The 83,509-nt window shown below is 65.1% G+C and carries 84 protein-coding genes (1 of these 84 running past the window's edge); 48 read left to right on the forward strand and 36 right to left on the reverse strand.

The features are described 5' to 3' along the window. A protein-coding gene (gene mtaB / locus JQ604_RS23510) for a tRNA (N(6)-L-threonylcarbamoyladenosine(37)-C(2))-methylthiotransferase MtaB (protein ID WP_212362502.1) crosses the window boundary here: on the reverse strand, positions 1 to 1,033 show its 5' portion. It extends 233 nt beyond the left edge of the window; 1,033 of the gene's 1,266 nt are visible here — the first part of the coding sequence; the start codon lies at positions 1,031 to 1,033; its stop codon lies beyond the left edge, outside the window. A 4-nt stretch (positions 1,034 to 1,037) separates the two neighbouring features. Then, positions 1,038 to 1,916, reverse strand: a complete 879-nt coding sequence (dapF, locus tag JQ604_RS23515) for a diaminopimelate epimerase (protein WP_212362505.1) — start codon at positions 1,914 to 1,916, stop codon at positions 1,038 to 1,040. A 195-nt stretch (positions 1,917 to 2,111) separates the two neighbouring features. On the opposite strand from dapF, the gene JQ604_RS23520 reads away from it, so the two are divergent. After that, positions 2,112 to 2,840, forward strand: coding sequence for a GyrI-like domain-containing protein (locus JQ604_RS23520; RefSeq protein WP_212362508.1), 729 nt, complete (start codon positions 2,112 to 2,114; stop codon positions 2,838 to 2,840). 5 nt (positions 2,841 to 2,845) lie between these two features. Then, on the forward strand, positions 2,846 to 3,538 hold the full coding sequence (locus JQ604_RS23525; protein ID WP_212362511.1) for an SIMPL domain-containing protein: 693 nt from the start codon (positions 2,846 to 2,848) through the stop codon (positions 3,536 to 3,538). Positions 3,539 to 3,688: 150 nt separating this feature from the next. On the opposite strand, the gene JQ604_RS23530 is transcribed toward JQ604_RS23525, so the two are convergent. After that, positions 3,689 to 4,753 (reverse strand): MBL fold metallo-hydrolase, encoded by a 1,065-nt coding sequence (locus JQ604_RS23530; protein WP_212362514.1) that lies wholly within the window; start codon positions 4,751 to 4,753, stop codon positions 3,689 to 3,691. Positions 4,754 to 5,186: 433 nt separating this feature from the next. Between JQ604_RS23530 and ffh the strand changes: the two genes are divergently transcribed. From ffh to rimM, 3 genes are all read left to right on the forward strand, one after another. Beyond that, the gene (gene ffh / locus JQ604_RS23535; protein WP_212362517.1) at positions 5,187 to 6,734 is read left to right on the forward strand and encodes a signal recognition particle protein; all 1,548 of its coding nucleotides are present in this window, start codon (positions 5,187 to 5,189) and stop codon (positions 6,732 to 6,734) included. Positions 6,735 to 6,813: 79 nt separating this feature from the next. Then, positions 6,814 to 7,146, forward strand: coding sequence for a 30S ribosomal protein S16 (gene rpsP, locus JQ604_RS23540; protein ID WP_212362520.1), 333 nt, complete (start codon positions 6,814 to 6,816; stop codon positions 7,144 to 7,146). A gap of 18 nt (positions 7,147 to 7,164) precedes the next feature. Next, the gene (gene rimM, locus JQ604_RS23545) at positions 7,165 to 7,686 is read left to right on the forward strand and encodes a ribosome maturation factor RimM (protein ID WP_212362523.1); all 522 of its coding nucleotides are present in this window, start codon (positions 7,165 to 7,167) and stop codon (positions 7,684 to 7,686) included. A 12-nt stretch (positions 7,687 to 7,698) separates the two neighbouring features. Here rimM and JQ604_RS23550 read toward each other — a convergent pair whose 3' ends face one another. Then, positions 7,699 to 8,610 carry a LysR substrate-binding domain-containing protein gene (locus tag JQ604_RS23550; protein ID WP_212362723.1) on the reverse strand — a complete coding sequence of 304 codons (912 nt, stop codon included), beginning with the start codon at positions 8,608 to 8,610 and terminating at the stop codon, positions 7,699 to 7,701. 189 nt (positions 8,611 to 8,799) lie between these two features. Between JQ604_RS23550 and JQ604_RS23555 the strand changes: the two genes are divergently transcribed. The 6 genes from JQ604_RS23555 (at position 8,800) to JQ604_RS23580 (ending at position 14,482) form a co-directional block, all read left to right on the forward strand. After that, positions 8,800 to 10,008 carry an MFS transporter gene (locus JQ604_RS23555; RefSeq protein ID WP_212362526.1) on the forward strand — a complete coding sequence of 403 codons (1,209 nt, stop codon included), beginning with the start codon at positions 8,800 to 8,802 and terminating at the stop codon, positions 10,006 to 10,008. Between the two features lie 127 nt (positions 10,009 to 10,135). Beyond that, positions 10,136 to 11,218, forward strand: a complete 1,083-nt coding sequence (locus JQ604_RS23560) for a zinc-binding dehydrogenase (RefSeq protein ID WP_212362529.1) — start codon at positions 10,136 to 10,138, stop codon at positions 11,216 to 11,218. 9 nt (positions 11,219 to 11,227) lie between these two features. After that, complete coding sequence (trmD, locus tag JQ604_RS23565; protein ID WP_212362531.1) at positions 11,228 to 11,956, forward strand: tRNA (guanosine(37)-N1)-methyltransferase TrmD; 729 nt, start codon at positions 11,228 to 11,230, stop codon at positions 11,954 to 11,956. A 109-nt stretch (positions 11,957 to 12,065) separates the two neighbouring features. Then, positions 12,066 to 12,446: a 50S ribosomal protein L19 gene (gene rplS, locus JQ604_RS23570; protein ID WP_212362534.1), complete on the forward strand. Its 381-nt coding sequence runs from the start codon at positions 12,066 to 12,068 to the stop codon at positions 12,444 to 12,446. A gap of 332 nt (positions 12,447 to 12,778) precedes the next feature. Next, positions 12,779 to 14,185 carry a 3-isopropylmalate dehydratase large subunit gene (leuC, locus tag JQ604_RS23575; RefSeq protein WP_212362537.1) on the forward strand — a complete coding sequence of 469 codons (1,407 nt, stop codon included), beginning with the start codon at positions 12,779 to 12,781 and terminating at the stop codon, positions 14,183 to 14,185. 90 nt (positions 14,186 to 14,275) lie between these two features. Beyond that, entirely contained in the window at positions 14,276 to 14,482 is a 207-nt protein-coding gene (locus tag JQ604_RS23580) for a hypothetical protein (protein WP_212362540.1), read from the forward strand. Positions 14,483 to 14,538: 56 nt separating this feature from the next. Here the strand turns inward: JQ604_RS23580 and JQ604_RS23585 are convergent, their stop codons facing one another. Then, entirely contained in the window at positions 14,539 to 15,126 is a 588-nt protein-coding gene (locus tag JQ604_RS23585; protein WP_212362542.1) for a hypothetical protein, read from the reverse strand. Between the two features lie 183 nt (positions 15,127 to 15,309). Here JQ604_RS23585 and JQ604_RS23590 point away from each other — a divergent pair, with 183 nt between their 5' ends. Both JQ604_RS23590 and JQ604_RS23595 read left to right on the forward strand, forming a co-directional pair. Further along, positions 15,310 to 15,606, forward strand: coding sequence for a DUF1330 domain-containing protein (locus JQ604_RS23590; protein ID WP_212362545.1), 297 nt, complete (start codon positions 15,310 to 15,312; stop codon positions 15,604 to 15,606). Between the two features lie 205 nt (positions 15,607 to 15,811). Next, positions 15,812 to 17,509, forward strand: coding sequence for a methyl-accepting chemotaxis protein (locus tag JQ604_RS23595; protein WP_212362548.1), 1,698 nt, complete (start codon positions 15,812 to 15,814; stop codon positions 17,507 to 17,509). A 78-nt stretch (positions 17,510 to 17,587) separates the two neighbouring features. Here the strand turns inward: JQ604_RS23595 and JQ604_RS23600 are convergent, their stop codons facing one another. Beyond that, positions 17,588 to 17,914, reverse strand: coding sequence for a hypothetical protein (locus tag JQ604_RS23600; RefSeq protein ID WP_212362551.1), 327 nt, complete (start codon positions 17,912 to 17,914; stop codon positions 17,588 to 17,590). A 256-nt stretch (positions 17,915 to 18,170) separates the two neighbouring features. Beyond that, entirely contained in the window at positions 18,171 to 18,386 is a 216-nt protein-coding gene (locus JQ604_RS23605; RefSeq protein ID WP_212362554.1) for a hypothetical protein, read from the reverse strand. A 230-nt stretch (positions 18,387 to 18,616) separates the two neighbouring features. On the opposite strand from JQ604_RS23605, the gene JQ604_RS23610 reads away from it, so the two are divergent. After that, the gene (locus JQ604_RS23610; protein WP_212362736.1) at positions 18,617 to 18,817 is read left to right on the forward strand and encodes a hypothetical protein; all 201 of its coding nucleotides are present in this window, start codon (positions 18,617 to 18,619) and stop codon (positions 18,815 to 18,817) included. 19 nt (positions 18,818 to 18,836) lie between these two features. On the opposite strand, the gene JQ604_RS23615 is transcribed toward JQ604_RS23610, so the two are convergent. After that, a complete protein-coding gene (locus tag JQ604_RS23615) occupies positions 18,837 to 19,157 on the reverse strand; it encodes a hypothetical protein (protein ID WP_212362557.1) in 321 nt (106 codons plus the stop codon). Between the two features lie 116 nt (positions 19,158 to 19,273). On the opposite strand from JQ604_RS23615, the gene JQ604_RS23620 reads away from it, so the two are divergent. Continuing rightward, positions 19,274 to 19,672, forward strand: coding sequence for a metallopeptidase family protein (locus JQ604_RS23620; RefSeq protein WP_212362560.1), 399 nt, complete (start codon positions 19,274 to 19,276; stop codon positions 19,670 to 19,672). Positions 19,673 to 19,686: 14 nt separating this feature from the next. On the opposite strand, the gene JQ604_RS23625 is transcribed toward JQ604_RS23620, so the two are convergent. Then, positions 19,687 to 20,484 (reverse strand): helix-turn-helix transcriptional regulator, encoded by a 798-nt coding sequence (locus JQ604_RS23625; protein ID WP_212362725.1) that lies wholly within the window; start codon positions 20,482 to 20,484, stop codon positions 19,687 to 19,689. Between the two features lie 268 nt (positions 20,485 to 20,752). On the opposite strand from JQ604_RS23625, the gene leuD reads away from it, so the two are divergent. The 3 genes from leuD to JQ604_RS23640 all read left to right on the forward strand — a co-directional run bounded on the left by leuD (position 20,753) and on the right by JQ604_RS23640 (position 22,833). Continuing rightward, positions 20,753 to 21,358 (forward strand): 3-isopropylmalate dehydratase small subunit, encoded by a 606-nt coding sequence (leuD, locus tag JQ604_RS23630; RefSeq protein WP_212362563.1) that lies wholly within the window; start codon positions 20,753 to 20,755, stop codon positions 21,356 to 21,358. A 69-nt stretch (positions 21,359 to 21,427) separates the two neighbouring features. Then, positions 21,428 to 22,213: a hypothetical protein gene (locus JQ604_RS23635; RefSeq protein ID WP_212362566.1), complete on the forward strand. Its 786-nt coding sequence runs from the start codon at positions 21,428 to 21,430 to the stop codon at positions 22,211 to 22,213. A gap of 206 nt (positions 22,214 to 22,419) precedes the next feature. After that, positions 22,420 to 22,833 (forward strand): hypothetical protein, encoded by a 414-nt coding sequence (locus JQ604_RS23640; protein ID WP_212362569.1) that lies wholly within the window; start codon positions 22,420 to 22,422, stop codon positions 22,831 to 22,833. On the opposite strand, the gene JQ604_RS23645 is transcribed toward JQ604_RS23640, so the two are convergent. Then, positions 22,830 to 23,708, reverse strand: coding sequence for an HpcH/HpaI aldolase/citrate lyase family protein (locus JQ604_RS23645; RefSeq protein ID WP_212362572.1), 879 nt, complete (start codon positions 23,706 to 23,708; stop codon positions 22,830 to 22,832). The two genes, JQ604_RS23640 and JQ604_RS23645, sit on opposite strands and share 4 nt — an antisense overlap. Before the next feature lie 136 nt (positions 23,709 to 23,844). Between JQ604_RS23645 and JQ604_RS23650 the strand changes: the two genes are divergently transcribed. Then, complete coding sequence (locus tag JQ604_RS23650; protein ID WP_212362574.1) at positions 23,845 to 24,501, forward strand: carbonic anhydrase; 657 nt, start codon at positions 23,845 to 23,847, stop codon at positions 24,499 to 24,501. 119 nt (positions 24,502 to 24,620) lie between these two features. Here JQ604_RS23650 and JQ604_RS23655 read toward each other — a convergent pair whose 3' ends face one another. Further along, positions 24,621 to 25,172, reverse strand: coding sequence for a TIGR00645 family protein (locus JQ604_RS23655; protein ID WP_212362577.1), 552 nt, complete (start codon positions 25,170 to 25,172; stop codon positions 24,621 to 24,623). Between the two features lie 26 nt (positions 25,173 to 25,198). Further along, complete coding sequence (locus JQ604_RS23660; RefSeq protein WP_212362580.1) at positions 25,199 to 26,233, reverse strand: aspartate-semialdehyde dehydrogenase; 1,035 nt, start codon at positions 26,231 to 26,233, stop codon at positions 25,199 to 25,201. Positions 26,234 to 26,349: 116 nt separating this feature from the next. On the opposite strand from JQ604_RS23660, the gene JQ604_RS23665 reads away from it, so the two are divergent. Next, positions 26,350 to 27,138 carry a hypothetical protein gene (locus tag JQ604_RS23665; RefSeq protein ID WP_212362582.1) on the forward strand — a complete coding sequence of 263 codons (789 nt, stop codon included), beginning with the start codon at positions 26,350 to 26,352 and terminating at the stop codon, positions 27,136 to 27,138. 176 nt (positions 27,139 to 27,314) lie between these two features. Further along, positions 27,315 to 27,701, forward strand: coding sequence for a hypothetical protein (locus JQ604_RS23670; protein WP_212362584.1), 387 nt, complete (start codon positions 27,315 to 27,317; stop codon positions 27,699 to 27,701). Between the two features lie 171 nt (positions 27,702 to 27,872). Here JQ604_RS23670 and leuB read toward each other — a convergent pair whose 3' ends face one another. After that, entirely contained in the window at positions 27,873 to 28,985 is a 1,113-nt protein-coding gene (leuB, locus tag JQ604_RS23675; protein WP_212362586.1) for a 3-isopropylmalate dehydrogenase, read from the reverse strand. A 195-nt stretch (positions 28,986 to 29,180) separates the two neighbouring features. Between leuB and JQ604_RS23680 the strand changes: the two genes are divergently transcribed. Further along, positions 29,181 to 30,362, forward strand: a complete 1,182-nt coding sequence (locus JQ604_RS23680) for a YbfB/YjiJ family MFS transporter (RefSeq protein ID WP_349631135.1) — start codon at positions 29,181 to 29,183, stop codon at positions 30,360 to 30,362. Here JQ604_RS23680 and JQ604_RS23685 read toward each other — a convergent pair. The 4 genes from JQ604_RS23685 to JQ604_RS23700 form a co-directional block, all read right to left on the reverse strand. Next, the gene (locus JQ604_RS23685; protein ID WP_212362591.1) at positions 30,359 to 31,144 is read right to left on the reverse strand and encodes a molybdopterin-dependent oxidoreductase; all 786 of its coding nucleotides are present in this window, start codon (positions 31,142 to 31,144) and stop codon (positions 30,359 to 30,361) included. The genes JQ604_RS23680 and JQ604_RS23685 overlap by 4 nt on opposite strands. A gap of 12 nt (positions 31,145 to 31,156) precedes the next feature. Then, entirely contained in the window at positions 31,157 to 31,804 is a 648-nt protein-coding gene (locus tag JQ604_RS23690) for a cytochrome b/b6 domain-containing protein (RefSeq protein ID WP_212362594.1), read from the reverse strand. A 173-nt stretch (positions 31,805 to 31,977) separates the two neighbouring features. Continuing rightward, a complete protein-coding gene (locus JQ604_RS23695; RefSeq protein ID WP_212362597.1) occupies positions 31,978 to 32,532 on the reverse strand; it encodes a fasciclin domain-containing protein in 555 nt (184 codons plus the stop codon). A gap of 361 nt (positions 32,533 to 32,893) precedes the next feature. Next, on the reverse strand, positions 32,894 to 33,655 hold the full coding sequence (locus JQ604_RS23700; protein ID WP_212362600.1) for an SDR family oxidoreductase: 762 nt from the start codon (positions 33,653 to 33,655) through the stop codon (positions 32,894 to 32,896). 86 nt (positions 33,656 to 33,741) lie between these two features. Here JQ604_RS23700 and JQ604_RS23705 point away from each other — a divergent pair, with 86 nt between their 5' ends. Continuing rightward, complete coding sequence (locus JQ604_RS23705; protein ID WP_212362603.1) at positions 33,742 to 35,268, forward strand: malonate--CoA ligase; 1,527 nt, start codon at positions 33,742 to 33,744, stop codon at positions 35,266 to 35,268. Between the two features lie 181 nt (positions 35,269 to 35,449). Here the strand turns inward: JQ604_RS23705 and JQ604_RS23710 are convergent, their stop codons facing one another. Beyond that, complete coding sequence (locus JQ604_RS23710) at positions 35,450 to 36,310, reverse strand: sulfite exporter TauE/SafE family protein (RefSeq protein ID WP_212362606.1); 861 nt, start codon at positions 36,308 to 36,310, stop codon at positions 35,450 to 35,452. A gap of 105 nt (positions 36,311 to 36,415) precedes the next feature. Between JQ604_RS23710 and JQ604_RS23715 the strand changes: the two genes are divergently transcribed. From JQ604_RS23715 to JQ604_RS23740, 6 genes are all read left to right on the forward strand, one after another. Beyond that, positions 36,416 to 37,336 carry a LysR family transcriptional regulator gene (locus JQ604_RS23715; protein ID WP_212362609.1) on the forward strand — a complete coding sequence of 307 codons (921 nt, stop codon included), beginning with the start codon at positions 36,416 to 36,418 and terminating at the stop codon, positions 37,334 to 37,336. Positions 37,337 to 37,551: 215 nt separating this feature from the next. After that, positions 37,552 to 37,950: a succinate dehydrogenase, cytochrome b556 subunit gene (gene sdhC / locus JQ604_RS23720; RefSeq protein ID WP_212362612.1), complete on the forward strand. Its 399-nt coding sequence runs from the start codon at positions 37,552 to 37,554 to the stop codon at positions 37,948 to 37,950. Positions 37,951 to 37,964: 14 nt separating this feature from the next. Next, a complete protein-coding gene (gene sdhD, locus JQ604_RS23725; RefSeq protein WP_212362727.1) occupies positions 37,965 to 38,339 on the forward strand; it encodes a succinate dehydrogenase, hydrophobic membrane anchor protein in 375 nt (124 codons plus the stop codon). 2 nt (positions 38,340 to 38,341) lie between these two features. Next, positions 38,342 to 40,183, forward strand: coding sequence for a succinate dehydrogenase flavoprotein subunit (gene sdhA / locus JQ604_RS23730; RefSeq protein ID WP_212362614.1), 1,842 nt, complete (start codon positions 38,342 to 38,344; stop codon positions 40,181 to 40,183). Between the two features lie 19 nt (positions 40,184 to 40,202). After that, positions 40,203 to 40,988: a succinate dehydrogenase iron-sulfur subunit gene (locus tag JQ604_RS23735; protein ID WP_212362617.1), complete on the forward strand. Its 786-nt coding sequence runs from the start codon at positions 40,203 to 40,205 to the stop codon at positions 40,986 to 40,988. A gap of 329 nt (positions 40,989 to 41,317) precedes the next feature. Then, complete coding sequence (locus JQ604_RS23740; protein WP_212362620.1) at positions 41,318 to 41,779, forward strand: PaaI family thioesterase; 462 nt, start codon at positions 41,318 to 41,320, stop codon at positions 41,777 to 41,779. A 36-nt stretch (positions 41,780 to 41,815) separates the two neighbouring features. Here JQ604_RS23740 and feoB read toward each other — a convergent pair whose 3' ends face one another. Together feoB and JQ604_RS23750 are read right to left on the reverse strand one after the other, a co-directional pair. After that, complete coding sequence (gene feoB, locus JQ604_RS23745) at positions 41,816 to 43,696, reverse strand: ferrous iron transporter B (protein WP_212362623.1); 1,881 nt, start codon at positions 43,694 to 43,696, stop codon at positions 41,816 to 41,818. Next, positions 43,693 to 43,980, reverse strand: a complete 288-nt coding sequence (locus JQ604_RS23750) for a FeoA family protein (RefSeq protein WP_212362626.1) — start codon at positions 43,978 to 43,980, stop codon at positions 43,693 to 43,695. Before JQ604_RS23750 ends, feoB begins: the two co-directional genes overlap by 4 nt. A gap of 271 nt (positions 43,981 to 44,251) precedes the next feature. Between JQ604_RS23750 and JQ604_RS23755 the strand changes: the two genes are divergently transcribed. From JQ604_RS23755 to JQ604_RS23775, 5 genes are all read left to right on the forward strand, one after another. Then, entirely contained in the window at positions 44,252 to 46,393 is a 2,142-nt protein-coding gene (locus JQ604_RS23755) for a hybrid sensor histidine kinase/response regulator (RefSeq protein WP_212362628.1), read from the forward strand. A 41-nt stretch (positions 46,394 to 46,434) separates the two neighbouring features. Further along, positions 46,435 to 48,480 (forward strand): ABC transporter ATP-binding protein/permease, encoded by a 2,046-nt coding sequence (locus JQ604_RS23760; RefSeq protein WP_212362631.1) that lies wholly within the window; start codon positions 46,435 to 46,437, stop codon positions 48,478 to 48,480. A gap of 155 nt (positions 48,481 to 48,635) precedes the next feature. Further along, entirely contained in the window at positions 48,636 to 49,463 is an 828-nt protein-coding gene (locus tag JQ604_RS23765) for an FkbM family methyltransferase (RefSeq protein ID WP_212362634.1), read from the forward strand. 99 nt (positions 49,464 to 49,562) lie between these two features. Beyond that, on the forward strand, positions 49,563 to 49,784 hold the full coding sequence (locus JQ604_RS23770; protein WP_212362636.1) for a hypothetical protein: 222 nt from the start codon (positions 49,563 to 49,565) through the stop codon (positions 49,782 to 49,784). A 239-nt stretch (positions 49,785 to 50,023) separates the two neighbouring features. Next, positions 50,024 to 52,102 (forward strand): OmpA family protein, encoded by a 2,079-nt coding sequence (locus tag JQ604_RS23775; protein WP_212362638.1) that lies wholly within the window; start codon positions 50,024 to 50,026, stop codon positions 52,100 to 52,102. A 53-nt stretch (positions 52,103 to 52,155) separates the two neighbouring features. Here the strand turns inward: JQ604_RS23775 and JQ604_RS23780 are convergent, their stop codons facing one another. Then, positions 52,156 to 53,112 carry a homocysteine S-methyltransferase family protein gene (locus JQ604_RS23780; RefSeq protein ID WP_212362640.1) on the reverse strand — a complete coding sequence of 319 codons (957 nt, stop codon included), beginning with the start codon at positions 53,110 to 53,112 and terminating at the stop codon, positions 52,156 to 52,158. Between the two features lie 230 nt (positions 53,113 to 53,342). Here JQ604_RS23780 and JQ604_RS23785 point away from each other — a divergent pair, with 230 nt between their 5' ends. Next, complete coding sequence (locus tag JQ604_RS23785; protein WP_212362642.1) at positions 53,343 to 53,963, forward strand: TetR/AcrR family transcriptional regulator; 621 nt, start codon at positions 53,343 to 53,345, stop codon at positions 53,961 to 53,963. A gap of 10 nt (positions 53,964 to 53,973) precedes the next feature. Here JQ604_RS23785 and JQ604_RS23790 read toward each other — a convergent pair whose 3' ends face one another. Next, positions 53,974 to 54,339: a nuclear transport factor 2 family protein gene (locus JQ604_RS23790; RefSeq protein WP_212362644.1), complete on the reverse strand. Its 366-nt coding sequence runs from the start codon at positions 54,337 to 54,339 to the stop codon at positions 53,974 to 53,976. A 97-nt stretch (positions 54,340 to 54,436) separates the two neighbouring features. Between JQ604_RS23790 and JQ604_RS23795 the strand changes: the two genes are divergently transcribed. Beyond that, positions 54,437 to 55,024, forward strand: a complete 588-nt coding sequence (locus JQ604_RS23795; RefSeq protein ID WP_212362646.1) for a TetR/AcrR family transcriptional regulator — start codon at positions 54,437 to 54,439, stop codon at positions 55,022 to 55,024. A 113-nt stretch (positions 55,025 to 55,137) separates the two neighbouring features. On the opposite strand, the gene argG is transcribed toward JQ604_RS23795, so the two are convergent. The 6 genes from argG to JQ604_RS23825 form a co-directional block, all read right to left on the reverse strand. Continuing rightward, entirely contained in the window at positions 55,138 to 56,493 is a 1,356-nt protein-coding gene (gene argG, locus JQ604_RS23800) for an argininosuccinate synthase (protein WP_212362649.1), read from the reverse strand. 145 nt (positions 56,494 to 56,638) lie between these two features. Beyond that, complete coding sequence (locus JQ604_RS23805) at positions 56,639 to 57,454, reverse strand: phosphatase PAP2 family protein (RefSeq protein ID WP_212362652.1); 816 nt, start codon at positions 57,452 to 57,454, stop codon at positions 56,639 to 56,641. A 39-nt stretch (positions 57,455 to 57,493) separates the two neighbouring features. Then, the gene (locus JQ604_RS23810) at positions 57,494 to 57,979 is read right to left on the reverse strand and encodes a hypothetical protein (RefSeq protein ID WP_212362655.1); all 486 of its coding nucleotides are present in this window, start codon (positions 57,977 to 57,979) and stop codon (positions 57,494 to 57,496) included. 154 nt (positions 57,980 to 58,133) lie between these two features. Then, on the reverse strand, positions 58,134 to 59,327 hold the full coding sequence (gene rlmN, locus JQ604_RS23815) for a 23S rRNA (adenine(2503)-C(2))-methyltransferase RlmN (protein ID WP_212362730.1): 1,194 nt from the start codon (positions 59,325 to 59,327) through the stop codon (positions 58,134 to 58,136). Positions 59,328 to 59,498: 171 nt separating this feature from the next. Next, on the reverse strand, positions 59,499 to 60,107 hold the full coding sequence (locus tag JQ604_RS23820; RefSeq protein WP_212362658.1) for an invasion associated locus B family protein: 609 nt from the start codon (positions 60,105 to 60,107) through the stop codon (positions 59,499 to 59,501). A gap of 134 nt (positions 60,108 to 60,241) precedes the next feature. Beyond that, positions 60,242 to 61,081, reverse strand: coding sequence for an SDR family oxidoreductase (locus JQ604_RS23825; RefSeq protein WP_212362661.1), 840 nt, complete (start codon positions 61,079 to 61,081; stop codon positions 60,242 to 60,244). Positions 61,082 to 61,174: 93 nt separating this feature from the next. On the opposite strand from JQ604_RS23825, the gene JQ604_RS23830 reads away from it, so the two are divergent. The 3 genes from JQ604_RS23830 (at position 61,175) to JQ604_RS23840 (ending at position 64,664) form a co-directional block, all read left to right on the forward strand. Further along, on the forward strand, positions 61,175 to 62,155 hold the full coding sequence (locus tag JQ604_RS23830) for an NADPH:quinone oxidoreductase family protein (protein WP_212362664.1): 981 nt from the start codon (positions 61,175 to 61,177) through the stop codon (positions 62,153 to 62,155). Between the two features lie 402 nt (positions 62,156 to 62,557). Next, positions 62,558 to 63,376 carry a hypothetical protein gene (locus JQ604_RS23835; RefSeq protein ID WP_212362667.1) on the forward strand — a complete coding sequence of 273 codons (819 nt, stop codon included), beginning with the start codon at positions 62,558 to 62,560 and terminating at the stop codon, positions 63,374 to 63,376. Positions 63,377 to 63,494: 118 nt separating this feature from the next. Further along, positions 63,495 to 64,664 carry a TAXI family TRAP transporter solute-binding subunit gene (locus JQ604_RS23840; RefSeq protein ID WP_212362670.1) on the forward strand — a complete coding sequence of 390 codons (1,170 nt, stop codon included), beginning with the start codon at positions 63,495 to 63,497 and terminating at the stop codon, positions 64,662 to 64,664. A 153-nt stretch (positions 64,665 to 64,817) separates the two neighbouring features. Here the strand turns inward: JQ604_RS23840 and JQ604_RS23845 are convergent, their stop codons facing one another. Further along, positions 64,818 to 65,195 carry a YkvA family protein gene (locus tag JQ604_RS23845; RefSeq protein ID WP_212362673.1) on the reverse strand — a complete coding sequence of 126 codons (378 nt, stop codon included), beginning with the start codon at positions 65,193 to 65,195 and terminating at the stop codon, positions 64,818 to 64,820. A gap of 216 nt (positions 65,196 to 65,411) precedes the next feature. Then, positions 65,412 to 65,717 (reverse strand): 4a-hydroxytetrahydrobiopterin dehydratase, encoded by a 306-nt coding sequence (locus JQ604_RS23850; protein ID WP_212362676.1) that lies wholly within the window; start codon positions 65,715 to 65,717, stop codon positions 65,412 to 65,414. A gap of 222 nt (positions 65,718 to 65,939) precedes the next feature. On the opposite strand from JQ604_RS23850, the gene JQ604_RS23855 reads away from it, so the two are divergent. From JQ604_RS23855 to JQ604_RS23865, 3 genes are all read left to right on the forward strand, one after another. Next, positions 65,940 to 67,352, forward strand: coding sequence for a TAXI family TRAP transporter solute-binding subunit (locus tag JQ604_RS23855; protein ID WP_212362679.1), 1,413 nt, complete (start codon positions 65,940 to 65,942; stop codon positions 67,350 to 67,352). Between the two features lie 252 nt (positions 67,353 to 67,604). Continuing rightward, positions 67,605 to 69,167, forward strand: coding sequence for an alkaline phosphatase D family protein (locus JQ604_RS23860; RefSeq protein WP_212362681.1), 1,563 nt, complete (start codon positions 67,605 to 67,607; stop codon positions 69,165 to 69,167). Between the two features lie 324 nt (positions 69,168 to 69,491). Further along, positions 69,492 to 70,211, forward strand: coding sequence for a hypothetical protein (locus tag JQ604_RS23865; protein ID WP_212362683.1), 720 nt, complete (start codon positions 69,492 to 69,494; stop codon positions 70,209 to 70,211). Between the two features lie 62 nt (positions 70,212 to 70,273). Here JQ604_RS23865 and JQ604_RS23870 read toward each other — a convergent pair whose 3' ends face one another. Continuing rightward, positions 70,274 to 70,651 carry a response regulator gene (locus tag JQ604_RS23870; RefSeq protein WP_212362685.1) on the reverse strand — a complete coding sequence of 126 codons (378 nt, stop codon included), beginning with the start codon at positions 70,649 to 70,651 and terminating at the stop codon, positions 70,274 to 70,276. 198 nt (positions 70,652 to 70,849) lie between these two features. Between JQ604_RS23870 and JQ604_RS23875 the strand changes: the two genes are divergently transcribed. Continuing rightward, positions 70,850 to 71,617 (forward strand): Crp/Fnr family transcriptional regulator, encoded by a 768-nt coding sequence (locus JQ604_RS23875; RefSeq protein WP_212362687.1) that lies wholly within the window; start codon positions 70,850 to 70,852, stop codon positions 71,615 to 71,617. Positions 71,618 to 71,826: 209 nt separating this feature from the next. On the opposite strand, the gene JQ604_RS23880 is transcribed toward JQ604_RS23875, so the two are convergent. Then, positions 71,827 to 72,498 carry an adenine nucleotide alpha hydrolase gene (locus JQ604_RS23880; RefSeq protein ID WP_212362689.1) on the reverse strand — a complete coding sequence of 224 codons (672 nt, stop codon included), beginning with the start codon at positions 72,496 to 72,498 and terminating at the stop codon, positions 71,827 to 71,829. Continuing rightward, positions 72,498 to 73,907, reverse strand: a complete 1,410-nt coding sequence (locus tag JQ604_RS23885; protein ID WP_212362692.1) for a flavin monoamine oxidase family protein — start codon at positions 73,905 to 73,907, stop codon at positions 72,498 to 72,500. The genes JQ604_RS23880 and JQ604_RS23885 overlap by 1 nt, the downstream gene beginning before the upstream one ends. A 186-nt stretch (positions 73,908 to 74,093) precedes the next feature. Here JQ604_RS23885 and JQ604_RS23890 point away from each other — a divergent pair, with 186 nt between their 5' ends. Next, positions 74,094 to 74,975 (forward strand): YiiX/YebB-like N1pC/P60 family cysteine hydrolase, encoded by an 882-nt coding sequence (locus JQ604_RS23890; protein WP_249158589.1) that lies wholly within the window; start codon positions 74,094 to 74,096, stop codon positions 74,973 to 74,975. Here the strand turns inward: JQ604_RS23890 and JQ604_RS23895 are convergent. Next, positions 74,972 to 77,128 (reverse strand): TonB-dependent receptor, encoded by a 2,157-nt coding sequence (locus JQ604_RS23895; protein ID WP_212362695.1) that lies wholly within the window; start codon positions 77,126 to 77,128, stop codon positions 74,972 to 74,974. The two genes, JQ604_RS23890 and JQ604_RS23895, sit on opposite strands and share 4 nt — an antisense overlap. 185 nt (positions 77,129 to 77,313) lie before the next feature. On the opposite strand from JQ604_RS23895, the gene nikR reads away from it, so the two are divergent. Next, on the forward strand, positions 77,314 to 77,751 hold the full coding sequence (gene nikR / locus JQ604_RS23900; RefSeq protein ID WP_212362698.1) for a nickel-responsive transcriptional regulator NikR: 438 nt from the start codon (positions 77,314 to 77,316) through the stop codon (positions 77,749 to 77,751). A gap of 4 nt (positions 77,752 to 77,755) precedes the next feature. Here nikR and JQ604_RS23905 read toward each other — a convergent pair whose 3' ends face one another. Together JQ604_RS23905 and JQ604_RS23910 are read right to left on the reverse strand one after the other, a co-directional pair. Next, on the reverse strand, positions 77,756 to 78,703 hold the full coding sequence (locus JQ604_RS23905) for a hydroxymethylglutaryl-CoA lyase (protein WP_212362701.1): 948 nt from the start codon (positions 78,701 to 78,703) through the stop codon (positions 77,756 to 77,758). A gap of 8 nt (positions 78,704 to 78,711) precedes the next feature. Then, complete coding sequence (locus JQ604_RS23910; RefSeq protein ID WP_212362703.1) at positions 78,712 to 79,881, reverse strand: CaiB/BaiF CoA transferase family protein; 1,170 nt, start codon at positions 79,879 to 79,881, stop codon at positions 78,712 to 78,714. A 167-nt stretch (positions 79,882 to 80,048) separates the two neighbouring features. Between JQ604_RS23910 and JQ604_RS23915 the strand changes: the two genes are divergently transcribed. The 3 genes from JQ604_RS23915 to JQ604_RS23925 all read left to right on the forward strand — a co-directional run bounded on the left by JQ604_RS23915 (position 80,049) and on the right by JQ604_RS23925 (position 83,408). Then, entirely contained in the window at positions 80,049 to 80,975 is a 927-nt protein-coding gene (locus JQ604_RS23915; RefSeq protein ID WP_212362706.1) for a LysR family transcriptional regulator, read from the forward strand. Between the two features lie 194 nt (positions 80,976 to 81,169). After that, the gene (locus JQ604_RS23920; RefSeq protein ID WP_212362709.1) at positions 81,170 to 82,582 is read left to right on the forward strand and encodes an MFS transporter; all 1,413 of its coding nucleotides are present in this window, start codon (positions 81,170 to 81,172) and stop codon (positions 82,580 to 82,582) included. A 76-nt stretch (positions 82,583 to 82,658) separates the two neighbouring features. Then, entirely contained in the window at positions 82,659 to 83,408 is a 750-nt protein-coding gene (locus JQ604_RS23925) for a sulfate transporter family protein (RefSeq protein WP_212362712.1), read from the forward strand. The last annotated feature ends 101 nt before the right edge of the window (positions 83,409 to 83,509 follow it).

Consider the following 83,509-nt stretch of genomic DNA (forward strand, 5'->3'; position numbering starts at 1 on the left):
GCGGCATGCGCGCGGCCGGCGTGCCCGGACGCTTCGAATAGGGAAACACATGCAGGAAGGTCAGGCCGCATTCGTCGATGAGATCGCGCGAGCGCGCAAACATCTCCTCGGTCTCGGTCGGGAAGCCCGCGATGATGTCGGCGCCGAAGGCGATGTCCGGGCGCAGCCGCCGGACCTGGGCACAAAAATCGACCGCGTGCTGGCGTGAATGCCGGCGCTTCATGCGCTTGAGGATCATGTCGTCGCCCGACTGCAGCGACAGATGCAGATGCGGCATCAAGCGCGCGTCGTCAGCGATCACGTCGAGCAGATCGCGATCGACCTCGATCGAATCGATCGAGGAGATGCGCAGCCGCTTCATATCAGGCACATGCCGCAGGATCTGCTTCGTCAGTTGCCCGAGCTTCGGCGTACCCGGGAGATCGGCGCCGTAACTCGTGAGATCGACGCCGGTCAGCACGATCTCGGCGTGACCGCGCTCCGTCAGCGCGCGGACCTGATCGACCACCGCGCCCATCGGCACCGAGCGCGAATTGCCGCGGCCATAGGGGATGATGCAAAAGGTGCAGCGATGGTCGCAGCCGTTCTGCACCTGCACGAACACCCGCGGCAGGCCACGCTCGAATCCGTCGAGCAGATGCGGCGCCATCTCCTTGACCGCCATGATGTCGGCGACCGCGACCTTCTCGGTCGCGTCGATGCCGAAAGGCGTATCGAACGCGGCCCGCGCCGCGCGCCAGGCCTCACCGCGCATCTTCTCGTCATTGCCGACGACGCGATCGACCTCGGCCATGTCGGCAAACATGTCTGCCTGTGTCTGCGCCGCGCAGCCGGTGACGACAATGCGCGCCGCCGGACGCTCGCGCTTCAGCCTGCGGATCGACTGTCGTGCCTGAGCGACCGCCTCATTGGTGACAGCGCAGCTGTTGATGACGATGGTGTCGGCCAAGCCTGCCTGCTCAGCCTCACGACGAATCACCTCGGATTCGAACGCATTGAGGCGGCAGCCAAAGGTGACGACGTCGACGCCCATAGGCTCAGGCGACGCTGGCGAACAGCGCCGGATCGAAGTTGCCTTCGTACTCGAATGTCGCCGTGCCCGTCATCAGCACGTGATCGTCGCGCTCGCGCCACTCGATCATCAACTTGCCGCCGGGCAGCGTCATCTCGACGACGCGGTTGGTCCGCTTCAGCCGCGCCGCTGCGACCGCGGTCGCGCAGGCCGCCGAGCCGCAGGCCCGGGTCAGGCCCGCGCCGCGTTCCCAGGTGCGCATGGTGATGTGATCGCGATCGACGATATGGGCGAGCGTGATGTTGGCGCGGTCCGGGAAGATCGGGTGATTCTCGAGCAATGGCCCAAATCGTTCGAGATCATAGGCGTTGACGTCGTCGTCGACCCAGAAGATCGCGTGCGGATTGCCCATGTTGACGACGGACGGCGAATGCAGCACCGGCTTGTCGATCGGCCCGACCTGCAGCTCGATGTAGCGGGTGTCGCGGAACTCCTCGGCGAGCGGAATGTCCTGCCAGCCGAACTTCGGCACGCCCATGTCGACCGTGTAGAGATCCGCCGCGGGGCCTTGCCAGCAATTCAACAACCCGGCGCGGGTCTCGAAGGTCGCGGTGGTCTGGCCGGTCTTCTCAAAAATCCGCCGCACCACGCAGCGCATGCCATTGCCGCAGGCACCGGCCTCCGAGCCGTCATTGTTGTAGATGGTGATGAAGGCCTCGGTGCCGTCCAGCCGCGGCGGTTGCAATACCATTAACTGGTCATAAGGCACGCCGCCGGAGGGCGACGCCACCGCGCGCGCCTCCGCCGCCGACACCTGCGCCCTGGAATCGCGCAAGTCGACGACGACGATTTCATTGCCGATGCCATTCATCTTGGCAAAGGCATGGTTGGCGAGCGCGCTCACGGAAATTCCCAATTTCTGCCCGCTTATATGGCGAATGGTGGGCTGTTGGCCAGCCTGCGCAAGGCTAAACCTTCGAAAGCCCATGACGCATCTGTCATGAGACGAAAGCGGAACTCGCGTGTTAGGACTACCGCACCTCGCAGCCGCACGCCGGGACCCTGGCGGCTGGGTGGGATGGGGATGGAGAATAAACAAATGAACCGTATCAGCACGTTCCGCGCGGCCCTGCTCGCGCTGGTCCCACTGGCTGCGCTCACGCTGGCCGGCCCGACCTCGGCCCAGTCGCCGTCGCCGGCTGCTTCGCCCGCCCCGGCCGCGAGCCCCTCGCCAGTCCCCGCGCCTGCCGCCTCGCCGACCCCGGTGCCGCCGCCGGCCGAGACCAAATCGCCGGCCGATAGCCCGGCCGCTGCCCAATCCCCTGCGCCAACGCCGCCGCCTCCGGCCGCCGCCCCGGTCCAGACCGCTGATCCCTTCGGCGAGCCGATCACGCTGGAGCCGAAGAAGGTCGTGATGTTCAAGGGCAACGCCAATTGGGATTCGGCGTTCGACGCCCTGATCGACGCCTTCAAGGTGCTGAGCACGACGCTCGACAAGCAGAGCATCAAGCCGAACGGCAATCCGATGATCGTCTACACCTCGACGGACGATACCGGCTTCACCTTCATTGCCGAGCTTCCGGTCGACCAGGACGTGAAAAACCTCGGCAAGAACATGAGCATGGGCAACTCGCCGGACGGCAAGGCGCTCAAATTCGTCCATCGCGGATCCTACGACAACATGGACAACACCTACGAGGCGATCACCAACCACCTCGACGACAAGAAGCTCGAAGCAAAGGACACCTTCATCGAGGAATACATCACCGATCCGCTGAAGACCGCGGAGGACAAGCTGGTGATCAACGTCTACGTGCCGCTGAAGTGAGACATATGAGATTTGGCCTTTCCTCCGCCGCGCTGTCGCTGGCGCTGCTTGCAACGCCTGCGCGCGCGCAGGTGCCGCCGCCCGCGATTTCGGTCTCTGGCGAAGCCACCGTCTCGGTCGCGCCGGACCAGGCGCAGGTCGATGGCGGCGTCACCACCGATGCCAAGACCGCGCGCGAAGCCTCCGACGCCAACAATGCCGCGATGGGCAAGGTGCTGGCCGCGCTGAAGAGCGCCGGCGTCGACGAGAAGGACTTTCAAACCGCGCGGCTGTCGCTGCAGCCGAAATATGCACCGGACCGCGCCGGCCCCTCCGCCGTCATCGGCTACCGCGCCAGCAATCGCGTCACCATCAAGGTGCGCGACGTCACCAAGGTCGCCAACGTGATCGATGCGCTGGTCGGCGGCGGCGCCAATGAGATCGGCGGCATCAATTTCACCGTATCGCAAGCCTCCAGGATGCTGGACGACGCCCGCACAAAGGCGCTCGCCGATGCGCGCCGCAAAGCCGAGATCTATGCCACGGCCGCCGGCGTGACGCTCGGCGAGCCCTTGAGCATCACGGAGGAAGGCGGCGCGACGCCTTTGTTCCGCAGCAAGATGGCCGCGCCGATGGCGGCAGCGCCGGCGCAGGTCGCGGCCGGCGAGGAGACGCTGTCGGTGACGGTGAACGTCACCTGGGCGATCAAGGGGAAGTAGCTCTCGTGTCCCGGACGCGGTGCAGCGTGTAACGCTGCTCCGCAGAGCCGGGACCACCTTGCTGCCGTCTCGATGGGCCCCGGCTCTGCGCAGCGTCACTGCGTGCCGCAGCGCGTCCGGGGCACGATGCTTCGACAAGCCTCAGCGCAGTTAAACCTCAAACACCTGCCCGGGCTTCAGCGCCGCGAATTTCTCGCGCGGCACTTTTGCCGCATCGAGCGCTTCGCCGAGCGCGATCACCGGCGCGTCGATCGCTTCATCGGTGAGCTGGAACGTGCCGTGATGATGCGCCAGCGCCTGCGCGGCGCCGCAATCGGCCAGCGCCTTGACGGCATCCTCGGGATTCATGTGCTGATCGCGCATGAACCAGCGCGGCTCATAGGCCCCAATGGGAAGGATCGCCAGCCGCAGCGGGCCGTGCGTCTCGGCAACGCGGCGGAAATGCCGGCCATCGCCATAACCGGAATCGCAGACGATGTAGAGCTTGCCGGCCGGCGTCTCCAGCACAAAGCTCGCCCACAGCGCCTTGTTGCGATCGAACAGGCCGCGCGCCGACCAGTGCCGCGTCGGCACCAGCGTCACGGCCAGATCGTTGCCGAGTTCGACGCGCTGGTGCCAGTCGAACGCCTCGGCTTTGATCGTGGCATCCGCCTCGCGCATCGTCACATCATTGCCGAGCGGCGTGATCACCCGCGGCCCAAAATTTTTCGTAAGCCGCGACAGCGTCGCGACGTCGAGATGGTCGTAATGACCGTGCGACACCAGCACGATGTCGATCCTGGGCAGCTTCTCGAAGGCGACGCCGGGATCATTGTGCCGCTTCGGCCCGGCGAAGGAGAACGGCGAGACGCGCATCGACCAGACGGGGTCGACGAGGATGTTGAGGCCGGCGGCCTGGATCAGCCAGCTGGCGTGGCCAACAAAAGAGAGGCGCACCTTCGCGCCTTCGACCCGCGGCGGCGGCGTGTCGGCATAGGGGCTCGGTACCCAATCGGGCCAAACCGCCCGCTGCCCGCGACCGGCGAGCTGCCAGCGCAGGACTTCGGCGAGCGATTTCGGCGGCGAACCATCGGGATCGAAGAAATGCAATCCGTCGAAATGGTCGGACACGGGGCCGTCATAGGTCTTCATGAAGGTCATCCAGATCGAGGGAACGCCAACCGCCGTCGCGGCTCCGGCAAGAAGTGAGAAGATGCGGCGGCGGGTGATCGGCACGAGACGGGCTTTGCGAGGTGCGAGCGAAGGTCTCGTCTATATGGGTGGCGTCGCCCGATTGGGAACCCGCGACAAAATACCATTTATTCTCAAAGCCTTGATATCCGGACAATGTTACCGCACACCAATCTATCCTTGACTTTGGGCCGCCGGCGGCGTTTAACGCGGCCACTTTCTCGGAAAGATCCGTCTTTTCGACCCGCCGACCGGCCTTGGAGGCCGGAGGCCAACGCCCGACAGCGCGATGCGCCCTCGGGCGCGAAAGTGTTTGGATCGACTTCTCCCTCGCCCCGCTCTTGCGGGGAGAGGGTTGGGGTGAGGGGCTCTCTCCGCGGGTGATGCGCGTGGATGGCCCTGTACCCCCTCACCCGGATCGCAAGGGCGATCCGACCTCTCCCCGCAGGCGGGGAGAGGTTAAAACAGGACAACGGCATTGTTCGACAATCTGTCGGAACGGCTTGGTGGCATTCTCGATCGTCTGACGGGGCGCGGTGCGCTGACCGAAAAGGACGTCGACGCCGCGATGCGCGAGGTGCGCCGCGCGCTGCTCGAGGCCGACGTCGCACTCGAGGTGGTCCGCAGCTTCACCGACCGCGTCCGTGAGCAGGCGATCGGCGCCACCGTCGTCAAGTCGGTGACCCCCGGCCAGATGGTCGTGAAGATCGTCCATGACGAGCTCGTTAACACGCTCGGCGCCGACGGCCAGACCATCGACATCAACGCTGTGCCGCCGGTTCCGATCATGATGGTCGGTCTCCAAGGCTCCGGCAAAACCACCACCACCGCAAAACTCGCGCGCCGTCTCGTGCAGCGCGACAAGCGCAAGGTGCTGATGGCCTCGCTCGACATCTACCGCCCGGCGGCGATGGAGCAGCTGGCCGTGCTCGGCCGCGATCTCGACATTCCGACGCTGCCGATCGTCGCCGGACAGAAGCCGGCGCAAATAGCCAAGCGCGCGCTCGAAGCAGGCAAGCTCGGCGGCTACGACGTCGTGCTGCTCGACACCGCCGGCCGCACCACGCTCGACGAAGAGATGATGACCGAAGCGGCCGAGATCAAATCGGCCGCCAATCCGCACGAAGTGCTGCTGGTCGCTGACTCCCTGACCGGCCAGGACGCGGTCAATCTGGCGCGCTCGTTCGATCAGCGCGTCGGCCTGACCGGCATCGTGCTGACCCGTGTCGACGGCGACGGCCGCGGCGGCGCTGCGCTGTCGATGCGCGCGGTCACCGGCAAGCCGATCAAGCTGATCGGTGTCGGCGAAAAGACCGATGCGCTGGAAGACTTCCACCCGAGCCGGATCGCCGGCCGCATCCTCGGCATGGGCGACGTCGTCTCGCTGGTCGAGAAGGCCGCCGCGAACATCGACGCCGAGAAGGCCGCGCGCACCGCCGAGCGCATGCGCAAGGGTCAGTTCGACCTCAACGACATGCGCGAGCAGCTGCAGCAGATGGCCAATATGGGCGGCATCGGCGGCTTGATGGGCATGATGCCCGGCATCGCCAAGATGAAGAACCAGATCGCGGCCGCCGGCATCGACGACAAGATCCTGAAGCGCCAGGTCGCGATCATCGATTCGATGACGCGCCAGGAGCGCAAGAACCCGGACATCCTGAAAGCGAGCCGCAAGAAGCGCATCGCGGCCGGTGCCGGCCAGAACGTCGAGCAGATCAACAAGCTGCTGAAGATGCACCGGAACATGGCCGACATGATGAAGGCCATGGGAAGCGGCAAGCGCGGCCCGCTCGCCGGCATCGCGCAGGCGATGGGCTTTGGCGGCGGCATGAAGCCGCCCTCACCGGAAGAGATGAAGGCGATGGCCGAGAAGATGCAGGGCGGCGCCGGCGGCGGCCTGCCCAATCTGCCGAAGGATCTGCCGGTCGGCCTGCGCGGCGGACTGCCCAACCTGCCGGGGCTCACCGGCCTCACCGGCAAGCCGACGCTGCCCGGTCTCGGCGGCTTCCCGGGCAAGAAGAAATGAGGAATTCGTCGCGCGGGAAGTTTCCAGCGCGCCGCGGAATACCAATCACCTGAACAAACGTACTTTGAAGGAGAACTGAATGTCTGTCGTTATCCGCCTCGCGCGCGCCGGTACCAAGAAGCGTCCGGTCTATCACGTCGTCGTCGCCGACTCGCGCTTCCCCCGCGACGGCCGCTTCATCGAGCGTCTCGGCCACTTCAATCCGCTGCTGCCGAAGGACAATGAGTCGCGCCTCAAGCTCGACATGGACAAGGTGAAGGCCTGGCTCGCCAAGGGCGCACAGCCCTCGGACCGCGTGACCCGCTTCCTCGATGCCGCCGGCGTCAAGAAGCGCACCGCGCGCAACAACCCGCAGAAGGCCGTGCCGCGCAAGGAGCGCAAGGCGCAGGCCGAAGCCGCCGCCAAGGCATAGAGCTGAACGGCGGCCGCGGTGGCTGCACCGGTTTGTGTCGCCCGTATCGGCGCTGCGCACGGCGTGCGCGGCGCCGTCAGGCTTTGGACGTTCACCGAAGACCCGCTGGCCGTGAGGGATTACGGCCCGCTGATGACCAAGGACGGCTCGCGCCAGTTCGAGGTGACGCATCTCCGCGAAGCCAAGGACCATCTGGTCGCGACGCTGAAGGGCGTCGCCACGCGCGATGACGCCGAACGGCTCAACGGCATCGAGCTCTACGTTCCGCGCGATCGCCTGCCGGATACCGAGGACGGCGAGTATTACCACACCGACCTGATCGGCCTCGCCGCCGTGACCACGGCCGAGCAACCGCTCGGCAAGGTGATCGCCATCCACAATTTCGGCGCCGGCGACATCATCGAGATCGCTCCACCCCAAGGCGCGACGATGCTGCTGCCCTTCACCAACGCCGTGGTGCCGACCGTCGATCTCGCCGCGGGCCGCGTGATCATCGAGCTGCCGCAGGAAATCGACGGCGACGATCCCACGGCGGCCTAACGCGACAACCACTCAATCCGTCGCGCGCCCCTGCGCTTCCAGCCAGTCGCAGAACACCGCGCAGTGCGGATCGTTGCGCCGCGCGTCGGGGAAGTACGCAAAATAGCTGCGTGCCGGCAGGCTGACCTTTGGAAATGGCGTCATCAAACGTCCGGCCGCGAGATCATCCGCGATCAATGCGGTCGGTCCCATCGCAACGCCAAGGCCATCGAGCGCGGCCTGGATCGTCAGATAGAAATGATCGAAGGTCAGCGACGCCGCAGGCTCCAGCGCGGAATGCCCGGCTTCGGTCAGCCAATCGCGCCACAGCCGCGGCATCGAGGTCACGTGCAGCTGCGTATGCTTCGAGAGATCGACGACGTCACTCAGCGGCGCATGCGCAAGCAAGGACGGGCTGCACACCGGCAGCCGTCGCTCCGCGAGCAGGAAGCGCGACGAGTAGCCGTGAAAACTGTCGGGCCCGCCGCGGATCACCACATCGAATGTTTCAGGCAATGCGTCGAGCGGATCGTTCGACGTCGACAACCGCACCTCGATGTCGGGATGCTCGGCGCGAAACCGGCTCATGCGCGGCAGCAGCCAGCGCAGGCTGAAGGTCGCGAGCGCATTGACGCGCAACACCGCCACCGATGCGTCGTCGCGCCGCGCGCGATGCTGCAACACCGCCGCCGAGATGCGATCGAGCGCGGGACCGAATTCGGCGAGCAGCGCCGCGCCCGCGGGCGTCAGCACCACCCGACGGACCGAGCGGCGAAACAGCGCCGGCGGTCCCAGCCATTCCTCGAGCAGGCGGATCTGCTGGCTGATCGCGCCGTGGGTCACGCTGAGCTCAGCGGCCGCCTCCTTGAAGCTGCCGAGCCGCGCGGCAGCCTCCAAGGCACGAACCGCGTTGAGCGGAGGCAGGCTGCGGCGTGGGACGAACATGGCCATAAGTCAGATTTTCTAATGCAGGATCGGATTATTACTGATTTGTGACAGCGACCGTTGAGGCGCATAGTAGCCGCAACACGCTAGCGAGGCTTCTATTTTCCACGACATCGATTCAATGCCCTGCACACCCATCTTTAGATTTTCTACGCTTGGCGGGCTCCTTCCCTTACCCGGACGGCGGGCATGAGCGAGTCCGTCACAACGGCGGCTGACGCTTCCCAGCCCGACCGGACGCGCGCCACGCGAACGCTTGCGGTGACCGGCCTCAACCACGCCCTGCACGACGGCTACACCGACCTGATCTACGTGTTGCTGCCGATCTGGCAGACCGAATTCGCGCTCAGCTACAGCCTGCTGGCGCTGCTGCGCGGGCTCTATTCCGGTGCGATGGCCGGCTTGCAAATTCCGGTCAGCCGGCTCGCGGCGCGGATCGACGGCAGGGTCCTGCTGATGGCCGGCACGATGGTCTCGGCGCTCGGCTATGTGCTCGGCGGCCTGTCCGGTGGCGTGATCGGACTGGCGCTTGCGCTCGCGCTGTCCGGCGCCGGATCGAGCACGCAGCATCCGCTCGCATCGGCCGCAGTCTCACGCGCTTATGGCAAGGGCGCACGCGGCCCGCTCGGCATCTACAACTTCTCCGGCGATCTCGGAAAGGCCGCGATCCCTGCCCTCACCTCGGTGCTGCTGGTGACCATGACATGGCGGCACACGCTGCTGGTGATGGCAGTGGCCGGACTGTGCGTCGCGGCTTGCATTGCATTCGCGATGCCAGCCGTCGGCAAGGGCACCGAGAGCAAGTCAAAAACATCTACGCATCATGCAGGCGCCGGCCGCGGCGGCTTTGCCTGGCTGCTCGCGATCGGCGTGCTCGACAGCGCGGTGCGGATGGGTTTCCTCACCTTCCTGCCGTTCCTGCTGCGCGACAAGGGCGCGTCGCTGCCGACCAACGGCCTCGCACTCGCGCTCGTCTTCATCGGCGGTGCGGCCGGCAAGTTCACCTGCGGCTGGCTCGGCGCGCGGATCGGCACGCTGCGCACGGTGCTGCTGACCGAAGGCGGAACGGCGGTCCTGATCCTTGCCGTGCTGGCATTGCCGCTCGCGCCGGCGATCGTGCTGCTGCCGCTGCTCGGCGTGATGCTCAACGGCACCTCTTCGGTGCTCTACGGCACGGTACCGGAACTGACGCCGTCCGACCGGACCGAACGCGCCTTCGCGCTGTTCTACACCGGCACGATCGGATCGGGCGCGACCGCGCCTGTGCTTTACGGCCTGCTCGGCGACGCACTCGGCCCGTCGATGGCGACAATTGCCACGGCCATCACGGCGCTCGCCACCATCCCGCTCGCCATGGCGCTGGCGCGGCATCTCGTCGACAATGCCAGCGCGCACTGACAGCCCTCACGCCAACTTGCTTTGTCGGCGCTGGCGCGATCACGGCTTCGCAATACATAAACGTCCGTGATTGCGCGTCGCGGGTGACATGTTGCTTGCCCGGGACCACGAACGGGAAAGCCTGACAATGACAAGCACGCATAAAGCCTGGCGCCTGCACGCCCACAACGATCTGCGTTTCGAAGACGTCACGACGCCGAAGCCCGCGCCTGACGGCGTCGTGGTCAGGATCGAAGCCGGCATGGTGCTGTCCTACACCAACAAGCTTCTCGCGGGCGCGTTGCCCTATAGCCTGCCGCCGATGCCGTTCGTGCCCGGCACCAATGCGATCGCGCGCGTGGTCGCGACGGGCGAGAGCGTGACGCATGTGAAGGCTGGCGATCGCGTTTTCCTCAGCCCGCATCTGCGCGGCGACATTCCGGATCGCGATCCGCCGCAAATCCTGATCGGCCTCACCGCGACGGTGACGACGCCGGATGCGCTGGCGCTGCAGGCACGCTGGCGCGACGGCGTATTCGCGGAGATCGCGCATTGGCCGGCCGCCTGCGTGACGCCGCTGACCGCGCTCGACGACAGACCGGCAACCGAGCTGATCGGACTGGCAAAGCTGATCGTGCCGTTCGGCGGCTTGCAGCGCACGGGGCTGCGCGGCGGCCACACCGTCATCATCAACGGCGCCACCGGCTATTTCGGCTCGGGCGCGGTGATGCTGGCGGTCGCGATGGGCGCGGGGCGCGTCATCGCGGTCGGCCGCAAGCAGGCAGCCCTCGATCAACTGCGCGAGGCGTTCGGCCCGCGCGTCATTCCCGCAATCGTCAGCGGTGATGCCGCAACCGATCTTCCGATCATCCGTCGCGCGGCCGGCGGCGCTGCCGATGTTGCGCTCGATCTGCTCGGTGCCGCCAAAAGTACATCGACGACATTGTCGAGCCTGCGCGCGCTCCGCCGCGGCGGCCGCATGGTGCTGATGGGCAGCGCGGAAGCACCGCTCGAGCTCTCGTTCCGTGAGATGCTGGCCAATGATTGGGAGGTGGTCGGGCAATTCATGTACGACCGCACCGCGCCCGGCCAGCTCGCGGCGCTCGCCGCCGCAGGCCTGCTCGACCTCGGCAAGATCAACGTCACGACATTCCCGCTCGCCGACTTCCGCCGCGCGGTCGATGCCGCCGCCATGATGCAGAGCCTCGACCTCACGGCCGTGTTGCCCTAACCAGAGGCCATGACCACTGACGTATCCATCTGGCGCGCGACCGTGCTGACGCTGTTCCCGGACATGTTTCCGGGACCGCTCGGCGTCAGCCTGGCCGGTCGCGCGCTTGGCTCGGGCCTGTGGGCGCTGGAGGCGCGCGACATCCGGGCGTCCGCCACCGACAAGCACCGCAGCGTCGACGACACCCCGGCCGGCGGCGGCCCGGGCATGGTGCTGCGGGCCGACGTGCTGGCGGCCGCGATCGACACCGCAGATACCACCCCCGGCCGCCCGCGGCTGCTGATGAGCCCGCGGGGTCGGCCATTGACCCAGGCCCGGGTGGCGGAACTCGCCGCCGGGCCAGGCCCCCTGATTGTCTGCGGCCGGTTCGAGGGGATCGACCAGCGGGTGATCGAGGCGCGCTCCCTGGAGGAGGTCTCGATCGGCGATTACGTGCTGTCGGGGGGCGAAATCGCCGCCATGGCCCTGATTGACGCCTGCGTGCGGCTTTTGCCCGGAGTCATGGGCAAATTGGCCTCCGGAACCGAGGAAAGCTTCTCCGAAGGACTACTGGAATACCCCCAATATACCCGCCCGCAGGAGTTCGAGGGCCGCCAGATCCCGGAAATCCTGGTTTCCGGCGACCATGCCAAGGTCGCGGCCTGGCGTTTGGCCCAATCGGAGGCCCTCACGAAGGCCCGCCGGCCAGACCTTTGGGCGGCGAAGGCGGCTCCGACAAAAAAAACGACAGACGGGTGACAAACCCGGTGCTTTGCCTTATAGCAGCGCCAAATCCGCAACACGCGCAGGATAGATGGACGTTTGCGCAGCCCGCCAAAGGCTGGGCGCGCCGCCGATGGAGATTTCAATGAACCTCATTCAGCAGCTCGAAAAAGAGCAGTTCGACAAGCTCGCCGCCACCAAGACCATTCCGGAATTCGGCCCCGGCGATACCGTGATCGTCAACGTGAAGGTGGTCGAAGGCGACCGTACCCGCGTGCAGGCCTATGAAGGCGTTTGCATCGGCCGCTCGGGCCAGGGCCTCAACGAGAGCTTCACCGTCCGCAAGATCTCCTACGGCGAGGGCGTCGAGCGCGTGTTCCCGGTGATGTCGCCGATGATCGACTCGATCAAGGTCGTGCGTCGCGGCAAGGTCCGTCGCGCCAAGCTCTATTACCTGCGCAACCTCCGCGGCAAGTCGGCCCGCATCGTCGAGAAGCAGGACCGCGCGGCTGCCGTCGGCGAGTAATTTCCCCCTCCAGGGAATGAGACGAAAAAGCGCGGGGCCTGGCCTCGCGCTTTTTTGTTGCGGCATACCTGTCTGAACTTCCCCGCGATTGTCGCGGCCACCAGCCCCGTGTTAGAAATTTAGAATGGTTCCGGATCAGACCAGCATGATTTGCCAGCGCGTCGTCATCGACGATCGCTCGCGGCTGCCTGGCCGATTCTTCGGACGCTTTGCGACCTCGGCGACATCAGAGCTTACGTCCGCAGCGTGACGCTGCACGACGCCTGTCGCCTGTTCGCGCGCAATGCGCGCTCAAACCGCTCATCACTGAATTTCTTCTGGAGCAAAAGCTCATGTCCAAACCGACCACGCTGTACGACAAGATCTGGAACGACCATCTGGTGCACGAAGCCGCCGACGGCACCTGCCTGCTCTATATCGATCGCCATCTGGTGCACGAGGTGACCTCGCCGCAGGCGTTCGAAGGCCTGCGCGCTTCGGGCCGCAAGGTCCACGCGCCCGAGAAGACGCTCGCCGTCGTCGACCACAACATCCCGACCACCGACCGCTCGAAGCCGAACCCCGATCCGGAGAGCATCGAGCAGATGCGGGTGATGGCGGAGAACGCCAAGGAATTCGGTATCGAGTACTACAACGAGTTCGACAAGCGTCAGGGCATCGTCCACGTCATCGGCCCGGAGCAGGGCTTTACGCTGCCCGGCACCACCATCGTCTGCGGTGACAGCCACACCTCGACGCATGGCGCGTTCGGCGCGCTCGCCCACGGCATCGGCACTTCAGAGGTCGAGCACGTGCTGGCGACGCAGACGCTGATCCAGAAGAAGGCCAAGAACATGCGCGCCGTCGTCGACGGCAAGCTGCCCGAAGGCGTCACCGGCAAGGACATCATCCTCGCCATCATCGGCGAGATCGGCACTGCCGGCGGCACCGGCTACGTGCTGGAATATGCCGGCGAGGCGATCCGTTCGCTCTCCATGGAAGGCCGCATGACGGTCTGCAACATGTCGATCGAGGGCGGCGCCCGCGCGGGCCTCGTCGCGCCCGACGAGAAGGCGTTCGACTTCCTGCGCGGCCGCCCGAAGTCGCCGAAGGGCGCCGACTGGGATGCCGCGATGCGCTACTGGGAGACGCTGCGCTCCGACGAAGGCGCGCATTTCGATCACGAGATCCGGCTCGACGCCGCCAAGCTGCCGCCGATCGTGACCTGGGGCACTTCGCCTGAAGACGTGATCTCGGTGACCGGCTTCGTGCCCGATCCGGACAAGATCGCGGATGAGGCCAAGCGCATCTCCAAGCATCGCGCGCTGAAATACATGGGCCTGACCGCGGGGACGAAGATCACCGACATCAAGCTCGACCGCGTCTTCATCGGCTCCTGCACCAACGGCCGTATCGAGGATCTGCGCGCTGCCGCCAAGATCGCGGAGGGCAAGACCGTCAATGCCCAGGTCAACGCGATGATCGTGCCGGGCTCGGGCATCGTGAAGGAGCAGGCGGAAGCCGAGGGTCTGGACAAGATCTTCGTTGCGGCCGGCTTCGAATGGCGCGAGCCGGGCTGCTCGATGTGCCTCGCGATGAACCCGGACAAGCTGAAGCCGGAAGAGCGCTGCGCCTCGACCTCGAATCGCAACTTCGAGGGCCGCCAGGGCTTCAAGGGCCGCACGCATCTGGTGTCGCCGGCAATGGCTGCGGCGGCCGCGATCGCCGGCCACTTCGTCGACGTCCGCGACTGGCGGTAGTTGCCTTAAGCTCGACGCGATCCGGCAACGGCTCGTTAAGGCCTGACGCTCACACTGGTTCCTTGCGAAGAGTTTCGCGAGGAGCCAGCCGTGGCCGACAAACCCGAATATGTCGATATGATCAGCGAGGCGACGCAGCAGAAGCGTCGCCGCGTGGTGCGGATGGTCGATCCGCTTCCCGAGCCGAAGGAAACCTCGCGCCTCAGCCACTGGCCGCCGGACCGCTGGACGCAATGGCGGATGGAAAACCTGACGCCGTGGAAGATCAAACCCTGGAAGCTCAAGAACTGGGATTGATCCCTGCACACAAAAACGAAACGGGCGCCCACGTGGCGCCCGTTTGTTTTTCTTTGCTAGAAATAAATCCGGAAATGCGGACGCCAGTAGTGATGGCGATGATGCCACCACGGCCGGTAGCGGCAGATCCGGCGCGGGCCGTAATAGGTCCAGATCACCCGGCAATAGCGGTGCGGATAATAGTAGCGCGGATAGTAGTAGGACGGCCCGTACCCATAATAGCGGCGATGGAAGTGATGCCGGTAGTAGGGCCGGTAGCCGTAGCGATAGCCGCCGCCGTGGAAGCGATGGATCCCGCCGTAGCGAATGCCTCCGCCGTGAAAGGCCGGCGCGGCCCGGAAGCCGCCGCCATGGAAGCCCCTGAAGCCACCGCCGCCGATGTGGACGCCACCGCCGTGGAAGCCGCCTCCACCGCCGCGGAAGCCACCACCGTGAAAACCGCCGCCACCGCCGCCTCCGCCGCCACCATGGCGCACCTCGGTCGTCAGTCCGTCAGTCGCCAGCTTCGCGGCCGGCGCTGTGCCCGGGCTCGCCAGCGACAGCGCTTCGGCGCGTTGCTGCGAAGCGATCGACAGCGCAAACAGCGCGGCCGCCGCCACGCCGAGGCGCCGCACCAAGCCACGCCCATACTCCTGCGTCCTCATCCTGAACCTCCCTGAACGAGGCAACGGACATGCGTGGCCGCATTGCAGCCTCTTCCGTTGCATTCATTGCGGTCGCTCCCACGTTGAAGCTAGAGAGGGTGACGTGAACCCGCCATGAACGCATCTCAAGTGCGATAGCTCGTCGTGCTCGAGGGTACGACGAAACGCCCGAGGGAGCAGGCGATGACTGTCTATGTGATCGTGCAGTTGAAGATGACCGACCGCGCCGCCTACGACCGCTATCAGGCGCGCTTCTTCGACGTGTTCAGGAAGTTCAACGGACGGCTGCTGTCCGCCGACGAACAACCGAAGGTGCTGGAGGGCACATGGGATCGCGACAAGCTCGTCCTGATGTCGTTCCCCGACGAGGCCGCATTCCGCGCCTGGGGCGAGTCGCCCGAATACCTGGAGATATCGCGAGATCGCAAGGCCGGCGCAGAGGCCGTTGTGCTGCTGGCCAAGGGCTTTCAGCCAATCTGAACGCACCGCGGAACGGCCGCTCCGTGAACCCTTTGCTAAGGGTTGATCCGTAGTTTTAACGGACCATCAATTAGAAAATTCAGGACCGTTTTCAACTCGTCATGGCGCCGGTCAGAAGGTCGGGCTGTGGGGTGTCGTGTCCGCGACTGATGGGCCTTTGGCCGAGCATCGGGCGGACGGAATCAGAACCGCTTCGGAACCCAACATGACGCTCTCATTCAAGAACTTGCCGATTATCGCCAAGATCGCCGTGCCCGCGACCATCGTCGCGCTGGTCGCGATCGGGATCGTAGTCCAGGCCTCGCTCGCGCTGAGCCGGCTGTCGGCAACCGCCTCCGACCTCGTCGACGGCAACGCCCGCCGCGTGCAGTACAGCCTCGAGGCCGAGAGCAATTTCAACAGCGCCGCAGTCAGCGAGAAGAACGTCATCCTCAGCGCCAACGACGCCAAGGCGATCGCCTCCAACGTCGAGAACTATAACAAGGCCACCGACGCGACGCTGGCGGCGGTCGATCGCCTCGCTGCGATCACCACCGATGCCGAGCAGCGCCAGCTGATCGACACCTTGCGCGGCGCGGTCAAGGATCGCCGCGAGGCGAGCGCGAAGGTGTTCGAGCTGGTCTCCGCCGGCAAGCTCGAGGAGGCCTTCGCCCACTCGCGTAACGTCGCGGCCAAGCATCGCGTGACCGCGATCGATGCCGTCGGCAAGCTGATCAATGCCAACGTCAAGGGCATGCAGAGCGCGCGCGACCAGAGCGTGACGACGGCCGACAACACCCGCCTGGTGCTGCTGTTCGGCGCCGCCGCGGGCCTGCTCTGCGCCTTCAACATCCTGGCCTGGATCGCCTTCAGCCAGATCGCACGTCCGCTGGCGCGCATGACCGGCGAGATGACCCGGCTCGCCGAGGGCAATCTCGACATCGCGATCGTCGGCGACGATCGTTCCGACGAGGTCGGCGGGCTCGCCAAGTCGCTGCGCGTGTTCAAGGAGAACGCGATCACCGCGCGCCGCCTGGAGGAAGAGCAACGCCAGGAGCAGTTGCTCAAGGAATCGCGCCAACGCGCCGTCGAAGGCCACATCGCGACCTTCGATAACCAGGTCACCGAGGCGCTGAACGCGCTGACCGCGGCTTCCACCGAGATGCATGCCACCGCAGGCAGCATGACGGCGACTGCCGAGGAAACCAGCCGGCAGGCCACCTTCGTCGCCAGCGCCTCAAACGAGGCTTCGGCCAACGTTCAGACCGTCGCGGTCGCGACAGAGGAGCTGCATGCGTCGATCAGCGAGATCACGCGCCAGGTGAGTCAGGCGGCCGAGACGGCAAAGGCCGCTGTCGACGAGACCGAGCGCACCAACAGCACCGTCGAGAGCCTTGCGGCTGCGGCGCAACGGATCGGCGAGGTGGTGTCGCTGATCCAGAACATCGCCTCGCAAACCAATCTGCTGGCGCTGAACGCCACCATCGAGGCGGCGCGCGCCGGCGAATCCGGCAAGGGCTTTGCCGTCGTCGCCAATGAAGTGAAGGCGCTGGCGACCCAGACTGCGAAAGCGACCGAGGAAATCTCCTCGCAGATCGCCGCGATCCAGCAGGAGACAGGCGCCGCTGTGAGCGCCATCAAGACGATCGGCACCACCATTGGCCGGATGAGCGAAATCGCTGCAGCGATCGCCGCTGCCGTCGAGCAGCAGAGTGCGGCGACCCGCGACATCTCCAAGAACATCCAGGAGGTCTCGCGCGGCACCAGCGAGGTGTCTGCCAATGTCGGCAGCGTCAACGAGGCTGCCAGCGAGACCGGCACCGCGGCGACGCAGGTGCTGACCGCGGCCGACGATCTCAGCCATCAGTCGACCAAGCTGCGCACCGACGTCAACTCGTTCCTCGAGAAGATCCGCGCGGCCTGATCGCGTCACAAGATATCTGAACGATCGGGAGCGGCCTTGAGCAGATCAAGGCCGCTCTTTTCGTTTCGCGCTCAACGACTACCAGTACGGACCGAACCCGAAGCCGAAAGTGAACGGCGCCGGCGAATAATACGGATACGGCCGGTAGGCATAGGGTCGGCCGTAATAGCCGGGATAATACGACCCGTAATAGGGCCGATAGTACGGCCGGTAATAGGGACGATAGCCGTAGTGACGGTAATGGCGGCGATGGTGATAGTGCTGCGCGCTGAAATCCGTTGCCTTGCCGGCATGCTGCCGTTGCGCGTTCGGTTGCGGCGTCGAGGGCGTCACGGATTGCGCCGAGGCCGGAGCGGAGAAGGCCAGCACGGATGCTGCGACGGCAGCACCGATCCATTTCATCATGATCAACTCCTGCAGATGACGACGCCAAAGCGCGATGAGATCAGGTTGAACCGTCATCGCGCTTTGGCTCTTTGTTTGAGCATGATCTCCGCGCAAACGCCTTCGGCGTTTGTCGCGAGGAAAACCGCTTCACACTTTTCCGGATCATGCTCTAGGATCACGCGCGCCCAATCTGCCGCTTTCATGGCTGCAAACGCCGACAGGCCCGCATCTCACGGGCCTGTGTTGTTTCTGCGCTGAAACGCCGCGCTGCCAATTACCAGCGGCGCCAGTGACGACGATGATGCCAGCGCCAGTGACGATGCCGGTGACGCCACCAGCGCACCTCCGTGGTCGCCGGCTTGACGTTGTCCTGCACCGCAGCTGCAGCACCGGGACTTGCCAGCGACATCGCCTGCGCGCGCTCGGCCGGCGCGGCCAAAACCAGCGCGGCGCCGACCGCCGCAAGTCCCAGAACGTTCCTCACCTTCATCGTCGTCTCCTTGCTTGCTCGGATGTCACGTCCTGTAACGACGCCGTCGAATCGACGCGCGTCGCCGCGACGCAGATCGTCAGCAGAATGCGGATGACGTGAACCTGATGTGAATGGCTGCGCCACGTTGATGAATGCTGCGCGCGTGATCGCGTTCCTGCGTCACGCGCGAAACCGCGCGTAGACTATCGTCGTATGTTGTAAGGTGTCTTTGCTCGCAGGAGATCGTCATGACGCCATCGCAGATGCGTGATCGATTGATGCGGACTGCCCGCACGGCCGCGTCGACATGGCCTGTCGTCATGTGGGCCGATGCGGCCCTCGCCTCGCAAGGTCCCGGCGCCGGCATGGGAACGGCGAGCCATCTCACACAAGTGACGATGGCAGTCCTGGTCTATGGAACGTCGGCGATCGTGATCGCGCCGGCTTGATCGGTGCGCTACGCCGGCGCTAGCCGGGCCGCCAGTAGCAGTTCATCCGCGGCGTGATCACGGTGCCGCTCGGACGATATTCCTGCACATAGGTCGCGGTGCAGTCGCGCACGGCGTTCGGGCCGGGATTGTAGCGCGGAATGACGTCCGGATCCCAATGGTCCTGCGGATAGGGGGTCGACCGGTAGATCGGCACGCGCTTCGGCTTGCGGCGGACCACGACGACATCGGCCTGGGCCATGCGCATGCCTGGCGCCGCCGTCTGCGCCTGCACCTGATCAGGTGCAACCAGGAGACCGACCGATGTCGCCAACAGCGCCGCCGTCACAATCCGCTTCATGTGCGCCCACCCAAGACGTCAAATCGGAGACTTCAAATCGCCGGCACGGTCCCCCATTGCGCCGTCGAGGTCAACCGCGCTGGCGCGTTCCCCAGAACTCGCGCTAAATGCGTGGCATGTGGACCACAGCCAAAGCCCCCTCGCTCGACGAGATGGAAGCCATGGCGCACGAGATGTTCGAGCGCCTGCCCAAGACGTTCCGCAGCCTCTGCGAGGGGCTAATCATCCGGGTCGACGACTTCCCGACCGAGGAGGTGCTGGACGAGATGCAGGCCGAAAGCGAGTTCGACCTGCTCGGCCTGTTCCAGGGCGTCGGCCTGCCGCAGCAGAGCCATGGCGACATCGCCCGCCTGCCCAACATGGTCTGGCTGTACCGGCGGCCGATCCTGGATTACTGGGCCGAGCATGAGGAGACCCTCGGCCATATCGTCCGGCACGTCCTGATCCATGAAATCGGCCACCATTTCGGGCTGTCGGACGCCGATATGGAGGCCATTGAGGCCCAGGCCAAGTAAGGCATCATCGCGCTTTAGGTCTTTGTTTGAGCAGAGAGCAGCATCGTCAGTCGATAGTCGGGCCAGCCCGCGAGCGACAGCGACACCTGCTGGAAGTGCAGCACTCCCATCGCCGGATGATTGAACGCGCGCTCGCCCCCTTCGCGTGCCAGAACGCCCTGTGTCTCCCAGCACCGCGCGAAGTCGGGGCTTCCAATTCTCAATTCCTCGACCAGCCGGCGAATATCCGGATCGTCGGAGTAGGCCGTCACCGCTGCGCGAAACTCTGCGACGACGCGACGCGCACGGGAGGTCCAGTCAAGGATCAGGGTTCGCGCCTCAGGCCTGAGGAAGATGTAGCGCAGCAGATTTTTTTCGCCGTCCGCATCGAGCCATCCGGCAAACAGCCGCGACGCTTTCGCATTCCAGCGACGCGCGCCCCAGGTGCGATCGAGGATGTAGGCGGGTCCATCGATCGCATCGACGCAGGCCAGCACCTCCTCAGGTGGCTCATCCCTGTTGCCCGGCCGTTCGGGATCGCGCTTGCCCGCAACTTCGAACAGATAGCCGCGCTCGGCGCGTGACAGACGCAATCCGCGTGCGAGGCGCGCAAGCGTTGGAGCGGAGACGGACACATCGCGCCCCTGCTCGATCCACGTGTACCAGGTCACGCTCAGTCCGCAGAGCTGAGCGACCTCCTCGCGCCGGAGGCCGGGCGTGCGCCGCCTCAGTCCGCCGGCGAGGCCGAATTCGGCAGGAGACTGGCGTTCCCGGAGCGCCCGCAGGAACGCGCTAAGCGAGAGAGCCGGAGCGATCGGGCTAGGTGCTTTCATGGTGGTATTTATACCAGTATAAACTGTATTCTTAAACTGGTACCCAGGACATGGTAGCTCTTTGTCCTGACGTCGTCGCTGCGCAAAGGACGGACGGACGTGGGCAGGCAATTCGCTGGGATCGAACCGGAGCATGCGGCTTTCATCGCCCGGCAGAAGATTTTCCTTGTCGCACGAACCACCCCTGGGTCCGCCGAATCCGACCTAGGATTTGCGTGTCAACCGGGCTAAACAGCCCTCCCCTGACTTCGAACCGGGAAAGCCTGAAATGGACAAGTTCACCACGCTGGAAGGCGTCGCGGCGCCGCTGAAGATCATCAATGTCGACACCGACATGATCATTCCGAAGCAGTACCTCAAGACCATCAAGCGCACCGGCCTTGGCAAGGGGCTTTTCTCCGAGCAGCGCTACAAGGATGACGGCAGCGAGAACCCGGATTTCGTGCTCAACCAGCCCGCCTATCGCCAATCGAAGGTGCTGGTCGCCGGCGACAATTTCGGCTGCGGTTCGAGCCGCGAGCATGCCCCCTGGGCGCTGCTCGACTTCGGCATCCGCTGCGTGATCTCGACCTCGTTCGGCGACATCTTCTACAACAACTGCTTCAAGAACGGCATCCTGCCGATCCGCGTGTCGCAGGAAGACCTCGACAAGCTCTTTGACGACGCCGAGCGCGGCGCCAACGCGACGCTGACCATCGACCTCCCGAACCAGGAGATCCGCGGTCCTGATGGCGGCAAGGTCAAGTTCGAGATCGACCCGTTCCGCAAGCACTGCCTGATCAACGGCCTCGACGACATCGGCCTGACGATGGAGAAGAAGAGTTCGATCGACACCTACGAGGAAAAGCTCAAGCGCGAGCGCGCCTGGGCGTGATGCTCTAGATTGGCGATTGTGTTACGAGAGCCCCGACAAGATCGGGGCTCTTTTTTGTGAGGAAGGCGGATGCGGCCTGACGTCGTCACGTTCTGGCATGGACCGCTCGATGACTTGCGGCTGACCTGCCTGCGCTCGCAGATCGCGGCCGGGCACAAGGTCACGCTCTTCAGCTTCGATCCGATTCCGGGCCTGCCCGATGGCGTCGGCAATGCCGAAGCCGAGGCCGTGCTGCCGCATACTTTCGCGGAAAAACTGCGGCCACCGCAGCCCGACGGCAGCTGGCGCGACTGGACCACGCTGCAGTTCAGCGACTTCTTCCGCATGAAGCTGATGGCGCAGTCTGCCGGACTCTGGCTCGACGCCGACGTGCTGCTCTTGAGGCCGGTCGAGCTCGATCCCGCAAAACCCTATTTCGCCTGGGAGCGGCCGCGCCAGCTCGGCAACTCCGTGCTCTATCTGCCATCAGATGATCCGATCGTGCGCGCGTTCGAGGATCTGATGGAGCAGGACGAGCTGACGCCGAACTGGCTCGCGCTGCGCCATCGCCTGACGTTTGCGTTGCGCCGGCTGCGTGGCGGCTCGAACCGCCTCTCCGACATCCGCGTTGCGATCTACGGCCCGGCCGCGCTGACTGCGCTGGCGCAACGTGAGAACGAGCTGCAGCACGCGCTGCCGAAGCAGTCGTTCTACGCCGTGCATGCGGAACCAAAACTGTTCTTCGAACCGTCGGATGTCTCAAAGTACCTGAACGACCCCGACATCATCGGCCTGCACATCTCGCCGAAGGGACGCGGCAAGGAGACGCCGATTCCGGGCAGCCTCTATGCCTGGGCCGCGGAGCGATTTGCATAGCACGCTCTCGTGCCCCGAACGCAGCGCAGCACGTCAGTGATGCGCTGCTGAGCCGGGGCCCAGCGATGCGGCGCGATGGGTCCCGGCTCTGCGGAGCGGCACTTCGCGCCGCACCGCGTCCGGGACGCGGCATTCGTTTTTGATCCAGCGCAAGGCAATTTCCTGCAAGTCTGTTCAATTGGCTCCGATGACGAAAGGAGCTCAACATGTCCACCGAAACCAGGCCGTATCCCATCGTCGGATACTGGATCGATCTCTTCGGCGATTGGCTGAAGCATCGGCGCGATCTCGGCGAGATGCGCCAGCTGGACGATGCGAGCTTCAACCAGATCGCAAATGATCTGCGAGTCAGCCCCGCCGATCTCAACGATCTCGTACGCCGTGGATCGCACAGCGCCGACGAGTTGCCGAAGCTGCTCGAGGCGCTCGGCATCGATCAGGACAAGCTGGCGCGCACCGAGCCGCTGGTCCTGCGCGACATGGAGCGCGTTTGCTCGCTGTGCAGCCACAAGGACCGGTGCGACGACGATCTCGCCGCCGGCACCTCTCCCGCGCGCTATCGCCGCTACTGCAACAATGCGCCGACCATCGACGGGTTGGGCGAGTCCGCCGGGCGTTAATGCCCCATCGCCGCGATCGCATCGGCGATCGCGATCGTCCGCTTCGCCATGTCGGCGTGCAGGCGTTCCACCATGCGGCCGTCGAGCTGGATGGCGCCGCGCGAGGCGTTCTCCGGCTTTTCGAAAGCGGCGATGATCTTGCGGGCCTCGGCGACCTCGGCCTCGGGCGGCGTGAAGATCGCGTTGCAGGCCTCGATGTGGCTCGGATGGATCAGCGTCTTGCCGTCGAAGCCGAGATCGCGGCCTTGCGCGCATTCGGCGGCAAAGCCGTCGATATTGCCGATGTCGCTGTAGGGCCCGTCGAGGATCTCCAGCCCGTGCGCGCGCGTCGCCAGGACGCAATGCGTGATCATCGGGATCATCGCCGCGCGGCCCGGCTGCATCTTGATCCGCGTCTCCCGCGAGATGTCGTTCGGGCCGAACACGAAGCCGGCGAGCCGCGTCTCGGAATCCTTCGCGGCCGCCGCGAGCTTCTCGGCATCGAGCACCGCGCGCGCGGTCTCGATCATCGCCCAGACCCGGATCGAGGTGTTGGCGTTGATGTCGTTGAGGCGGTCGGCGACCGCGTTGAGGTCGGCTACCGTCGAGATCTTGGGAACCAGGATGCCGTCGGGCTGGGCCTTGCCCGCCATGCCGATGTCGTCGATCCACCAGGGCGTATCCAGCGCGTTGATGCGGATCAGCACCTCGCGCTTGCCAAAGCCCTTCGCCGCCACCGCCTGGGCGATCTGATCGCGCGCCACCGCCTTGGCGTCGGGCGCCACGGAATCCTCAAGGTCGAGGATGATGCCGTCGGCGGCGAGCGTCCTGGCCTTTTCCAGCGCTCGCGCGTTAGACCCGGGCATGAACAGCAGGCTGCGGCGCGGACGGGTCATGGGCATCTCCTCGAGAGAACAAACGTCTATTGTTTGGGCAGGCGGCAGGTGCCGCATTCCAAACTCAGCCCCTAGCACCTCGGCCGACGCTCCGAAAGCCTTGTTCCGGTCATCGGCATATGGTTAGGCAAGGGCCATGATGACATTCCCGAAAGCGCTGCTCGACGGCTACCGCACCTTCACCACCCAGCGCCTGCCGACGGAACAATCGCGCTACCGCGAATTGTCCGAGCGCGGCCAGGCGCCGGAAACCATGGTGATCGGCTGCTGCGACTCCCGCGTCTCGCCGGAGGTGATCTTTGACGCCGGCCCGGGCGAATTGTTCGTGGTCCGCAACATAGCCAATCTGGTGCCGGTGTATCAGCCCGATTCCAACGCGCATGGCGTCTCGGCCGCGCTGGAGTATGCGGTCACCGTGCTGAAGGTGAAGAACATCGTGGTGCTCGGCCACGCCCAGTGCGGCGGCATCCGCGCCTTCATCGACAAGATCCAGCCGCTCACCCCCGGCGACTTCATCGGCAAATGGATGCAGATGTTCATCAAGCCAGGCGAGGTGGTGGAGCAGCGCGAGCACGAGACGATGCAGGACTTCGTCACGAGAATCGAAAAGGCCGCGGTGTTCCGTTCGCTGGAGAATTTGATGACCTTCCCCTTCGTGCGGAAGGCGGTCGAAACCGGCCAGATGCAGCTCCACGGCGCCTATTTCGGCGTCGCCGAGGGCTCGCTGTTCGTGCTCGACAAGGTGGCGAAGGAATTTTTGAGCGCGCGGGACGTGCTGAAGGCGGCCGAGTAGACGACAGTTTCGTAGCTGCGTAGGGTGGGCAAAGGCGTGTAGCGCCGTGCCCACCATCTACAGCGTGCTCGCGATGGTGGGCACGCTGCGCTTTGCCCACCCTACAATTCCTGCAAATCCTACTCGCCGTGATAGCTGCCGCCCCAGCGATCCGAGATCGCAAGCAGCAGGGCCGACACCACGAACACCAGATGCACGGCGACCAGCCAGGTCATCTTGGTCGCATCGAACGACGCATCGATGTTCAGGAACGCTTCCAGCACATGAATGGCCGAGATCGCGACGATCGAGGCCAAGAGCTTCTGCTTCAGACCCGCAAAATCGATCTTGGTGATCCAGATCGGCCAGTTCGGATTGCCCGAGGTGTCGATGCGCGAGACGAAATTCTCGTAGCCCGAGAACACCACGATCAGGATCAGATTGGCGACCAGCGTGACGTCGATCAGCGACAGCGCTTCGAGGATGACGTCGGTCGACTTGTAGTCGGGCGCATGCAGGATGAACTCCCAGAGCATGCGCAGGAATTTGAGGAACAGCACCGCCAGCGCGACCACCAGGCCGACATAGAACGGCGCCATGATCCAGCGGCTGTTGAACAGCACATATTCGAAGCCGCGGGTGATGCGCACCGACACGGGTCTCGATGCGGAAGGAGCCGGTTGATCGGACATGCTGCCGGCTCCCGAGCGTTCGCTGCTTACGCCGCCTTCTGCTTGGCGCTGATCAGCTTGCGGTTGATCAGCACCTCGGCGATCTGGATCGCGTTCAGCGCCGCGCCCTTGCGCAGGTTGTCCGACACGCACCACAGCGCGAGACCGTTCTCCACCGTCGCATCCTCGCGGATACGGCTGATATAGGTCGCGTCCTCGCCGGCCGCTTCATACGGCGTGGCGTACCCGCCGGGCTCCTGCTTGTCGATCACGAGGCAGCCGGGCGCCTTGCGCAGGATCTCGCGGGCCTCATCGGCGCTGATCGGCTTCTCGAACTCGATGTTGACGGCTTCGGAGTGGCCGACGAAGACGGGCACGCGCACGCAGGTGGCGGTGAGCTTGATCTTGGGATCAAGGATCTTCTTGGTCTCCGCCATCATCTTCCACTCTTCCTTGGTGAAGCCGTCTTCCATGAAGACGTCGATGTGGGGGATGACGTTGAAGGCGATGCGCTTGGGGAATTTCTTCGCGACCAGCTCGTCATTGGTGTAGACGGCCTTGGTCTGCGAGAACAGCTCGTCCATCGCATCCTTGCCGGCGCCCGACACCGATTGATAGGTCGAGACCACGACGCGCTTGATGGTGGCCGCATCGTGCAGCGGCTTCAGCGCGACGACGAGCTGCGCGGTCGAGCAGTTCGGGTTGGCGATGATGTTCTTCTTGGTGAAGCCGGCGGTCGCATCCGCATTCACTTCCGGCACGATCAGCGGCACGTCGGCGTCCATGCGCCAGGCCGAGGAATTGTCGATCACGACAGCACCGGCGGCACCGATCTTCGGCGACCATTCCTTCGACACCGAGCCGCCGGCCGACATCAGGCAGATGTCGATATCGGCGAAATCGTAATGCTCCAGCGCCTTGCACTTCAGGGTCCGGTCGCCATAGGAGACCTCGACGCCGACGCTGCGGCGTGACGCCAGCGCGACAACCTCGTCAGCGGGGAATTTGCGCTCGTCCAGGATGTTGAGCATCTCCCGCCCGACATTGCCGGTCGCGCCGACCACTGCGACTTTGTAACCCATCGTTCACTCTCCGAAGAAAAATGCCCGCCCACCGCATCCAGCGGAAAGGGAGGCGGCAGCGCTTCTATGCGAGAAACGTCATCAACACAACGTTAGCGTCTTGTTTGAGTTTTTTGATGCGTCCCGCCGAGGCCGACCCGGCCGCTGCACATTATAGGCCGAAAATCCATCCGCTGCTGACCAGTGCTTTCGACGAGGTCTGCGGCACGGCCGCCCGTCTGCTGGCCTATGTGATGACGCTGGCGCTGATGGCGATCGGTGGCCTGTATCTCTGGCAGCAGCTGCCCGACGCAACGGCGGAGGAGCCGGCCGAGCAGACCTGGAACCTGGCCACCCGCTCGGCGCCCGCCTTTGTCGTCAGCCAGCTCGATCCACGCGATAAAACAGACACTTACGAGATCTTCCGGCACCCCCAAGGGGGTCGCAAGGACGTCTTCCGCTGGGCCGACGCCGACAAGAAGCCGACCGCCGAGCTCGAAATCTACCGGTTCGGCTCTGAGCTGGCCGCTCCCGCGACCCTCGACCTCGCCGGCCGGATGGAGCTGAGCGGGCGCCGCGAGCTTGAGGCCGCCGGGATCATCGACAGCAAGTTCGGTGGCGTCGCCCTGCTGCGGCCCGTGGGAGGGAGCGCGGGGCGGACCTGCCTGGGCTTCCTCAAGCAGGTCAGGGAGCCCAATGTCCGGCTCTCGGGGTGGACCTGCCAGGGCGCCACCGTCCCGGCCCAGCGCGCCGCGATCGGCTGCATGCTGAACCGCCTGACCCTGCTCGCCGCCGGCAACGACGGAAAGCTCGCCGAGCTGTTTGCCCACGCCGAGCTCAAGCGCACGGATTGCGCAGGCACACCCGCGCTGTCGGCCGACTGGGTGATGGGCAGCGAGAACCCGAGGTTGCGCGGCGCCCTTTGATGGCGAGACCGTGGCAAGGCACTGGTTTTCATGAAACTTTCGCGCCTGCCGCGGCATTATCTCCCGCGGTGTGGCGCAATTGACCTAGTGACGCCCCATATACGGCGGCTAGAATACGTTCCAATCGATTTGGCGATGTGCCAGCCCTTTGCCGGGCCGTGACTGACGAGGATGCGATGACCGTGAAATTTCCCGCCGCGAACAAGCTCGTGGTTTTGCTTGCTTCGGCTGCCGTCGTCGCGGTGACCCTTGGCGCGAGCGCGGCCAATGCGCAGCAGGGCCAGAAGTATGATCGCGACGGCCGCCGCTACTATGGGCCGCAGGGTCCGAACCGGGTCTATCAGCAGGGTCCGCGCACCCGCGTCTACGTGACCACGCGCTCCTGGCTCGATGCCGGCACCGAGGTGCTGCCGGGCGACCGCAAGTTCAGCGACTACGCCTTCCCGCCGGCCGTCGGCTATCCCTCCTTCGCGCGCGAGAACCTCAACCGCCCGATCGATCGCCAGCCGCTCAGCCCGCCCTACGATCTCGGCGGCTATCCGACGCGGATTCCGCTGTACTGAAAATTTCAGCGATCAGCTGACATGAAAATGGCCGGGGCAAACCCGGCCATTTTTCATTTCGGATGGTGCCGTAGGGTGGGCAAAGGCGCTCTTGCGCCGTGCCCACCATTCTCGGCGTGCTCGTGATGGTGGGCACGCTTGCGCTTTGCCCACCCCACGAATCCGGCGCGCTTAGGCGTGCAGCTTCTGCAGCTCCTTCAGGATCGCCTCGCCCATCTGCTGGGTGCTGGCGGCCGTGGTGCCTTCCGACTTGATGTCGGCGGTGCGCAGGCCACTGGCCAGCACGGCGGCGATTGCGGCGTCGACCTTGTCGGCAAGCGCGCCCATGTCGAAGGAATAGCGCAGTGCCATGCCGAACGACGAGATCATCGCGATCGGATTGGCGAGGCCTTGGCCGGCAATGTCGGGCGCCGAGCCGTGCACCGGCTCGAACAGCGAGCGGCGCTTCCTGGTCTTGGCATCGACTTCGCCGAGCGAGGCCGACGGCAGCATGCCGAGCGATCCCGTCAGCATCGCCGCGATGTCGGACAGCATGTCGCCGAACAGATTGTCGGTGACGATGACGTCGAACTGCTTCGGCCATTTCACCAGCATCATGCCGCCGGAATCGGCGAGCTGATGCTCGAGCGTGACGTCGGGATATTCGCGCTTGTGGACCTGAGTCATGACCTCGTTCCAGAGCACGCCCGACTTCATGACGTTGCGCTTCTCCATCGACGTCACCTTGTTCTTGCGCTTCTTCGCAAGGTCGAAAGCGACGCGGCCGATGCGCTCGATCTCGTAGGTGTCGTAGACCTGGGTGTCGATGGCGCGCTTCTGGCCGTTGCCGAGATCGGTGATGGTCTTGGGCTCGCCGAAATAGACGCCGCCGGTCAGCTCGCGCACGATCATGATGTCGAGGCCTTCGACCGCATCGCGCTTCAGGCTCGAGGCTTCCGCCAGCGCCGGATAGCACACCGCCGGACGCAAGTTGGCGAACAGGCCGAGATCCTTGCGCAGCCGCAGCAGGCCGGCCTCGGGCCGCACCTCATAGGGCACGGCGTCCCACTTCGGACCGCCGACCGCACCGAAGATGATGGCGTCGGCCGCGGTCGCCTTGGCCATGTCGCCTTCGGAGATCGACACCTTGTGGGCGTCATAGGCGGAGCCGCCGACCAGACCGGTCTCGGTCTCGAATTTGGCGATCCCCTGCGCATTCAGCCAGTCGATCAGGCGCTGCACCTCGCCCATCACTTCGGGGCCGATGCCGTCGCCGGGGAGAAGCAGCAGTTTATGGGTCGCCATGGTCGTCCTCGCTCAATCGGGCATGCCCGCCATCATTTGGCGGGAGTGCTAAAACGCCGGAGGCGGATTGGCAAGGCGCCCCGGATCGCCCCTGCCCGGTGCCGATCGCATGATTTTCGCAAGACACCATTGCTGCCCGCCCGCTGGGCAGCGCCGCACCGGCCTGCCACAATGCCGGCATTGCCGGAGTTTTCAGTGAGATCCCCTGCCGCCGCGCCTTACGTGCATCCCGCACGGCTGATCCTGATCCTGTCGCTGGGCCCGAGCGTCGGCCTCGGCATCGGCCGCTTTGCCTATGCGCTGGTGCTGCCCGACATGCGCGACACGCTGGCGTGGTCCTATTCGGCGGCCGGCTTCATGAACACGATCAATGCGGCCGGTTATCTCTTCGGCGCGCTGGTCGCCTCGCGCGTGATCCAGCGTTTCGGGCTTGGGCCGTCGGTACGCTGGTCGACGCTCGCCTGCGTCGTCGCGCTGGCGCTGTCGGCGATCTCAGGCAATTTCACCGTGCTGAGTTTTGGACGGCTGCTGATCGGTTTCGCCGCCGCGATCGGATTTGTCGGCGGCGGCGCGCTGGCGGCGACGATCGCGCAGTCGCGGCCGGAGCGCGCCAATTTCCTGCTCAGCCTGTTCTATGCCGGACCCGGCGTCGGCATCATGCTGTCGGGCATGATCGCGCCCTTCGTGCTGCAGGGCTTTGGTGCAGGCTCATGGTGGATCGTGTGGTGGGCGATGACCTTGCTCGCGGTCGTCATGACCGTGCCGCTGTGGTTCGCTCCGTTCCATACCGACGCCGCCGCCGGCAGCATCGTGCGGACAAAATTTGCTGTGATGCCGGTCCTGATTTACCTCGCCGCCTACTTCCTGTTCGGCGCCGGCTACATCGCCTACATGACCTTCATGATCGCCTATGTCCGCGACGGCGGCGGTGGCGCGCTGGCGCAGAGCGCGTTCTGGAGCCTGATCGGCATCAGCGCCTTCGTCACGCCCTGGGTGTGGCGGCGCGTGCTGGCGCTCGATCGCGGCGGGCTTGCGACGACGATCATCCTCGGCGTCAACGCGCTCGGCGCGGCCTTGCCGATCTTCGGCCATTCGCCGCTGCTGCTCGGCATTTCCGCGCTGGTGTTCGGCGTCGCGTTCTTTGCGGTGGTCGGCTCGACCACCGCCTTCGTCCGTCTCAACTACCCGCCGCAAGCCTGGCCGACCGCGATCGCCGCCATGACCATCGCCTTCGGCATCGGCCAGATCCTCGGCCCGATCGTGGTCGGCGCCATCACCGATACCGTCGGCAGTCTCTCGTTCGCGCTGAATGTCTCGGCCGCGATGCTGGCGCTGGGCGCGGTGCTGTCGACGTTTCAGCGTAAGGTCGGGCCCTAGCTCCCGCTGAACGAATTATACCCCTGGTCTTCCCAGAAGCCGCCCTTGTAGTCGTTGGTGACTTCCATCGAGAGCACGTATTTCGGGTTCTTGAAGCCGAGCTTTGTCGGCACGCGGATCTTCATCGGAAAGCCGTAGGCGCGCGGCAGGATCTCGTCCGCAAACTTGAACGACATCTGGGTCTGCGGATGCAGAGCGGAGCGCATGTCGAGCGGCGAGTTATAGCCTTCCTTGTCGGCGCACTGGAACCAGACGTATTTGGCGCGGGTGTCGGCGCCGACCAGTTTCAGGAAATCACGCAGCGGCGTACCGGTCCAGCTGCCAATCGCACTCCAGCCTTCGACGCAGATGTGGCGCGTCACCTGCTTGACCTGCGGCAACTGATAGAGCTCATCGAGCGTCCAGGATTTCTTGTTCTCGACCAGGCCGCGTACCTCGAGCTTCCAGTCCTTGCCGTCGATCTCGGGCGCGTCGTCGAAATCATAGTAGGCGTTGAACGGGAACGGCTTCTTGACCATGCTCTCGGGATAAGTCGGCGCCAGAGCATCCGGATTGAACATCCAGGCCTGCACCGCGTCGTTGAACTTCGACACCGTCTTCAGCATCTCCTCGGCCGACGAGCTATCGACGACGTCGCAGCCGGTCAGCAAGGTCAGCGCGCCCAGGCTCGCGCCCGAGGTGATGAAGCGCCGGCGCGTCAGGTCCGGCATCGTCTTCACGGCATCGCGGACGAGCAGCTTCTTGTCGACGCCGGGGATCAGCAGCTTGCGAAGGCGGCCCATAGCTCTCTCCTCTCAGCGCCCGATGATCATCGCGCGCAGGCTCTTCGGCACCAGCAGTGCGAGCACGACATGGATCACCAGGAAGGCAACGATCAGCGCCATGCAGATGAAGTGGACGTAGCGGGCGATGTCATAGCCGCCGAACAGCGCGGTCAAATATTGCAGCTGCACCGGCTTCCAGATCGCAAGGCCCGACAGCACGATGACGATGCCGACGAGGATGATGCCGGCATAGAGCAACTTCTGCACCGAATTGTATTTCGTGAGATCGTCGTGCGACAGCTTGAAGCTCAGCGCCGCCTTGGTGTCCGAGATCACGCCAGCTGGCGTAATCGGCAGCAGCTTCCGGCGGAAGCGGCCGGAGACGAAGCCGAGGATCAGGTAGATCAGGCCGTTGACCATCAACAGCCACATCGCCGCGAAGTGCCACAGCAGCGCGCCGCCGAGCCAGCCGCCGAGCGTGATGCTCTTGGAGAAGGTGAAATCGAACAGCGGCGAGGCGTTGTAGATCTGCCAGCCCGACATGATCATCACGATCATGGCCACCGCATTGGTCCAGTGCAGCGCGCGCACCCAGGCTGGCTGAATCACCTTGGCAGGCGTCTTGCTGGCACTGGTTTTGGCATCTGCGTGTTGGTCGCTCACGGCTATGCTCGACATGGCGGGTCTCTGATCTGACGTCGTTACCGGTCTATACGCCGGGAACTGCTGATCCGTTACTTCATCCGAGGCTACTACGGACCGCTCAGAGCGGTCACAAAAATGCGAGCCGGGAAGATCCCCGGCTCGCGGTTTCACAAGACCTGTTGGGGATGAAACAGGGGCGCGCGGTGTTACGTCGCAGGCATCAGCACGGTGTCGACCACATGGATCACGCCGTTCGACTGGTTGACGTTGCTGATCGTCACCATCGAGGTGCCGCCCTTGGCGTCGACGATCCAGGTCTTGCCGTCCTGCTTCTTGACGGTGAGTTCCTCGCCCTCGGCGGTCTTCAGCTTCTTGCCGTCGGTGAGGTCGGAGGCTTCGAGCTTGCCGGGTACCACATGGTAGGTGAGGATCTTCGTCAGGGTCGCCTTGTTCTCGGGCTTGACCAGATTGTCGACGGTTCCGGCCGGCAGCTTGCCGAACGCGGTGTTGGTCGGCGCGAACACCGTGAACGGGCCCTTGCCTTCCAGCGTGGGCACGAGGCCGGCGGCCTTCACTGCGGCGACGAGGGTGGTGTGGTCCTTCGAATTGACGGCGTTCTGGACGATGTTCTTTGACGGGAACATCGCCGCACCCCCGACCATCACGGTCTTCTCCTCGGCGCGGACAGGCGCTGTGACAGTTGCGGTGATCGCGAGCGCGCTCAAGGCGGCGGCGGCGAGATAGGCAATACGCTTCGACATGGATCGTCTCCCGTTGATGACGTGACCGGCGGAGCCCGCCGGCGATGAGGGGCCAACAACGGCGCTGAGTGGTTGGTGATCTGCGCCGTCGTTGGGCCGAACTACGGGAGGTTTTTCGGCAGGTTTCGCCGGATAATTTATCGTGATGCGTGAAACTAATGGCGGGTGTGATCGTGAGGGGCGTGATTGCTCTCCGCCGTCGTCCTGGCGAAAGCCAGGACCCATTGCCCCAAGGAGAAGTTGCGGCGCGACGCTGGCAACCTCGCGTCTTCGCAAAACTACTCCCTGGGGTAATGGATCCTGGATCGGCGCTCCGCTTCGCTGCGCTTGTCCAGGACGACGATGGAGGATGAGAAGCGTCTCAGTCCCTGCTATGCGGCGTCTGAATAAACCCGCGATTATGCGTCGGGCTGATCAGTATCTCGTTCATGCAGACTCGCGGCGGCATGCTGGCGACGAAGGCGATGGTGCGGCCGCAATCTTCCGGCTGCAGCATCTTGGCCTGTTCCTCCGCGCTCGGCACCACCGGCCGCAGCTTCAGGATCGGGGTTGCCACCTCGCCCGGCGACAGGCAGCAGGCGCGCAGGCCATTGACGCATTCGTCCATGTTGAAGGAATGGGTCAGCGCCAGCACGGCGTGCTTGGTCGTGGTGTAGGCCGGGCCCGGCATTTTCGAGACATGGCGGCCGGCCCAGGACGCGACATTGATGATGCAGCCGTCCTTCTGCTTGCGCATCGTCGGCAGCACCGCGCGCATGCAATAGAGCACGCCGTTGAGGTTGACCTCGACCAGCTTGTCCCAGCCTTCCAGTTCCATGTCGGCCCAGCTGCGTTTCGGCACGTTGATCCCGGCGCTGTTGACCAGGAGGTCGATGCGGCCGTGCCTGGCGACGATCGCCTCGGCCGCCTTGTTGACGTCGTTCTTGTTGCTGACGTCGAGCTGGATCGCCTCGGCCTTGCCGCCCTTCCCGGTGATGTTGCCGACCACGCGATCGAGTTCTTCCTTGCGGCGCCCGGAAATCACGACCGTCCAGCCGTCCGCCGCCAGAAATTCCGCCCCGGACTCCCCGATACCGCTGCCGCCGCCGGTGACCCAGGCCACGCGTTTCCCTTGATTTGTCATGCAAACTGTCTCCGTTGCTTTTTTGGGGGCGTTTTTGCTAATGCAGCCAAAGTTTTCCGGCCCTTTCGCCCCTCGGGGGATGTTGCATGAACACGACCGCCAACGCCAATCTGTTTTCCCGCCTGTTCGATGGCATCGACGACCCGAACCGGCTCGCGATCGAGCAGATCGACGGCAGCCGCATCACCTATGGCGATCTGATCGCCCGAGCCGGCCAGATGGCGAATGTGCTGATCGCGCGCGGCGTCAAGACCGGCGACCGCGTCGCGGCGCAGACTGAAAAGTCGGTCTCCGCTCTGGTGCTGTATCTCGCCACCGTCCGCGCAGGCGCGGTCTATCTGCCGCTCAACACCGCCTATACGCTGAACGAGCTCGAATACTTCATCACCGACGCCGAGCCGTCGCTGGTGGTCTGCGATCCCTCCAAGCTCGAGGGCATCAAGACGATCGCGGCGAAGGTCAATGCCAAGGTCGAGACGCTCGACGCTAGCGGCAATGGCTCGCTGACGGAGGCCGCCGACAAGGCGAACACGGACTTCGCCACCGTCCCGCGCAGCAACGACGATCTCGCCGCGATCCTCTACACCTCGGGCACCACCGGCCGCTCCAAGGGCGCGATGCTGTCGCACGACAATCTCGCCTCGAACTCGCACTCGCTGGTCAGCTACTGGCGCTTCACGAATAAGGACGTGCTGATCCACGCGCTGCCGATCTATCACACCCACGGCCTGTTCGTGGCGAGCAACGTCACGCTGTTCGCGCGCGCCTCGATGATCTTCCTGCCGAAGTTCGATCCGGACCTGATCCTGAAGCTGATGGCCCGCGCGACCGTGATGATGGGCGTGCCGACCTTCTACACCCGCCTGCTGCAGAATCCCGGCCTGACCAAGGATGCGACCAAACACATGCGGCTGTTCATCTCGGGCTCTGCGCCGCTGCTCGCCGATACCCATCGCGAATGGTCCGCGCGCACCGGCCACGCCGTGCTGGAGCGCTACGGCATGACCGAGACCAACATGAACACGTCGAACCCCTATGACGGCGATCGCGTGCCCGGCGCGGTCGGCCATCCCCTACCCGGCGTCTCCGTGCGCGTCACCGATCCCGAGACCGGCACGGAACTCGCACCCGAGACCATCGGCATGATCGAGGTGAAGGGCCCGAACGTGTTCAAGGGCTATTGGCGGATGCCTGACAAGACCAAGGCGGAATTCCGCCCCGACGGCTTCTTCATCACCGGCGACCTCGGCAAGATCGACGACAAGGGCTACGTCCACATCCTCGGCCGCGGCAAGGACCTCGTGATCTCCGGCGGCTTCAACGTCTACCCGAAGGAGATCGAGAGCGAGATCGACGCCATGCCGGGCGTGGTCGAATCTGCCGTGATCGGCGTGCCGCACACCGATTTCGGCGAAGGCGTCACCGCCGTGCTGGTCTGCAACAAGGGCGCCGATGTCAGCGAAGCCTCCGTGCTGAAGGCGCTCGACGGGCGTCTGGCAAAATTCAAGATGCCGAAGCGCGTCTTCGTCGTCGACGAACTGCCGCGCAATGCGATGGGCAAGGTGCAGAAGAATATTTTGCGGGATACGTACAAGGATATTTACAAGGCGTAGCTCACTCTGCGCCGTCGTCCTGGCGAATGCCAGGACCCATTACCCCAGGGAGCAGTTGCGGCACGACGCGGTCACCGCGAGTCTTCGCCAAACCACTTCCTGGGGTAATGGATCCTGGATCGGCGCTCGCTTCGCGAGCTTGTCCAGGACCACGTTGGAGAGAGCGCGCCACAAACTCCGGTCACTGCCCGCTGAGCAGGCTGATCACAAACCGGCTGCCAACGATAAACAGATACGCGCCGAACGCCATTTCCAGCGCGCGCTTCGACAGCGCGTGCGCCACCTTCACCCCGAGCGGCGCCGTCACCAGCGTGGTCGGCATCACCAGGATCGCGCCGATCAGCGACACATAGCCGAGCGCAAACGGCAATTGCAGCGCGGCGACATCCGGGAAGCGCGCGGCGGCGGGCCAGCCGGCATAGACATAGCCAAGCGCGCCGGGGATCGAGATCAGCACCGCGAGCGCCGACGATGTCGCGACCGCCTGGTGGATCGGCCGGCCGTAGAAGGTCATCAGCAAATTCGCGAACAGGCCGCCGCCGATGCCCATCAGGGTCGAAAGCAGGCCGACGAACAAGCCGTAGAGGCGCATCACAAGACCCTTCGGCAGATCGTCGCCGAGCTTCCAGGTCTCGCGCGCCAGCAACAGCCGCGCGGCCGCCGACCACGCCACCATGGCGAATACGACCTTGAACAGCCGCTCGGGCGCAAACCGCGCGGTGACGCTGCCGGCGGCGACGCCAATCAAAATCGGCAGCCACCAGCGCCTGAGGATGGTCATGTCGACCGCGCCGCGCCGGTAATGCGCGCGGAACGAGCTCAGTGAGGTCGGGATGATGATCGCCAGCGACGTGCCGATGCATAGCGGCATGCGCGCCTCCAGCGGCACACCGGCGAGGCGGAAGCATTCGTAGAACACCGGCACCAGGATCGCGCCGCCGCCGATGCCGAACAGGCCGGCGAGGAATCCGGAAAGCGCGCCGACGGCAATCAGCAGCAAAGCGAGCTCGACGAGTTCCCTGGGATCGAGGCCGGCCATCATGGTTTCAGAGCTTCCGCATTCAATCGGCCGAACATCTAGCTGCTTCTGATATCTGGGAGTATCCGCTATCTTTTGCAGGCACCCTTGCGGAAAGCGGAAGGATCGATGGACCAGTTGGCGGCGATGGCGACCTTTGTCCGGGCGGTCGACACCGGCAGCCTGTCGGCGGCAGCGCGATCATTGCCGAGCTCGCTGACCTCGGTGAGCCGGCAGATCTCCGCGCTTGAAGAGCACTACGGCACCCGCCTGCTGCTGCGCACGACGCGTCAGCTCGCGCTCACCGACGAGGGCCGCATCCTCTATGAGCGCGCCAAATCGATCCTCGGCGAAGTGAAGGAGATCGAGGCCGCGCTGTCGCACGACCGCCACCAACCGTCAGGGCGGATCCGGGTCAGCTCGCCGAGCCTGATGGGACGGCTCGTGATTGCGCCGCTGCTCGCGGACTTCCTGCGCCGCTATCCCGCGCTGTCGGTCGATCTGCTGCTGGTCGATCGCGCCGTCGACATGGTGGAGGAGGACATCCATCTCGCGATCCGCGTCGGGCGCCTGCGGGATTCGCAGTTGGTCGCGCGCAAGCTGGCGGATTTGCGCATGATCGTCTGCGCGTCGCCGTCCTATCTCGCGGCGCGCGGCGTACCGCAGACGCCTGATGATCTCGCGCAGCACGACTGCCTCGTCTTCTCCGATATCCCGGGGAGTGCCGAGTGGCGCTTCGCCGATGGCAGCAAGGCAGGCCGCAAAATCCGCATGACCGGTCGGCTCTGGATGAATAGCCTCGACGCGCTCGCGGCGGCCGCCAGGGAGGGCGCCGGCATCGTGCGGGTGCCGTCCTGGCAGGTCGAGGCCGATCTGACTGGCGGTTCACTGGTCCGCCTGCTCACGGATTTTGAGTCGGCCCCGACGCCGCTGCACCTGATGTTCCAGCCGTCGCGGCTGGCTTCGCCGAAGATCAGGGCGTTCGTCGATTACCTCGTCGAGCGATGGCGCGAGCGCGATCCATTCGCGGCGCAGGTATCACCTCTGTAAAGAGAGAATCATGATTCGATTCTTAAACTGTGCCAACTGACGGTGGTATACCAAGCTGCTGATCAAACGGGCATCATCGGGCTCTAAGACTGAACTGCTGTTCGAACCTATGCCATTTGGTCGTTGCACGGACTGATTCGACTCCGTAAATAGAATTTATCTACCGCGTTCCCCGATGGGCCGGCCGCGGTGCCACACAACATACAAAGCCGCCGATGACCGCCAGGATCGAACGACCGCTTTCGCCCCATCTTCAGACCTATCGCGTGACCCTGACGATGGCGATGTCCATCATCCACCGCGCGACCGGAATTGCGATGTATTTCGGCACGCTGCTGGTCGCCTGGTGGCTGATCGCCACCGCCTCCGGCCCCGGAGCCTACGCCTATGTGCAGGCCTTCACCGGCAGCATCATCGGCAAGCTGATCCTGTTCGGCTACACATGGTCGCTGCTGCATCATCTGGTCAGCGGTATCCGCTACTTCTTCTGGGACCTCGGCTATGGCTTCAAGCCCAATGAGCGCGAGGCGCTGACCTGGGGTGCGGCGATCGCGGGCATCTCGCTGACCGTGCTGGTATGGATCATTGCCTACGCGGTGGGAGGCCCACGATGAGCGGCCCGTCCTCGATGCGCACGCCGCTGGCGCGCGTCCGCAATCTCGGTTCCTCGCATTCCGGCACCAAGGATTTCTGGCGCCAGCGCCTCACCGCCGTGGCGATGACGCTGCTGATCGTGCCCGTGCTGGTGGTGGTCCTGATGCTGGGCCGCAGCAACCAGGCCGGTGCGGCGCAGACCCTCGGCTCGCTGCCGATCGCAATCATCATGCTGCTCTTCATCATCGCCAGCACCTGGCACATGAAGATCGGCATGCAGATCGTGGTCGAGGACTACGTGCACAGCGAGAAGCTCAAGCTCGCTTGCGTGATAGCGAATAATTTCTTCTGTATCGCGGTGGCGTTGTCATCCATCTACGCGATCCTTAAACTGTCTTCGGGAGTCTGATCATGGCCGGAGAAGGTAACGGCAAGGCCACCAACGGAAGTGGCCCGGCGACCAATGGCAAGGCCTATCCGATCGAGGACCACACCTACGACGTCGTCGTGGTCGGCGCCGGCGGCGCGGGCCTGCGCGCCGTGGTCGGCTGCTCGGAAGCCGGTCTGCGCACCGCCTGCATCACCAAGGTGTTTCCGACCCGCTCGCACACCGTGGCGGCGCAGGGCGGCATCTCGGCCTCGCTCGGCAACATGCACCAGGACGACTGGCGCTGGCACATGTACGACACCGTGAAGGGATCGGACTGGCTCGGCGACCAGGATGCGATCGAATACATGGTGCGCAACGCGCCGGAGGCCGTCTACGAGCTCGAGCATTGGGGCGTGCCGTTCTCGCGCACCGAGGACGGCAAGATCTATCAGCGCCCGTTCGGCGGCATGACGGTGGAGTTCGGCAAGAGCCAGGCGCAGCGCACCTGCGCCGCTGCCGATCGCACCGGGCATGCGATGCTGCACACGATGTACGGCCAGTCGCTGCGCCACTCGGCCGAGTTCTTCATCGAGTTCTTCGCCATCGACCTGATCATGGACGACCAGGGCGTCTGCCGCGGCGTGATCGCGCTCAAGCTCGATGACGGCACGCTGCACCGTTTCCGCGCCCAGACCACGATCCTGGCCACCGGCGGCTACGGCCGCGCCTACGCCTCCTGCACCTCGGCGCACACCTGCACCGGCGACGGCGGCGGCATGGTGCTGCGCGCCGGCCTCCCGATGCAGGACATGGAGTTCGTCCAGTTCCACCCGACCGGCATCTACGGCTCGGGCTGCCTCGTCACCGAGGGCGCCCGCGGCGAAGGCGGCTATCTCGTCAACTCCGAGGGCGAGCGCTTCATGGAGCGCTATGCGCCGTCAGCCAAGGATCTCGCTTCGCGCGACGTCGTCTCGCGCGCGATGACCATCGAGATCCGCGAAGGCCGCGGCGTCGGCAAGAAGAAGGACCACATCTACCTGCACCTCGATCATCTCGATCCGAAGGTGCTGAACGAGCGGCTGCCGGGCATCTCCGAGTCGGCGAAGATCTTCGCCAATGTCGACGTCACCCGCGAGCCGATCCCGATCGTCCCGACCGTGCATTACAACATGGGCGGCATCGCCACGAATTATCACGCCGAGGTGCTGACCAAGCGCAATGGCGACGACAACTCCGTGGTGCCGGGCCTGATGGCGATTGGAGAGGCCGCTTGCGTCTCCGTGCACGGCGCCAACCGCCTCGGCTCCAATTCGCTGATCGACCTCGTCGTGTTCGGCCGCGCGGCTGCGCTGCGCTGCGCCGAGAAGCTGACCGCGAATGCCAAGCAGCCGGAGCTGCCGAAGGATTCGTCGGACCTCGCGCTCGGCCGCCTCGACCATTACCGGCACGCCGCCGGCGGCACGCCGACCGCGAAGCTGCGCGAGGGCATGCAGCATGTGATGCAGAACAATTGCGCGGTGTTCCGCACCGGCGACCTGCTGCAGGAAGGCCAGAACCTGATCCACAAGGTGTATGGCGGCATCGGCGACGTCGGCGTCTCCGACCGCTCGCTGGTGTGGAATTCCGACCTGATCGAGACGCTCGAATTCGACAATCTGATCGTGCAGGCGGTCGTCACGATGGACTCGGCGGCCAACCGCACCGAGAGCCGCGGCGCCCACGCCCGCGAGGACTTCTCCGAGCGCGACGACAAGAACTGGATGAAGCACACGCTGGCGTGGATCGATCAGGGCGGCAAGACCACGATCGATTACCGCCCGGTGCACGATTACACGATGACCAATGACGTGCAGTACATCCCGCCGAAGGCGCGGGTCTACTGAGAACCAAGGCTGTTAAAGCATGGCTGAATTCACGCTTCCCAAGAATTCCAAGATCACCGGCGGCAAGACCTGGCCGAAGCCGGCGGGCGCCACCGAGACGCGCGAATTCCGGGTCTATCGCTGGAATCCGGATGACGGCAAGAATCCGAGCGTCGACACCTATCACGTCGACATCCATGATTGCGGCCCGATGGTGCTGGACGGCCTGATCTGGATCAAGAACCACATCGATCCGACGCTGACCTTCCGCCGCTCCTGCCGCGAGGGCGTCTGCGGCTCCTGCGCCATGAACATCGACGGCCAGAACACGCTGGCCTGCACCAAGTCGATGCACGACGTCGCCCACGGCGGCGCGGTGAAGGTCAATCCGCTGCCGCACCAGCCGGTGGTGAAGGACCTCGTCCCTGACTTGACGAACTTCTACGCGCAGTACGCCTCGATCGAGCCGTGGCTGAAGACGACCACGCCGACGCCGCAGAAGGAATGGAAGCAGAGCCACGAGGACCGCGAGAAGCTCGACGGCCTCTACGAATGCATCCTGTGCGCCTGCTGCTCGACCTCGTGCCCGAGCTACTGGTGGAACAGCGACCGCTTCCTCGGCCCCGCCGCGCTGCTGCAGGCCACGCGCTGGGTCACGGACTCCCGCGATGAGGCGACCGGCGAACGCCTCGACAATCTCGAGGACCCGTTCCGCCTCTACCGCTGCCACACCATCATGAACTGCGCCAAGGCCTGCCCGAAGGGACTGAACCCATCGGAAGCGATCGCCGAGCTCAAGCTGAAAATGGTGGAGCGGCAGATCTAGGCCGCGCGCGCCAAGTTCGAGCAAATTCCGGAAGCGCGATGACGATCGGCCGATCGCATCGCGCTTTTGCTTTTCAGGCGCGACTGACGCCCGTCAGGACAAGCGCCGGTCGATGCCGTCGCGCCGGCGAAGACGGACTGCGACCGTCCCAACCCGCTCCCACCGAAATATCGAAAACAACCCCATGCAAAGTAGAAATGGCGGGCGCCCGTGAGGATATCGGCACCACCGGGCACTTCGGTTGCCTAACATTACCCTCAGGTCAATCGTATTGACCTTAATGCAATCGTCACGCATTGTCCTCCGCGCACCCTTGTCAGGAGGACCGAATGGATTCCGCCACCGAAGCACCGCAACGCACCGGCCTTGATCTGGTCAGGGCAAGCTTTGCGGCCGGCGGCTCCCCGCGCGGAATCGGCAAGACGATGCGCTTCAAGGGCACGTCGGCCGATGTCGGAAAGGTCGTCCTTGAAGGCTTCCCCGACGAGGACTTCTACAATCCGCTTGGGACGGTCCACGGCGGCTACGCCGCAACCATGCTCGACGCGGCCATGGGACTGGCGACGCACACGGCGATCCCGCTCGACTGCGGCTACTCAACCATCGACCTGAACGTCACCTATTTGAAAGCGATGCGGGCCGACAGCGCGCCGGTGACGGCCGAGGGCCGCGCGATCCACGTCGGACGGCGGCTGGTTGCCTGCGAGGCCCAACTGAAGGATCGGAATGGCAAGCTTTGCGCGCGCGCAACGGCCACGTTCATGGTCATTGCGCGCGCGGACTCGGCCTGAAGAACAAGTCCAGCCTCTCGCCGGCCGGCCGGAGCCCTACGACACCCCCAGCGCCCGCGCCAGGCTGTACGTCAGCAAGCTCGCCACATACGCCAGCGCGAGCATGTAGACGAACGTCACCACCATCCACTTCGCACTTCCCGTCTCGCGGCGGATCACCGCGAGCGTCGAGGCGCATTGCGGGGCGAAGATGTACCAGACGAGCAGCGATAGCGCGGTCGCAAGGCCCCATTTCTGCGCCAGCACCTGGCCGATCTGGTCGGCGGCTTCCTTGCCGCCCTCGATCGAATAGACGGTGCCCAGCGCTGCAACCGCGACCTCGCGCGCCGCCATGCCCGGGATCAGGGCGACGGCGATCTGCCAGTTGAAGCCGATCGGCGCCAGCAGCGGCTCCAGCGCCTTGCCGATCATCGCAGCGAGGCTGTAGTTGATCGCGGGTCCTTCCGCGCCGGCGGGGGCTTGCGGGAATGAGGCGAGCGCCCAGATCAGGACCATCATCGACAGGATCGTGGTGCCGGCGCGATAGAGGAACATCTTGGCGCGGGTGAACACGCCGATCGCGATGCTCTTCAGCCGCGGCATCTTGTAGTCGGGCAATTCCAGCATGAACGGCGCCGGCGCGTGGTCGCGCCACAGGAAGAATTTTGCGATCGCCGACACGCTGAGCGCGCTGATGATGCCGGCCGCATAGAGGCCGAACATCACCAGGCCTTGCAGATTGACGAAACCCCACACGGTTTCCGCCGGCACGAAGGCCGAGATGATCAGCGTGTAGACGGGAATGCGCGCCGAGCAGGTCATCAAGGGCGCGATCAGGATCGTGGTCAGGCGGTCGCGGCGGTTGTCGATCACGCGCGTCGCCATGATGCCGGGGATCGCGCAGGCGAAGCTCGACAGCAGCGGGATGAAGGCGCGGCCGTGGAGGCCGGCGCCGCCCATGATGCGGTCCATCAGGAACGCGGCGCGCGCCATGTAGCCGAAATCTTCCAAGAGCAGGATGAACAGGAAGATCATGATGATCTGCGGCAGGAACACGATCACGCTGCCGACGCCCGAGATCAGGCCGTTCTGCAGAAAACTCTGCAGCAGGGTCCAGCTTTCCGGCAGCCAGTCATGGATCAACTGCCCGAGCGCGGCAAAGCTGCCGGACAAGAATTCCATCGCCGGCTGCGCCCAGCTGAACACCGCCTGGAACATCACGAACAGGATCAGCGCCAGGATCACGAGGCCGCCGATTGGATGCAGCACGACGGAATCGATCCGCGTCGTCAGCGTGTCCGGCTTGGCCGGGAGCGTGACAGCGGCGGCGATGATGCGATCGGCCTCGCGCTGCGCGGCCTTGAGATCGGCAATGGTCGGCGCGGTCCATTCATTCGTGACCGCTACCTCGTGGCCGCGGTCGAGGAATTCGTCGGTCCGGCGCAGCAGCTCGTCGACGCCGCCCTTGCGGACGGCAACCGAGGTGACGATCGGCAGACCGAGCTCGGCCGAGAGCTTGTCGAGATCGATGTCGACGCCGCGGCGCCTGGCGATGTCGATCATGTTGAGCACCAGCATCATCGGCCGCCCGACGCGCTTCAGCTCGAGCACCAGGCGCAAGGTCAGCCGCAGATTGGTGGCGTCGGCGACGCAGAGCATGAGATCCGGCACCGCCTCGCCCTCGAACCGGCCGAGCACGATGTCCCGCGTGATCTCCTCATCCGGGCTGCGGCCGCGCAAGGAATAGGTGCCGGGCAGGTCCAGCACGGTGACGCTGCGGCCTTCCGGCGTGACGAAGCCGCCGGATTTGCGCTCGACGGTGACGCCGGGATAGTTGGCGACCTTCTGCCGGCTGCCGGTCAGGCTGTTGAACAGCGAGGTCTTGCCGGTATTGGGCGCGCCGACCAGGGCCAGGCGCAGGGATGCAGCAGCACTCATTCGACCACGACCGCCATGGCTTCGCTCCGCCTGAGCGCAATGGTGATGTTGTCCACCCGCACCGCGATCGGATCGCGCTTGATCGTCCCCTCGTGCAGGATCTCCACCCGCGCGCCCTCGACAAAGCCCATCTCGACCAGCCGCTGCTCGAGCTCCTGCGGCGGCAGCGACAGGCCGCTCGGGGGCGCATCGAGCCGGAGGATCTTGCCGACAAAACCGCGATCCGCGTGTCCGAGCCGGATGTCTCGGTCAGTCTCTTGGGAGTGGGTGGGAGCGCCTGTCATGGGGCCTGTTTTTCAGTAGGTAACCATAGGGTCAAGCCCTTGCCCGTAACGGCCTTTAGAACCGTTAAAAACAGCCGATGATCCCGGTCACAAGCCCGAAATGTTGACGCGGTCGTGAACGGAGGCGCGGCGCAATTGTCGGGCTTCCGGGGATTGACTTGCAATTGATTCAACCCTCGCCCGGAAGGCGAGCGGCGGGCTGACCCAGGCCACGCTTTCGCCTTCCGCAGCGGTTGCGTTTTGCGTTAAGGTTTTGCTGGAGTCGGAGCCCGTGCAGCCTGCACAACGCCATTCACTGAGACTGCTGCAATGGATGATGGCCGCATCGCTGGCCCTTCCGCTGGCGCTGTTCGTGTTCGCCTCCACCCTGTCCTGGTTCTCGATCCACGACGCCGCCGACCGCGAGATCGGGCGCACCCTCGACGTCGCCCATGAGCACGCGCTGAAGGTGTTCGAGACCATCGACCGCAGCCTGTCTGAGATCGCCGAGGTCATCCGCAACATCCCCGATGACGGTTTTGCCGCCCGCGAGGAGGCGCTGCATAACCGGCTGAAGCAGCTCACCAGCTCGCTGCCGCAGGTGAAATCGGCCTGGGTCTTCGACGCCAGGGGTCACGCGCTGGTCAACAGCCTGGTGGTCCCGGCGCCCGACATCGACTTCTCCGACCGCGACTACTTCAAGGCCCATGTCGACCGCGACATCGGCAGCTTCATCGGCGAGAAGCTGGTCCCGCGCGCACCCTATGGCGGCTCGCCGTTCTTCGGCGTCAGCCGGCGGCGCAGCCGCCCGGACGGCAGCTTTGCCGGCGTGATCCAGGCCTCCGTACTGCCCGACTACTTCCAGAATTTCTATGCCCGGATCGGCCACGAGGCCGGCAGCTTCATGGCGCTGATCCGGACCGACGGGGCCGTGCTGGCGCATTTCCCGCCGATCGGCCACGAATTCCGCTTCGAGCCAAGCGGCCCGCTCGGGCAGCAGATCGTCGCCCATCCAGATGCCGGCATCGTCACCATCATCTCGCCGGGCGACGGTGTCGAACGTCGGCTGAGCTATCAGCGTCTCGCCGAATACCCGATCTATGTCAGCGCAGGGCTGGAGACATCGGCGATCCGCGCCCGCTGGATCTCGGCGATATCACAGCATCTGGTGTTCGGTGCGCCCGCCACCGCGCTGCTGTTCTGCCTGCTGGCGCTGGCGCTGCGGCGAACCCAGCGCATGCATGAGGAGGCCGACCGGCGGCTCGAGGCCGAGGACGCGCTGCGCCACGGCCAGCGCCTGGAAGCGCTCGGCCAGCTGACCGGCGGCGTCGCGCACGACTTCAACAATCTCTTGACCGTGATCCGCGCCTCCGTCGACATGCTGCGCCGCGCGGATCTGCCCGAGCCGCGGCGGCTGCGCTATATCGACGCGATCTCCGACACCGTGAGCCGCGCCGCCAAGCTGACCGGGCAATTGCTCGCCTTCGCCCGGCGCCAGACCCTGAAGCCGGAAGTGTTCGACGTCGGCCAGAACGTGCGGACGCTCGGCGAGATGATCGCAACGCTGATCGGCTCGCGGATCGAGATCGTCACCCAGGTGCCTGACGAGGCCGGCTTCATCAATGCCGATGCCGGCCAGTTCGAGACCGCCATCATCAATATGGCCGTCAACGCCCGCGACGCCATGGACGGCATCGGCCGCCTGACCATCGTGGTGCGCCGCGCCGACATGCTGCCGACATCAGGCACCCATCCGGTGAGCCCGCATGGCTATGTCGCGGTCTCCGTCGCCGACACCGGCATCGGCATCCCCCCGGAGATGCGCAGCCGCATCTTCGAGCCGTTCTTCACCACCAAGGCCGTCGGCCAGGGCACCGGGCTCGGCCTGTCACAGGTGTTCGGCTTCGCCAGGCAATCCGGCGGCGAGGTCGCGGTCGACAGCGAGGTCGGCAAGGGCGCGACCTTCACGCTCTACCTGCCGCGCGTGCTCGGCGCACGCCGCGAGCAGCCACCGTTTGCGGAAGATGCACCGCCGGTGGACGGCGCCGGGCGCACCGTGCTGGTCGTCGAGGACAATGAGGAGGTCGGCCGCTTCGCCGCTGACGCGCTGACCCAGCTCGGCTACACCACGGTGCTGGTCGACAATGCCACCCACGCGCTGGAAGAGCTGACCGCCGCGCCTGACCGGTTCGATGTCGTCTTCACCGACATCGTGATGCCCGGCATGAGCGGGCTGGAGCTCGCGCAGGAGATCCGCCGGCAGGGCCGCGCGATGCCGATCGTGCTCTCCAGCGGCTACAGCCAGGCCCTGGCGCAGCAGGGCAGCTCCGGCTTCGAGCTGCTGCAAAAGCCGTATTCCGCCGAGCAGCTCGCGCGCATGCTGCACAAGGTGATGGGGACGCAGAAGGTCGTCCGCGGCAGCGAGGTCGGCTGAGATACAAGGAACCCTGCGGAACTGCCCGGCGTTGTCGTCGCATGGGCAAGACAGCAGTCAAATCCAAAGACAAATCGAAGTCCGGCAAATCGTCGACGAGAAAGTCCGATTCCCGCAAAACATCCGATTCCGAGAAGAAGGCCGACGCCGTCCAGACCGAAGCCGACGAGAAAGCGGAATTCGTCGACGTCGTCGCCGAGAATGGCGACCATGTCGAACCGCCACCGCCCGAGATCGTCGAGCCCGACCCGGAACTGACGCCCGAGGAAGCCGAGGAAGTCCGCAAGGGCTACCTCCTGACGAGGTTCTGGATCAGCGCACGCGGCTATTGGGGCCGCAGCGGCGACCGTCTCGCCTGGGTGTTCAGCATCGGCCTGCTGCTGCTCATCGTCGCCAATGTCGGCGTGCAATACGGCATCAATGTCTGGAATCGCGCGATCTTCGATGCGATCGAGAAACGCGATTCCGCCACCGTCTATTATCTCACCGCGATCTTCTTTCCGCTGGCGATCGGCAGCGTCTTGCTCGGCACAGCGCAGGTGTTCGCGCGGATGGGCATCCAGCGCCGCTGGCGCGCCTGGCTGACCGATGCCGTGGTGTCGCGCTGGCTCAGCAACGGCCGCTACTATCAGCTCAATCTGGTCGATGGCGATCACAAGAACCCGGAATATCGCATCGCCGAGGACTTACGCATCGCAACCGACTCGCCGGTCGATTTCGTCGCCGGCGTCACCTCGGCATTGTTATCGGCCGCGACCTTCATCGTCGTGCTCTGGACCATCGGCGGCGCGCTGACGGTCACGCTCGGCGGATCGTCGGTGACGATCCCCGGCTTCCTCGTCATCGCCGCGATCGTCTATGCCGCGATCGCCTCCGGCTCGATCATGGCGATCGGACGCAGCTTCGTGCAGATCTCCGAGGACAAGAACCAGGCCGAGGCCGAATACCGCTACGTGCTGACCCGCGTGCGCGAGAATGGCGAGAGCATCGCGCTGCTCGGCGGCGAGCAGGAGGAGCGCGACGGCATCGACCGAACGTTTTCGAAAGTGCTGCGGCAATGGGCCCGGCTCGCCGGCCAGCACATGCGTACCACGCTGGTGTCGCAGGGATCGAGTTTGATTGCCCCTGTGGTGCCTCTTCTGCTCTGCGCGCCAAAATTCCTCGACGGCAGCATGTCGCTCGGACAGGTGATGCAGGCGGCCTCCGCCTTCACCATCGTGCAGACCGCGTTCGGCTGGCTGGTCGACAATTACCCGCGGCTCGCCGACTGGAACGCCTGCGCGCGGCGCATCGCTTCGCTCATGATGTCGCTCGATGGCCTCGAGCGCGCCGAAACGGGCGACGGCTTCGGCCGCATCAAGCGCGGCGAGACCGAGGGCGAAACGATGCTGAGCCTCAACGATCTCTCCGTCACGCTCGACGATGGCACGGCCGTGGTCGGCGAGACCGAAGTCTCGATCGCGCCTGGCGAGCGGCTGCTCGTCGCTGGCGAATCCGGCACGGGAAAAAGCACGCTGGTGCGCGCGATCGCAGGCTTGTGGCCATGGGGTGGCGGCAGCGTCGGCCTGCATGCCGACCGTCGCCTGTTCATGCTGCCGCAAAAGCCCTACGTGCCCTCGGGCACCTTGCGTCGCGCGGTCGCCTATCCCGGCGCGGCCGAGGACTGGACCATCGATGAGATCAGCGAAGCCCTGCACAAGGTCGGGCTCGATCATCTCAGGGAGAAGATCGAGGAGGACGCGCCGTGGGACCAGACGCTGTCCGGCGGCGAGAAGCAGCGCCTCGCGTTTGCGCGGCTGCTGCTGCACAGCCCCGACATCGTCGTGCTCGACGAATCGACCTCCGCGCTCGACGAGAAGAGCCAGGACAAGATGATGGAGATGGTGACGCAGGAGTTGCCCAAGGCGACCATCGTCAGCGTCGCGCATCGCGTCGAGCTCGAAGCGTTCCACAGCCGCAAGATCGTGCTGGAGCGGCGCAAGGGCGGCGCCAGGCTGGTCAGCGACGTCGACCTGATCCCGCGCAAGGGCAAGCGCCGCCTGCTCGGCCGCTTCCTGCGCGGACGACAGGGAAAGAAGGCGGCGTAGCCCGGATGGAGCGCAGCGCAATCCGGGACAAGCCTATCCAGATGCGAGAATCCCGGATTACGCTGCGCTCCATCCGGGCTACATTCTCGGCACCGCGACATTGGAGTCCCCGTCAAAACCGGCTATGCCTGCGCCGCTTTTGACGAGGACGACACTTGATCCCCAGCAATGATCCCACTCCCTCGCCGTTCGGCACTTTCGCGCCGAATGCCGCGCAGGCCGCCATCATCCGTCTCGCGCACGGCTCGCGGCTGAAGCGCGGCGTGTTCCGCCCGTGGCTGTCGCGGCTGGTCAATCTGCTGCGCAGCGGTCCCGTCGACGTGCCGTATCAGGGCGCATCGTTCCGCTTCTATCACCAGGCCAGCGCCACCGAACGCGGCGCGCTGTTCAATCCCGCCTACAATCTGGAAGAGCTGGATTTCCTGCGCCGTCATGTGCGCACCGGAGGCACCTTCGTCGATGTCGGCGCCAATGTCGGCACCTATGCGCTGGCGCTGGCGCGCGACGTCGGCACCGACGGCAAGGTGATCGCGATCGAGCCGCATCCGGTGACGCATTCGCGGCTCGCCTTCAACACGATGGCGTCCAACACCAAGCAAGTGAGACTCGTCGCGGCCGCCGCCGGGCCATCCGATGGCGAGCTGATGATCGAGACCGACGGCGACAATCTCGGCGCCAGCCACATCGTGTCAGGCACAGCATCAGGCAAGGCGTTCAAGGTGCCGTCGCTGCGGCTGCAGCGCATCCTCGATGAAGCCGGCGTGACGCAGGTCGACGCACTGAAGATCGACGTCGAAGGTTTCGAGGATCGCGTGCTCACCGGCTTCTTCAAGGACGCACCCGAGAGCCTGTGGCCCCGCGCGGTGGTGATCGAGCATCTGTCGAAGGACGAATGGCTCGCCGACTGCATCGCCGACATGCGCGCACGTGGTTACGTCGAGCAAGGCCGCACCCGCAGCAACACGCTGCTGGTGCGCGGCTAACGCGCTACATCGCAACGCGATGCTGCAAGCCGCCGTCAGGTGAGCGCATTCGCCTGACGAAGAACAGGAACATCGCGGTGCGCGGTCGGCTATCGCAGCATGCCGATCGAACCTCCCGAGATTCCGCCGACAACGCCGGGCACACCGAGCGAGCCGCCGCCGGGCATTCCGCCCGGCAATCCCAACCCGGAGATCCCCGCTCCGGTGCGCGAGCCCGGTGAGCCGCCGCGACCGGATGAATTGCCTGGCAAGATGCCGGAGGAGCTTCCGGTGCGTGGGCCGCCGCCAGCGCCAAATGGGCCTCCGCCCGCGACGGATTAAGCTGTTATCGCCGCATGTTTGGCGAGGGGAACGCGCGTGTCAGGATATTTCTTCTGAATGCGCAGTGAACAAATGCGCATGCAACCCGTTATGATGTCGAAATAAACTGCGCCCCTGATTCGTGGCTCGCCACAATCCGGCCCAACCGCTAGCAGTTCATCGTCCTGCCGAATTGTTCGGTGTAGCGTTTCCATCCTGCCCACCTGCCCAGATTTTCTTTCCGCCGGGGACTTCAATACATGACAAAGCTTCGTCTCTTGCTGCTTGCCACGACCGCGCTGACGGTCATGCAGCTCGCAGCTTCAGCATCGCACGCGCAGACTGCGCCGCTCGTCGTCGCGCAGGCGAAGGAAGAGGAGAAGAAGGGACCGGGCACGCCGCCGGCCAAGCAGGCGCCGGGCCAGCCTCCCGCACGCCCGGGCGCGCCGCCAGCTGCAGCACCGCACGCGCCGACACCGCCACCGGCCGCAGCTCCTGCGCGTCCGACGCCGCCGCCCGCGGCAGCGCCGCCGGCCCGTCCGACTCCGCCCTCACCGCCTCCTGCGGCAGCACCCGCGCGTCCGACCCCACCGCCGCCTCCGCCCGCTGCAGCCCCCGCGCGTCCGACCCCGCCGTCGCCTCCGCCGGCTGCGGCCCCCGCGCGTCCGGCACCGACGCCGCCGCCTGCGGCAGCGCCTGCACGCCCGACAACGCCGCCGCCCACCGCGGCTCCGCCGGCTCACACCCCTCCGCCGCCACCGCCGCCGCCTCCTGCAGCCGCGCCGAAGGCTCCACCCGCGCCGACACCGGCTCCGGGCGCCGCTCCCGCCGCGCGCCCGGCAACGCCGCCGGCTGCGGCGACGCCTGCGCCAAGCCCGGCGCCGACGGCGACGCCACCGGCACCCGGCACCCGGCCGGGCGGACCTCCGACCGGTGCGAGGCAGCCCTCAGGTGCTGCGCCCGCCCCTTCGGCCACGACCACGCCGGCGCCGAGCGCAACGACGACGCCGCCCGCTGCAGGTGCACCGCCCGCGCGCCCCGGCACGCCGCCGGCCGCCGCGGCGCCGCCTCCACCCGCTGCCGGCACTCCTCCGGCTGCGACCACTCCGCCGCCCGCCGCAGGCGCACCGCCGACGCGGCCCGGCGCACCGCCCGCTCCGGGAGCGGCACCGCCGCCGCCCGCCGCCGGCACAGCCACGCCGATCCCGCCGGCTGCACAGGGACGCCCGACCGTCACGCCCGGCTCGGCGGCCGCAACGCCTCCGCCCGGCCGCGCGCAATTCGCGCCGCCGACGGTCGCTCCGGCCTTCCGCGCCGCACCGACGGTTGCCGCACCGCTGCCGCCTCCGCCGCGTCCGCCGCAGCGTGACCTGACGCCGCTCGCGATCGGTGCGGGTGTGGTGGCCGGTGCCGTGGTCGGCGCGACCATCGCGGACTACCGCAATCAGCGCCGCGAGGTCGTCGAAGGCGGCCGGACCATCTATACGGAGCCGGATCGCATCATCATCCGCGACCCCAGCGGTCAGGAATATGTCCGCGGCAACGATCTCTATCGTTTCCGCTACGGCGCCCGCGACATCCGCACCGAGACGGTCGGCGGCGAAACCCGCACGGTCGTGATCCGTCCTGACGGCACCGAGGTGATCACGGTGGTCGGTGCCGACGGTCAATTGCTCCGCCGGATCCGCAGGGATCAGCGCGGCCGCGAGATCGTCATCATCGACAACAGCTACCGCGATCCGCGCGCGGTCGGCGGCTTCTATGTCGACGTGCCGCCGCCGGTGGTGAACATCCCCTACGATCGCTACATCGTCGATGCCCAGGAGGCGTCGCCGCAGGTGATCTACGAGACGATGCGGGCGCCGCCGGTGCAGCGGATCGAGCGGCGCTACTCGCTCGACGAGATCCGCTACAGCCCGAACGTCCGCATGGCGATGCCGAGCATCGACGTCAACACGATCAACTTCGAAACGGGATCGTGGACCATCCCGCCGGACCAGGCGGCCCGGCTGCAGGTGATCGCCGACGGCATCAATCAGGCGATCCAGGCCAACCCGCAGGAGGTGTTCCTGATCGAGGGCCACACCGACGCGGTTGGCAACGACGTCGACAATCTGTCGCTGTCGGATCGCCGGGCGCAGGCCGCCGCCGAATTGCTGACCCAGCAGTTCAACGTGCCCGCGGAGAACCTGACCTCGCAGGGCTACGGCAAGCAGTACCTGAAGGAGCAGACCGACGGCCCGAGCCTGATCAACCGCCGCGTCACCGTCCGCCGCATCACGCCGCTGCTGAACGGCGGCCAGGCGAATGCGGCGCCGCCTCCGCCGCCGCGACAGTAAGGGCATCGCGACAAGGAAATGGCCGGGAGCGATCCCGGCCATTTTTGTTTTGGTCAGGCGCTCAGAGCACGCGGCGCAACACAGGCTTCGCAGATCGCCGCGGCATGACGATGATCCGTGCCGCAGCAGCCGCCGAGGATACGCATGCCGGGGAATGCACGGCGGAGGTCCGCATAGCGGCGGCCGAGATCGGACGGATCGCCGCAATCCAGCACCTCGGACTCATCCAGCTCTCGATGGCTCTTGGCCGAGGCATTGGCCCTGACGCCGTGAATGCGCTTGACCCATGCCTCGCCTGCTTCCAGCGCACGCTCGAAATGCGTCGGATGGGCGCAATTGATCAGGAAATATTCGGGCGCATTTTGCGTTTCGCGATCGACGGCCTCGATCGCCTCGCGCAGCGTTTCCCCCTTCACGAGCCGCGCATCGGTTTCGACCGTGAAGGAGATCACGACCGGAATGCCTTGCGCCTTCGCCGCGCGCGCGATCCCGATCGCCTCGCTGATGCCGGTCAGGGTGTAGGCCGTCACCATGTCGGCGCCGGCCTCGGCAAAGGCGCCGATCTGCGCGGCGTGATAGGCCTCGGCCTCGGAGGCGTCCATGTTGCCGGCCTTGTATCCGTCGCCGCGCGGGCCGATCGCGCCGCTGACGACGCAATTCATGTTCGGCCGTTCCCAATTCGCCCGCAACTCGTTCAGGAACTCGATCGCGCGGATATTGATCGATCTGAGCGCAGCTGCGTCATAGCCGAGCTTGGCGCCCCAATCCGGATTGGCGCGCCAAGTCGGGCTGTCGAGCACGAAGCCGGTGCCATGGTCGCGGGCGATCGCGAGATAGGATTCGTAATATTGCTTGAGCTGCCGCCGGCCCGCCTCGCTGTCGAGCAGGACGAATGCGGCGAAGTGAGGCAGCTCGATCCCGTGATGGAAGATCAGGGTCGTCTCCATGCCGCCATCGGTGAGAAACAGGCCGCCGCGCCGTTGCGGCAGATCGTATCGGTATTTGGTCATCTCACGACTCCGTCGATCAAAACACCGTTGCCAGTAGGTCTGATGACGCCGGCTCGGGTCTGACGAAGTTGGTGCCGCATAATGTCGCGGCGTCCTAGCCGGCTCGTGGTGCAGCTGCATTTCGAGCTACAAAGCCAACGGAAATCAGACGCTTGCAGCGCGTGCCGCCGTATCGCGATGTCCGGCCGCACCCGAAAACCGGACTGACGGTACAGTTTTTGGAGGTCACCATGGGCAAGGGCGAGGCCACGCGTGAGCGTATTCTCGAAATCGCCGAAGCCGCCGTGCTCGCCAAGGGCTTTGGCGCCACCTCCATCGAGGAAGTGATCGCGGAAGCCGGTTTGACCAAGAGCGGCTTCTTCTATCACTTCAGGGACAAGAACGCGCTCGCGCGCGAAATGCTGCGGCGCTATGTCGAGACCAATGATCGGCTGTTCGACGACGTCTTCGCGCGCGGACGGCAATTGTCCGACGATCCCCTGCAGGCGTTCCTGATCTCGCTGAAGCTGCTGGCGGAGGTGATGGCCGACCTGCCGAGCGGCCATCCGGGCTGCCTGATCGCCAGCATCTGCTATCAGGAACGGCTGTTCGATCGCGAGGTGCGCGCGCTGACCGCGCAATCGGTGCGTGACTGGAACGCTCGCTTCCGCGCGATCCTCGACGGGGTCGCGGCGGTCCATCCGCCGCGCGAGGCCGTGGATCTCGATGACGTCGCCGACATGCTGTCCTGCGTGGTGGACGGCGCCATCATCATGTCGAAGACCCTCAACGATTCGAGCCGGCTCGAGCGGCAGATCCTGCTGTTCCGCAACTACATCAAGCTGCTGTTCTCGGGACCGTCGCTGTCGTAGCGGCTCGCGCTTACCGCTTCATCTGCTGCGGATCGTAGAAGAATCGCTCCTCGATCAGCTCTTCGCCGCGCCAGGTCTGCCACGCCACCTCTTCCATGCTGCGCACCCTGCCGTCCTTGCCGGTGAATTCGAAGCGCCAACAGATCGCGGAGTGATCGCCGTCGAGCAGCAGCGGCCCGAGCCGCGTGGTCTTGACGGCGGAGACGGAGGCCAGGATCGCGGCTTCGCGCGCAGCCAGATCATCGCGGCCGACCCGCCACTCGCCGTCATTCTCCTGCGTCCGCGCGTCTGATGCATAGAACTTCTGGATCGCGCCGACGTGGTCGTTGGATTCGACGGTATCGGCGAAGGCTTGCAGGGTGGCGAGCGAGGGCATGGGGCATCTCCACAATTACCGACTGATGGTCGGTATTTATCGACTGCCGGTCGGTAAGTCAATTGGCGCCGGCACGGAACTGCGCTAGAGCTAGACCATGGCAACCCAGGCCGAGCGGCGCGAGAAGACCCAGGCTGCGATCATCAAGGCGGCGAAGCGCATCTTCGGCGAGCGCGGCTTTGCGGCAGCGACGATGGACGACATCGCCGGCGCCGCGCGCGTCGCCAAGGGCGCAGTCTATCATCATTTCACAACCAAGGAGGCGCTATTCGAGGCCGTGTTCGAGCAGACCTCGCTTGAACTCGTCGCCGATCTCGACCGCATCTCGCGCGCGGAAAAGGATCCGTTGGCCGCGATGGCGGCGGGAACGCAGGGCTATTTCGCGGCTTGCTCGAGGGGCGCCACTGGCCAGATCATTTTGCGCGATGGACCCGCCGTGCTCGGCTGGGAGCGCTGGCGCGAGATCGACGCCAGGCATTTCGGCGGCAAGTTTCCCCGCGCGCTGGCGGCCGCGATGGATGCGGGCGTGATCGCGAAGCAGCCGATCGAGCCGCTGGCGCGGCTGCTGCTCGGCGCAGTGACGGAGGCGGCGGTTGCGGTGTCCGCCGGACCGGATATCGGCAAGGTCGGCACCGACTACGCGCGCGCGTTTCGCTCGCTGCTGGATGCGCTAAGGGTGAAGTGAATTGGTAGGGTGGGCAAAGGAGCGTAGCGACGTGCCCACCATTCACGGCGTGCTCGCGATGGTGGGCACGCTTCGCTTTGCCCACCCTACGCAGCTGAATGAAACTGCGCGACCTAGCTCTTGTCGCTCTTTTCGCCCTTGTCGTTCTCGAGCTGGAAGATCTGCGCGCCCTCGCCGCTCGAGATCAGGCCGGTCTTGCCGTACAGCCCGAGCTTGGCGCGCGTATCGGCGATGTCGAGGTTGCGCATGGTCAGCTGGCCGATGCGGTTTTCCGGCGTGAACGGCGCGTCCTCGACCTTCTCCATGCTGAGCCGTTCCGGCGCATAGGTCAGGTTCGGGCTCTCCGTGTTCATGATCGAATAGTCGTTGCCGCGGCGCAGCTCCAGCATCACCTCGCCGGTGACGGCGCGCGCGACCCAGCGCTGCGCGGTCTCGCGCAGCATCAGCGCCTGCGAGTCGAACCAGCGGCCCTGATAGAGCAGCCGGCCGAGCCGCATACCGCTGATGCGGTACTGCTCGATCGTATCCTCGTTGTGGATGCCGGTGACGAGGCGCTCATAGGCGATGTGGAAGAGCGCCATGCCCGGCGCCTCGTAAATGCCGCGGCTCTTGGCCTCGATGATGCGGTTCTCGATCTGGTCGCTCATGCCGAGACCGTGGCGGCCGCCGATCGCATTGGCTTCGAGGAACAGCGCGACCGGATCGGCAAAGGTCTTGCCGTTCAGCGCGACCGGCTGGCCCTCCTCGAAACGCACCACGACCTTTTCGGCTTTCACCGCACAGTCGTCGCGCCAGAACGGCACGCCCATGATCGGGTTGACGATCGTGATGCCGCTGTCGAGGCTTTCGAGATCCTTGGCCTCATGCGTTGCGCCGAGCAGATTGCTGTCGGTCGAGTACGCCTTCTCGGCGCTCATCTTGTAGGCGAAGCCCTGCGCGGTCATAAACGCCGACATCTCGGCGCGGCCGCCGAGCTCGTCGATGAACTGCTGGTCGAGCCAGGGCTTGTAGATGCGCAGCGACGGATTGGTCAGCAGGCCGTAGCGGTAGAAGCGCTCGATGTCGTTACCCTTGAAGGTCGAGCCGTCGCCCCAGATGTTGACGCCGTCCTCCTTCATCGTCGAGACCAGCATCGTGCCGGTCACCGCGCGGCCGAGCGGCGTGGTGTTGAAATAGGTGATGCCGCCGGTCGAGATGTGGAAGGCGCCGGACTGGATCGCGGCGATGCCTTCATGGACGAGTTGAGTGCGGCAGTCGACCAGGCGGGCCTTCTCGGCGCCGAACTCACGCGCTTTGCGGGGAATCTCGTCATAGTCGGCCTCGTCGGGCTGGCCGAGATTGGCGGTGTAGGCGTAGCAGCGGGCGCCCTTCTGCTTCATCCAGAGCAATGCCGCTGACGTGTCGAGACCGCCGGAGAAGGCGATGCCGACTTTTTCGCCCGTAGGCAGGCTTTTCAGGATCGTGGTCATGGAGCGTCCAATCGGTCTGGCAAATGAGGCTATGAGCCTGCGCGAATAACAAATTTCGCCGCTCGGGGCACGCGTTTAATGGCCCTTCACCTCTCCCTTGGGAGAGGTCGCGCCGAAGGCGCGGGTGAGGGGTTACGGTCCCTCGTTAGAGCTGTGCCCCCTCACCCGATTTGCTGCGCAAATCGACCTCTCCCCGCTGGGGAGAGGTGGACCGGCCGCGCAGGCGCTGCATCAGGCGGTAGCCTGGCTGGGCCAGCCGGGTCAGCGCGGCATCGACCTGCGCATCGGTCAGCCGGGTCGCCGTCCAGCGGTAGATCAGGGCATAGGCCAGCCAGATCACGAAGAAGGTGACGAGGCCCGCGATCGCGACGTCGGTGAAGAAGTGGCCGCCGAAGGCCATCCGCAGTGCGCTGGTGGTGATGCCGAACACGGTCGCCGCGGCGTAGGCCAGCGGCCGCCAGGCCGGCGGCGCCAGCGCGGCCGGCGCATAGGTCCAGAATGCGGTGGCGCCCTCGCCCGAGAAGAACGAGCAGTTGCGCGCGCAGGTGCCGCGCGGATCCCACCACGGCACGAATTGCTGGTCGCCGTTGAACTGCGTCACCACCACCGGCCGCGGCCGGCCCCAATAGCTCTTGAAGGTGAGGTTGGTGAGGATGCCCGCGGAAAGGATGATCGTCACCAGCAGGAAGATCGCGGCACGGCCCGAGATCAGCATCGGCCGGTCAGGCCGCAAGAACTTCACCACGATCGCCGCAAGCGCCGGCAGCACGAAGGCCCACGCAACCCACATCGCCGCATCGCGCGCGAACGCCGCCACCGCATTGAGCTTCAGCGGGAACGCTTTTTGCGCGACATCATAGAACAGGGCCGCGAGCTTCAGGTCGAGCTCGGGAAAGATCCCGAACAAGAGCCCGATGACGAGCGCAAGGCCGATCGCAATGACAAGTCCGGTCCGGTTCATGGCGCGCGGTTTAGCCGAGGCGGAGTGGCATGAAAAGCATCACAGCGGCCGTGATCGCGACGGCAGCGGCGGCGGGGGCCGCAGCGGACGCGGCGGCACGCGCCAGGCGCCCGCGGTGCGGCCTGCGACCAGCCAGTACACGAGCCCTGCGACAATGCCGGCGCCGGTCATGATCTCCATGTGCCGGCGCACGATGCCGTCGAAGTGAAGGGTATTCGGATCAAAGGGCGTCAGCCCGAGATAGCAGGCCGCGCCCACGATTGCGCCGCCGATCGCGTAAGCGAGCACACTCCTGATGTAGAACGCTTCGGTGATCAGCACCACGATCAGCGCCGGCAACAGCGCGAAACCGGAGATGAAGATGAAGCCGAAGCCGATCACCACATTGATCGCGGTCTGATCGATCTGCCCGCCGAAATCGCTGATCTCCGGATACAGCACCGCACCGACCACGATGATCCCTGCCACGAAGCAGGCGAGCAGGAAAGCGAAGAAGATCACGAACAGACGGCCGATCAGTGCCATGGCGGAATTCCATCCAACGACAGAGTTGGCCCCGATCTCACTACCGTCATGCCCGGGCTTGTCCCGGGCATCCACGTCTTGTCTCGCGGAGATCGCGTGAAGACGTGGATGGCCGGGACAAGCCCGGCCATGACGACCTTTCCAATCACGCCGATCAATCCGTCATCGCCATGGCGCGCAGCGCCTGGCGCTCGCGGGCCGAGAGCTTCTCGGTCTCCGACTTCAACTGCCCGCAGGCGGCGAGGATGTCGCGGCCGCGCGGGGTGCGCACCGGCGAGGAATAGCCGGCGTTGAAGATGTATTCGGAGAATTTTTCGATCTGATCCCAGTCCGAGCACTCGTACTTCGTGCCAGGCCAGGGATTGAACGGGATCAGGTTGATCTTGGCCGGAATGCCCTTGAGCAGCTTCACCAGCAGCTTGGCGTCATCGAGCGAATCGTTGACGCCCTTCAGCATCACATATTCGAAGGTGATGCGCCGCGCGTTCGAGGCGCCGGGATAATCGCGGCAGGCCTGCAGCAATTCCTTGATCGGATATTTGCGGTTGAGCGGCACCAGCTCGTTGCGCAGCTCGTCGCGCACCGCATGCAGGGAGATCGCGAGCATGACGCCGATCTCCTCGCCGGTGCGCTTGATGTTCGGCACCACGCCCGAGGTCGACAGCGTGATGCGGCGGCGGGAGATGCCGATGCCTTCATTGTCGCCGACGATCAGCAGCGCATCGCGCACCGCATCGAAATTGTAGAGCGGCTCGCCCATGCCCATCATCACGATGTTGGTGACGCGGCGCGTGCCGTCTTCGCGGTCGGCCCAGTCGTTGAGACGATCCCGCGCCACCATCACCTGGCCGACGATCTCGCCGGCGGTGAGATTGCGCACCAGGCGCTGCGTGCCGGTGTGGCAGAACGAACAATTCAGTGTGCAGCCGACCTGCGAGGAGACGCACAGCGTGCCGCGATCGGTCTCGGGGATGTAGACGCACTCGACCTCGTGCGGGCGCTCGAAATTCTCGCCGCTCGGCAGCCGCAGCAGCCATTTGCGGGTGCCGTCATTGGAGATCTGCTCGGCGACGACCTCAGGACGGTCGACGGTGAAATGCTTCTCGAGCTCCGCGCGCATGTCCTTCGAGACGTTGGTCATCTCGCCGAAATTCCTGGCGCCGCGGAAGTACATCCAGTTCCAGAGCTGCTGGGTACGCATCTTGCGTTGCGCCGGCGCGACCCCGATCTCGCCGAGCCGATCGGCGATCTCGGCGCGCGACAGCCCGATCAGCGACGGCTTGGCCGGCGGCACATAGGTTTCGAGCGGAAGCTTTTCGAGCGGCGCGTTGGCCGTGGAGTCAGTCATCGACATCAAATGGGCTTTCGAGCCGTAGGGTGGGCAAAGCGAAGCGTGCCCACCTTCAAGAGCAATGGACGAAATGGTGGGCACGGCGCTTTGCGCCTTTGCCCACCCTACGTCGCGGTCTTCAAATAGGCCTTCTGCGGCCCGCAAACAACGCCGATTCGGGTCTGACGCCTAGCGCCGGCAGTCCTGCGACAGCCGGTCGAGCGCCTGCGACAGCCCCTTCAGCGAGAACGTGTCGGTTGTCTCGGTGCCCTTGGCGGAGACGCCCTTCACGGTCACTTCGGCGGATTTGCGCATGGCGTCCACCATCCGCTCCTCCTCGGCCGCGTTCTTGATCCAGAGGCCGTCGCCCTGGGTGTACATCGCATACGACCCGCCGCCGACCTCAAGCGTCGACTCGGAGCCGGGCTTCAGCGCATAGCCGATCATGATCGAGACTTCGTTGACGACCTTCTCGGACGGCCGGGTCGAGACGAAGGCATAGGCCGGATCGCGCGGCCGGTTCGGCGGGTTGGTCTTCGACGACGACGGCTTGGCCAGCGCAAAGCAGACCTTCTTGCCGTTCGGGGTTGCCGTATAGGCGCCCCAGGTACCGAACTGGCCGATCAAGGTCGGCTCGGCGCCACCGGCGGCGGCCGCAGCTGCCGACGGCGCAGGCTTGGCCGCAGGCGCCGGCGTCGATTTGGCCGCGTCCTTTTTGGCTTGCGCCAATGCGACGGAACTCAGCCCGCACACCAGCGTACCCGCAATCAACGATGTCACTATCTGCCGCACGGGCAACTGGTTCCCCCATCATTGTGACCTGAAGATGGCCCGGCAGCCCCCACTGCCCGCGACGATGGATAACGGGGAAATCGCTTTTTGGGAAGGCAGTTAGCCGGTGCGCCGGCCGCGCTTCTGTGGGCGCGCCGACCTCAGCCTTTGGTACGAGACGCGCGCTGGCTGGCCCATTGCTCCTCGGTCCAGCGCAGCAGATCCTCGGCGCCGGAACTGCGCAAGTGCGCGCCACCGTCCTGCACCACCATCTCGCCATTGATGTAGCCGGCCTGGTCCGAGATCAGGAAGCTGGCGAGATTGGCGAGTTCCGAATGCTCGCCGGCGCGGCCGAGCGGAACGCGATGCGCCCAGCTTTCGTCCCTGCCCTCGGGACGGAGCTGGCCGGTGGCGCCGGGGGTGGGGAACGCGCCGGGGGCGATCGCGACGGTGCGGATGCCCTTCGGCCCCCATTCCACCGCAAGGCTCCTGGTCATCGCCAGCACCGCCGTCTTGGCCATCGACGACGGCACCGTGAAGGCGCGGCCGGTGACGGTCGAGGTCGAGAGGATCGAGAGCACGACGCCTTTGTGTCTTCCCTCGATCCAGCGCCGGCCGGCGGCCAGCGTGCAATACATCGTGCCGTGCAAGGTCGGCGCGAGGATCGCGTCCGCCGCACGGAATGACAGATGCTCGGACTGCGCAATGAAAGTTGCGGCAGCATTGTTGACGAGTATGTCGATCGGCGCGTCCTGCCAGATCTGATCCATCATCGCTTCGACCGCAGCGCCATCGCGGATATCGCAGCGTATTGTCGAGACCTTCGCACCGAATTCACTGCGAAACCTGGTGGCGGTTTCTTCCAGCAATTCCATCCTGCGGCCGCAGATGGTCAGCTCCGCGCCGAGCTCGGCAAAGCGCCGTCCCATCGCCGCGCCGAGGCCGGAGCCGCCGCCGGTGATCAGGATGCGCTTCTGCGCCAAGAGGCCCTTTTCAAACATAGTTTGATCCTTCCGCGTCGTATTGTGGCCCAGCCTCAAATCCGGCAAGAAGCAGAGAACCTTTCCACGTCCGACGATAAATCAGGTGTGTCCATGAAAGCCATTCTCTGCTCGCAATACTGCCAACCCGATGATCTCGTGCTGGCTGACGTGCCCGATCCCGTCGCCGGCCCCGGCGAAGCCGTGATCGCGATCAAGGCGGCGGCGCTGAATTTCTTCGACATCCTGATGATCCAGGGCAAGTACCAGATCAAGCCGCCGTTCCCGTTCTCGCCGGCCGCCGAAGTCGCGGGCGTAATCGAAAGCGTCGGCGATGGCGTGACGGATCTGAAGGTCGGCGATCGCGTCGTCGCCTCTTGCGGCCACAACGGCGCGCGCGACAAGATCGCGCTGCCGGCGAATTCGATCGTGAAGATTCCCGACAATCTCGACTACGACCGCGCCGCCGGCATCATCATCATCTACGGCACCGCGCTGCATGCGCTGGAAGATCGCGCGAGCCCCAAGCCGGGCGAAACGCTCGCCGTGCTCGGCGCTGCCGGCGGCACCGGGTTAGCTGCGTGCGAACTCGGCAGACTGATGGGCCTGAAGGTGATCGCCTGCGCCTCATCCGACGAGAAGCTCGCCTTCGCAAAACAGCACGGCGCCGAGCTGACGCTGAACTACGCCAAGGAAGATCTGAAGGACGGCCTGCGCAAGCTGACGGGCGGCAAGGGCGCCGACATCATCTTCGATCCGGTCGGTGGTTCGTATGCCGAAGCAGCATTGCGCTCGACCGCATGGGAAGGCCGCTTCCTCGTGATCGGTTTCGCCGCCGGCGACATTCCGAAGATGCCGCTCAACCTCGCGCTACTGAAGGGCTGCGATATCCGCGGCGTGTTCTGGGGCGCCTGGGCGCGCCTCAATCCGGAGAAGAACCGCAAGAACCTCGAGAAGCTCGTGCAGTGGACCGCGGAAGGAAAGATTTCTTCGCATGTCGACCGCACCTTCCCGCTGTCGCAGACCGCGGAAGCCTTGAAGGTGCTCGCCGGCCGCAAGGCGATGGGCAAGGTGATTCTGCATCCCGGAAGCTGAGTCCAGACCTCCCCTTGAAATGGGGAGGTCGCTTCGCGCAGCGAAGCGGGTGGGGATCAGGTCTCTCCGAGAGAGCGTCGCCTGTGGCGGACCCCCATCCCGACCTTCCCCCTTGCAGGGGGAAGGGGAAGATAGACCTCGGCGCTCGTCCGACGCGCGCAATCCGGTTTACGCGCGCGAAACACTCGCGTTTACCGTGCGCCATCAATTCTTTGAATATGACGCCCCTGCCTCAATCGAGCCAAAACAAATCCCAATTCGCTCTGCTCCGGGCCGTTTTTTCGGCTGATTCACAGGGCGAATAGTTCCCGGCGCGGGCACTCTGAGGAACCCCAATAACAATAACAACCAGACACACCGAAGATGCCCGGCGTTGCGTAACAGTAACGGGGAAGCATCACCATGGCGGGACAATTGATACGCATGCCGTCGTCGGATCCGCCGACGAGCAGGGATAACGAAGACATCAACGAACCCGAATTCGCACCCTATCGCTACAAGCGGGCAGCGCGGGAGCATATCGACAGCGGCGCGGACGAGCCCGTCCCGCTCTTTCTCTCAACTGTGGTCGACGACGTCGTCGATGAGCGACGTGGCGTGCGCAGCCGCTCGCGGATCCGCCTCGCCCTTGTGGCCGCGTCCGTCGTGGCGCTGGCGGCGGCGCTGCTGTCCGTCGACGCGACGCGCGACATCATCACCCACGCCAAGGCATCGCTGACCGGCGCTTCGCCGGCCGAGACCCGGGTCGCAACAGCGCAAGCCGTTGAACCCAAGGCCGCTGAACCCAAAGCCGTCGAACCTGTTGCGCAGGTCGAGCCGCAGGTTGAGCCATTGGCCACGACGGACGAACCCATGCGCGCGCGAATGGCGGCCGCCTTTCAGGACGCGGTCAAGAGCCGCGCCATGGCGGAAGCGCCACCCGCCGCGCCGCCCGCACGGCGGCTCGATTCCGGCGAGCTGGCTGCGCTGCTGAAGCGGGCGAACAGCATGCTGGCGATCGGCGACATCGCAGCGGCACGCCTGCTGCTCGAGCGCGCTGCGGATGCGGAAGATGCCGACGCCGCCTTGCTGCTGGCGCGGACCTACGATCCCGACGTGCTGCGCTCCAGCGATGCGCGTTCGGTCAAGCCCGATCCGGCGCAGGCGCGGACCTGGTATCGCAGGGCAGCCGAGCTCGGCTCGCAGCATGCCCAGCAGCGTCTCGCACAGATGCAAGACTAGAGCCCTATCGGTTCTGTTGAATCAGAACCGGGCTCTGGATTCTTTTTCTTGACGCGTTTTCTTCACGCGAACCGGAATCCACTTCGCTCGAAAACGCTACTAACACTTCGAGGGATACATGCGACGTTTGTTTGGACTGGCGTTGATCGCCATCATGATGACGTGCGGCTTGTCTGCCCGCGCGGAAGACACCGAAGCCGATCCGGCCAAGGTCAGCGAAAGCCTGAAGGCCATTTTCCAGTTCGGCTCTGTCAGCACGAAGCAGAGCCTCAATGCCAATACCGTGACGCTGATCTCGGGCACGATCGGCGGCACCTATGTTCAATTCGGCGCTGATCTGGCTTCCGTGCTCGACGACGGCAACAAGTTGCGCGTACTGCCGATCGTCGGGCGCGGTTCGGTGCAGAGCGTCGCCGACATCCTGTTCCTGCAGGGCGTCGATCTCGGAATCGTCCGCGCCGACACGCTCGACTATCTCGAGAAGAAGGGCTTCGCCAAGGATATCAAGAAGCAGTTCACCTATGTGACGAAGCTCTACAATGAGGAGATGCATGTCATCGCGCCGAAGGCGGTCAAGAGCCTGAAGGAGCTCGAGGGCAAGACCGTCAGCGTCGACCTGCCCAATGGCGGCACCTTCGTCACCGCGATGGTGGTGTTCGAGCGGCTCGGCATCAAGCCGAAGTTCGTCTATGTCGAGCAGCGCATCGCGCTCGAGCGCATGAAGGCCGGCGAGATCGACGCCGTCATCGCGGTCCAGGGCAAGCCGTCGAAGGCGGTCGGCCAGTTCAAGGACGATCGCTTCCATCTGGTCCCGGTCGAATACGCCAAAGCGTTGCAAGGCGATTATCTGCCGGCGAGCCTGAACGCCAAGGACTATCCGAACCTGATCGGCGATCAGGAACGCGTCGACACCATCGCGGTGCCGGCGGTGCTTGCCGCCTACAATTGGGCGCCGAATACCGAGCGCTATCGCAAGCTGGCCTTGTTCGTGGATGCCTTCTTCACCAAATTCCCGGCCTTCCAGAACCCGCCCTTCCATCCGAAGTGGAAGGAGGTCTCGCTGGCCGCGCCGCTGCCGGACTGGAATCGGCTGCCGGCGGCGAAGCAATGGCTCGAGAAGCATAATGTCGAAGCCGTCACCCGCAGCCGCTTCGACGAATTCCTGAAGCAGTCGCCGGCCGCCGCCAAGCTGCAGACGAACGCCGACAAGGAGGCGCTGTTCAAGCAGTTCCAGGCCTGGGAAGCGGACAATGCCCGCGCGCAAGTCCGCGGCGGCGAGAAGCGCTAGCACGCGCAACGGAGCGTAACCTCCCCTTGAAAAGGGGAGGTCGCTTCGCGCAGCGAAGCGGGTGGGGATCTGCTCTCTCCGCGTTCAGCGGAGTATGCGGGCTGCCCCCCATCCCGACCTTCCCCCTTTCAGGAGGAAGGGGAAGAGGAATCCTCACTCCTCGTCGACCACGCCCCGCTTCAACGCGGCCCGCGCGTGCTCACGATGCTCCGGCGTGATGTGCGTTGCGACCATGCGCAACGCGGTGGCAAGGATCGCGGCGTCGTCGGTGAAGCCGAGCATGGGCAGCATGTCGGGCACGAAGTCGAACGGTAGGATGAAATAGGCGATCGCCCCTAACAGCGCCGCCTGCACGTGCCGCGGCGTCTCCTTGTCGAAGGCGCAGTAATAGGCGGCGAGCAGATCCTCCGCAAAGGGCAGCTTCGCGAACACCTGCTTGAACTTGATCCAGAAGCGGCGGCGCACGCTGTCGCGGTCCTGCGCCAGGCGGTCGGCCGGCTCAAACCCCACGCTATGTTCGCTCGTTGCCATGACAGAAGCCCTCGCCGCGCGGCCATCGGTCCGCGCCCATGGGAATCTGGGGATGTCGAGTTATCTGCGCAAGGCGGGTCAGACCAATCCCTTCATCCTGAGGAGCCTGCGAAGCAGGCGTCTCGAAGGACGAGGCCCACCAGCCGGACCTCATGGTTCGCCCGGCGAAGCGAAGCATCGTCCGGAGACGCCCTACGCGCTCCTCACCATGAGGGGTTAGGACACCCCAAGCTGCCTTGCGATTGCGTTCATCGCCTTGGCGAGGTCGATGTCGCGCTTGGTGACCCCGTCGGCGTCATGGGTCGACAGCACCACCTCGACCGTCTTGTAGACATTCTTCCACTCCGGGTGATGGTCGTTCTTCTCGGCGACCAGCGCCGCGCGGGCCATGAAGCCGAAGGCTTCGTTGAAATCCTTGAACACGAAGGTCTTGGCAATCGCTTCCCTACCCGCCACCTCGGACCAGCCCGCGAGTTCCCAGAGCGCCGCTTTCCGTGCCTCCGCCGACAACCGCTCGATCATGAACCACCTCCGTATTTCCACCGACCTTACCTTAAACGAGCTGTGGCCGGTGATGGGTCCACGCCCAAAATATGACCGAAACCGTCGCCAAAGCGCGTCCTATGGCCGCTGGTAACCATGACGCAGATGTAACCGCGGCCGGGCAAGGAATTTGCTAGAATATTCAAGGTAAGCGCGTTGGCAGTGACCAGAATTGGCCCCACAGGATTGTCTGCGAGATCGATGACCGACGGCCCCGGCCCTGCGGATGTCCAGCCCAAATCGCCCCGTTCGGCGGTACGGCGGCTCACTTTCGTCCTGATCGCCGGCGTCCTCGCCCTCGTCGGCGCGCTGGCGGCCGGCTATTATTTCGCGATGCGCCCGGTCACCTTGCGGATCGCGGTCGGCCCCGCCAACAGCGATGACCTCAGGGTGGTGCAGACCCTGGCGCAGGCCTTCAACAATCAGCACAACAACATGGTGAAGCTCCGCCCGGTGCAGACCGACGGCGCCGCCGCGAGCGCGCAGACGCTTGCCGACGGCAAGGCCGATCTCGCCATCATCCGCGGCGATCTCGAAGTGCCGAAGAATGCGCAGGCGGTCGCGACCCTGCGCAAGAACGTCGTGGTGCTGTGGGCGCCGCCGCCTGCGAAGGGCAAGGGCAAGAAGGCCGCCAAGATCACCAAGATCACCCAGCTTGCGGGCCGCAAGATCGGCGTCGTCGGCCGTACGCCGGCCAATGTCAATCTGCTCAAGATGGTGCTGCAGCAATACGGCGTCGATCCGCTCAAGGTCGAGATCGTCCAGTTCCCGGCCAATGAAGCGGCGGAAGCGATCAAGAACCAAAAGGCCGATGCCTATCTCGCCGTCGGTCCCGGCGGCAGCAAGATCACGATCGACGCCATCACCGCCTCCTCCCGCGACGGCGGCGCGCCGACGTTCCTGGCGATCGATGCGGCCGAAGCGATCGCGCAGAACCATCCGGCCTATGAGGCCTCGGAGATCCCCGCGGGCTCGCTCGGCGCCTCCGATCGGCCGGAGGAAGAGGTCAAGACCATCAGCTTCTCGCATCACATCGTGGCGCGCAGAGGCCTGTCGGAATCGACGGTTGCGGCGTTCACGCGGCAGCTGTTCGGCGTCCGGCAGTCGCTGAAGAACGATTTCCCGCTCGCCGCCCGCATCGAGACACCCGACACCGACAAGGACGCCACCATCCCCGCCCACCCCGGCGCTGCCGCCTTCGTCGACGGCGAGGAAAAAACCTTCCTCGACCGCTACAGCGATTACATCTGGTGGAGCCTGATGGCGCTGTCGGCGATGGGCTCGGCCGGCGCCTGGTTCGCCGGTTATCTGAAGAAGGACGAGCGCAACACCAATAGTTCCCAGCGCGAGCGCCTGCTCGACATGCTCCGCACCGCGCGAAGTTGCGATTCCACCGACGAGCTCGACCAGATGCAGACCGAGGCCGACGACATCCTGCGCGACACGCTAATCTGCTTCGAGCACAGCGCCATCGAGCAGGGCACACTGACCGCCTTCAACATCGCGCTCGAGCAGTTTCACAATGCGGTGGCCGACCGCAAACTGCTGCTGATGAGCATGCCGCAGAATTTGCAGCGCGCGAGTGCGCAGTTCAGGGCGGCTGGGACGGCGTAGGCGATCAATCTATCCGCGGGGGTTTCTTCGCCTCTCCCGCTTGCGGGGGAGGCCGACGCGCGTAGCGCGGCGGGTGGGGGTGCCTCCACAATGGGATTCGCGGAGAGAGCCCCCACCCCACCCTCCCCCGCAGGCGGGAGAGGGAGCCAAACAGAGTGCTCACCTCACGCTGTAATCCCACCGTCACAGAATTTTCCTACCTCTTGCCCCGCTTGCGGCGCAGTGTCGCGCTGCACCTGAGGAGGCTCCCCAATGACGACCCGGTTTTCGCGCAGTATCACCCGCAGACGCTTTCTGTCGACCACGGCGGCGACCGGTGTCGGGCTGATCGCGATGCCTTATCTGTCGCGCGCGGCCGACCGTCCAATGGTCACCCATGGCGTGCAGTCCGGCGATGTCGGCGTCGACGGCGGCGTGGTCTGGGCCCGCGCCGACCGGTCCGCGCAGATGATGGTTGAGGTCGCGACCACCGAGTCCTTCAAGGACGTCCGCGCGCTGCCGCCGATCGCAGCCCTCCCTGAGAGCGACTTCACCGCAAAGATGCTGCTGGAGAACCTGCCGTCGGGCCAGGATATCTTCTACCGCGTCCGCTTCCGCGACCTCTCGCATACCGACATCGCCGGTGAGCCCGTGGTCGGCCGCTTCCGCACCGCGCCGAGCGATCGCCGCGACGTTTCCTTTGTCTGGGGCGGCGACGTCGCCGGCCAGGGCTGGGGCATCAACCCCGACGACGGCGGCATGTTCACCTTCTCGACCATGAAGAAGCACAAGCCGGATTTCTTCCTGCATTCCGGCGACACCATCTATGCCGACGGCGTCATCAAGGCCGAGCAAAAGCAGCCGGACGGCAAGATCTGGAAGAACATCACGATCGAGGAGAAGTCCAAGGTCGCCGAGACGCTGAACGAATTCCGCGCCGCCCACAAATACAACATGCTCGATGAGAACCTCCGCGCCTTCAACGCCGAGGTTCCGATCTTCGTGCAATGGGACGACCATGAGGTGACCAACAACTGGTCGACTTCGAAGCAGCTGCCCGAGGCCTACAAGGAGCGCGACATCACCCTGCTCGCGGCGCGCGCGGCGCGTGCGTTCCACGAGATGTATCCGATGCGCGAGAGCATCGTGGAGCCCGGCCGCGTCTATCGTCAGCTGAGCTATGGCCCGCATCTCGACGTCTTCATGCTGGACGAGCGCAGTTATCGCGGCCCGAACGGTCCGAATTTGCAGACCGAATACGGCCCCGACGCCTACTTCATCGGACCAGAGCAGCTCGCCTGGCTGAAGCGCGCACTCCTCAACTCGCGCGCCACCTGGAAGGTGATCGCATCCGACATGCCGCTGTCGATCATCGTCTATGACGATGCCACCAACAAGAAGGGCTCGGAAGCCTTTGCCCAAGGTGATGGTCCGGCGCGCGGCCGCGAGTTGGAGATCGCCGACATCCTGCGCTTCATCAAGACCGCAGGCATCGTCAACACGGTGTGGCTGACCGCCGACGTGCACTACGCGGCCGCGCACTACTACAATCCGAACAAGGCCCAGTTCCAGGATTTCGACCCGTTCTGGGAATTCGTCTCCGGCCCGCTGCACGCCGGCACCTTCGGCCCGAACGAGCTCGACAACACGTTTGGCCCCGAAGTGAAGTTCGTCAAGGCGCCGGGCCTCGAGAACCAGAACCTGCCGCCCTCGGCCGGCATGCAGTTCTTCGGCCACGTCAAGATCGACGGCAAGAGCGGCCAGCTGACGGTGTCCTTGCGCGATCGCGCCGACGTCGAGCTGTGGTCGACGACGCTCGATCCGAAGCCGGTGTAGTTTCACCTCTCCCCGCCCTTCTGCGGGGAGAGGTCGAAATTCGCGCAGCGGATTTCGGGTGAGGGGCCGTGCACGATCGTGCCGTACGGACAGTCCGGCCGGCTCCTCGACTGACTAGCCGGCAAACTTCGAACTCGCGGCCACAGCGCGCCACGCCCCTCACCCGCCGCCTGCGCTGCGCTCCGGCGTCGACCTCTCCCCGCAAAAGCGCGGGGAGAGGTGAAGGGGCACCGCTGCCCGCACTGATGAACCGCACCAACGGTTCAGGCGACCATATCAAGCCCGGTCGATTGCGGACCGAGGCCGAATCCATGAGTCGCTGCCGTGAAACTCCGAGGACTATTCATCGCCGCGGCGCTGCTGCTTGTGCCCTCGCTGGCATCGGCCCAGGCGCCGCTGCAGACGCCGGCCGAGCGGGAAGCGCTGATCCGCGACGCCTATGCTGCACCCTACGGCAAGATGCTGATCACGAGGCTTGGCGAAGGATTGCGCAGGGATGCCGATCCGGCCTGCCTCGGCGACAAGGGCTTGAAATCCGACCAGCTCGAAGCCCGCGGCCGCGACCTCCTCATGGCATGGAGCCTGCGTTTCATGGAGCGCATGGCCACCTTCTACGATACCAAGGTTCTCGCCGAGAAGTTTCCCGACTCTGCCGAACTGGAGAAGCTGAAGCAGAACGCCGACGTGAAGAAATATCTCGCAATCACCGCGCCCGCGCGTCAGGTGAAGATTCTCGATCCCATCATCGAAAACTTCAGCCGCTATCTTCTGGTGTACCGCGTCAAGCTGAGATTCGTGTCGCCACTGGAAACCGGCGATACGAGCAACGACCCGACCGACGCCGTCGAGAAAGCTGCCGACAAGTTCGTTGCGAGCAGGAAGTCGAAAGCGCTCGACCGCTATCTCGATCTGGTCGAGCAGGCCGGTCCCGCATTGACCGCCTCGATCAGGAAGGACGAAGCCGTTGCGTCCGGCGCCCCCGTCAAGCTCTTCAAGGGCGTCGAGGCCGATCTGGCCGAGCTGTGCATCAGCTCGGGGAAGTAATCTTTAACGACTGGCGCCACACGTACGCTGCACCTCTCCCACAAAAGGGGGAGCAGGAAGGGTCACACCTCCTTCCGCCGCAACGCCGCCTCCAGCACCTCGCTCGAGCACGGCTTGTTGAGCCGCGGCTTTTCAGCAAGCGACGGCGGCAGCCGCACGTCCGAGCCGTAGCCGGTGACAAAGACGTAGGGCACACCGAGCCCATCAAGCCGTTCGGCGATCGCAAACGTCTTCTCGCCGCGGATCAAACCGACGTCGAGCAGCGCGAAATCCGGCACGCGCGACGCGATCAGCTCGAGCGCACGCGCGACGCTGGCCGCGGTGCGGACCGCGGCCACGCCAAAGCTCATGATGGTGTCCTCGAAATCGAGTGCGATGATCGGATCGTCTTCGACGATCAGGACGTCACCGGGCATGCCGACGCGGGGAGCGGGTTTCATGTCTCGCCAGTCCAGTTCTTGATGATGGAGGAAATCCGGATTGGCTCCGGAATGATGGCCCGCTGCCGGCACCTCGAAAGCGCGCCGGCGGTTCCCGGCATGAAACCCACCACAACAGAACGCCGCCGTCTGTTCACTAGTGAACATAAAGACGGGAACTTTTCGATTATCGTCAGCGTTGGAACACAGGAATTTCCAATGCTCACGAAACAGACTGAGGTGGCCGGCACGACTGACCGGCCGTTCAACAATTTGCTGCGCCGGCTGAACGCCGCCGACTACGCGCTGATTGCGCCGTATCTGTCGCAGGGCGACGCTGTGGCCAACGATCTGCTCTACAACCCCGGCGACGATGTCGAGACGGTGCATTTTCCGTGCGGACCGAGCCTCGTCTCCTACATGGTGCCGAACGAGGACGGCCGCGACGTCGAGACCATCCTGGTCGGCCGCGAAGGCGCGGTCGGCGGCATCGTCAGCCAGGGATTCTTGCCGGCCTATACCCGCATCACCGTGAAATTCGGTGGGCCCTTCGCGCGGCTGCCGGTCAGCAAGCTCGACGCCGCCAAGCTCACATCGATCTCGGTGCGCAACATCTTCGCGCGCTACGCCGACTGCATGCTGGCGCAGATCTTCCAGTCGACCGCCTGCAATGCGATCCACTCGATCGAGCAGCGCGCGGCGAAATGGATCATCTCGGCGATGGAGCGCACCAACGGCGACGGCGTCGTGCCGCTCACCCACGAGCAGCTCTCCACGCTGCTCGGCGTCGGCCGCAGCTACACCAGCCGCGTGATCCAGAGCTTCAAGGCCGAAGGCGTCCTGGAGACCCGCCGCGGCTCGATCGTGGTCCGCAACCTCGACGGCCTGCGCCTGCGCTCGTGCCTCTGCAACGACGCGGTGAAGGACCATTTCGAAGAGGTGCTGCGCGGCGTCTATCCGAGCGAGGATGATGAAAAAGAAAAGTAGGGCGGATTAGCCAAGCGTAGTCCGCCATTCGATGGTACGAGAATGCGCAGCCGTATTTTCTTATTCGATTGTCATCGCCCGGCCTGTGCGCGATTGCGCACAAGGACCGGGCGACCCAGTAAGCCGAGCCCCATCGGCTCAATCACAACCGCCTCTGGAATACTGGATCACCCGCATGCGCGGGTGATGACACCGTTAGGCTGTTTCCCTCAGCGGCCGAGCATCAAATCGCAATACCCGTACCCATCACGCTCGACACGCTCGCCGGTCGTCACCACCAGCCGATGCCTGAACATCGGGCCGGCGACCACGCAGGTGTGAAACTCGCCGTTCTCGCCACAGGGATCGATCCCGTCAGGCAGATCGGCCAGCAGTGCTGCATCGAACCGACGTCCCGCGAACGCGACCGGCAGCTTCTTCATATCAACCGTCGCGAGATACGCTTCCAGCCCGCTTGCGATCATCGCCTGCGCCAGTGCTCGTGTCGGCCGCTGCCACAGCGGAAACACCGGCGTGATCCCGGTGCCGGCGAGCTTCTGCTCGCGATAGGCCCTGATGTCGGCAAGGAAGAGATCGCCGAAGATCATGTGCGTGATGCCGTCGGCGATCGCCTGCGCCACCGCCTCGCCCATCCGCGCTTCGTAGATGTCGTTCGGGCAGGGATATGGGATCGGCACGATGCGTTGCGGAAGGCCGGCAGCCTCGCACTGTGCGCGCAGGATTTCACGGCGGACGCCGTGGATCGAAACGCGGTCGAACGTCTCCGTCACCGTCGTCAGCGCGCCGACCACATCGAGCTCGCCGGCGCGCAGCACCTCGTGCAGCGCGAACGCGCTGTCCTTGCCGCTGGACCAGGAGATCAGTGCCTTGGGGCGGGACATCAATGCGATGGCGCTGCGGAGCGGGCGGGCGCACGGCGCGGCCGGGTGGTGCCGGTCGGCGTTTCAGGTGCGGCGTCGCGGAGCGCGCCGATCCGGCGCAGGGCGGCCTCCGCCGCGCGCTCGCCGCTCTCCCAGGCACCGTCGATCGTGCCCCACAATGTCTCGTGCGTGGCTTCACCGGCGAAATACATGCAGCCGACCGGCTCGGCCAGCGCGCGACGTGAGGATTGCGCGCCCGGCGCGGCCGCCGACATCGCGCCCTGGATGAAAGGCGAGGCATTCCAGCGCGTCGCGCTCGACTTCTTCACGGCGGCCGCGGCATCGCTGCCGTAGAGCCTGGTCAGCCATTCCACCGCGAAGGCAACCATCGCCTTCTCGCCTTGATCGGCGAGATCGCGGCCGAACGAGCCGCCGACATCGATCGTGCACAGCGACGAGCCGCCGATATTGGCAAACAGCAGCGCCGTCTTGTTCGAATTGCTCTGCTCGATGATGACGTCGTCGCGCGCAAGGCCCAGCGGATTGCCGGCAATCTGCAGCGCGATGCGATCATAGCTGCCGAGGCTCAGCTTCGACGCGGCATCGAGCACCCGCTTCGGCGGATCGGACTCAAACTTGATGTTGCCGCTCATGAGCACGTTGGTCGAGACGGTGATGATTGCGGCACGCGCGGTGATCCGGCCCGATGCGGTCTGCACCACGACGTCGCGATTGCTCCAGGACAGGCGCTGCGCCGGCGTCGACAGCGCCAGCGGCAAGCCGTCGGCGAGCTTGGTGATCAGCGTGCCCAGGCCCTGCCGGCAGGCGATCGCGGAAGTGCGGTCCTGCGCGCGCGCCTTGTCGAGCGCCGAGACGTCCTTCAGATCCTTGCCGCTGAAATTGGCGCCGAGCAGAAATTCAGTGGTCGCAGCCCAGTCGCCGAGATCCTTCGGCAGCGCCGCGGCGCAGGACACATCGGCCTTGCGCGCAGCCTCATCAATGGCGCGGTTGCTACGCACCAGGGCCGCGAGAAACTGCTCGGTCTCGCCGGGGCGCGCGTTACGGCGGCCGATGCGGATTTTCTGCCCGGACGGCGCGGCGACGGTCTCGAGGCCTGCGGAGCGCGCGAGACGGATCAGCGGATTGGTCTCGGGATTGTGCATCCAGCGCGCGCCGCGATCGAACGGCACCTCGAAGGACGTCATGTCGGTCTGGCAGCGGCCGCCGATCTGGCTGGCTGCCTCCAGCACGATCACCTTGCGGTTGGCGGCGGCGATCCGCCGCGCCGCAGCAATGCCGGCCGCACCGGCGCCGACCACCACGATATCGGCCTCGCGCGGCAACGGCGCAGCAAATGCCCGGCTGCCAAGCCCAGGCGCCAGCGTGAGGCCAGCGGTCGCCGACAGGAAAGCGCGGCGGGTCATTGTCATGGCATGGTTTCCGGGGACTTGCAGAAAATGGAACGCTTCGCGAACTGTGCCGCATCTCACCGACTGCAGCAACCGCCATGGTGAATCAATCATGATTGATCCGCTTCGCGCATGAACTAAATTGAAACGGCTTGCGACCATGCTAAGGGAACACAAAAGCGGGCACAGAACCGCCGGGGGGAATTCATGGGCGTAGTGCTCGATACTGTCGGCCAATGGATTGCGGGGTACCTGCAGAAAGAGGTGCCCGGCTACGAGCCGTTCACCCCGAGCGATCCCGAACATCTGCGCGGCATCATCCAGCCCGGCGACGTGCTGCTGGTCGAAGGCAACAACCGCATCTCCGGCATCATCAAGTATCTGACGCAGTCGACCTGGTCGCACGCCGCGCTCTATGTCGGACCGGTCGATGGCGCCACCGAAGCCGACGGCGAGCAGCATGTGCTGATCGAGGCCAATATCGGCGAAGGCGTCACCTCGTCGGCGCTGTCGAAATATTTCGCCTATCACACCCGCATCTGCCGCCCCGTCGGGCTGTCGTATGAGGACCGCACCACGGTGTGCCGCTACGCCATCAACCGGATCGGCTTTGGCTACGACACCAAGAACATCGTCGATCTGATGCGCTTCCTGATCCCGCTGCCGATCCCGCAGCGCTGGCGGCGGCGCATGATCGCGTTCGGCTCCGGCGATCCGACCAAGATCATCTGCTCGGCGCTGATCGCGCAGGCGTTCGACGCGGTGCGCTATCCGATCCTGCCCAAGATCACCCGCGCCGCCAGCCGCAAGGCGCGCCGCGAGATCCTGCACATCCGCGACTCCTCGCTCTACATGCCGCGCGACTTCGACATCTCGCCCTATTTCGAGGTCGTCAAACCCACCATCGTGCAAGGCTTCGACTACACCGCGTTGCACTGGGCCGACAAGCAGAAGCCGCTCCAGGAGGTGGCGGGCGAATTCCGTGTGTTTCCAGCGGTCAAGTCGCCGCCGCTTGTTCCTGAAGAGATTGACCAAGAAGCGCCGGTTCAAGTTCCGGCTGAAGAAGTGAAAGAGCCGGCACCTCTCTAAAACGTCGCCGCCAATGTCAGCCGCACCGCGAGCGGTTCGGCCGGATGCACATGGCGATCAGCGACGCCATCGATTGGCTCGCCCGGCAGCCGCGACAGATAATAATATTCGATCTGGTTGGTCTGCGCGTTGAACAGATTCAGCACATCGAGCTGCAGCCGCATCCCGTTGTCGAATCTGTAGCCCGCCCGCGCATTGACGATCAGCGAGGACTGCGACCGCACGCTGTCATCCTCGATCAGCGGACGCGGGCCGAAATAGCGGGCACGCAGCGCGCCGAACCAGCCGGTCTCGCGGCCAAAGGTGATGCCGCCGCTGGCGACCCAGGCCGGCGCGCCCGGAATGAAATTGCCGACGGGATCAAAGTTGGTGAAACGCGCGCGGGTGTAGGCCAGATCGAAATCGAGGCTCATCCACGGCAGCAATTTGTATTGGTTGGTCCACTCGACCCCGACCCGCCGGCTCGGCCGGCTCGGCTCGGTGGTGCCGGCATCGCCGACGAACAGCAGCTCGGAATCGAAATCGAGCACGAATACCGCGAGCGACGAGGTGAGTCCGTCAATCGCCCTGGTGCGGATGCCGAGCTCGGCGCCTTTCGAGCGCACCAGCAGCGGCACGCGATCCAGCGGCGTCACCTTGTCGTTGGGATCGACCGTGATCGTCGCACCGCGGATATCATTCGAATGCAGGCCGAAGCCGGCATTGCCGTAGAACTCGGTCCTGTACCAGGGCCCGAGCACGATGCCAGCTTTAGGACTCGTCATCGCCGCCTGCGCGTTGCCGGAATTCTGCGGCGTGTCGCTCAGCACATGGCCGGCGAAATAGTCCTCGCGGAGGCCGACGGTGGTGCGCAGCCAGTCGGTCCAGCGCGCGGTGGTGTCGGCCCACAGCGCGACGCTGCCCTCCTGCACCTGGTCGTTGCGCACGGTGGAGAGGATCTGCCGCTGCATCGTCTTGTACAGGCCGACATTGATGTCGTCGCCACGGGTCTGCACACCGACGCGCGTCTCGGTGTCGATCCCGGCGAAGCGGACATCGAAGGTATGGCTGGCGCTGGCACCGTAAACGGTGCGCTTGTCGGTCTGGCTGAACTGATCGCCATGGACGGGGTCGTCGAGGTAGTAGGTGAAATTGTTGTAGAGCTGCAGCGACGAGCGGATCACATAGGCATTGGCTTTGGTTTGCCCATACGCGCTCGACTGCGCCCAGTTGCCCGAGAGGCTGAAGCGACTCGAGGTGCCGCCATCGGTCGGATCGAGCGAGCCGTAGCGATCGATCAGGCCCTGGTCGATCGCGCGCTGCGCGACCTGGTCGGTCGAATTCCAGCCGTTGGAATAGGCCATCGCGGTCAGCGAAAAGCCGTCGGTCGCGGTGCCCTGGCTGTAGCGCAGCACGCCGTTGAGCTTGCGGATATCGTCCGGCACGTCCCAGGGACCGTTGTACTTGTTGGCCTCGAAGGCCGCGAGCAACGTGCCTTCGCCCACTTTGGTCGAGCCTGCCGCAAGCGCGCGCTGATAGCCGAAGCTGCCGATGGTGATCTCGGCGAGGTTCTTCGGCAGCTTGTCGAGATAGTTGATGTCGACCGCGCCGGCGGAGGCGAAATCGCCCTTGTCGGCGTAGTACGGCCCCTTGCGGACATCGACGGAGCGGATCAGCTCGGGAATCATGAAGTTGATGTCGGCATAGCCCTGGCCGTGACCATGGGTCGGCATGTTGACGGGCATGCCGTCGACGGTGATGGCGAGATCGGTGCCGTGGTCGAGGTTGAAGCCGCGCAGAAAATACTGGTTGGCTTTGCCCTCGCCGGAATGCTGGGTGACGATCAGCCCGGGCACCGCCTCCAGCGCTTCGCCGGGGCGCGAGAATGGGCGGGCGTTGATCGTCTCGCCGCTGATCTCGGAGGCGCTGGCGGCCGTGGGTTGGAGCCTGGGCGTCGTGTCCGAGGCCGTGCCGCCGGTGACGCCATTGCCGCCTGCCGCAGGCTGGCTCACCACCGTCGCAGGCTTGCGGCCGGTGCCCGCGTGAGCCGGATGCGGCGATGGCCTGGCGCGCTTCGGCGGCTTTTGATCCGGCGCGTCGATCGTCACCGGCGGCAGCTGGCCCGCGGCGGCGGCGAGGGTCTGTGCCTCCGCAACCGGGGCACATGCGGCCATGGATGCGGCGGCGGAAAATATCCGCAAGACAGACCAACGCAACGCCCATGCCCCCGCACGATGCTGCTACAGTCGCGCGAACCGCACCAGCCAAACCAACCCGGCAAAGTGACGCTAGCAAGCCCGGTATGACGTTACAATCAAATTATCATACCGCCGCCGCGCACCGCCCATACGGACATCGCATGCAACGGATCACCATCACCATCGAGGACGATTTGCTCGCGGAGATCGACGCCGCCGCCGAGGCGCGCGGCTACCAGAACCGCTCCGAGATCATCCGCGACCTCGCCCGCGCCGGCCTGCAGCAGAGCGCCGAGGAGGCGCCGTCGGGGCAATGCGTCGCGGCGCTGGTCTATGTCTACGATCATGCCGCGCGCGATCTGTCGAAGCGGCTGGTGCAGAATTTCCACGGCCACCACGATCTCTCACTGGCGACACTGCACGTCCATCTCGACGACGACAGCTGCATGGAAGTGACGGCGCTGAAGGGCGGAAGCGGCGAGGTCCGGCATTTCGCCGACCACATCATCGCCGAACGCGGCGTGCGCTACGGCCGCGTCGTGATGATCCCGACGGGGCCGGAGAAGAAAGGCCACAAGCGCGGGCATCGGCACGATTGATGAACTACGCCGCCTTCGCCTTGCTGCCGCACGGCAGGCCTGCGCGGGCCATGCCGCCATAGAGCGGCTCGTTCGGCATCTCGGCCTTGAGGATCGAACGCACCGCGATCAGCCGGTCGAGATCGATGCCGGTCGGAAAGCCCTTGCTCTCGCAGAGGAACACGAGGTCCTCGAACACCACATTGCCGGTCGCGCCCGGCGCGAACGGGCAGCCGCCGAGGCCACCGAGCGAACCGTCAAGCACGCGGGCACCCTCATCGAGCGCGGCGGCGGCGTTGGCGATTCCCATGCCGCGGGTGTCGTGCAGATGCACGCAGACCGGTTTTGATCCCGCGATCTTCACCGCGCCCCGCGTCAACTCGCCGACGTGCTTCGGGCCGGCATAGCCGACGGTATCAGCGATCGCGACCATGTCGACGCCGACCTCATACAGCTTCTCGGTGAGACGCAGCACCTCCGTCGGATCGACGGGGCCTACGATCGAGCAGCCCAGCGCCATCGAGATCGCGGCGTTGACGATCGGCTTGTGCGCGCTGGCATCGCGCAGCTCGCAAAGCCGCCTGACGTTCTCGATCGCCGACTCGCGCGAGCGGTTGGCATTGGCCTGGCTGTGCTCCTCGGTCGCGGACACCACAGTCGCGATCTCGGCAACGCCGGAGGCCAGCGCCTCGTTGACGCCGCGCTCGTTCAGCGCCAGCGCCACGCCATGCGCGCCGGGCAGCGCCGCGATCGTCGCAACGACATCGCTGATATCGACGAATTGCGGAAAGGTCTTTGCCGGCAGGAACGAGCCGACCTCGAAGATCCTCACACCGGCGGCGTATTCATCGCGCACCCAGCGCTGCTTGGCGGACGTCGACGGAAACGTCTTCACCAGCTGCAGCCCGTCGCGCAGGCCGACTTCGCGCAGGCTCACGCGGTCGCTCGGATAGATATCGTGGACGCGGGTCATGGTGGGCCTCACGCAGCGTCTGGGGTTGATGGATAGTGTTGCCGTTCAAGCTCGGCGCGGACGTCCTCGGTATCGGCGCCGAGCGGGGCGACCTTGAGACCCTCGCCGATATTGCTGCCGTTCCACTCGACCGGCAATGCCGGCACCCGGAACGGTTTGCCGTCGGCGGTGACGTTGTTGACGAGACCGCCGGGCCGCAGCACGTGCGGATCGTTCAAGAGATCCTCGGGCCGGTTGATCGGCGAGAAGCAGATGTTGAGCGCGTCGAGCTTCGCTGACAGGTCCGCAACGTTCCAGGTCCTGATCACCTCGGCGACGCGCGGAATGATCCGGTCGCGCGCCATGATGCGGTCGGTCGTGCTGCGCAGCGTCGGATCCTCGGCAAATTCACGCAAGTCGAACTCACGGCAAAAGCTCTGCCAATGGCCTTCGGTGACGACGCCGATGAAGATGCGCTCGTCGCCGGCGGTGTCGAAGATGTCGTAGATCGGCCAGGCATGCTCGCGCTCGGGCATCGAGCGCGGCTTGCGGCCGGTCATCTCGTACTCAACCATGTGCTGCGCCACCAGGAACAGGCAGTTCTCGAACAGGCCGATGCGAATATCGGCGCCGGCCGTGTGGCCGCCGCGCTTCTGGTAGAGCGCGGCCAGGATCGCGATCACGCCGAACATGCCGCCCATGATGTCATTGGCGGAGGAGCCGACTCGCTGCGGCTTGTCGCGGGTGCCGGTCATCGCGGCGAGGCCCGACATCATCTGCACGACCTCGTCGAGCGCCGGACGGTGCTCGTAGGGGCCGGAGAGAAAGCCCTTGTGGCCGGTGACGATCAGATGCGGATGCTTCTTGCGCAATTCCTCGGCGCCAAGCCCCTGCTTCTCGAGCAGACCATCGCGAAAGTTTTCCAGAAACACATCGGCGCTTTCGAGCAGCCGGTGCATGGTCTCGCGATCTTCAGGCCTGGCAAGATCGAGCACGATGCTGCGCTTGCCGCGGTTGAACAGCGGGAAGAACGACGTCCCCATGCCGCCAAGCGCGCGCGTCTTGTCGCCGGCGGGCGGTTCGACCTTCATCACCTCGGCGCCGAGTTGCGCCAGGATCATGCCGCAGGTCGGACCCATCACCATGTGGGTCATCTCGACGACCCTCACGCCTTCCAGCGGCAGTCCGCTCCCGGTCATCGGCTTCTCCGTGCTCTTGCTCTTCTTTTTTGACGCGTTTTCTTCACGCGAACCGGTGTCCACTTCGCTCGAAAACGCTCTGGTAGTGGCCTAAACTTAGGCTTCCGCACGCTATCTGAAAAATATAATCTGTCGAATAGTGTATTCGTGGTTCTAGAACGCTCCCCATGGACTCGCGCCAGCTTCGCTATTTCATCGCGGTTTACGAGCAGCGCAACCTGTCGCGGGCGGCCGACCAGGCCAATGTCGCGCAATCGGCGCTGAGCCACCATATCGCCAATCTCGAGGCGGAATTTGCGACGCCCCTGTTCGAGCGCAAGCCGCGCGGCATGGAACCGACAGCGGCGGGCGAACGGCTCTATGAGCATGCCCGCATCATCCTGCGCGCGATGGCCGAGGCCGAGCGCGAGATCAAGGAGGGCGGCAGCGTGATTGCCGGCGACATCTCGATCGGCATGGCCAATTCCGGCATGAAGGCGATCGGCGTGCCGCTGATGCGCACCGTGCTGACGAAATACCCGAACCTGAAGCTGTCGCTGACCGAGAGCCTGTCGGGCGCGACGCTGCTGCATCTGTTGAGCTCGGAGGTCGATCTCGCGCTGGTCTACAATCCGCCGTCGGAAAAGGACCTGATCGCAGAACCCGTGCTGGAGGAGCAGATGTTCTGCGTCGGCACCGAAAAGCTGATCGGCAAGAGCAAGGCGCCGATCAGCTTCGAGGAGGTGACGCGGCTGCCGCTGATCCTGTTGCTCTATGGCCTGTCCTCGCGCGCGCTGCTTGACGATCCCGTACTGCTGAAGCGGCTGGAGGCCAACGCGATCCTGCATCTCAACTCGATCAGCGGCATGATCGGCGCGCTGACCGAAGGCCTCGGCTGCACGATCGCGACAAAGCTGTTCGTGAAGGAGCAGCTGAAGGCGAAGACCGTGGTGGCGCGCGAGGTGATCGATCCAAAACTGACGCGCACGCTGTATCTCTGCCGCTTACGGAACCGACCCATGACCTATGTGATGGAGGAGATGTACCGGCTGATCCGCGCGCTGATCGCCGAGCAGGTCGGCCGCGGCGCCTGGGAGGCGGCACAGCTGATCTGAGTACCCACCAGAGCGTTTTCGAGCGAAGTGGACACCGGTTCGCGTGAAGAAAACGCGTCAAAAATAGCGATCTAGATTCGCGAACGATTGCTTCGATATGTTCTTCTGGATTTCTGGCTCCCCGCCAAACATGGTCGCATCAGGCACGCTTTCCGAAAGAAAGGCGGCCTTTCGACCATCCGGGGAGGACCAGAATGAGCGCCGTCGACGCCGGCTCGGTTGCCGATCTTGCCATCACCAAAAGCGAGCCTGACCAGATTTCGCGACGCCTCGAGGCGCTACCCACCTCCTCCTATGTCTGGCGGCTGGTGATCCTGCTCTCGCTCGGCGGCTGCTTCGAGATCTACGACCTGTTCTTCACCGGCTACATCGCGCCGGGCCTCACCCGCAGTGGATTGCTGACCACCACGACGCACGCATTCTTCGGCTTCTCCGGCATGGGCGCCTTCGTCGCCGCGACCTTCGCCGGCCTGTTCGTCGGCACCTTCTTCCTCGGCTTCCTCGCCGATCGCTACGGCCGCAAGGCGATCTTCACCTATTCGCTGCTGTTCTACAGCGCGGCCTCCGTCATGATGGCGTTCCAGACCACGCCCGAGGGCGTGCTGCTGTGGCGCTTCATCGCCGGGATCGGCATCGGCGTCGAAGTCATCACCATCGACGCCTACATCACCGAGCTGGTGCCGAGCTGGATGCGCGGTCGCGCCTTTGCGATCAACCAGGCGGTGATGCTGTCGGCAGTCCCGATCGTCGCGGCGCTGTCGTGGTGGCTGGTGCCGCTGTCGCCTTACGGCCTCGACGGCTGGCGCTGGGTGGTGCTGATCGGTGCCGCCGCCAGCATGGTGATCTGGGTGCTGCGGCTCTACGTGCCGGAAAGCCCGCTCTGGCTCGCGCGCCATGGCCGCACAGATGAGGCCGACAAGATCATGCGGAAGCTGGAAGCCTCGGCCGGCACAGGCGCTCCGCGCCCGGCTGCGGCGTCAGCGATGACGCCGGCGCGTGCGCCGGTCAAGGGCGGCTATGCCGAGCTGTTCAGGCCGCCTTACGCCTCGCTCGTCGTGCTCTTCATGATCTTCAATCTCTGCCAGGCCTTCGGCGTCTACGGCTTCGCCAATTGGGTGCCGGCGCTGCTGGTCGAGAAGGGCATCAACGTCACCAAGAGCCTGCAATATTCCTTCATCATCGCCTTCGCCTATCCGCTGGCGCCGCTGCTCGCCTCGACGTTTGCGGATCGCTTCGAGCGCAAATGGATCATCTGCGGCGCGGCGGCGGGCATCTCGATCTTCGGCATCGGCTTCTCGCAGTTCACCGAACCGGCGCTCCTGATCGCCTGCGGCGTGCTGGTCACCGGCGCCAACATGACGCTGTCCTACGCCTATCACGCCTACCAGACCGAGGTGTTCCCGACCGCGATCCGGGCCCGCGCGGCGGGGCTGGTCTATTCGATGAGCCGGCTGAGCGCGACCTTCTCGGGCTTCATCGTCGCCTTCATGCTGAAGGAGGCCGGCGTCATCGGCGTGTTCGGCCTGATTGCTGCCGCCATGGTCATCGTGATCGTCGCGATCGGAATCTGGGGCCCCGCCGTCCGCGGCAAGCCATTGGACGCCTGAGTGCGTCACAAACGGCTCTTGCCGAAGCCATATTGCGTGTCTACCTCTCGGGAGTTTTTGAAGAGGTCAACCCGCCATGTTGGACGCCGCCGTCAAGGCGCTTTCGCAAATCCTGTCGCCGCCGATGCGCACGATCCTGTGGCGCTCGATCCTGCTCGCGCTGGTGCTGATCACGGCGCTCGCGGTCGGATTGCAGCGGGGGCTCAGCTGGTTTGCCGACTATGGCGAGGTCTGGGCCGAGGGCATGTTGGGCCCGAACTTCCACTCCACGCTGACCGTGCTGTCCTGGATCGTCTCGATCGCCGCCGGCTTGGGCGTCGTGCTCGGCGGCATCTTCCTGATGCCGGCGATCACCTCGCTGGTGGCGAGCCTGTTCGTCGACGATGTCGCCGACATTGTCGAGCGCGAGCACTATCCGGCCGAGCAGCCCGGCGTCGCGCTGCCGTTCGCGCTGGCGATGACCGAGGGCGTCAAGACCGCGCTCCTGACCATCCTGGTCTATCTGATCGCGCTGCCCTTCGTGTTGTTCGCCGGCGCGGGCTTCATCGTGTTCTTCATCGCCACCGCCTGGCTGCTCGGCCGCGAATACTTTGAGCTCGCCGCGATGCGGTTCCGCTCGCCCGCGGACGCCAAGGCGATGCGCAAGGAGAATGCGGCAACGGTGTTCACCGCCGGCCTGTTCATCGCGGCCTTCGTCTCGATCCCGATCATCAATCTGGCGACGCCGCTGTTCGGCATGGCCTTCATGGTCCACATGCACAAGCGCCTGTCAGGCCCGCGGCCGGAGCTGCTGGAGCCCAGCCGGCGGCAGATGTCGATGCGCTAACCATTCACCTCTCCCCGCTCTTCTGCTGTCCAATTCACACATCTTGCGGAGGAATTTGATCGCTGATTCCGTGAGTTGAGTGATGATTCGCGGGAGAGAGC

Source organism: Bradyrhizobium jicamae (genome assembly GCF_018130695.1).
GTDB lineage: Bacteria > Pseudomonadota > Alphaproteobacteria > Rhizobiales > Xanthobacteraceae > Bradyrhizobium > Bradyrhizobium jicamae_B.

Coding starts and splice junctions, on each gene's coding strand:
- JQ604_RS23520 (WP_212362508.1), top strand. CDS start 2,112: ATGAACCGTATCAGCACGTTCCGCGCGGCCCTGCTCGCGCTGGTCCCA.
- JQ604_RS23525 (WP_212362511.1), top strand. CDS start 2,846: ATGAGATTTGGCCTTTCCTCCGCCGCGCTGTCGCTGGCGCTGCTTGCA.
- rpsP (WP_212362520.1), top strand. CDS start 6,814: ATGTCTGTCGTTATCCGCCTCGCGCGCGCCGGTACCAAGAAGCGTCCG.
- JQ604_RS23550 (WP_212362723.1), bottom strand. CDS start 8,610: ATGTTCGTCCCACGCCGCAGCCTGCCTCCGCTCAACGCGGTTCGTGCC.
- JQ604_RS23555 (WP_212362526.1), top strand. CDS start 8,800: ATGAGCGAGTCCGTCACAACGGCGGCTGACGCTTCCCAGCCCGACCGG.
- JQ604_RS23560 (WP_212362529.1), top strand. CDS start 10,136: ATGACAAGCACGCATAAAGCCTGGCGCCTGCACGCCCACAACGATCTG.
- trmD (WP_212362531.1), top strand. CDS start 11,228: ATGACCACTGACGTATCCATCTGGCGCGCGACCGTGCTGACGCTGTTC.
- rplS (WP_212362534.1), top strand. CDS start 12,066: ATGAACCTCATTCAGCAGCTCGAAAAAGAGCAGTTCGACAAGCTCGCC.
- leuC (WP_212362537.1), top strand. CDS start 12,779: ATGTCCAAACCGACCACGCTGTACGACAAGATCTGGAACGACCATCTG.
- JQ604_RS23585 (WP_212362542.1), bottom strand. CDS start 15,126: ATGAGGACGCAGGAGTATGGGCGTGGCTTGGTGCGGCGCCTCGGCGTG.
- JQ604_RS23590 (WP_212362545.1), top strand. CDS start 15,310: ATGACTGTCTATGTGATCGTGCAGTTGAAGATGACCGACCGCGCCGCC.
- JQ604_RS23595 (WP_212362548.1), top strand. CDS start 15,812: ATGACGCTCTCATTCAAGAACTTGCCGATTATCGCCAAGATCGCCGTG.
- JQ604_RS23600 (WP_212362551.1), bottom strand. CDS start 17,914: ATGATGAAATGGATCGGTGCTGCCGTCGCAGCATCCGTGCTGGCCTTC.
- JQ604_RS23605 (WP_212362554.1), bottom strand. CDS start 18,386: ATGAAGGTGAGGAACGTTCTGGGACTTGCGGCGGTCGGCGCCGCGCTG.
- JQ604_RS23610 (WP_212362736.1), top strand. CDS start 18,617: ATGACGCCATCGCAGATGCGTGATCGATTGATGCGGACTGCCCGCACG.
- JQ604_RS23615 (WP_212362557.1), bottom strand. CDS start 19,157: ATGAAGCGGATTGTGACGGCGGCGCTGTTGGCGACATCGGTCGGTCTC.
- JQ604_RS23620 (WP_212362560.1), top strand. CDS start 19,274: ATGTGGACCACAGCCAAAGCCCCCTCGCTCGACGAGATGGAAGCCATG.
- JQ604_RS23625 (WP_212362725.1), bottom strand. CDS start 20,484: ATGAAAGCACCTAGCCCGATCGCTCCGGCTCTCTCGCTTAGCGCGTTC.
- leuD (WP_212362563.1), top strand. CDS start 20,753: ATGGACAAGTTCACCACGCTGGAAGGCGTCGCGGCGCCGCTGAAGATC.
- JQ604_RS23635 (WP_212362566.1), top strand. CDS start 21,428: ATGCGGCCTGACGTCGTCACGTTCTGGCATGGACCGCTCGATGACTTG.
- JQ604_RS23640 (WP_212362569.1), top strand. CDS start 22,420: ATGTCCACCGAAACCAGGCCGTATCCCATCGTCGGATACTGGATCGAT.
- JQ604_RS23645 (WP_212362572.1), bottom strand. CDS start 23,708: ATGACCCGTCCGCGCCGCAGCCTGCTGTTCATGCCCGGGTCTAACGCG.
- JQ604_RS23650 (WP_212362574.1), top strand. CDS start 23,845: ATGATGACATTCCCGAAAGCGCTGCTCGACGGCTACCGCACCTTCACC.
- JQ604_RS23655 (WP_212362577.1), bottom strand. CDS start 25,172: ATGTCCGATCAACCGGCTCCTTCCGCATCGAGACCCGTGTCGGTGCGC.
- JQ604_RS23660 (WP_212362580.1), bottom strand. CDS start 26,233: ATGGGTTACAAAGTCGCAGTGGTCGGCGCGACCGGCAATGTCGGGCGG.
- JQ604_RS23665 (WP_212362582.1), top strand. CDS start 26,350: ATGCGTCCCGCCGAGGCCGACCCGGCCGCTGCACATTATAGGCCGAAA.
- JQ604_RS23670 (WP_212362584.1), top strand. CDS start 27,315: ATGACCGTGAAATTTCCCGCCGCGAACAAGCTCGTGGTTTTGCTTGCT.
- leuB (WP_212362586.1), bottom strand. CDS start 28,985: ATGGCGACCCATAAACTGCTGCTTCTCCCCGGCGACGGCATCGGCCCC.
- JQ604_RS23685 (WP_212362591.1), bottom strand. CDS start 31,144: ATGGGCCGCCTTCGCAAGCTGCTGATCCCCGGCGTCGACAAGAAGCTG.
- JQ604_RS23690 (WP_212362594.1), bottom strand. CDS start 31,804: ATGTCGAGCATAGCCGTGAGCGACCAACACGCAGATGCCAAAACCAGT.
- JQ604_RS23695 (WP_212362597.1), bottom strand. CDS start 32,532: ATGTCGAAGCGTATTGCCTATCTCGCCGCCGCCGCCTTGAGCGCGCTC.
- JQ604_RS23700 (WP_212362600.1), bottom strand. CDS start 33,655: ATGACAAATCAAGGGAAACGCGTGGCCTGGGTCACCGGCGGCGGCAGC.
- JQ604_RS23705 (WP_212362603.1), top strand. CDS start 33,742: ATGAACACGACCGCCAACGCCAATCTGTTTTCCCGCCTGTTCGATGGC.
- JQ604_RS23710 (WP_212362606.1), bottom strand. CDS start 36,310: ATGATGGCCGGCCTCGATCCCAGGGAACTCGTCGAGCTCGCTTTGCTG.
- JQ604_RS23715 (WP_212362609.1), top strand. CDS start 36,416: ATGGACCAGTTGGCGGCGATGGCGACCTTTGTCCGGGCGGTCGACACC.
- sdhC (WP_212362612.1), top strand. CDS start 37,552: ATGACCGCCAGGATCGAACGACCGCTTTCGCCCCATCTTCAGACCTAT.
- sdhD (WP_212362727.1), top strand. CDS start 37,965: ATGCGCACGCCGCTGGCGCGCGTCCGCAATCTCGGTTCCTCGCATTCC.
- sdhA (WP_212362614.1), top strand. CDS start 38,342: ATGGCCGGAGAAGGTAACGGCAAGGCCACCAACGGAAGTGGCCCGGCG.
- JQ604_RS23735 (WP_212362617.1), top strand. CDS start 40,203: ATGGCTGAATTCACGCTTCCCAAGAATTCCAAGATCACCGGCGGCAAG.
- JQ604_RS23740 (WP_212362620.1), top strand. CDS start 41,318: ATGGATTCCGCCACCGAAGCACCGCAACGCACCGGCCTTGATCTGGTC.
- feoB (WP_212362623.1), bottom strand. CDS start 43,696: ATGAGTGCTGCTGCATCCCTGCGCCTGGCCCTGGTCGGCGCGCCCAAT.
- JQ604_RS23750 (WP_212362626.1), bottom strand. CDS start 43,980: ATGACAGGCGCTCCCACCCACTCCCAAGAGACTGACCGAGACATCCGG.
- JQ604_RS23760 (WP_212362631.1), top strand. CDS start 46,435: ATGGGCAAGACAGCAGTCAAATCCAAAGACAAATCGAAGTCCGGCAAA.
- JQ604_RS23770 (WP_212362636.1), top strand. CDS start 49,563: ATGCCGATCGAACCTCCCGAGATTCCGCCGACAACGCCGGGCACACCG.
- JQ604_RS23775 (WP_212362638.1), top strand. CDS start 50,024: ATGACAAAGCTTCGTCTCTTGCTGCTTGCCACGACCGCGCTGACGGTC.
- JQ604_RS23780 (WP_212362640.1), bottom strand. CDS start 53,112: ATGACCAAATACCGATACGATCTGCCGCAACGGCGCGGCGGCCTGTTT.
- JQ604_RS23785 (WP_212362642.1), top strand. CDS start 53,343: ATGGGCAAGGGCGAGGCCACGCGTGAGCGTATTCTCGAAATCGCCGAA.
- JQ604_RS23790 (WP_212362644.1), bottom strand. CDS start 54,339: ATGCCCTCGCTCGCCACCCTGCAAGCCTTCGCCGATACCGTCGAATCC.
- JQ604_RS23795 (WP_212362646.1), top strand. CDS start 54,437: ATGGCAACCCAGGCCGAGCGGCGCGAGAAGACCCAGGCTGCGATCATC.
- argG (WP_212362649.1), bottom strand. CDS start 56,493: ATGACCACGATCCTGAAAAGCCTGCCTACGGGCGAAAAAGTCGGCATC.
- JQ604_RS23805 (WP_212362652.1), bottom strand. CDS start 57,454: ATGAACCGGACCGGACTTGTCATTGCGATCGGCCTTGCGCTCGTCATC.
- JQ604_RS23810 (WP_212362655.1), bottom strand. CDS start 57,979: ATGGCACTGATCGGCCGTCTGTTCGTGATCTTCTTCGCTTTCCTGCTC.
- rlmN (WP_212362730.1), bottom strand. CDS start 59,327: ATGACTGACTCCACGGCCAACGCGCCGCTCGAAAAGCTTCCGCTCGAA.
- JQ604_RS23825 (WP_212362661.1), bottom strand. CDS start 61,081: ATGTTTGAAAAGGGCCTCTTGGCGCAGAAGCGCATCCTGATCACCGGC.
- JQ604_RS23830 (WP_212362664.1), top strand. CDS start 61,175: ATGAAAGCCATTCTCTGCTCGCAATACTGCCAACCCGATGATCTCGTG.
- JQ604_RS23835 (WP_212362667.1), top strand. CDS start 62,558: ATGGCGGGACAATTGATACGCATGCCGTCGTCGGATCCGCCGACGAGC.
- JQ604_RS23840 (WP_212362670.1), top strand. CDS start 63,495: ATGCGACGTTTGTTTGGACTGGCGTTGATCGCCATCATGATGACGTGC.
- JQ604_RS23845 (WP_212362673.1), bottom strand. CDS start 65,195: ATGGCAACGAGCGAACATAGCGTGGGGTTTGAGCCGGCCGACCGCCTG.
- JQ604_RS23850 (WP_212362676.1), bottom strand. CDS start 65,717: ATGATCGAGCGGTTGTCGGCGGAGGCACGGAAAGCGGCGCTCTGGGAA.
- JQ604_RS23855 (WP_212362679.1), top strand. CDS start 65,940: ATGACCGACGGCCCCGGCCCTGCGGATGTCCAGCCCAAATCGCCCCGT.
- JQ604_RS23860 (WP_212362681.1), top strand. CDS start 67,605: ATGACGACCCGGTTTTCGCGCAGTATCACCCGCAGACGCTTTCTGTCG.
- JQ604_RS23870 (WP_212362685.1), bottom strand. CDS start 70,651: ATGAAACCCGCTCCCCGCGTCGGCATGCCCGGTGACGTCCTGATCGTC.
- JQ604_RS23875 (WP_212362687.1), top strand. CDS start 70,850: ATGCTCACGAAACAGACTGAGGTGGCCGGCACGACTGACCGGCCGTTC.
- JQ604_RS23880 (WP_212362689.1), bottom strand. CDS start 72,498: ATGTCCCGCCCCAAGGCACTGATCTCCTGGTCCAGCGGCAAGGACAGC.
- JQ604_RS23885 (WP_212362692.1), bottom strand. CDS start 73,907: ATGACAATGACCCGCCGCGCTTTCCTGTCGGCGACCGCTGGCCTCACG.
- JQ604_RS23890 (WP_249158589.1), top strand. CDS start 74,094: ATGGGCGTAGTGCTCGATACTGTCGGCCAATGGATTGCGGGGTACCTG.
- JQ604_RS23895 (WP_212362695.1), bottom strand. CDS start 77,128: ATGGCCGCATGTGCCCCGGTTGCGGAGGCACAGACCCTCGCCGCCGCC.
- nikR (WP_212362698.1), top strand. CDS start 77,314: ATGCAACGGATCACCATCACCATCGAGGACGATTTGCTCGCGGAGATC.
- JQ604_RS23905 (WP_212362701.1), bottom strand. CDS start 78,703: ATGACCCGCGTCCACGATATCTATCCGAGCGACCGCGTGAGCCTGCGC.
- JQ604_RS23910 (WP_212362703.1), bottom strand. CDS start 79,881: ATGACCGGGAGCGGACTGCCGCTGGAAGGCGTGAGGGTCGTCGAGATG.
- JQ604_RS23915 (WP_212362706.1), top strand. CDS start 80,049: ATGGACTCGCGCCAGCTTCGCTATTTCATCGCGGTTTACGAGCAGCGC.
- JQ604_RS23920 (WP_212362709.1), top strand. CDS start 81,170: ATGAGCGCCGTCGACGCCGGCTCGGTTGCCGATCTTGCCATCACCAAA.
- JQ604_RS23925 (WP_212362712.1), top strand. CDS start 82,659: ATGTTGGACGCCGCCGTCAAGGCGCTTTCGCAAATCCTGTCGCCGCCG.